Here is a 94,015-nt window from a genome sequence, read left to right as displayed (position 1 = left end):
CCGTGCCGCGTTTTCGCTGTGTGGGCCAGCGTTGGGCTGCTGATCGTGACGGCAGAACTCGTTCTTGTTGTAGCGGATGAGACGGCTGTATTGGAACGGAAGATCGGCACGCATGCGGGACTGCCGCTAAAATCGACAGTATCGGCCCCGCCGTCGATAAATAGTCTGCGAGCAGATTCGGCCGATCTGCAGATTTTGAATCGGCCCATACCTGCCATTGATCGGCGATGAAAACGATGAACAAGATGGATCCCTACAGTACCTACGTCATTCTCAATGAAGAATTTTCCCAGTCTCTGGGCCATTCCTGGAAGCACGATATCCCGGACGGACTCGTGCTGAAAATCGCTGAATTTATCGATGCCCATCCGACAGACATGATGACGGCCTACTATGCCAAGTCATTGCTTGCCAAGTTCTTCCGAAAAAGAACAAAAAAACGGTCGGAAAACCTCTTTAACTCATTAAATTCGTATCTGAGAAATAAAAGCTTCTTAGTCAAAATATTTCTCGAATATCGACGCGATGAGCAAAATCCCTTCTACGCCGAAAATCATGACATTGCGGCCATCTGGGCCGCGATCCACGATCTTGATGGCTATGACAAAGCAAATTACATCGGTAAATTTTCACATTTGTTCACCGACGACATAGCCCGCTTGTCGTATCAATCCATTCTGGAGATGCCCGACCTATACAAGACAAGAGCTCTTGGGGGAATTTATCCCAGAATGGATAAGCTTCACAAGGCGGAGATTTTTTCCTATATATGCCAACAATTTCTCTCTGGATTGCCGGAGGCCGCGTATCAGCTCAAGCGGATGTTTCCGCACTTGGACAAGGAACCCAGAACCGAGGTGATTTCTCTCCATCTTGGTATGCCGGACGTGCCGGAAGAATTTATCGCCTACCTCGTCATCCGCAATGCGCAATATCTACAGCCCGCAGATGCAGACAGGATGGCGGCGAGGGTCAGGATGTTCCCCACGGATTATTTCAGGAACCGCTGCCTGCTGAAGCTTGCCGCGTACTTGCGCGACGGTGAAGTTGAAGAATTGTTCGAGCAATTTATGGTCGACTTCAACACGCTGGAACCGGACGCGGATTTGATACACAACCTTTACCATTTTGGCGCTGTTCTAAAAACATTGGAAAAGAGCGATGTCGTTAGCATGGCGTTGGAAAAAATCGCTTGTCTTGACGATTCCGAGAGCGAACTTTACGATCAACAAAAATATAAGGAAATGATGTTCATCACGCCCCTCCTGACCGAAGCGAATAAAGCAAGAGCAATGGGTATCGCAGACACTGTGAATGGCGGCTACAAGAGAAACCTTATTGCAAAACTGCGGGTCCATTTTTCCCAGAGCAAAGGATTTTGTGGACTCAGGGGGGCGCCAATATGTTGTTGAGGGGCTGCGCCGGGGCGTCCGCAGTTGGTTCCATCCGATGGTTCATGTCAGTTCAAGTGCTAATAACCTGCTGAGTTCCGCGATGTTTGCTGCGGCTACCTTCGGGGCTGATCGATGGAATGGCCTTAAAAACAGCGAGTCCCGCGCCATCACGAACGCCGTGCAGCTACGCGGCCCAGAACTGCGCGCGCTGCCGGAATGTGCGGCATTGACGAATCCCGACAACGACATTAGTCTCCTACGACGGACCAAGGTCCCCTCATGCGGCTCTGGTTTTTCGCGGTAACGTATGCCCGGGTTCAACTCTTCAGGAGGCAAGCAATGAACAGCAAGAACACGATCTGTCTTTGGTACGACGGCGACGCCGTCGACGCCGCAAACTTTTACGCAGAAACCTTTCCCGACAGCGCAGTCCATGCGATTCACCGCGCACCGGGCAATTATCCCGATGGCAAAGAGGGCGATGTACTCACGGTCGAGTTCACCGTCGTCGGCATTGCCTGCCTCGGGCTCAATGGCGGCCCGCATTTCAAGCACAGCGAAGCCTTTTCCTTCCTGATCGCGACCGACGACCAAGCCGAAACCGACCGCTTGTGGAACGCCATCGTCAGCAATGGTGGCCAGGAAAGCGAATGCGGCTGGTGCAAGGACCGCTGGGGATTGTCCTGGCAAATCGCCCCGCGCGTCCTGACCGACGCAGTATTTGGCACGGACCGCGCCGCGGCCAAGCGCGCGTTCGATGCGATGATGACGATGAAAAAGATCGATATCGCCACGATAGAACGGGCAGTGCGTGACCGGGATTGATCCGCTTAATTAAATGAATGCCGTGCGCGACGAAGCTACCTCAGTGACGGATTGCATGGCGCGTCCCAAGGGAAGCTCCACGCACCGGTAAAATGCGGCGCCCGCCATCAGGCTGGCACCCCAGGCAACCAGCATGCCCAGCGCTTGATAGGTCGGCTCAGGCGGTACGAAGCGGGTAAACGCGGCATTCATCACCAGGCATACCGGGAAATGGATCAGGAATACCGAATAAGAGATCTGCGCGAGACGATTCACCGCCGACATGCCCCAGTATGAATATGATCCAGTGCGCGCACGGCCGAACAAGAACAGGACGCACGCCACCACCAGCGCCACCGCAATGCGCAGACGGAAGTCCAGTGCCAGCGCGAGCAGCGTTGGCAACACGATCATTGCCACCAGCAGCGCAGCCGCGCGTGGCCGGCGTGCCGGATCGCTCGCCAGCCAGGCCATGATGCCGAGTCCATAGCTTCCGAAGAAATAGGGCGCCCACTCATCCCAGTCGGGATCGCGATTGAAGTACAGGAGCGACATGCTGATCCCGATGACAAACACCGCAGGCATCAGCCAGCGCCGCAATCGGCTGCCGGAAAAGCGTCCGCACAGCCAGACCAGCAAGGCCACCACTGCATACAACTGGAAATCGATCGCGACGTACCACGCTCCTGCCGACAGGGAGTCGTAGCCCAGCACGCCCTGCAGCAGCAGCGCATGCGCCGCCAGTTGCAGAAAATCGGGCGGGGCGGAGATGGAATCGTGCGTCATCCATCGGTTGGCCAGCGCGGAAGCGGCAACGGCGAACAGGATCGCCACCATAAACGGCGGAACCAGCTTGGCATACCGTCGCCACACGGTTCCCAGCGGATTGATCAAGCCTGGCTGGCCTTTCGGGAACAAGGACTTGGCGACGAGAAATCCGCCGATCACGAGGAAGACCTGCACCGCGATGCGCGCGAATGAATCGAGCCAGTCGATTACGTCGGGCATCAGGGGCCGCGCGTAGTCCGCCATGGGGCCGTAGAAGGCCAGGTGGTGCAAGACAATTAATTGTGCCGCGATGGCTTTCAACAGATTGATGAGTCCAAACTGCCCCGGGGCGCTTGTCTTGGCCCCGGATACTTTTTCTACAACGACAGCCATGCAAACCTCTTCCAAAACCTCGACCGCGCAAGCTGCGCATCGGTCGACACCAGCCAGTCATAAGCAATGACTGCTGTTAACAATTTGTTAGCATAGCGTATGCTGCCAGGCTGTGGCGTATGGATGAGTTACCGGATGTTACGCGGCTGCGCCCGACATCCGGGCCGCGCTGCGCTTTACAGGGCCGCGCAGGAGCATCGTAGTCGGGCAGGATTGAGCTTCAATATGGACTCGATGCGGGTTCTCCGGCAGTGTTCATCCAGATGTCGTCAGGCAGTGAGCGGTCGCGGTGGCACACCCGATCATGGTCGGGATAGGTGATCCTGTCGACTGGAGCGCGGGTGCCGACCACCAGGCAGCGCGTTGGCGATGCGCTGCGATTCCACAGAAAATGGCCGACCGCGTCGCCTGCGCGGAAAGTCGCCGCGTCGCCGGGCTTGAGGATTGTTTCGGCATCGCCTTCGACCAAGGTCACGTGGCCTTCCAGGACATAGACCAATTCATCTTCCGCGCTGTGCCAGTGCTTGATCGACGAGCGCGTGCCCGGTTGCAGCACCTCCACGAAGGCGCCAAACTGCGTCAGTCCCCCGGCTTCTGAAATCCAGAGCGTCTGGTTGGGTTCGGCCAATCCCTCGACCAAGCCTTCTTCTTTGATAAAGCCATCAGGCGTTAGCGCGGTCATGCGTGTATTCCTTTCATGAGTGACAGAGACGAGACGGTGAGTCATTATCGAATGCGAGCGCGACAGAGTTTGCGCAGGGCCTGATTTTACGCTGAACGCTATTTTCGTTGCCTTACGTTGGCGCGGCTGCGACACTGGGCGGCCGTGGGCATCAACGTTTATTTGGAACCGTCATGCATTGGGTTATTCAACAAAGTATTTTCAAGCCGGGAAATTACCAGTTGCTGGTTAATGCGCTCGATACGCTCGGCATTTCCCACACGTCGGTCGCAATTGCCAACGGGACGTTCGACATGCTTCCCGATGTGAATCCGGAAGGGAAGGTCTACGTCTGCGGCGCCATCAAGCTCGCCAGGATCGCCCGCGACAAGGGCTGGGTTCCCGGCAGTCTGTTGAACGAAAATTTCAAGTTCGATATCTGGCTCGCGCAACTCGGCTCCGAGCTGCTCAATCACGACATCGAGACCGGCACGCTGGCGGACGTACGCACCGGCCACCTGGCAAAGTTCTTTATCCGCCCGTGCGAAGATAACAAGGCGTTCGACGGCATGGTGATGGACAGCGAGATGATCGCCGACTGGCGGCGCGATCCGGCCAAAGCGCAACTGCAAAAGATCGACGTCATCGTTTCGCCGGTCAAGGCGATTTATCGTGAATACCGCCTGTTTATCGTGAACCGCAAGGTGGTGGCCGGCTCGGTGTACCGGATCGGCGGCCGCGTGGAGATCTCGCCCGACGTGGAAGACGATGTCCTCGACTATGCACGCGGCGTGATCGATACCTGGACCCCGGCGCAGTCATTCGTCATGGATGTCTGCCTGACGCAGGAAGGACTGAAGGTGATCGAATTCAATAACATCAACAGCTCGGGTTTTTACGCGATCAATGTTCCCAAATATGTCGAAGCGATTCAAACACACCATGGTTAATAGCAGCGGGGAAGGTGAGCAACATGGAGTCGAACGAGGCTGTCCAAGGCGCGAAGCGAATGCGTAACGCGATCAATACCGAAGCGCTTGGCGCGCACTGGAAAGACAGCGGCGTTGACATGCTCGCGCCGGTGAGCGCATTGCAAGTGCAGCAGGCATTCGCTGCTGCCGGTTCAATCGCTTGCGCCGACGTGATTGCGCTGTACGGCATCCTGGGTGGAATGTGGGAGATGGATAGCGAATATTGGCGCCTGTGGTCTCTGGATGAGATCATTGAGGCGAATGATGCGCCTTCTGACGCCGGGATTCTGTTTTCGGACTATTGCATAGACTGTTACCATTTTCGACTCAAGTATGTTGACGAAACGGTATCCGAGGTGTGGTACGAGGGTTATGACGGCGGTCCGCCGGTCCGCGTCGCCGCCAGCCTGTCGGACTTTCTCGACCTCTACATGCGCAATCCCGATGCGGTTCTGAATGCGCCCAGGCGCTGAGCCGGAGCGCGATGCGCGCTTACGCGCAGACGCTGGCCAGGAAATCGGCCACGCTGGCTTTTTTCAGAATCAGGCCGGAGGCGGCTGCATACGGATCGAACTGGCGCTGCATTCCGCCAGGGAAGGGGACGCGCACGCTGATCCGCTCGCCATCGACCTGCACCGACGCATTTGCCGTATCGAGCAGATACTGCGAAATGAAAGCGCCCACCAGACCCACGAAGAACCCCAGATCCTCGCGCGCCACCGTTTGCGCCTGCAGCCACTGGCTGAACGGCCCACGCAAGGCGTCCAGATCGAGCGGTTCGCCCGGCGCATGCAATCCGGTTTGGGTCAGCACTGCATCGAGCATCGGCCGGGCTTCTTCGAGAACTTTGTACGGGTCCATGTTTCTTATATGAGTGTGGGAGCGGGCCGGCGGCCGCGCATTCGGGGCGCCATCATACCATCGACGGGCAGGCGCGCCCGGGCGCGGCGAGCGGCGCAGGGCCTGCGCGCGCTGGCCGCCGCGACCGGATCGAACCGGTAGAACACGGCCGCTATTACCGGTTGCGATGGATCAGCTCCCGTGTATCATCGGCTTGTCTTTATGCAATTGTTATACTTTTCCCTGCACCGTCAGGCCGATCCCTTTTTATCCATTGCCCGCCATGACCATACAACGCAACGCCGCCCTTTGCCTGCCGATTTTGCTTGCCCTAGCCATCACCGGATGCAAGCCGAAACCACCGGTCGAATCCGTGCCGGCGCCCGTTGCGGCGCCTGTGGCAAGCGTTCCCGCCCCTGCGCCGTCGCCTGCCGTGGTGCCAGCGCCGGTGGCCGCCACGCCGCCGCCGGCGTCCGCCAGCGCCGACGTCGTCGACCTCGACCAGATCGCGGTCATCAGCAAGCCGATGCCGCCGTTCCCGTTTGTCGATTACCCCGAAAACATCGGTGAACAGAAACAGCAAACCAAGGCGTCCGACTTCGACCAGTTGCACCTGATCGTCGGTAACAAGGTGCAGGCCGTCGAAGGGCGTTTCCGGCGGCTGGTGTTTGAACTGGCCGATGCCAAGGTGTCGCGCTTCCAGGCGCTGCGCGATTACGCCAAGGCGGCAACCGACATGGGTGGCGTCAAGGTCAATACCAGCAAGCCGAAAGACGAGGCCTTCGAGAAGGTGAATGGCGTTTTCACCGATGCCATGGCCAGGAAGCTGGATTATCCGAATGAAAACTACAGCTACGAAACCTATTTTTTCCCGACGCCGACCGGCCGCAAATGGATGCTGATCATGGCCAACGATAACAGTGTGCGCGTTACGTCTATCGAAGAAAAACAGACGGCATCGATGGTCAAGATGGTGACCGCCGCCGTCATGAAGTCGGAACTCGATAGCAAGGGCCGGGTGGCCCTCTACATTAACTTCGACACCGACAAGGCGGCGATCCGCCCGGACGGCAAACCGGCGGTCGACGAAATCGCCGCGCTGATGAAAAAGGAAACCGCGCTGCACCTGTCCGTCGAAGGGCACACTGATAACGTGGGCGACAAGGCCCGCAATGCGACCTTGTCGCGCGAACGCGCGCAAGCGGTGGTGCAGGCCCTGGTGAGCGACGGTATCGACGGCGCCCGCCTGAACGCCGCCGGCCACGGCTCGGACAAGCCGCTGGTGGACAACGGCAGCGAAGAGGGCCGCGCAAAGAACCGCCGCGTCGAACTGGTCAAGGTCGTCAAAGGCTGACCATCAGGGGCGCCCCGCGCCGTCCCATCACACCGGCGGCACCCGGCGATGTGCCCGGTGCGCGCTGGCCGCCAAGGGCAAAGCGAACCGGTAAAACGCCGCCGCTATTACCGATTGCGATTGATTAACACCCGTGTATGATCGCCTTGTTTTTATGTAATCGTTATTTAAATCCCTGCACTGTCAGGCCCATCCTTTTTTCGCTCCGACTGCCCGCCATGACCAAACAATTCAACGCCGCTCTTTGCCTTTCGATCTCGCTTGCCTTCGCCGTGACCGGATGCAAGCCGAAACCGCCGGCCGCGCCAGCCGAGGCGCCCGTCGCCAGCGCGCCGGCCGTGGTGGCGCCCGCAGCGCAAGCGCCAGCGGCCGCTGCGACCCCAACCCCAACCCCGGCGGCCGACAGCACCGGCGTCGGCGCCGACCTCGATAAAATCGCGGTCATCACCAAGCCGCTGCCGCCATTCCCGTTTATCGATTATCCGAAGACCATCAGTGAGGGAGACCGGACTACCGACGAATCCGACTTCGACCAGGTACACCTGATCGTCGGTAACAAGGTGCACCCTGTCGAAGGTCGCTTCCGCCTGATTTCGTTCAATCTGGAGAAAGCGAAGATTTCAAAATTTCAGGCGCAGCGCGATTACACCAAGGCAGCCGTGGACATGGGCGGCGTGAAGGTCAATACCGTCACGCCGGATGACGATAAATTCGTGGAGGCGCATGGCGGCGACAGGTATGCCCTGGATAAGAAATTGAATTTCCACGGCAACTCCAGCAGCTATGACGTGTACTTTGTTCCGACCCCGACGGGCCGCAAATGGATGCTCATCATGATCAATGACAGCGGCGTGCGGATCCTGTCCGTCGAAGAAAAACAGACGGCTTCGTCGGTGAACATGGTGACCGCCGCCGTGATGAAGTCGGAACTCGACAGCAAGGGCCACATTGCGCTGTACATTAACTTCGATACCGACAAGGCAACCCTGCGCGCCGACGGCAAACCGGCGGTCGACGAAATCGCCGCGCTGATGAAAAAGGAAACCGCGCTGAAGCTGTCGGTAGAAGGCCATACCGATAACGTGGGCAACAAGGCCCGCAACGTGACCCTGTCGCGCGAACGCGCGCAAGCCGTGGTGCAGGCCCTGGTGAGCGATGGCATCGACAGCACCCGTCTGAGCGCCGCCGGCCATGGTGCGGAAAAGCCGGTGATGGACAATGGCAGCGAAGACGGCCGCGCAAAGAACCGCCGCGTGGAGCTGGTCAAGGTCGTCAAAGGCTGACCGTCAGTCCGGGGCGCTGCAATCGGCCGCGCTACTGGAGCAATGCGCTAAAACGCCGCCGCGATGACCGTGGCGGTAGATCGGCTGCATACCTTGCTTAATGTAGTTCTTTTACTTTTTCCTGCACCGCCAGGCCAATTCATTTCATTACGATTGCACGACATGACCAAACAATTCAACGCCGCTCTTTGCCTGTCGATCTCGCTCGCCTTTGCCATCAGCGGATGCAAGCCGAAAGCACCGGCCGATCCGGTGCAGGCGCCAGTGGCAAGCGCACCGGCGAGCGTGCCGGAACCGGCCGCCGCACCGGCAGCGGTACCGAGCCCGACGCCGGCCGCGGCCAGCGCCGCGGCTGTTGTGGACCTCGACAAGATCGCGGTTATCGCCAAGCCGGTGCCACCGTTCCCGTTCATCGATTACCCGCCAGCCGTGGATAAACAGTATTACAGCACCAAGGAGTCCGATTTCGACCAGGTGCATCTGATCCTCGGCGATAAAGTGCATGCGGTCGAAGGGCGTGTCCGGGCCATCCACTTCACTTTGCACAAGGCCAATATCTCGCAATTCCAGGCCCAGCGCGATTACACCAAGGCGGTGCTGGACATGGGGGGCATCAAGGTCAATACCGCCAAGCCGCACGACAGTGCGTTCCTTGCGGCCCATGGCGACGATCAAAGCGAGCTCGATAAAAAGCTGCGCTATGAGTTTCATACCTATTCCTATGAGGCGTATTTCTTGCCGACCGCCACCGGCCGCAAATGGATTGTGCTGATGGTGAGCGACGAAGCTGTGGATATCATTTCCGTCGAGGAAAAACAGACCGCTTCTTCGGTGAAGGTCGTGACCGCCTCCGCCATGAAGTCGGAACTCGACAGCAAGGGCCATGTCGCGCTGTACATCAACTTTGACACCGACAAGGCTGCCATTCGTCCGGACGGCAAGCCGGCGGTCGACGAAATCGCCGCGCTGATGAAGAAGGAAGCCGCGCTGCGCCTGTCGGTTGAAGGCCACACCGACAACGTGGGCGACAAGGCCCGCAACGTGACCTTGTCGCGCGAACGCGCGCAAGCGGTGGTGCAGGCCCTGGTCAGCGACGGCATCGACAGCGCCCGCCTGAGCGCCGCCGGCCATGGTGCGGAAAAGCCGGTCACGGACAATGGCAGCGAAGATGGCCGGGCAAAAAACCGCCGCGTCGAACTGGTCAAGGTTGCCAAGGGCTGAGCGCTGCAAGGGGGGCGATGCGGTAGCGGGCGCGGACGGCGGCACCGATGAAGAAAAACGCAGGCAGCGCCCGGTGCTGCCTCGCCCTCCAAAACGTGGCTCCGGCATCATCTGTGTCGCTCCCGTAACGCGTGGCGCAAAGTGCGCGGCTGCGCTACCGTATCAGTGAACAAACGGCGTGGGAACCTCCGCGCCGTCACACTTTTCGGGAGCTGTTTATGACACGCACGCATCTTTCCACGGCGCTGGCAGCCCTGCTGCTGACGATGTCCTCAAGCTGGGCCCAAGAAAAAGTGGCGCCCGCGCAAACGCCGCCCGGGGCCGACAAGGCGCCCAAGACCATCGCGCTCGAAGCCGGCGCCAAACTCTTGCAAAGCAATAGTCCGGTCGCCGGTTTCGATATCTATCTGGTCGGTTTTCACCCCATGAAGGACCATCCCGAACACCAGATGGAAGCGCATCATTATTGCCACCAGATGAACGAGGATTTCGCCCAGTGCGTCCTGTTCGACAGCAACACCAAAAAAGCGAACATGCACGGCGTCGAGTACATCATTTCCGAGACCTTGTTCGAAACCTTGCCGGCCGAGGAAAAGAAATTCTGGCATCCGCACAACGGCGAAATCCTCAGCGGCCAGCTGATGGCGCCCGGGATCCCCAAGATCGCCGAAAAAGCGCTGATGAAGTCCAAGATGAACAGCTACGGCAAAACCTGGCACGTATGGAATACCGGCCACATGGGCCAGCCGAACGACAAGCTGCCAATGGGCGAACCCATGCTGGCCTGGTCCTTCAGCCGCGACGGCGAAGCGCAGCCCGGCCTGGTCGAAGAGCGCGACCGCCGCATGAAGCTCGACACCGCCAGAACCCGCAAGGACCGCGCCGATCTCGTCAAACTGGCCAAACCGCAAACGGGCACGGACGACCTCAAGGGCAAGTTTGCGCGCCCAACGCGCGAGATTCCTGGCGTGACGAATAAATAAGCGAGCCGGATGCTCGCCGCAAAGGGTGGTCAGCTCCTGCATGCATGGGGCACCTGACGAAAAACAGCGCTGCTCTGTACGACAGCCTGCAGTCTTGCCGGTGCGACCGCTTTTGCCGATGCCAGTGGATTTCCAGTGCTTGCCCTTGCGTGTCCCGATTGCTGCGGGAAGGTCATCGATGCCTATGGCTGGGAAATCCTGTCGGAAAAATTTGGCGACACTTCCACCAGGATCGGCGGCTATGACAATGTCAGGTTTTTTACGGGCCCGGTCACCCTCAAGCTCGCGCAAAACAAGGCCCACGAGATCCTCGATACCGCGTTGAACAGTCCGCGCACGGTTGTCCCGCAATAAGCCATGCGCTGCGGATGGTCAACGACATGCACTTTTTTTTATTGCGCTTTTTATGTTTTCTTGTGACGACAAATAAGCCAGAATAGCGGCTCATTTTCCCTCATAGAAGAAAAGATAACCATGTTTGATCGCTTCGTAAGACCCCTGGCCTGCGCCGGCCTGGTCGTGTTCCTGACGGCATGCGCCGCCACTGGCCCGAAATTTGCAACGGTAGAAAATACCCTTCCCGCCGTGGCGGACAAGACCGGACGTTTATTCTTCTACCGCGAATATTCGTCCTTCGGCGCCGGCATGCGTCCCGATATTTTCGCGTGCGGCGCCAAGGTCGGGGAATCCATTCCAGGCGGTATGTTCTATGCGGATTTGCCGGCCGGCGACTGCGAGATCGCCATCCCTTCGGTCATGTATCCGGGTGAGCGCAAAATCAGCGTGACCGTCGGTACTCCGAAAGTGCTTTATTTCAGGACCTGGATGGGTGCATCGAGCTTTGGCGGGCGCACCAATATCGAAGAGGTGAGCGCGGGCGAGGCCCTTACGGCAATGCAGGACCTGGCCCTGACGAACGAAAAAAAGAACTGATCGGCCATTCAAAAATAAGTCAATCGCCCAACAGCGCAGCCGGCAACAGGCCCGCTCCCTGGGAATATTTGCGCCCCATGCGATGGGCATGCGTTCCGGCAAAGTGAAGAGGGTGGCCGCCGACGTCGTGCTTTGCCGTGCGCGCCGTCACGCCGCGCGCGTTCCAGGCCGAGGCGTTGCGACGCCGGCTGCGCGGCACCAGCAGGGCAGGACGGCTGCGATGGACGATCGTTGCGGACCCTGTTCAGCCTGCTAGCTAGCAATGGTTTGCTTGAGCGATGTCAAGCCTCCAACAGCGTCGAAACGTAACCTTGGCATATGTCAGGCGCCCCGGTGCCGCTAACGCCAGCTTGTTTATGTCGTCGCAAAGGAAGAGCCATGAAACTGACCTCCCATCCCGTCGTTCCCGCAGGAGCCAGCCGCAGTCCAGCCACGCGGAGCCTGCCGCAATGAGGCGCTATACCATCACCCTCGGGGCCACCACGACCGCCGGCGGGCGCGTCATGTCGGCCAGCGGCAGCGGCTGCATCAACGGCGTGCCCATCGCACTCGAGGGCGACCTGGTAGCCTGTCCCGCATGCAAGGCGACCGGGCGCATCCTGTGCGTCGGACCGCGCATCCCCGAAATGTCCGACGGCAAACACGTCGCGCTCGAAAACGATTTATGCACCTGCCGCTGCTCGCCTCCACCCAAGCTGCTGCCGGTGCAGATCATGCGCAGTCAGGTGCTCAAGGATACCGGGCGCGCCCTGTCCAACACCAATGACAGCGACCCGTCGTACCCATCCCGCAGCGCGCCGCGCGGCCCCAGCTTCAACGAGCGCTTCGTGCTGCTCGACGAAGAAACCGGCGACCCGCTGGTCCACAAGGAATACGCGGTGGTACGCGCCAGCGGGCAGCTCGAATTCGGCACCTCGGACCGCAACGGCTACACGCACTTGCTGTCAACGACCGCGGTGCCCGAGTCCGTCGAAATCTTTGTCTAGGAAGCAGCATGAGCGCGACCCTCATTTCGCCGTCCGGCGCCGTCCTGCACCACCGGGCGCGCGTGAGCACCACGCCGGCCGATGAAGCCGAAGCGAAGGCGGTGCGTATCCGGCTCGAGAAAGCATGCCGGCTTGAAGAAAATCGCGTCTACCTCAAGCAGCCCAACATCCGCGCCTTCCTGCGCGCGATGTGCCACAGCCTCGGCGGCGGCGTCGATTTTCTCGATGGCGCCATCCGCGGCCGGCGCAGCGACCCGTGGCGCTTCACCGATTTCTCCACCCATCCCGGCCCTGGACACGACGGCAAGAGTACCGCCGCCGGCCTGTACCGCATCACGCGCGAGATATGGGAAGAGTACGGCGCGCGCATGGACCTGACCGATTTCTGTGCCGAAACGCAGGAACTGATTGCCGTGGAAGTGCTGCGGGGATTGGGTGTGCTGGGGAAAATCCAGGCCGGCGACATCGACGCCACGCTGGTGATGGCCTCGGCCTGCTGGCCGGGCTTGCCCAAAACGCCAGCCAGCCAGGCGCGCTTTGCGGCGCCGGACGCGGCGTACGAGAGCTTCCTGCACAAATACGGCGAGTGCGGTGGCACCATCAATCCGCAGGCCGGTGGCGGCGCGCGTGGCCAGGGCGGCCCGTTGCGCCCGGACCTGCCGCCAGCGCGCCCTTAAGCCGCCGGGCGCCTGCGCTGCGGCCTCACCCTGCACTGTGCCACGGCGCGCATCGCCGCGTCATGGTTGCGCTCCGGGCCTGCGTTTGCAGCGATGCCGGTATCCTCGCTATCTTGTTGCCAGCGGCACGGCATCGCCGCCATCGTTCTCGCCAGCGCCTGCTCGGCTTGGTGCTTACTGCGCCGCTTTGACGCCGCCGGTCTGGCGCTGCTGCCATTCCAGTCCCGGACGTGCCACGCGAAATTGCAGCAGCTGCCCGTTCTCCACCTCGGTCACGTACGCGGTGCGGCCATCCGGCCCGCCGAAACTGATATTGCTCGGCTTCTTGCCGGGCAGGGCAATCTCGGCCAGGATGCGTCCCTGCGGCGACATCTTGACCACCGTGCCCTTGCCGATGCGCGTCACGTACAGGTTGCCGTCGACATCGACGCGCATGCCGTCGAGCCCGAAATCGGCAAAACTGGCGATGCGGCGCTTGCCGCCGAGCGTGCCATCGGGCGCAATGGTGAACGCCCAGATATGGCGCTGCACGCTCTCGTTCACATACAGGGTGCGCCCGTCCGGGCTGACGTCGATGCCGTTGGCAGTGCCGAGCTGGTCGGCCGCGAGCGTGACCTTGCCGTCCGGATCGATGCGCCACACGCGCCCCGCATTCTTCTTCCAGTCCGGATCGCTTGCATAGATGACCCCAGCCGCCGTGATGGTCAGGTCGTTCGGCTGGCTCATGGCGGCCTCGCGCGCATGGACGGCGACGGCGCCGCTGGCCGGGTCGATGCGGTAAATCGTGTGTTCCACGTAGTCGGCCACATACATCGCGCCATCGGGCCCGAAGCGGATGCCGTTGGCCACACTGGTGCCGGGCAGGGTCACGAACACCTCGGCCTCGCCGTTCGGCTTGACCTTGCCGATGGTTTGCTGGCGCGCGAAATTGACTGCGTACACATTACCGGCGGCATCGACCGCCGGCCCTTCCACGCCGGAGGTGAACGATTGCGGCGCCGTCAGGGCGCTGGCCACGTGCAGGCGTTCCAGCATGGCCGGAGGCGCGCCGGCGGCCACGGCGTGGCCCGCCTGGCAGGCGGCAAAGGCCAGCGCGCACGCCAGCCGGGTCGAGGTATCCATTGAACTCCGATCAGGAAAAATGCCGGTCATCCGGCCGGCACCTAGTGTACTTGATGATGAGGTAAGCTTCGTGTTTTGATAATGCTGAGCCAGGTGACGAGTTTGAATGGTAAATACAAGAAGCCGCTGGTGATAGCGGCGGCCATCGGCGCCATTGGCGCGGGCGGCATTTGGTACGCGCTGCAACCGGGCGGGCAGCCGGCGGTCCGTAAAGTGGCGGCCATGGTCGGCATCAAACCGCAGCCGACCGTGCTGGGCTGGCCGGTGAGCATCGGCACCGTGGCCGGCAGCAGCGGCAGCGCCGGATTCGCCGATGGCGCCGCGGCGCAGGCGCGCTTTTCCGACCCCTTCGGCCTCGTGATCGACCGCGACGGCAACGTGTTCGTGGCCGATGCGGGCGAGAACAACCGCATCCGCAAAATCACGCCTGAGGGCGTCGTCTCCACCCTGGCCGGCAGACGCGAAGGCTTTGCCGACGGCACTGGCGCCGCCGCCGGGTTTCACACGCCGTCCGGCATAGCCATCGATGCTGCCGGCAACCTGTTCGTCGCCGATACCGGCAACAACGCGGTCCGCAAGATCACGCCGTCTGGCGTGGTCAGCACCATCGGCGGCACCGGCGTGGCCGGCTACCGTGACGGCAAGGCGGGGGAGGCCCAGTTCAACGGACCGGTCGGCGTGGCGGTCGACAAGGCCGGCGTGGTGTACGTGGCCGACACCTATAACGACCGCATCCGCAAGATCGCGCTTGACGGTACGGTCAGCACGCTCGCCGGCGGCGCGCCCGGCTACGTCGACGGACCGGCTGCCGCCGCCCAGTTCGACACGCCCACCTCGGTCGTGGTCGACGCCACAGGCAACCTGTATGTGGCCGACACCAGCAACGGCGCGGTGCGCAAGCTGGCGCCGGACGGCCAGGTGATCACCCTGGCCATTGCCCCGGAAGACGCCGAAAAACCGCTGCTGCGGCGCCCGGTCGGCCTGGCGCTCACGCATGACGGTTTTCTGTACGTGGGCGATATCTGGCGCGGACGCATCCTGCAGGTCAGCCCCGACGGCAGCTTGCGCGGCCTGACCGGGATTGGCGTCGATATCGACATCGGCGACGACAAGTCGCTGCGCTTGAGCCGGCCGAGTGCGATTGCGCTCGACCGCACCGGCGCGCTGTACGTGGCCGATGCCGTGAAGCGCACCGTGCACCGGGTCTCGCCGCGGCTTGACGGCGCGACCGCGGTGCTGGCGCCCAAGGCGCCGGCGCTGGTCGCCACGGGGACCGCGCCGGTTGCGGCGGCATCGACTGCGTCCCAGCCTGTTGCGGCAGCGTTGCCCGCGCCCGCAGCGCCGGCCGCGGCCGGGCGCTTTCCGTGGCCGTTCAAGCCGCAGGATCAGCGCCACGAAGTGGTCGGCACGATCGGCGAAGTGCGCGGCAGCTACGGCGGCGAAAGCCGGCATCACTTTCACAGCGGCCTCGATGTCCAGGCCAACATGGGCGTGCCGGTACTGGCGGTGGCCGACGAAAAAGTCAGCAGCCCGGTGCCCAACTGGGCCTTCGGCGACGTCGGCGAAGGCATGAGCGTCGACAGCATGGCCTACATCCACATGCGGGTAGGGCGCACGGTCAAGGATGCGCCGCTCGACCCGGCGCGCTTCATCATGCTCGACAACGAAAAGGGCAAGGCGGCGCGCATGCGCGTCAAGCGCGGCACGCGTTTCCATGTGGGCGAAGCGCTCGGCACGGTCAACCGCATGTTCCACGTGCACCTCGTGTACCAGCCGGGCGGGGCGGAAGCCAACCCGCTGACTTTGCCGTTCACCGGTTTCAGCGACCAGGTGGCGCCGCGCATCGACAAGATTCAGTTGGTCGACGCGGCCGGCACGGCGCTGGCGCGCAAGCCGGGCAAGCGGGTGATGGTGGCGCGCGGCACGGGCCCGCTGGGGATCGTGGTCGATGCCTACGACCAGGCCGATGGAAACGCCGCGCGGCGCAAGCTGGGTTTGTACAAGGTCGGTTACCAGGTGCTGCAGGCGGACGGCACGCCGGTCGCCGGGTTCGACAAGCCGCTGATCAACATCGAATTCAACAAGCTGCCGCCGGACCCGGAAAGCGTCAAGCTGGCGTACGCCGACAATAGCGGCATCACCGTGTACGGCAGCGCGACGACGCGGTTCCTGTACGTGGTGACCAACACCGTGCGCGACGGCGTGGCCAAAACCGGGGGATGGGACCCGGCCGCGCTGGCGCCGGGCGACTACCTGATCCGCATCTTCGCGGCCGATTACGTCGGCAACGAAGCGCTCAACGGACGCGATTTGCCGATCACGGTGGAGTGACGGGCAGGGGAGGCCGATCTGAGACCGGCCTGCCGGCCGCTGCTCAGGCGCTGATTTTTGCCGGCCGATCGCGGCGGCGGGTCATGAATCCCAGCATGGCCATGCCGGTCAGGAACATGGCATAGGTTTCCGGTTCCGGGACCGCGCTGACGAGATTATCCGACGTGCTGAAGCTGGTGAACGTGCCGGTTGGGGCCATGAACTGCGCTTGCTGGGCGCCATCGCAGCATCCTTCGAAGCCATAGATCGTCAGGGTGTGGTTGCCCGCGCCCAGGTTCACTGTGGCATTGAAATACTGCGATGGATTGGCGTACTGGCCGTCCCACCACATATCGTGGCTTTTCGAGTCGAGCGCCACGTCGTTCAAGAACAGCGCGCCGCCGTAGCCGAAATCGACGCCTGCGCGGAACTGCCAGACGCCGGCATTGGCTTCGCTGACGCCGAAGCTGATGGTCGACTTGAGCGCGAAGTTACTGCCGCCACCGAACAGACTGGCGTGGGTGATGTTGTTATACGAATCGACGCTGGTTTTCGCGTAGGTGGCGCCCTGGAGCGCACCGTTGACGGCGCTCCGATAGGCCGCGGCGTCGGCCAGGATGCCGGACGGGGTGGCGGAAGCCGATTCGATCACGATCGTGCTTGCGCCGACATTGCCGGCAAGCGCCATGGAAGCGGCAGCCAACATCCATGAGATTTTCTTATTCATATTTTTTCCTGGACAAGGACCGCGCGCGCAAATGGTGCGCGGTCGGGATGAAAGAGAGTTTTCGCTCCGCACGAGCGTCCAAGGCATGCGATGGACGGTCAATCTGGGTGCTGGCGCTGAATCACGGTGTACCGGATAGTCATCCGGTGCACGAACAGTAGTCAAAGAATAACATAGATGCGCGGTGGAAAAACATTGCTCGCAAGTGTGTTTACGTTTTACAACTAACCAAACTCCTACGGCTGACCTCCAAACGCCTACAACCGGGGTCAGTACAATCGGGGTCAGAGCTCCAATCAGCAACAAAAATATTGCTAATCAGAGCTCTGACCCCGGTTGTAGGGGCTTTTACTGCTGTAGTAGGAGCTTTTGGTGTCAGGCGTTGGCGAGGTCGAGCCGCCCGTCGCTGCCGCGGCCGTGGTAGCGGCCAGCCGACAGGTCGTCGAAGCGGATTGCCGGGCGCCTGGCCGACATCAGGTCGGCCAGCATCTGCGCGGAGCCGCACGACATGGTCCAGCCCAACGTGCCGTGCCCGGTGTTGAGGAACAGATTGCCCAGCGCGGTGCGCCCGACGATCGGGGTGCCATCCGGCGTCATCGGCCGCAGCCCGGTCCAGAAGGTGGCGCGCGCACTGTCGCCCGCGCCCGGAAACAGGTCGTTGACGACCATTTCTAGGGTGGCGCGGCGGCGCGGATTGAGGCGCTGGTCGAAGCCGGCAATCTCGGCCATGCCGCCGACGCGGATGCGGTCGTCGAAGCGGGTTACGGCAATCTTGTAGCTCTCATCCAGAATGGTCGAGACCGGCGCCTTGCTGGCGTCCGTGATCGGCACGGTGATCGAGTAGCCTTTCATCGGGTACACGGGAATGTCGACGATCGATTTGAGCAGCGCGGTCGAGTGCGCGCCGAGCGCGACCACATAGGCATCGCCCTGCACCAGTTCATCGCCGCAATGCACGCCGCTGATCGCGTTGCCCGTCACCGCCAGGCGGTCGATGGGGACGTTGTAGCGGAAGCGAACGCCCAGCGCTTCGGCCATCGCGGCCAGGCGCGTGGTGAACAGCTGGCAGTCGCCAGTCTCGTCATTGGGCAGGCGCAGGGCGCCGACCAGCTTGTCCTTGACCAGCGCCAGTGCCGGTTCGGCCTGGCCGAGCTGGTCGCGCGTGAGCAGTTCGTAGGGCACGCCGGAATCCTGCAGCACCTTGATGTCTTTTTCCGCGCTGGCAAACTGCTGTTCGGTACGGAACAACTGCATGGTGCCGCGCTGCCGGCTTTCGTAGCTGATGCCGGCTTCTTCACGCAGGGTCTTGAAACAGTCGCGGCTGTACTCGGCCAGGCGCACCATGCGTTCCTTGTTGACCGCGTAACGGTCGGCCGTGCAGTTGCGCAGCATGTCCCACATCCATTTGAGCTGGAAGGTGGTGCCGTCAGGCGTGATCGACAGCGGCGCGTGGCGCTGCAGCATCCATTTCATGGCCTTGAGGGGAATGCCGGGCGCGGCCCACGGAGAGGCGTAGCCGGGCGAAATCTGGCCCGCATTGGCGAAGCTCGTTTCCAGCGCCGGACCGGGCTGGCGGTCGAGCACGGTGACGTCGTGGCCGGCCTTGGCCAGGTAGTAGGCGGTGGTTACGCCGATAACGCCGCTGCCCAAAATGACGACACGCATGGTCTCTCCGGAAGAATAAATGTGGATTCAAGAATTTCCGCTATATTATTGCGATTCAACCAGTCTTTGTTCACGTATAACTGCACTTATTTAGTGGAATTTCATGCGAATCGTTAAAGAATCGACCCGCAGCCTCGATAAGCTCGACCGCCACATCCTGCGCATCCTGCAACACGAAGGCCGCATTTCGATGAAGGACCTGGGCGAGCGGGTCGGCCTGTCGGTCACGCCCTGCATCGAGCGCGTCAAGCGCATGGAGCGCGACGGCGTCATCAGCGGTTATTACGCGCGCGTCGCTCCGGCCGCGCTGGGCGCCAAGCTGCTGGTGTTTGTGGAAATTACGCTGAACCAGAAGTCGGCCTCGGCCTTCGAGCAGTTCCGGCGCGAGGTGCTGCGCATTCCCGAGGTGCAGGAATGCCATCTGGTGTCGGGCGATTTCGACTACCTGATCAAGGCGCGCATCCACGAGATGGCGGAGTACCGCAAGCTGCTCGGCGACATGCTGCTGCAGTTGCCCGGCGCGGCCCAATCGAAGAGCTATGTGGTGATGGAGGAGATCAAGGAGACGCTGGTGCTGTCGACCGAGGCACTGCTCCATTCTGGCTGATATCGATGTGTGGCGTGAAACCGGGCGGCGCGACCGGTACCTGAACATCAATGACGGTGTTGAGGAAAAGCCGCGCAGCCGCGCCTACCTGATCATGTCTTCACAAACGACCATATGGCGGCGGCAATGATCAGAATGACGATCAGTGGACCGGCGAGGGCGTAAAGTCCCCACAAGGTACGCCGAAGTGCCCAGCGTAGCGGCCTGGCTTGCGCCCGTTCGATTTCGCTGCGCAGGCTCTTGATTGTCTGCTCCTGGCGGGATATGTCGACGTTGACGGAGTTGAGGTGACTGCGCAGTTCCCCGATATAGTCACGAATGTCCCGCTCCAGCACGTTTTCCTTCCACGTCTCGACGGGGGTGAGCGCATCAACGCGCATGGGACGGGATAGACCCTCACGCTGTTCCGTATCACGGTAAACAAATTCCAGGCCAAACCGCTCATAGAAACGATTGCGCCGGGCTTTGTTTCCATCGTCGGCCTGGCCTGCGAGCAGCTCGATGGCGTTGACGGTGGCAGCCGGCCATTGCTGTGCCCACATCACGATCTCGTTCATCAAATAGGTGCCGATGCGCTGTCCCCGCAGTTCTGGCGGGTCAAGGAAAACGGTTCCCTTGCCCATGTCGCCGGAAGTGAGGGAAACGCGTGGCTCACCCTCGAAACCACGGGAATAACTGCCTGCGAAAAAGCTCACTCCAGCCATGCGAGCGGACCTCGATTCAATACGTTCGAAGGAGATCTGGATCGATGCACTGTGGATCGCATTGTCCCGATCGCGAACGATCGTCACTTCGCGTTCGACCAGAAACCATGCGATGGCAGGCTCATCCGGGGTATCGCGCTTGCGCACTTCCAACACGTAAATGCGGGGCTTGATGTGATTTCCACTGTGCCACTTGCTTTGAAAGGATGGAATAGTCATCCGTCACCATCAGTAAAGTAGGATTTTTTTCGAGATTCGTTAGTCATGGCAGGCGCGGCTAATCGGTATCTGAGCGGGCGCGTGAGCAGCGACCGGATGGCCCCGATTGCCGGACGCAACACGATGAGGGCCACGTCGGGATTCGCGTATTCGCGTCATCAGGGCTGATCAGAACAGATTGCGTCCGCAGCCTTTGCCGCACGGGCATGGGACGCCTCTGCGCCCCATGCCGCTTTAGCGCAAGGTCTGGAAACGCCCGGCCTCGAAGTCAGCGATGGCGGTCTGGATTTCCTCGCGCGTATTCATCACGAACGGTCCGTGCGACACCACCGGCTCGCCGAGCGGGGTGGCGTGGCCGAAGATCAGCAGGGCGTCGGTTTCGGCGCTGATGCTGAGGGCGTCGCCTTCTTCGTTCAGTTCGGCCAGATGGAAGGCGTCGGCGCGGTCGCCGTTCACCTCGACGGTGCCGCGCACCACATACAGGAACACGTTGCGCGCGCGCAGGTCCGGCACGTGCAACTGGCCGCCGGCGCGCATCGCCACCGTGCTCATGAAGACGCCGGTCAGCGAATGCACCGGGCCCTGGTTGCCGTTCCATTCGCCGGCGATCAGGCGCAGGTCGACCTTGCCGCCGTCGAGTGCGATGCCCGGAATATCGCCTTGCTGCAGCCCGGTGTAGGCCGGCGCGGTCAGCTTCAGGCGTCCCGGCAAGTTGATCCACAACTGCAGGATCTCGAGTTGCCCGCCTTGCTCGCGAAATTCCGGCGGCGAGACTTCGGCGTGCACGATGCCGCTGCCGGCGGTCATCCATTGCACGCCGCCGGCGCCGATGATGCTCTCGTGCCCAGCGCTATCGTTGTGCATCAGCGTGCCGTCGACGATGAAAGTGACGGTCTCGAAACCGCGGTGCGGATGCGGTCCGAACGGCAGGCCGCGGTTGCCCGGCGGGTAGTGCTGCGGTCCGTGATGATTGAGGAACAGGAAGGGATCGATCTGGTCGGCGTACGGGCCCGGCAGCGGGCGCTGGGTCAGCAGGTCGCCGATGTCGTCGCGTTGCGCCGGATGCAGGCGCTTGATGCTTTTTTCGCTCATGGGCTCATTCCTTCGATGGTGGTTTCGTCCCTCACCATACCTGAAGCGCCGCGCGCACGGCGTCGGCCTGCACGATGGCGAAAACTTTGTGCCCCGGTTTGCTGTCCTACCGGGACGCCACCATTCTGGTGGAGACCACAAGGAGGCAATAATGGCAACAATGAACGCACCCGCAAACGAACGCCGCCACATTCCGGAACGCCGCAACTCCGGCAGCGCGTTGCACTCGACTCACTTTTCCGCCATGGACTGGTTGGCGATGGTCTTGATGATCGTCGGCGGCATCAACTGGGGTCTGGTCGGGGCCTTCGAGTTCGACCTGGTGGCGGCGCTGTTCGGCGATGGCACCATCTGGTCACGCCTGGTGTATGCGCTGGTCGGCATCGCGTCGCTGTACGGTATTTACCTGCTGAGCAAGATGGCCGCGCGGCAGCATTAGCGGCGTCCGCTTGCGGCGCCCGCTTGCGGCGCCCGCTTCGGTCGCGACCTTGGGGCAGCGCTTGCGCCACGCCCTTGGGCCGCGCCCTTGCGGCCGCGCCCTTGCGGCCCCGCGCTCGCCGCTGCGCGCCCCGCGCCTGCACCGGATGGCCGGCGGTGATAGACTTTGACGTTACGCAAACCCAACGTCCAGGATCGTCACCATGCGCCACTCGTTCGTCCTCGCCAGCCTGCTGTGCTGCCTGAGCACCGCTGCCGGCGCCGCTCCCCCGCCACCGGGGGATGCGGCCTTGCGCGCGGCCGCCCATGCGGCGGCAACCTATCGCACCGCGGTCATCGACAGCCTGGCGAAGATGGTCAGCTTCAATACGGTCGCCGACAAGACGGTGCCGTTCGAGCGCAATCCGCAGCATCTCGGTTTCAAAAGCTACCTCAGGAGCGAGGCGGAGCGGCTCGGCCTCGATTACACCGACCACGGCTATGTGATGGTCATCGGCCTGGGCAGCGGCAGCGAGCGGGTCGGCATCATCACGCACGGCGATATCCAGCCGGTCGATCCATCCAAGTGGAAAAAATCGCCTTTCGAGCTGGACAAGACGAGCGAGGCCGGACGCCTGATCGGGCGCGGCACCGAGGACGACAAGGGACCGATCGCCACCGCCCTGTACGCGATGAAGGCGATCAAGGATAGCAAAGTGGCGCTGTCGAAACGGTTGGAACTGTATGTGTACATGGCCGAGGAGTCCGACTGGGGGCCGCTGACCGAGTTTCTCAAGACGCACCAGCCGCCCCAGATGAACATCACGCTCGACGCCGAGTATCCGGTGGTGACGGCCGAGAAGGGCTACGGCACGATCGGCGTGACGGTGCCGGCGCAGGCACCGGCGCCGGCAGGCACGGCATCGCTCGTTGCCTTCGGCGGCGGCTTTTTCGGCAGCCAGATTCCCGAAGACGCCAGCGCCGCCATCGAGGACGCCACGGCGGAACTGGAAACGCGCATCCGCCAGCGCGCAAGCGCCCAGGGCGGCATGCGCTACACCTTCAGCCGCCAGGGCAAGCAACTGCTGGTCAAGGCGCAGGGCCTGTCGGCGCACTCGTCCAAGCCGGAAGATGGCGTCAATGCGATCAGCATGCTGGCCGACGCGCTCAATGTACAGCCGTGGCCGAACACCACGGCCGGCGCCATGGTCAATCTGCTCAACGACCTGATTGGGACCGGCATTTACGGTGAAAAGTTCGGCAAAATCGCTTACCGCGATAAATTCATGGGGCCGATGACGGTGGCGCCGACCGTCATCAAGCAGGGCGACGCCGGGATCTCGCTGCACGTGAACCTGCGCCGTCCGCAAGGCAAGAGCACCGAACAGCTGACCGGCGAAGTGAACGAGGCGCTGACCCAGTGGCAGGCGCGCCGCATCGCGCTGGCCGACGTGAAGGTCGAGATCACGGAACCATGGCTGCAGAAAAGCGCACCCCAGGTGCCGACCTTGCTGTCCGTGTTTTCCTATTACACCGGCATCAAGAATCCGCGCCCGATTTCCATCGGCGGCGGCACCAATTCGCGCCTGTTCCCGAACGCGGTCAGCTTCGGCCCGACCATGCCGGGGACGGTGTATTCGGGTCACTCCGAACATGAATTCATCACCGTCAAGCAACTGATACTGAACCTGCAGATGTACACGGCTGTCATGGTCGAACTGGCCAAATAGCGCCAACCAGCCACGCGGGCGGCGCGGCGCGTAGCGGGCCGCGCGCGCCCCATCCGCGTCTCCGCTTCGTTCACACACGTAAAAACGCCGATTTTTGATGTAGGCACCAGCCTACTTCGTGTAACCAGTTTCGACCTCCTCAAGTCCACGGCATCACTCCTCCCTCTCAGAAAAACCTTTGCGTTCAATATGATTGAACGCTACTGGTTACAAGCCATTTTCACTTAGAAATCTTGCCTTAGCTGGGCGTGAAAATGCGCAAAATGGGCGTGCTAGCATCCGTTCCCTGTCCGCGATAACGGCGCTGTTCGCGGCATGGAGTGGCGCGCCAGCTGCCCGACACGGCGCGTTGCGCAGCTTGGCGCCGCACCAGCGCCCAACGTCATTGCAAGCCCACGGCGAGGAGCACCAATGAGTCAATTCGAGTACCCGCGACCGCAGCTCGTGCGTGAGCACTGGATCAGCCTGAACGGGCCGTGGAAATTCATGTTCGACGATGAACGGCGCTGCCGCATGCCCGATGGCGCGACCGGGTGGACGCACCGGATCGAGGTGCCGTTCGCGCCGGAATCGCGCGCCAGCGGTATCGGCGACACGGGCTTTCACACGGTGTGCTGGTACGAACGCACGTTCCATCTGGCGCCGCACGCGGGACACACCCTTCTGCATTTCGGCGCGGTCGATTACCGCGCCCGGGTCTGGGTCAACCAGCACCTGGTGGCCGAGCACGAGGGCGGACACACGCCGTTTTCGGCCGACATCAGCGGCGTGCTCAGGGAGGAGGGCACGCAGCTCGTGACGCTGTGCGTCGAGGATGATCCGCACGACCTGGCCAAGCCGCGCGGCAAGCAGGACTGGCTGCTCGAAGCGCATTCGATCTGGTATCCGCGCACCACCGGCATCTGGCAGACGGTGTGGATCGAGCAGGTGGCGTCGACCTACATCCAGAGCCTGCGCTGGACGCCCATCTTCGAAACCTACGAAATCGGCTGCGAAATCTTTGCCACCGGCGACATCACGGAAGACCTGTTCGTCGAGGTCAAGATCTGGCACGGCGCCAATCTGCTGGCGGACGATCACTACAGGCTGCTCGGCAACGAGGCCAACCGCAAGATTGCCTTGTCCGACCCGGGCATCGACGACTCGCGCAACGAACTGCTGTGGAGTCCCGAGCGTCCCACCCTGCTCACTGCCGAGGTCAGCCTGCACCATCGGGGCAAGGTGCTCGACCTGGTGCATTCCTACACGGCGCTGCGCTCGGTGGCGATCAACCGCGACCGCTTCATGTTGAATGGCCGCGCCTATGCGCTGCGGCTGGTGCTCGACCAGGGCTACTGGCCCGAATCGCTGCTGACGGCGCCGTCGGACGCGGCGCTCAGGCGCGACGTGGAGCTGGCCAAGGCCATGGGTTTCAATGGCGTGCGCAAGCACCAGAAGATCGAAGATCCGCGCTATCTGTACTGGGCCGACCGGCTCGGCCTGCTCGTGTGGGAAGAAATTCCGTCGGCCTACCGCTTCAGCCCCAAGGCCATCACGCGCATGGTGCGCGAATGGACCGAGGCCATCGAACGCGACTACAGCCATCCCTGCATCATCGTCTGGGTCGCCTTCAACGAATCGTGGGGCGTGCCGAATCTGACCCTGACCCAGGCCCACCGCAACGCGGTCGAAGCCCTGTACCACCTGACACGCACGCTCGACGCAACGCGGCCGGTGATCGGCAACGATGGCTGGGAAGCGTCGGCCACCGACATCCTCGGCATCCATGACTACGACTGCAATCCCGACAGGCTGGCGGCGCGCTACACCACCAGCGAACCGACGCGCACCCTGTTCGACCAGCGCCGTCCGGGCGGACGCATCCTCACCCTGGACGGCTTTCCGCACCGGGGCCAGCCCATCGTGCTGACCGAATTCGGCGGTGTCGCCTTCGACCGGCACAACGGTAGCGCGCGCACCTGGGGCTACTCGCGCGCCCATACCGAAGACAGTTTTCTCGACCTGTACCGGCGCCTGCTGGCGGTGGTCAACACCACGACCATGTTCAGCGGCTTTTGCTACACCCAGTTCAGCGACACCTTCCAGGAAGCGAACGGCCTGCTGTGCGCCGACCGCACACCCAAGGTTCCGCTCGAACTGATCAGCGCGGCCACGCGCAACGACGATAAAAAGGAGGACTGCTACCCGGGAATTGCCTGACCAGCCGCTTACACCACCCGCGCGGACGGCGCCGCGGGTCAGCCTGACACATCACTTTTCCACCACACGCCCGCGATGGGCGAAAGGAGCCAGCATGTCTACAATCATCGTTTTTTGCCACCTGCGCTGGGATTTTGTTTATCAGCGGCCGCAGCAGTTGCTGTCGCGGCTGGCGCAACATTTCCGCATCCTCTTTATCGAAGAGCCCGTGCACGATGATGGCGACAGCTTCATGGAGAAATCGACTCCGGTTCCCAATGTGACCGTGTACCGGCCGCACACGCCGGTGCATGCGCCCGGTTTTCACGACGACCAGATCCGCCTGCTGCAACCGATGCTGGCCGGCCTGGTGGAACCCGGAGAGCAGCCCATCGTCTGGTTCTACACGCCGATGGCCCTGCCGCTGCTGCAGGAACTGCATGCGGCGCTGGTCGTGTACGATTGCATGGACGAGCTGGCGGCGTTCAAGAATCCGCCCCGCCAGCTGCTGCAGCGCGAAACGGCCCTGCTCAACCTGGCCGACCTGGTATTTGCCGGCGGGCCGAGCCTGTACCAGGCCAAACGCGAGCGCCACCCCAACGCCCACTGCTTTCCCAGCAGCGTCGAGGTGCGCCACTTCGCGCGCGCGCTCGAGCGCGACAGGAATCATCCGCTCCAGGCCGGCATTGCCTCGCCGCGCCTGGGCTTTTACGGGGTGATCGACGAGCGTTTCGACGCGCCGCTGATCGGTGCGCTGGCCGACGCCCATCCGGACTGGCAGCTGGTGATGGTGGGGCCGGTCATGAAAATCGACCCCGCCAGCCTGCCGCAGCGCCCCAACATTCACTATATTGGCCAGCAGCCTTACGAAGCACTGCCTGGCTTGCTGGCCGGCTGGGACGTGTGCCTGCTGCCGTTCGCCCTGAACGAGGCCACCCGTTTCATCAGCCCGACCAAGGTGCTCGAATACATGGCCGCCGAGCTGCCCATCGTCAGTACCGACATCGCCGACGTCGCCCGTCCGTACGGGCACGTGGTTGCGATCGCGCGCGATACGGACGGCTTCCTGGCAGCGTGCGAGGCGGCCATGGCGATGACGCCCGAGCGCCGTGCCGCCATGGGCGCCACCATGCGCACCATCGTGGCTGGCACGTCGTGGGATGTCACGGTGGACGCCATGCGCCGCCTGCTGGCGCAGACCAGGCCCGGCCGAAGCGCGGGACGGTTCAGCAACGCGGGCAGTGCTGGCAACGCAGGCATGGCCGCCAGTGCCGGCGCTGCCGCCGCGGGCAGCGGCGCCACGGTCAATCCGCTGCGCTCGCAGAGCGGCGCGCAGAGAGTGCAGACAGTCATCGTCGGCGCCGGCCCCACGGGATTGTCGGCCGCGTATCACCTGGGCGAGGGCGCTGTCCTGCTCGACAAGAACGCGAGCGTCGGCGGCTGGTGCCGTTCGATCCACGACCAGGGCTTCACGTTCGACCATGCCGGCCACATCATGTTCTCCAACGATCCCTATGTGCTGTCGCTCTACGAGACGCTGCTTGGCCCCAACCTGCACTGGCAAAACCGCGAAGCCTGGGTCTACAGCAAGCAGGTGTACACGCGCTATCCGTTCCAGGGCGCCCTGTACGGCTTGCCGCCCAAGGTCATCACCGAATGCATTATCGGGGCGGTGGAAGCGCGCTTCGGCAGCATCGATGGCGCGGCGGCGGCGCCACCATGCGCGGTCAAGCCGGTGGAAGACTGCTGCGCCGACGGCATTGTCGAGGTTGTGCACGGTACTGCCAGCATCACGCCGCGCAAGCGCGAGAGCCAGAATTTCGAGGAATTCATTTACAAAGTCTGGGGCCGCGGCATCGCGGAGCACTTCGCCATCCCTTACAACAAGAAGCTGTGGACCGTTCCGCTGAGCGAGATGGAAACGTCCTGGCTGGGGGGCAGGGTGCCGCTGCCCGACCTCGAAGAAATCATCGAGGGCGCGCTGGAACCGGTCGCCAAGCCGATGGGGCCGAATGCCCGCTTCGGCTATCCACTCTCCGGTGGCTTCCAGGCGCTGATGTCCGGCTTCCTGCCGCATATCAAGGGCCGGATCGACATGCTTGCCGAGGCGGCCCAGTTGCTGCCACGCGAACATGTGCTGGTGATGGCCGATGGCAGCCGTTACCGCTACGATCACCTGATCAGCACCATGCCCTTGCCCGAACTGATCAAACTGATCGGCAACGAGGCACCGCAAGACGTACGCGAAGCTGCCGCGGGCTTGCGTCATTTGTCGGTCCGCTGCGTCAACCTTGGCGTGGCGCGCGAAAATATCACCGACAAGCATTGGATCTACTACCCGGAAGACACGATTTTCCACCGTATTTTCGTCCAGGGAAACGCCAGTCCCCATTGCAACCCGCCCGGCGGATTCGGGCTGACCTGCGAGATTTCCTATTCCCCGTGGAAGCCGCTGCCGCTCGATGGCCAGGCGCTGATCGACCGCTGCATCGAAGACTGCATCAAGGTCACGATGCTCAGGCCGGATGACCGCATCATCACCGCCAATCTGGTCGACATGCCCTATGCGTATGTGGTCTACGACCACGCGCGCGCCGCCAACGTGGCGCGCGTCAAGGCGTGGCTGGCGCGCTACGACATCGTGCTGGCGGGGCGTTACAGCGAATGGGAGTACTACAACTCCGACCACGCGTTCATTGCTGGCAAGAAGGCAGCGGAGGCCGTGCTTCGGCAGCGTGCCGATGCGGCGCAAAATGTTGGGTCAGAGTGAGAGATTGCGCCAAGCCTGTGAATGAAACCTCCACAAGTCAAATTGGCGAACGTGTTGATCGAGACTATGCTTAGGATCTGATCGTGGCTTGCTTTCGCCCTTGCTTGTGGCGGTTATCGATGCACGGCAGGTGGCGTGTCCGAGTTCACATCCCGGCAGGCATGAGCAGGAACCAATTACGCCAGCCAACAGAGGCTCAAGTCGACCATGTCCATGCGGCTACTCTTGTCCACTATTGAGCACAAAAGCTAAGTGCGCGACAACGCCAGGCACTGTCACCTGGCCGGTCGCGCGTCGGTGAATAAGCGCTAACGTTCGATCGCGCCGCCCGACATACGCACGCGGTCGCCGGTCACGAAGGAGGGCGCCCATTCCTGTGTGATGACCTGGGTGGCACCGTCGTCCATCTTCAGTGTAATCCGGTAGACACGGTCGCCGGTCATTGTGCTGCCGCTGGTACCCGTGCTGCCAGCGCTGCCAGTGCCGCCAACGGCACCACCCGTACTGGCCGCCCCGCTGCCCTGACGCGGCACCACTTCGATTTTGCTTACGGTGCTGTTGGGCGTACCGGTTGGCGCGCTGGCTCCGCTTGCCATGCTGCCACCTGACTGGGCGCCGCCGCTGCTCGCAGCGGAACTTCCCATCCCCGTCGTCGGGCTGCCGGTTCCTGTGCCAGCCATGCTTCCGCTACCCCCACTGGTACTCGTGCTGCCGGTAGTCTGGCCACTGCCCGTGCCGCCCGTACCTGTGCCGGCACCGCTGCTCCCTGTCGTTCCGCTGCCCCCCGTAGAACCGCTGCTGCCCGTCCCTGTGGTGCCGGTACTGGTCCCCGTCGTTCCGCCGCTGTCCGTCGTGCTGCTCCCGCTCGATGGCATGCTGGCGGATGTGTCGCCACCAGTGCCGCTTGTGCCACTGGCTGTGTCGCCGCTCATGCCGGTGGAAGTGCAGGCCACCAGTCCGACAGCCAGCAAGCCCGCCAACAGCATGCTTTGTTCGATACGCTTCATGATCAACTCCTTTGGTTGGTTTTCCGTGGGTGCGTGACAATGCCGCGTGCCACTCTGGTAAGAGCAGGGAAACCGGCCGGCGTTCCCATGCATTCTCTTGCGTTTGACGCAGATCAAACAACCATTAGATAAGCTTCAATTTTGCGGAGGGGAAGGAATGAGCGCAAGCCATGCGCATGCGGAGTTTGATGCAGCGCAAAAACCCACCTGCTTGAGCGGGCCATAATTTTCTAATGCAATTTTTTTGAGAGCCTGCCATGCCTGCTTCATCACTCTCCGGCCTGATTGTCGACCTGGTCGCTTCGGTGGAAACGACCGTCATCAGCCTGCGTGAGCATCATCTGTCGGGCCAGGCGGTGCATCGCCTCGTGCGCGAGGCGAGTGCCGGGCAATTCGCCGATGCGCCGGCCGGCCCGCCGCGTTTAACGGGACCGTGCCGTCTGAGGCAGGAAGGCCCAGAGCAGGCCGGCCGTGATCAGCGCGGCGTTGCAATCGACCAACCAGTCGCCGATCGCGCCTGAGCGGTACGGCAGGAAGCTCTGCACCAGCTCGTCCAGCGCACCCATGACCATCACGCTCAGGACCGACTTGACCGCGCGTTCGCGCGCACTGCCCAAGCTGCCGGTGAACAAAAGAAATGTGATAACACCGTAGGCCAGCGAGTGCAGGACAATGCCTGATGCCACGGTGCCGATTTCGGCGCGTGCGCCCGGCAAGGAACCCATGATGAGAATGGCGGCGTAGATCGCCAATGCGGTGCCATAGCGCAACTTGCGCAGGCGTTCGTCGAGAACGAGAAGGGAAAGCAGTGCAGGCATGACAGAGGGTGTGGGGAAAACCATCACCTTACCATGCCGGCCGTCGGACATGCACGGCCAGCATGTTGCCTGCGTGGACGCTAAATCAGATCGTCAGCGCCGGCGCACCATTGCTGTAGCGGGCGTCGAAACAGCCCTGGCACTCGGCGCAAAACAGATGGGCAACACGCACGGCGCGCTGGCGCAAGACCAGCTTGAGATGCGTATGACTGCAATTGGGACAGGTTTCCCGAACCGTACCGAAGGTGATCAGTTCGACAGGGACATCGCCGGTGTCGAGGTGGTCGACAACAGCGCTGGGATTGAGTTCACTAAGGACGAGCTTGTCGTCGGGACTATGGCGCTGGCGGCGGCTGGCGTGTGCCTGTTGATAAAGTGGTTCTGATAATGCATCAAGGACATATTCACTCATTCTTATCGCTCCGCTTGGCTGGCCAATGGTTATGAAAAAAGCTCGAGGAACTTCACTATAGATGAATGGGCGGCAGCTTCAAGCCTTTACGTCATCTTTTTGCCAACCCTAGTCAAAGGAACGGGAAAAAGTGTTGCGCCAAAAAAAAGCCCGCTTGTGGGAGCGGGCTAAACCCAAGATCGGGCCAAGAGATCGTCAATTCGGAGTGGTGTGCCGCCCTCTGGGTCGGCACACCTGGCTGCCAGTCACGCATATCGGGTGCGTGTACAGCAGATGAAACTAGTATAGGGAGGCAATGTGACGCAGCTATGACAATGCGCAACAATTGCGTCGGCGCGATGAATAAAGAGAAGAATTCCGACAGGCAGCCCAGCCCGGGCGCATGGGCGCACGCCTCGCATGTCGTGCACGCAAAAAAAAAGCCCGCTGATGAAAGCGGGCTTCAAACTATTTTCTTGGAGGAAGATAGTGGAGACAGGTGCAATTATGCGGGTCCACGGATTATATGTCTAATTGACATTCCGGATACCGGACATGCGCCTCACTTATATCTCGATCCTTGCATTCAGACTTCCACGCTCAGGTCGACCTCAATGTTGCCGCGTGTTGCATTCGAGTACGGGCACACTTCATGCGCCTTGTTCACTGCGGCCTGGGCCATTGCCTGGTCCATGCCGGGCGTTTTCACGACCAGCTTGATGGTCAGGCCGAAGCCGCCCTTGTCGTTCGGGCCCACGCCGACCGATGCGTCGATGCTGGTGTCGGCCGGCACCGGGGTCTTGAGCGCGCCGCTGACCAGTTTCAAGGCCGACAGGAAACATGCAGCATAGCCGGCCGCGAACAGTTGTTCAGGATTGGTGCCGTCGCCGCCCGCGCCGCCCAGCGATTTCGGGGTCGACAGTTTAACGTCCAGGACGCTGTCATCGGAAACGGCGCGGCCATCGCGACCACCGGTTGCTGTTGCGTGTGCTGTGTAGAGAACTTGCATGGTGACTCCTTGGTTGGGTTGGGGCGGCAACGCTGTGCCGATGGAAGAACTATAGCTAACAATCTAATTGTGTGCAATCTATTTATCGAATTCTTTTTCGATCAAGAGCGGGGCGTGCCCCGCCGGTCAACTCAGTCGTGGTCTTCCATGGCCTTGAACAGGTCGTCGCGCACGCTCGACAGTTCGCTACGCATGCGTCCCAGCGCGGCCAGTTCCTGTCCGCTTGCGCACAGCACCTGTTCCGGAATCGCCTCGGCCTGGGCGCGCAGCGCCTGGCCCTGCTCGGTGAGCACGATGCGCACTTGGCGCTCGTCGTGCGGATCGCGGTTGCGCGAGAGCAGGCCATTGCCTTCCAGCCGCTTGAGCAGCGGCGTGAGCGTGCCGGAATCGAGAAACAGGCGCGCGCCGATATCCTTGACCAGGATCGCATCCTGCTCCCACAGCACCAGCATCACCAGGTATTGAGGGTAGGTCAGGCCGAGCCGGTCGAGCATCGGCTTGTAGGTCTTGGTCATCGCATGCGAGGCCGAATACAGCGCGAAGCAAAACTGGTTTTCCAGCGCCAGCATGTTGACCGAGGCCGGCAGCGTCTGTTTGGTTTGGCTCATTCCTTCACCGGGACCGTGTAGTTGAGGGCTAGGCGGCCACCGTCGACATACATGGTCTGGCCGGTCATATACGAAGCATCGTCGCTGGCCAGGAACACCACCACGGAGGCGATTTCGTCGGGCTCGCCGCAGCGTCCCAGCGGGGTGCGCGACAGGATCGTCTTGCGCGCTTCCGGGCTGCCCAGCACGGCTTTCTTGGCCAGTTCGGTCAGGATGGTGCCCGGGCCGATGCCGTTCACGCGGATGCCGTAGCCGGCCAAATTGAGCGCCATTACCTTGGTCAGTTGATTGATGCCGCCCTTGGACACCACATACGGCACCTGGTTGGCGATCGCCACTTCGGCATTAACGCTCGACATATTGATGATGCAGCCGTGCTGCTGGCTCACCATGTGGCGCGCCGCGGCCTGGCCGCACAGGAACATCGACTTCAGATTGATGCGCATGACGCGGTCGAAATCGTCTTCGGTGAGGTCGAGGAAGTCGGCGGCATGCGTCACGCCGGCATTGTTGACCAGCACATCGATGCGGCCGAAGGCGGCCACGGTAGCGGCGATCATGGCATCGACATCGGCTTTCTGGCTGACATCGGCAGCGAAGAAGCGGGCGTTCTCGCCGAGCGCTTCGGCGGCGGCGGCGCCGTCGGCTTTGATATCGACCAGCATCACGCGCGCGCCTTCTTTCACCAGGCGCTGGGCGCAGGCCAAGCCAATGCCTTGCGTGGCGCCGGTGACGATCGCTACTTTTTGCTCAAGTCTCATGTATTGCTTTCAATGTGGTGCGGGAATAGCGAATTTTAACCACACAGCGCCCCCGGCGTTCATTTTTTTGCACTGCATCACAGCACCACCGGGCGATCCGGCAATTCATTGGCGCGCGCCCCGTTGGCCGGAAAGTGCTGGCTGAGCAAAGTGTTGACTTGCTCTAATGCAGCGAGCGTGGCGGCGTGGAATTCACCGCGCGCAAAGCCCTGCGTCATTGTCGTGCACACCCGAGTCCAGACGATATTGTCGATCTTGCGCCCGACATTGCGGTCGGTCACGATTTCGACCTTGTGCTCGGCCAGATTCACGTAGATCAGCACGCCGCAATTGTCTTCGGTATCCCAGATGCCGTATTCTGCGAACAGGGCAATGGCGCGCTCGCGCATGCCCATCCCGGCCCACAAGGCATCGAACGGCAAGCTGTTTTCGACGATCAGGCGCAGCTCGCTGCGGTGGGTTTGCTCGCCAGCCGTGATGGCTTTGCCGATCGCGTCCAGCGTTTCCGGTGGAAACGCGCGCCGGCCTTTCGCCGCCGTGCTGCGCCAGTGGCGCCAGATGCGCGCAAGGCGTGCGCCCATCGATGGTGTAGGGGAGTGACTCATTACCAATCTCCCGAGGCGCCGCCGCCGTCAAAACTGCCGCCGCCGCCGGAAAACCCGCCGCCGGAAAAACCACCACCGCCACCGCCGCCGCCGAGTGCGCTACCAATGATGAAGCCGGTGGCGCCGCTGCTCCAGCCGCCCCGCCCAAGACGCGAACGGCGCGGGCGGAAAATGGAGAACAGGAGAAAGGCCCCGAACAGGATCAACGGGACCGTCATATTGTCTTCGTCCAACTCATTGGACTGTTGCTGCTGCGGCGGTGCAGGGAACTGTTCCGCGTTCAGCAAGGTCGCGATCGCGCCCACGCCGGCCACCAGGCCGTCATAAAACTGCTTTTGCTGGAAATGCGGTGCGATCACGTCTTGCAGGATGCGTTTCGATTGCGCATCGGTCAGCACGCCTTGCACTCCGCGCCCGGCTTCGATGCGCAGGCGCCGCAGTGCGGTCGGATTGTCGGGCGCCACCACCAGCAGCACGCCATCATCGACGCCCTTGCGCCCCAGCTTCCAGGCATCGCTGACGCGGATGCTGTACTGCTCGATCTGTTCCGGCGCCGTACTCTTGACCAGCAACACCGCGATCTGGCTGCCGGTCTTGCTTTCGTACTCGGTGAGCACGGTTTCCAGCTTGGCGCGCTGTTCCGCGCTCAGCATGCCGGCCTGGTCGGTGACATGGCTGCTCAGGGTCGGCACCGGCACCAATTGCGCGTGCACCGGGCCGCCCAAGCCAAGGCCGAGGCCGAGTGCCAGGACCAGCGTCGATAAAAATCGCAGCCAGCGCATCTGCTTACTTGCCAAAATTGACGGTCGGGGCGGTCGAAATCGCTTTTTCGTTCTCGACGGTGAACGATGGCTTGACTTCATAGCCGAACATCATCGCCGTCAGATTGGTCGGGAACTTGCGCACCTGAACGTTGTATTCCTGCACCGTGACGATGTAGCGCTGGCGCGCGACGGTGATGCGGTTCTCGGTGCCTTCGAGCTGCGACTGCAGGTCGCGGAAGCTGGCGTCGGCCTTCAGGTCCGGATATTTCTCCGCCACCACCATCAGGCGCGACAAGGCGCCCGATAGCTCGCCCTGCACCTGCTGGAATTTCTTGAACGCTTCCGGATTGTTCAGTACCTCGGGGGTGATCTGGAAACTGGTGGCGGCGGCGCGTGCGCGCGTGACCGACTCCAGCGTTTCCTTTTCGTGGTTGGCATAGCCCTTGACCGTGTTGACCAGATTTGGAATCAGATCGGCGCGGCGCTGGTACTGGTTGACGACTTCGCCCCAGGCGGCCTTGCTGGCCTCATCCTTGGTCTGGAACTCGTTGTAGCCGCAGCCGGACAGGAGCGTCCCTGTGAGTGCCAGGGTCAGCAGCACCCGTGCGCAGCGTGCGAATGCAGTGTTTGTCATGGTATTTCCGTCCGTAGCAAGTTGTCGAATGGTCAAAAATATACCCTAAATGCCAACACGATGACTTTTCAAACGTGCGTGGTGCCGGGCCGGGAGGGGCATGGGACGCGCTACAATGACGGGTTTGTAATCGACTACGAGGCTGTCCTGTGAACTTTATCAACAAGCTGTCCGCCGCCTGGACCACCAACAATTCCCTGCTGTGCGTGGGCCTCGACCCCGATCTCGCCCGTTTCCCGGCGCAACTGGCCACCGAGCCCGATGCGATTTTCCTGTTCTGCAAGGAGATCATCGATGCCACGGCGGATCTGGCGTGTTCGTTCAAGCCGCAGATCGCCTACTTTGCCGCGCTCGGCGCCGAAGGCCAGCTCGAGCGCATCTGCGCGTACGCGCGCCAGCATTATCCGCACATTCCCCTGATTCTCGACGCCAAGCGCGGCGACATCGGCGCCACCGCGCGCCAGTACGCGCGCGAAGCATTCGACCGCTACGGGGCCGATGCGGTGACGGTCAACCCGTACATGGGTTTCGATTCGGTCGAGCCGTACATGGAGTGGACCGACCGCGGCGCCATCGTGCTGTGCCGCACCTCGAATCCGGGCGGATCGGATCTGCAGTTCCTGATGGCCGACGGCAAGCCCTTGTACCAGCATGTGGCGCGCATGGTGGCCGACAAGTGGAACAGGAACGGGCAGTGCGCGCTGGTGGTGGGCGCGACCTTTCCGGAGGAACTGGCGCAGGTGCGCGCGATCGTGGGCGAGATGCCGCTGCTGGTGCCGGGTGTCGGCGCGCAGGGCGGGGATGTGGAAGCGACCGTGAAGTCCGGCCGCACGGCCAGCGGCGCCGGCATGATGATCAATTCCTCGCGCGCGATTTTGTATGCCACGCCGCAGGGGAGTGAGGATTTCGCCGTGGCGGCGCGCAGGGTGGCGCTGGAGACGCGTGACGCGATTAACTTGTATCGCTAGATCGTCGTTCCCGCCGAGTGCCGCCTTGGCGCGGGAACGACGGGTTAGTGTCCGGAACGACGAGATAGTAGCCGGAACGACCGGCTTAATACCTGCTCGGTGCAATCGCCTCCGCGTAATCGTACAAGGTCCCTAAAATCTCCTCCGCGCGCTCGTCGGCATCTTCCGACAGGGTATCGATCTCGGCAAACAACTGCTCGATCGTCCTCGCCCCGCCTTGCCCATCGAACAGCTTGGCGGCGCGGTGCTCTTCCCACTGCTGCGCTTCAGCTTCGCTCAGCAACGCCGGGAAATTGCGCGCGCGGTAGCGGAACACCAGTTCCACCAGCCGCTGATCCTCGAACGACGGCCGGGCCTTGGCCAGCTTCTCCGGCGTCTCGGCACGCAAGGACTCCAGCTTGCGCCGGTCGCCATTGCCGATGAACCCGCCATACAGATCCTCATCCACATCGACCGCTTCCTGCGCACCCGGCCGCTGATACACCTGCGCCCACAAGGCCCCCATATCCGGCCCCGCTGCCGCCACGGCCGCGAACGCGCGTCCCTGCTCGATATCGATGCCCCACTTTTCCGCCATCGCCGCGCTCAGGGTCTTGAGATTGCCCACCAGCATCGGCGACTTGTTCAGGTGGATGCTCTTGATCGGCAAGCGCGTCACGCCTTCCGGCAAATCGGCCGAGCGCGTGAACATGCGCAGGCGGATCGTTTCCGCATCGAGCCCGAACAGCTCGGCCGGGTCGTGGCTGCAATCCCACACCAGCACTTCATTCTTGTTGGTCGGATGGGTCGCCAGCGGCCACACCAGCCCGATGCAGCCGCGCTCGGTCGGGAACATGCCCGACACGTGCAGGAACGGCTGGCGCTGCGCCGCCGCCAGGTGCATGCCCATTTCCGACGCGACCTTATCCTTCTTGTGCAGCGCCAGGCAAAAGTCGAACAGCTTGGGCTGTTTGTCGCGGATCAGGCGCGCCAGCGCAATGGTGGCGCGCACGTCCGACAGCGCATCGTGCGCCGTCTCGTGCAGCAAGCCGTTGGCCTTGGCTAGGTGCTCCAGCTTGAAACTGGGCTTGCCATCCTCGCGCAGTGGCCATTCGATGCCTTCCGGACGCAGCGCGTACGTCATGCGCACCACGTCGAGCAAGTCCCAGCGCCCGCAATTGTGCTGCCACTCGCGCGCGTACGGATCGATCAGGTTGCGCCAGAACAGGAAGCGCGTGATTTCATCGTCGAAGCGAATCGTGTTGTAGCCGACCCCGATCGTGCCCGCCTGGCTGAAGGCCGCCTCGATGGTGGCCGCGAACTGATGCTCCGGCACGCCCAGTTCGAGGCATTGCTGCGGCGTGATGCCGGTGATCAGGCAGGACTGCGGGTCCGGCAGGAAATCCGGGGCCGGCTGGCAGTACAGCATGAGCGGCTCGCCGATTTCATTGAGGTTGGCATCGGTGCGGATCGCGGCGAACTGCGCAGGGCGGTCGCGGCGCGGCTGGGCGCCGAAGGTTTCGTAGTCGTGCCAGAGAAAGGTATGGGTGGTCATGGAACTTTGATCGATAAGTTGCAGCCCGGAGGAGAGACGCACGCCGGGTCGGACCCATATGGTACACAGATTGGCGCCGCGCGGGGACGCGGCGCGCTCGATCAGCGCGCGACGCGGTTGCGTCCGCCTTCCTTGGCGCGGTACATGGCCGCGTCTGCCGCCGCGATCAGCGCGCTGTCGTCCATGCCTTTTTCGAGCAAGGCCACCCCGAACGAGGCTGTGATGTGCGGCAGCGGAATGCGCATGTCGCGGAAAATCGGCGCCTCGCGCATGCGCGAGCACAGCCGCTCGGCCACCATCAGCGCCAGCGGTTCCGGGGTTTCGGGCAGGATCACCATCAATTCCTCGCCGCCGTAGCGCAGCGCGAAATCGGACGGGCGCAGCGCCGTGGAAATCACGTCGGCCGCCGCGCGCAGGGCGTCGTCGCCGGCCAGGTGGCCGTGGGTATCGTTGAAGCGCTTGAAATGATCGAGGTCGAGCATCACCAGCGCCAGCGGCGTGCCGGCGCGGTGCGCGGTGGCGATCAGCTTGGGCAGCATGTCGTTCATCCAGGCCCGGTTGTACATGCCGGTCAAGCCATCGTTCATCGACAGCTGGCGGTAGAATTCGCCCAGCTTCTGGCGCCGCCGCAGCAGCGCATTGGCGGCGCGGATGCGGAACGAGAGCAGGCGCAGCAGGTTGCGCGCCAGGCCGTTCGACTGGTCGATCAGCTTCCACACCAGTTCGCCTTCGATGAGCAGCAGCTCCGATTCTTCCAGCGCGCTGATCGAGGCCAGGTTGGCCGCTTCGTCCAGCACCGACTGCTCGCCCACGCTCTCGCCCGGCAAGATCTTGCTGACCGTGCCGTCGGCCATGCCGTTGCGGGTGTCGGCCTCGACCGCCAGAGCGCCGCGCAGCAGGATGTACAGGCGCGCACGGTTGCTGTCCTCGACCCTGGCCCCGGGCGCGAGCCGCACCACGGCGCAGCCGGCCAGCGCCTGCGCGATCTGCTCGTCGTCGATGTCGCGGAACAAATGCAAGTCCCGGATGGTGTAACTTGATGCAGCGAAGGTGCCGATCTGTTCCAAAATAGTCTCTCCGGTCAGGTGTGCGCCGCTATAACAATTGGCATTTGCATCATATCAGTGTTCCAATAGCGTCATTCGAATCGAACCATCCACGACATGCACTTCATCGACGCCCTTGGCACCCCACATCAGCCCGACCCGGCGGCACGCATCGTGTCGCTGGTGCCCTCGATTACCGAATTGCTGTGCGAGCTCGGCCTGGCCCGGCAAGTGGTCGGGCGCACCGGATTTTGCATCCATCCGGCCGCCGAGGTCGCCGCCATTGCCAAGATCGGCGGCACCAAGGACGTCAACCTGGAAAAAATCCGCAAGCTCGCGCCCACCCATCTGGTGGTCAATATCGACGAGAACGAAAAGCCGACCGTCGAAGCGCTGGCCGAATTTGTGCCGAACATCGTCGTCACCCATCCGGTGGCGCCGCGCGACAACCTGGCGCTGGCACGGCTGATGGGCGGGATTTTTTGCGCCGACGCCAAGGCCGCGGCCTGGTGCGCCGCCTTCGAGGAAGAATACGCGGCGCTGCAGGCGCTGCCCAAGGGGCGGCCGGCGACCGTGCTGTACTGCATCTGGCAAGACCCGTGGATGAGCGTCTCGGCGGACACCTACATCGCCCGCATGATGGCCGAGATCGGCTGGAGCGTGCCGCAGCTGGACGACGCGTCGCCTGGCGCGACGCGCTACCCACGCTTCAACTGGTCCGATGAACTGGTGGCGCGCATCGACGGCGTGCTGCTGTCGACCGAACCCTACCGCTTCACGGACGTCCACGCGGACGCGCTGGAAAAACAGATCGGCAAGCCGGTGCATGTGATCGATGGTGAAATGATGTCGTGGTACGGCAGCCGTTCGCTGGCCGGTTTGCGCTACTTGCGCGCATTGGCACAGTCGGCGTCGATGTTCTGATCGTGCGCCAGCAAGACAGGCTGGCTGCCTTGCTGGAGTTGCCTCAGGCCAGCCTGCCGCAGGGGCAGGCGCTGGCCTTGGCGTAGTACCCGGCAATTACTCGTTGACTTCGTCCGGCTCGGGCACCAGTTTCGGCGTCGCGTGCAGCTGCTTGTCGTGCAGACGGCCCAGGGCGCTTTCGATAGCGCGCTTGAGTTTGTCCGCTGCACCGGTGATGGCCTGGTGCAGGTGCACCGAGTGGTCGCTCACGGCGATCGGCTGGTAGCCGGTCACGCGCGCTTCGAGCAGGCAGCGGTTGCCGCCGTCGGAGGATTTCTGGCTGTTATCGTCGCTGAGGTGGACTTCAACACGGGTAATGTGTTCGCTAAAACGCTGAACGGCGGCGGAGACCACGGATTGCACATGATCGTCGAGGCCCTGATGACGTTCGATCGTTTTATCGGTATTGATGTTGATTTGCATAAGCTCACTCCCGGCTGTTCATAAAGGTACTGGCACAACCCCGGTCTTATTGCGTGTGCGGCCTGCGCGCGTTGCTGCGCAGCGCCCGGGTTGGCACAACGTTAAGCACACGGCTTCATATTACACCTTTGTTTGATATTGCTCAGTGCAAATGAAATCGGGTCATGCCGCCTGCCAGCGCAGGGCGTCGGCGTGGGTGTCGGCGCGCTCGATCGCGAAGCCCAGTCCCAGGTACAGGCGGCGTGCCCGCGGGTTGCCGCGGTGGACGGACAAGGTCAGCGGCAGATGACGCTCGGCCGCGAACTGCTGCAGTGCGCGCAGCACGGCGCTGCCGGTACCGCGCCCGCGTGCCTGCGGCAGCAGGGCGATATCGACCAGGCGCAGCGCATCGCGGCTTTGGTCGACCACGATGCGCGCCACCGGCGCGCCGGCCTCCTGCAAGATCAGATGGACGGCATCCGGAAAGCGCACGCGGTAATCGGCCGCCTGCAGGCGCTGCTGCATCGCGATCAGCGACGCCGCCAGGGCCGGGTCGGCGCGCCCGCTGCCGAGCAGGTCCTGGCGCGTGGACGCGTACAGGCGCGCCAGGAAGGGCGCGTCGTCCTCCACCGGGGTTCGCGCACCGAATGCGCGCAGATGGATCGCCAGCACGCTCACGCGCCGGCCTTGCCATCGCGCAGTGCCGTCTCTTCCTTTTCGTGATGAGGAAAGCGGTCCATGCGCGAGAGCACCGGAAACTTGAAGATCCAGATCGCCGTGACCGCCAGCGTGGCGGCACCGCCGAACAGGATGGCGCGCGTCAGCCCGAACCAGCCGGCGGTCAGGCCCGACTCGAATTCGCCGAGCTCGTTGGAGGCGCCGATGAACACCGCATTGACCGCGCTCACGCGGCCGCGGATTTCATCGGGCGTTTCGAACTGCACCAGCAGATGGCGCACGTACACGCTGACCATGTCGCCGGCGCCGAGCAGGAACAGGGCGCCGAGCGCGACCGGGAAACTGGCGCTCCAGCCCAGCACCAGGGTGGCCGTGCCGAACACGGCCACGCCGCCGAACATCCACGCGCCGACGCGGCGGCGGATCGGATAAAACGCCAGCGCAACCGAGCACAGCGCGGCGCCGACGCCGGGCGCGGTGCGCAGGAAACCCAGTCCCACCGCATCGACCTGCAGCACATCGTGCGCGTAGGCCGGCAGCAGCGCCGTGGCGCCGCCGAACAGCACCGCGAACAGATCGAGCGAAATGGCGCCCAGCATGATCGGGCGCGACCACACGAAGCGCAAGCCTTCCAGCACCGTGTGCCAGGTGGCCGGCTCCTTGTTGACGATCTGGGGCGCGCTGTGCGTCATCGACATCAGGATCACCGACAGCACCAGCAGCGTGGCGGCCGCCAGATACACCGTCGTCGGCCCCGCGATGTACAGCAAGCCGCCGAGCACGGGACCGGCGATCACGGCCACGTGAAACGCCGACGAACTCAGTGCCACCGCCTGGCTGAAACTTTCATCGGGCACCATATTGCGCAGCACCGCCTGGGTGGCCGGCATCATGAATGCGCGCGCGCTGCCGAACAGCACCAGGATGGCAAACACCGGCCACACCACCGACACCCCGCTTGCCGTAAAGGCGAGCAACATCAGGCCGCACAGCAACTGCGTGAGCAGGCACAGGATAATGATCCGGCGCCGGTCGTAGCGGTCGGCCGTATGGCCTGCGAGCAAAATCAACACCAGGAAAGGCGCGAACTGGGCCAGGCCGATCAGGCCGAGGTCGAACAGGCTGCCCGTCATCCGATACACCTGCCAGCCGATGGCCACGCTTTGCATCTGTACCGCCAGGGTTCCCAGCACGCGCGCGCCGAGGTAAAACGAGAAATTACGGTGGCGCAAAACACTGAAACCGTTGGACGGCGACATCACAGACATAGGAACTTTCGGGACTGGCTACGCGGGTAGGGTAAAATGATTCTTTCTGGAATCTGCATGGTATTGTGCACGATGTTTCCCGACCCTGCTGGCTGTGCCGCTTCCTTGCCGTTATCGTTTTATGCAGAACACCATATTTGAAACACCTGTCGTCAACACCTTGATGAGAGGATTCTCGCTCCTGACGCTGCGGCTGATGGGGTGGCGTACCGATGGGCTGACGCCGGAGCAGATTGCCGGCTATTCCAAGTACGTGCTCATTGCCGCGCCACACACGAGCAACTGGGATTTCCCGATCACGTTGATGGTGTGTTTCGCCTTGCGTTTGCGGGTGTACTGGATGGCCAAGTCGAGCCTGTTTACCTGGCCGATCGGCTGGCTGTCGCGCTGGCTGGGCGGCATCCCGATCGACCGCAGCGCCTCCAACAACACGGTGCAGAACACGATCGACGCGTTTGCCAAGCGCGAGCGGCTGGCGGTGATTGTCGCGCCGGAAGGAACGCGTGGTAAGGTCACGCACTGGAAGACGGGTTTTTACCACATTGCGCACGGCGCCAACGTCCCGATCGCGCTCGCCTTCCTCGACTTCAAGCGCAAGACGGGCGGCATTGGCTGCATGTTCCACACCACCGGCGACATCACGGTCGACATGGTTGAAATCCAGCGTTTCTACAGCGGCGTGACCGGCAAAAACAGCGACCAGTTCGACGCTTCCGCAGTCAAGCGCAAATAGTTGCCTAACCGGGGTCTGACCCCGATTAGGCAACGGTCAGCGTTTGGCGGCGGCGAGGATGACCCCGGCCACCTGCTTCGACTGCCATAGCATCGGTACGTGGCCCGCTTGCACCGTGGCCGTCACGGCGTTGATTTTCCTGGCCAGCGCTTGCCGCAGACCAGGAGGACGAGGGGGCGGCCAAAGCGGTTCTTCGGTGCGAATCAGGCCAGGTCGGCTTCGCTGGTGAAGGCGTCGGCGTAGAACTCCTCGGCCGGCAAATGGCATTGCTCGACATACTCGCGCCGCGCAGCCTCGACTACCACCGGAGCGCCGCAGGCATACACCTGATGGCCGGACAGGTCGGGCAGGTCGTGCATCACCGCGGCGTGCACGTAGCCGGTACGCCCGGTCCAGTGGTCTTCCGGAAAGGCGTGCGACACCACCGGCACGTAGCGGAAGTCGGGCAGGGTGGCAGCCCATTGTTCGCACAGCGCATTCATGTACAGGTCGCCCGGGCGGCGTCCGCCCCAGTACAGGCTGACTGGACGGGTGGAACCGAGGTGGATCAGGTGCTCGACCAGCGCCTTGACCGGGGCAAACCCCGTGCCCGAGGCCAGCAGCACGATCGGCTTGTCGGAATCTTCGCGCAGGTAAAACGTGCCGAACGGACCTTCGAAGCGGAGGATGTCGCGCTCCTTCATGGTATTGAACACCTGCTCGGTAAACAGCCCGCCCGCCATGTAGCGGATGTGCAAGGTCAGCGGGCCGGCCAGGCTGGGCGCGCTGGCCATGCTGTAGCTGCGCCGCTTGCCGTCGCGCAGCATGAATTCGATGTATTGCCCGGCGCGGTAAGCCAGTGCTTCATTGGCCGGCAGCTGCAAGGTGATGATGGCCACGTCCGGCGCGACTTTCTCGATGCTGGCCACGCGCGATGGCATCTTGCGCACCGGATAATCGGTGCTGCCGCCCACTTCGCGTGCTTCGATGATCAGGTCGGCCGAGGTGGTGGCACAGCAGAACAGCGAGAAGCCGGCGGCTTTTTCTTCCTCGCTCAGGGCGCGCTGCTGGTGCGCCTTGTGCGCGACCGTGCCGGAGACAACCTTGCCCTTGCAGGAACCGCAGGCGCCGTTCTTGCAGCCGTAGGGCAGGCCGATGCCGGCGCGGATCGCCGCCGCCAGCACGGTTTCGTCCGCTTCGCAGGCAAACTGGTGGCCGCTCGGCTGGACAGTAATCTGAAACGTCATAGTGTCATCGTCATCCATTGGAACTACATGATCGGTGTTGATCGCGCCGGTACTGTCGCGAGGAACGGGTTGCTGGTATTTTACATGCTCCGGTGCGCTCGCCGGGTGCGGCAGGGCCGGGATGAACCCCGACGGCGTCCCCTGCCGGCGCCACGGTTATCTTGTATATTGTCCGGCTACGCCATTGACGACAAACAATTTCACATGACCACCACTTCCCCTTTCAACCGGCCGCGCCTGCTCATTCTCGGCTGCGGCGATGTCGGCATGCGCCTCTTGCCGCTGGTGCGCGCGCGCTTTCGCGTGTTCGCCGTCACCAGCAACGCCGAGCGCTGCGCCGAACTGCGCGCGGCCGGCGCGGTCCCCATCATCGCCGACCTCGACCAGAGCGCAAGCTTGAAACGCCTGGCCGGCCTGGCGGACTGGGTGGTGCACATGGCGCCGCCGCAGACGGAAGGCACGCTCGACCGCCGTACCCGCAACCTGTGCGCGGTGCTGCCGGCCGGCGCGCGCATGGTCTACATCAGCACCACCGGCGTGTACGGCGACTGCGCCGGTGCCCTGATCGATGAAACGCGCACCGTGGCGCCGCGCAATGCGCGCGCGCAGCGCCGGGTCGATGCCGAGCGCGTGCTGCGCGCGTGGGCCAGCCGTAGCGGCGCGCGCCTGGCGATCCTGCGCGTGCCCGGCATCTATGCGCGCGACCGTTTGCCGCTGCGCCGTCTGGAGCAGGGCACGCCCGCGCTGCTGGCGTCCGAGGATGTGTTTACCAATCATATCCACGCCGATGACCTGGCGCGCATCGTGGCGCTGGCCTTGTACAGGACATTGCCCGGCCGCATCTATCACGCGGTCGACGATACGCATATGAAAATGGCCGATTATTTCGATACCGTGGCCGATGCCTTCGGCATGGCGCGTCCGCCTCGCGTTGCGCGATCGCAACTAATTGCTGAAGTATCGCCGATGTTGCTGTCGTTCATGTCCGAGTCGCGGCGCATGAGCAACGAGCGCATCAAGCGGGAGTTCGGTGTGCGCCTGCGTTTTCCGCAAGTTGCGCCGGCGGTGGCGGCGATGGCGCTGGTAAAATGACGGTCCCCACTAAGGAAGCGCGATGACCTACGAAGAATATCTTGATGAAGTAACCACCCTGATCACGGAAAAGTACAACCTGAGCGATGCCGCCGCGATCAAGCTGGTCGTGAAGGCGCAGGACGCCGAATTTTTCGTCGAACACGATGAGAAGGAAGCCATGCGCACGGTCGACCGCGCGCATCAGGACGCCAAAACCCTGTATCTGGCAAGCCAGAAGAAATAGGGGAGAAAGCGGATTGTCAATGGGCTAATACATGCGCTCGTTTGACCTCCATCAAGTTCCGGCGTCTCCGTGGCCGTATCGTGTGCAGTGTCGTCTCAATTGCTGACTTGTCCCAACCGTCATGCCACATCGGATCATCCAGCCAACCAAGGAACAAGTGCGCGCCTATATGGCACGGCGCGAAAGTGCGCGCCGTCCACCCCCGCCTCCCGAAGAGATCCGCCGCCAGCTCGGATGGCGCCTCGTCCCCACCGATAGTGAGCGCTTGCTCGTTCAATTCTATCTGATTCCCACCAATTACAGCCATTTGGCCACCCAGGTAGCGCTGGACTGGCTGTTTGCCCCTGTCCGGCGCGCCGCGCGCCGCGCCAATTCTCACCAAATATTGCCTTAAACACAAACTTAATTGAGTTAAAGTTCCACTGGTTGAGCGAATGTCAACACTTAGGTGTATGATGCACGCCTATGCTATGGCAGCCGCATATTCGGTCTGTTTTTGGCATTACCGCTTACTTAATTGACTGTAAAGACAGCGCACTGGCGAATATGCCACGGTGCGAATTTGGAAAGATATAAGAACATGACCAATCGCAGATTTCCGGAAGATCCTACCTACGATCCGAACAAAGTGCTCGATGCCATCATTGAACGCTTGCAGCTCAAAAACGACGCAGCCCTGTCGCGCGCGCTTGAAGTGGCGCCGCCCGTGATCAGCAAAATCCGCCATCGCACCTTGCCGATTGGCGCGACGATCCTGCTGCGCATGCATGAAATCAGCGATTTCAGCATCCGCGAATTGCGCGCGATGATGGGCGTGCCGGCGGTGAGCATCACTATTAACGCCTGAGGCGGCCCAAACGAAAAGGGGCACCATGTGCCCCTTGATCGGATATCCGGCGCCCCGTTCAGAGGCGCTTGAGCAGCATCGACCGGCACGGATTGCCGGTCGATGCTGCTCCTTGCGGTACTGCTCCACATGTTGTTGCGATCGTATTCGTCGCCGTGCCGCGGGGCGGGGACTGCGGTCCCGCCGGCGCGCGGATGATTGCCCACTGCTGGTCATGCGTTGCGGTGAAGCACTCAGACTGCCTGCCGCGCGCCTTGGGCGATCGCTTGCAGCAGTTCGCGTGTGGCTGCACTCACCACCAGTGTATCGCTGTCATCCGGTTCGCTGATTTTTGTGCACCATGCCGCCTGGGGCGTGGCGGACGTCACCTTCGTACACCATGCCGCGCTGACTGACGTTGCGCTGGTCCGCGTGCACCATGCCGACTTGGCTGCTTCCGTATTGGTCCTCGTGCACCATGCCGACTTGGCGGCGGTGGACACTGTGCGCGTGCACCATGCCGACTTGGCTGCTTCCGTATTGGTCCTCGTGCACCATGCCGACTTGGCGTCGGTGGACACTGTGCGTGTGCACCATGCCGACTTGGCCGCATCCGTATTGGTCCTCGTGCACCATGCCGACTTGGCGTCGGTGGACACCGTGCGTGTGCACCATGCCGACTTGGCCGCATCCGTATTGGTCCTCGTGCACCATGCCGACTTGGCGTCGGAGGACACCGTGCGTGTGCACCATGCCGACTTGGCCGCATCCGTATTGGTCCTCGTGCACCATGCCGATTTGGCGTCGGAGGACACCGTGCGTGTGCACCATGCCGACTTGGCCGCATCCGTATTGGTCCTCGTGCACCATGCCGACTTGGCGTCGGAGGACACCGTGCGTGTGCACCATGCCGATTTGGCGCTGTCGGCGCTGGTCCTCGTGCACCATGCGGCCTTGGTGTGAGCCGACACCGTGCGTGTACACCAGGCGGATTTGGCATGGTCCTCCGACACCCGTGTGCACCACGCCGACTTCACTTCTTCAGTGGTGGCGCGCGTGCACCATGCCGACTGCGCAGCGGCTGCTTCCATTGGCGCGGCGGCTTCGGTGGTGCGCGTGCACCATGCCGACTGCGGGGCGGCTTCCACCGGCGCGGCGGCTTCAGCGGTGCGGGTGCACCAGGCCGCGGCGCGCTGGCCGTAAGGCTCGTCGAACGTGCTTTCATACAGGTCGCGCATTTTGTTGCCGCAATCTTGCAGGTACTGCGTATCTTCCGCTTCGCCGCTCATGCCGACATACGGATAGTGGTGCAGGAAGTAGCCGAACGCGTGCTCGCAATCCTTCGCGTACTTCATGGTGTCCAGAATATGGTAGTGCCAGAAGATGTCGACTTCAATCATCGGTGCGGTTTCGTCTTCCGGGAACATCTTCATCAGATACAGAAAGCGCCGATACTCCACTTCCACTGCATCGGCTTTTTCCTGCGACCAGCCTTCGCCGGAATCGGCGTGGGTAAGCTTGAATTTGATTGGATCCAGATCGAGTTCCGAAATTGCGTTGATTGCGTCGTTGTTCATCATGATTAAGCCTCTTTTTTAGAGTGTGATTGGTTTATGTGACTACATCCCTGTTTGAATCTGCGGGTACTACGGCTGCTGCAAAACGACTGACTCTTTCATTTCTTCCGGTAAATCAATTGCCCTATTACATTGATTTCCGTTACTGTTTGAGGATGTTGCGCCGGTCCAAACCTAGCTTGTTGACTTAGCTCAATGATTATTTAGGGCAATTCCTAGTGCATTGCGGATGCACTGACTGTGCCGCAGGTCATTCAGGAGGATTCTGTTTAGGACAATGCCCGTCGTCATCAGACAAACGCGGCATGCGATTCACTTTTGCCGACCACTGCCCCGGACGGGCCGCCGCGCGAAGGTTCGTTGTGCAAGGGCACGCTCACGCACACCGTGGTGCCGTCGCCGCCGTTGCTGGAAATGGAGAACGAACCGCCGAGGATGCTGATCCGCTCTTCGATGCCGACCAGGCCGAACGAGCCGACCTTGGCCCGTTCGCCGGCCTGCAGGCCGATGCCGTTGTCGGTCACCGTCATCGACAGGCGATTGCCGTTGAGCTTGAGTTCAACCCGGACCCTGGTCGCTTGCGCATGGCGCACGATATTGCTCAGCGATTCCTGCAGGATGCGGAAGAAGGCCGTGGCGGCGTGGTCGCTGAGCGCCACTTCCTTCGGTTCATCGATCAGCTCGCAGGCGATGCCGGTACGGCGCTTGAATTCGGCGATCTGCCACTCCACCGCCGCCGACAAGCCCAGGTCCAGCACGTTCGGACGCAGGTCGTTGATGATCTGGCGCACGCTCTTGATGGTGGCGTCGATTTGCTGCAGGGTGGAGCGGGCGCGCGCATGCAGGCGCGGATGGCGCTCGCGCGTGCGCGAACTGAGCATGTCCGCTTCGATGCGCAGCGCCAGCAGGTTTTGCCCGAGGTCGTCATGGATTTCGCGCGCGATGCGCTTGCGCTCGCCTTCCTTGATCTGGTCGGCATGGGCCGCCAGGCGGCGCAGGTTCTGGTGCGACAGCTGCAGCTTGGCCTGGCTGTCGCGCAGTTCGCGCGTCATGCCCTTGGCCATCTTGATCGCGCGCCGGCGCGACGAGGTCAGCGCATGGAACAGCGCGTACAGCAGCATCGAGCTGACCGAACCGGCCATCATCGCCAGCCACGGCGCGAATTCCTCGAAGCCCGTGTACAGCTCGGTGGCGGCCACGCTGAAGGTGGCATCCCACTGGCGCCCGTTGAAGTCGATCGGCAACGTGGCGCTGAAGCGGGCCGGCGCCAGCAGAGACGGCAGCGTGGTCTCGCCGGCGCCGCCGGTGTCGAACAGCATGCGCCCGCGCCGCATGTCGGGACCGATGGCATTGTCGACCAGCATCATGCGCACATTCTTGATCGGCACGTCGTCGATCACGCCCTGCACCAGTTTCTGCACGCTGAACGCGATGCCGACCGTGCCGATGTAGGCTGCGCGCCGCTGCGCCACCGTGGCGGTCGGCGCAAGCGGGCGGTACACCGGCAGGCGCATGCCCAGTCCGGTGCGGTTCGGTCCCGAGATGAAGGCGATCGGCAAGCCGGAGGTGAACAGCTTGCCCGTATCGCGCAGATTGGCCAGCGTTTCGATGATCAGTGGATTGGCGAACATGTCGTAGCCGAGCGTCGCGGCCCAGCGGTCTTCCGGCTCGACGAAGGTGACCACGGTGTAGGAGGGGCGGCGGCCGGGCGGCATGATGGTGAAGTCTTCCAGCACCGTGCCGTCGGCCGCGCGTTCGCTGCGCATGCGCTGCAGATAGGCATCGCGGTCGGCGTCGAGCAGCAGCTGGGCGAAATTGATGTTCTCGATGGCGGGAAAGTTTTTCGCCAGTCCCAGTCCGCGCACGTAGCCGTGGAACTGGCGGCGCGTGAGCGGCTCGCTGATCTGGAATACGCTGACCGTGCCGCGCAGCACGTCGGTATACGATTTGATGCGCGCGCTGATGGTATTGCGGGCGTTCTGCGCCAGGCCGGCGAAACGGGTGCGCGAGTCCGCTTCAATAGAATTGGCGGTCGCAAAGTAAAGCACCATGCCGACCGCCAGCGAGAAGGGCAAGCCTACCCACAGGGCAGGACGTGCCGTCGAGAATGTTTTTAGAGTTGTCTTCAAAGTAAGCATTGCGCGTTGCATTCCTTTCGGTACCCGCAAATGGCGATGCATTGTTTGATCTACATTAACCGGAAGTTTGTTGTCAGAATACCTAGTGACCCTGCTAGGTATGGATATCGGAAAAGTCTGAATATAGAAAGAATCCCGCCGCAGCAGTCACCGGGGCGGGATTCGGGGGGGCGAAAATGTCGCGTTTAGGCAACGTTTATTTGACCCAGCTATCTTTCAAAGTAGTAACTCTGTTAAATACCGGCTTGCCTGGCGTGGAGTCGACGCGGTCGGCGACGAAGTAGCCATGGCGTTCGAACTGGAAGCGCTGGTCCGCTTCGGCCGCGCTCATGCCCGGCTCCAGGTAGGCGGTGACCACCTCCAGGGCGTTCGGATTGAGGAACGGCTTCCAGTCGCGTCCGCCCGCGTCCGGCTGCGGCTCGGTGAACAGGCGGTCGTACAGGCGCACTTCCGACGCCAAAGCGGTGGCGGCGCTGACCCAGTGAATGTTACCTTTGACCTTGTACGTGTTCGAACCTTCGGTACCCGATTTGCTGTCTTCGAAATACTTAACGTGCACGGCGGTAACGTTGCCCTCAGCATCTTTGTCGTAACCGGTGCATTCGGTAACGTAGCCGTGGCGCAAGCGCACGCGGCTGCCGGGGGCGTCGCCGATCGGCGGGAAGTACCGGAAGTATCCCTTGCTCGGCACTTCCATGAAGTCATCCTGCTCGATCCACAGTTCGCGCGTGATCGGGAAGGTGCGCAGGCCGCGCTCGGGAAAGTGCGGGTGCACCGGCGAAGTGCATTCGACCGACTCGCCTTCCGGGAAGTTGTCGATGATCAATTTCAGCGGACGCAGCACGGCGGTGGCGCGCGGCGCTTTCGGGTCGAGGTCGTCGCGCAGGCAGCCTTCCAGCGTGCTCATGTCGATCCAGCCGTCGGCCTTCGATACGCCGATGCGCTCGCAGAACAGCTGGATCGCTTCCGGCGTGTAGCCGCGCCGGCGCAGGCCGACGATGGTCGGCATGCGCGGATCGTCCCAGCCCGTCACGATGCCTTCGTCGACCATGTCGCGCAGCTTGCGCTTGCTGGTGACGACGTAGGTCAGGTTCAGGCGCGCGAATTCGTACTGGCGCGGCACCGGCTGCTTGAAGAAGCCGCCCTCGGCCAGGGTCGCCAGCAGCCAGTCGTAGAACGGGCGGTGGTCCTGGAATTCGAGCGTGCAGACCGAATGGGTGATGTTTTCCAGCGCGTCCGAAATCGGGTGCGTGAAGTCGTACATCGGATAGATGCACCAGGCGTCGCCCGTGCGGTGATGGTGCGCATGGCGGATCCGGTAGATGGCCGGGTCGCGGTTGGTCATGTTGGGCGAGGCCATCGAATCGGCGGCCATCTTGATGCGCAGGATGTGCTCGCCGTCCTTGTACTTGCCGGCTTTCATGTCGCGGAACATCGCCAGCGATTCTTCCGGCGTGCGCTCGCGGAACGGCGAATTGACGCCCGGCGTGCCGAAGTTGCCGCGGTTCTTCTTGATGTCGTCGGCGCTCTGGCTGTCCACGTAGGCGTAGCCGGCCGTGATCAGGTACTCGGCCATCAGGTACAGGCGCTCGAAATAGTCGCTCGCGTAGTACAGGTGGCTATCGCCGTTCTGTTCCCAGCTGAAGCCGAGCCACTTGACGCTGTCGATGATGGTGTCGACGTATTCCTGTTCTTCCTTGGCCGGATTGGTATCGTCGAAGCGCAGGTTGCAGCGGCCCTGGTAGTCGCGCGCCAGGCCGAAGTTCACGCAGATCGATTTGGCGTGGCCGATGTGCAGGTAGCCGTTGGGCTCGGGCGGGAAGCGGGTAATAACTGGAGGCAAGCCCTCGCGGGCGTGGGTGCCGGCGGCCACGTCGTTCTCGACGATGGCGCGCAGGAAATTCGGCGACGGGGCATTCGCAGCCGGCGCCGCAGTGTTTTTTTCGTTGCTCATGGAGAGATGCTTTGCGAATGATAAGGTTGTGTCATTTTAACGCAAATAGGTGTGTATCCAATTCCGAATAGGCGTGGGTCGGACTCGAAGCGTGGCATGTATTGGTGCCGGCACCCGCGTTCCGCCCGGCCGATGCCGTTCTATAGGATAATCTCGCTTTACAGTTTCGGCAGCAGGAGTTTCCCGTGGACAATTTATACACCATCCTCGGCGTGGCGCCGAATGCGACCGACGACGAGATCAAGAAGGTTTACCGCTCGCTGGCGATGCGTTTCCATCCGGACCGCAACGACGCCCCCGGTGCGGAAGTGCGTTTCAAGAGCATCACCAAGGCTTACGAAATCCTCTCCGACCCGGCCAAGCGCGAGGAATACAACCAGAGCGTCAACCACCGCATCATCATCGATGCCGAGGAAGAGGCATTTGCCTTGTGGCGTTCGTTGTTCAGCCTGAACGGCGTGACCTTGCCGGCGTAAGCACAGCCCCCATATCCGCGCCAGCCTCCACGCGCAGCACATCAGCAGTCATACGCACTACAACAGGATCAGAAAATGAGAAAAGTACATCCCGAATTTGCCTACCAGTCGCGCGAACTCGGCGGCCAGATCGACGGCATTTTGGGCGACCCGCCGAACCGCAAGAACTACGACATGATGGTCGGCGCGCTCGTGAGCGAATACGCCAGCGGCGGCGGCATCGAAGACGTCAACATGATGAGCTTCGCGCTGGTCGATCACATCACCTTCAGCAATCCCAAGGGCTTGCTGGTGGAAGCGGGCGAGTACGAAGGCGGCAGCCCGGAAAAAGTGTTCGCCATGGCCGCCTGCGAAGGCGACGCCGAAGCCATGTACAACGCCATGACCGAGAACCACCCGGATCTGGCGCGCCAGGCCATCATCACCGCATTCCTGTTCAAGCACCCGCGCCTGTGGGACGAGGACGACGAATCGCTCGAACAGCTCTCGCGCGACGATGACGGCGACGACCGTTACGACGACGAAGATGAAGGCGTCACCGACGACTTCGCCCAGATGTTCGACAAGGAAGGAGATTGAGCATGAGCGAAAACAGCAATCTGCCCGCGTTATCGAAACAGATCAGCGAACTGGTGCTCGCCGGTTCGCTCTCGCATGCCGAGCATGCGTTTTCCGAGGCGGTCGAGCAGCATGGCGACCTGGCCGTGGTCGAGGTGCTCGCCTCGCTCGCCCCCCAGGTGACGGCCTTGCACCTGTCCGGTTTTGACGGCGGCAAGACCTCGCTGGCCACCCTGCTGGTGCCGCCCAAGGCGTGGGCCGACAGCCTGGCGTTTTTCGCCGCCACCTGGTCGGACGACATGATCGAAGACGATCCTGAGCGCGTCGCCGAGACCCTGTTCGCGCACGTGCACGGCATCGTCTTTTCGGCCGACGACCCGGAGCGCCGCCAGGAACTGCTGGTCGAAGCGTCGGCCACCGACCACGGCGCGACCGTGTTCGCGATCCTGTTCTCGATGGCGCCCAAAGAGATGCTGGAACTGGCCGGCGAAGTGCTGGCCAAGGGCCCGTACATCACCAGCCAGACCTCGTCCGACAGCGACGTGGCGCCATTGGCGATCGAACTGGCCAAGGCCAGCGAAGATGGCTGGGACCGCGCCTTGTTCGAGCTGTTCCCCGACTTCCGCCACAGCGGCGACCTGGCCGACGCCGAGTACAACGACGATCCGGACGAAGAGCAGAAATTCCTGCAGCGCTCGACCAAGGAATTGCTGTACCGCTTGCGCAAGCAGGTGCCATCGTCGCGCAGCAACGTGCCCAAGCGCGGCGCGCGCAAGAGCATCGGCACGGGAATCTTCTCGTGATGGAAGCGGCGCAAAATACGCTGCCCGCCATCGTCGTCGAACGCCTGCCGCGGCTGGTGCGGGCGATCCGTTGCCTGTCGGCGCGCGAGATCGGCGACGAGTCGGTGATCCTGGCCGACGAGCTGGCCGGCATCACCGCCATGGTGGCCGAAAAGTTCACCAACGACCGCACCGCCGAAGGCATCCAGAAAGCCTTGCTGCTGACGGTGGGCTGCGTGTCGCTGGGGCTCGATCATGAGCTCACGCACGAAAGCGACGAAGCGGCGCTCGATCTCCTGATTGAGGAAGGGGCCGAGCACGCGTTCCAGGCGGGTTTTCGCATGGTGCGCGACCTGGCCGCCTTGCCCGAGGATTCGCTGGTGGGCGAATACGACCAGGACCCGGTGTACGCGCAGCGGCGCCTGAAGGATTTGTTCGTCGATATCTGCAGCGCCGATCCGCATCAGAACTGGGCCGGGTACGAGAAGTTCGAGGTCCAGTACAGGCAGCGCAAGGCGGTGCAGGCGATCGTGCGCGCGGCCGGCTGGCTGCGGCGCCACCATTACGCGGGGCCGATCAACGACACCGATCTGAACGCGGAAGGCGTGATTGCGGTAGCGATCATTTTCGCGATCGAGGGCGGCGGACGGATCGTGGCGCGCACGGGGCAGGCCGATTTCGAGCGTTTGGTGAAATCGGTACGCAAGAACAAGCCCGATTATGAAGAGGGCTGGGCGGCGCTGATGAAGCAGGTGCCGGTGCAGCACCAGCCGGTGATCGCGGAACGGATTGCGTCGTATCGGACCAGCTGTACCGTGATCCAGAAAATCCGCACGCGTACGGCGATGAAGACCTTGTTTGCGGAGTTCGAGAATTATGCGGGGTCGGAATTGGATGCGGATTACGGCTAACCTCGCGCCCCAACTGTCCGTCGTTCTACCGTTAGCTTTAGACCGTCATTCCCGCGAAGGCGGGAATCCAAGTTCGTAGAGCCGTGTGTGGCTATGCCATAGACTTGGGTTCCCGCCTGCGCGGGAACGACGCAGCGGAGGCTAACTCAAAAGAGCCGCCTCCGTCGCCAGCGCCAAAAACGCCTGCACCAGCGGCGCATGCTCGCCCTTCCGCTGCGCCAGCAGCAAAGTCGTCGTCGCCGCCGGATCGAGCAACGGCCGATAACACACCCCATCCATCCTGATCCTCTCGAACGACCCTGGCAGCACCGACACCCCGCACCCCGCCGCCACCAGCCCGATGATGGTCGACGCTTCCCCCGCCGTCTGCTCCACCCTCGGCACGAACCCCGCATCCCTGCACAGCCTGAAAATCTGCGGATAAATCCCCGTTCCCGCGCTATGCGGATACATCACGAACGGCAGGTCGGCCATCTCGCTGAGCGCGACCGCCTTTTTGCGCGCCAGGGCCAGGCCGGTCGGAAGCACCGCCACCAGCGGGTCTTCGCGCAGCGCCGTCAGGCCGATGTTCTCGGGCAGTCCGTTCTCGGGCGGGCGCACGAATCCCAAATCGAGCGCGCGCCGCGCCAGCGCGTCGAGCTGCGGCACGGTGGCCATTTCGTGCAAGGTCAACGTCACCGCCGGATACTGCTGGCGGTAGCGGTTGATCACGTTTGCAAACAGGGGCGTGAGCGGCGTCGAGAACGTGAAGCCGATGCGCAGTTCGCCCGCCTCGCCGCGCTCGGCCCGGCGCGCGGTGGCCGTGGCCTGCTCCGACAAGGCCACGATGCGGCGCGCATCGTCCAGGAACAAGCGGCCGGCTTCGGTCAGCCTGACCCAGCGCTTGGTGCGCCCGAACAGCTGCGCGCCGACGTCCGCTTCCAGCATCTGGATGGCGTGGCTGAGCGGGGGCTGGCCGATGTGCAGGCGCTCGGCCGCACGCGTGAAATGCAGTTCCTCGGCCACGGCGATGAAGTAGCGGAGCTGTCGAAATTCCATTTTTGTAATCGATTCAATGTATAAGAAACGACTTAAATATATATTGGACAGTATAAAAGCGCAAACCTAAGATGGCTCCAGTCTATTCACTTCGGGTTGTTCATCATGTCTTCCAGCATCGTCGCCGCCGGTTCCCCCGCTTTCAAACGGATCAACCGCGCCATGCTGTGCGGCGGCTTTTCCGCCTTCGCGCTGCTGTATTCGGTGCAGCCGCTCATGCCCCTGCTGGCGCACCAGTTTGCGCTCACGCCAGCCCAGAGCAGCTGGTCGCTGTCGATCGCCACGCTGGCGCTGGCGGTGTCGCTGGTGATCAGCGGCGCGCTGTCGGACCGCATCGGGCGCAAGAAGCTGATGACGTTCGCGCTGGTGGGCGCCGCCGGTTTCACGGTCCTGACCGCGCTGGCCCAGAACTACGCCCAGTTGCTGGTGTTGCGCGCCTTGCTCGGTTTTTCGCTGGGCGGCATGCCGGCCGTCGCCATGGCTTACCTGAGCGAGGAGATCGAGGGGCCGTCGCTGGGCCTGTCCATGGGCCTGTACATCAGCGGCACGGCACTGGGCGGCATGGCGGGGAGGGTGGTCGCTTCCGTGGCAAGCGACCATTACTCGTGGCGCCTGGCGCTGGGGCTGATGGGCGCCGCCGGCCTGTATGCGGCATGGGAGTTTGCGCGCAGCCTGCCGGAATCAAGCAATTTCAGGGGCGGCAAGCCTGGCGTGCGGGGGCTGATGGAAGGCGCCCGCACCCACCTGCGCGACGATGGCATGCCGTGGCTGTTTGGGCTCGGCTTTCTGGTGATGGGCGTGTTTGTGAGCCTGTATAACTACATCGGCTACCGCATGCTGGCCGCGCCGTTCAACTTGAGCCAGAGCGCGGTGGGTGCACTGTCGGTGCTGTATCTGATCGGGATGTTCAGTTCTGTCTGGGCGGGCCGGCTGGCCGACCGCATCGGACGGCGCAATGTGCTGTGGATGGTGATGGTGATCATGCTGGCCGGGCTGGTTCTTACCCTGTCCAGCCATCTGCTGCTGATCCTGGCGGGTATGAGCTTGTTCACGTTCGGTTTTTTCGGCACCCATTCGGTGACCAGCAGCTGGGTGGGACGGCGGGCGAGGGCGCCGCAGGCGCTGGCGTCGGCCATGTACCTGTTCTTTTACTATATCGGGTCGAGCGTGATCGGGTCGGTGTCCGGATTGGTGTGGAGCGCGGCCGGATGGAATGGGGTAGTGGGGCTGCTGGCGCTGGCGCTCGGGTTGGCACTGGCGATTGCGCTGCGCCTGCGGGGACTGGCGCCGATTGAGGCGGCGAGTCTGAAGGCCGCGTAATTTCGCCGTTCCTGCCATTGGCAGAAACGACGGTTTATATGTCGGAGCCTAGATAGCCCCTTTCGCCCGCAACGCCGCGATCTCTTCCTCGCTGCGTCCCAGCACATCGCGCAGCACTTCATCGGTATGCTGCCCCAGCATCGGCGGCGGCAAATCGGCCTGCGCGGGCGTGAGCGAGAGCTTCATCGGGCTGCGCACCAGCTTCACCTTGCCCGCCGCCGGGTGATCCATCTCGATGGCCACGCCGCGTGCCTTCACCTGCTCGTTCTCGAACACTTCACCGACATCGTTAATCGGCCCGCACGGCACGCCGACCGCTTCGAGCTGCGCAATCCACTCGTCGCGTGTGCGCGTGCCGACCATCTCCGCCAGCAGCGGCACCAGCACATCGCGGTGCTGCACGCGCAGCGGATTGGTGACGAAGCGCGCATCGACTGCCAACTCGGGCCGTCCGCCGGCTTCCACGAACTTCTGATACTGCCCATCGTTCCCGGTCGCGACGATGATGTGCCCATCCGCGCACGCAAACGTCTGATACGGCACGATGTTGGCATGCGCATTGCCCCAGCGCTTGGGCGCCTTGCCGCTGTTAAGGAAATTGCTGCCCACATTGGCCAGCATCGCCACCTGCGTGTCGAGCAGCGCCATATCGATGTACTGGCCTTGCCCGGTGCGGTCGCGGTGCGTGAGCGCGGCCAGCACCGCCACGGTGGCGTACATGCCGGTCATCAGATCGGTCAGCGCCACGCCGGCCTTTTGCGGGCCGCCGCCGGGCAGGTCGTCGCGCTCGCCCGTCACCGACATCAGACCGCCCATGCCCTGGATCAGGAAGTCGTAGCCGGCGCGGTGCGCATACGGCCCGTCCTGGCCAAACCCTGTCACCGAGCAGTACACCAGGTCCGGCTTGATCTCTTTCAGGCTGTCGTAATCGAGGCCGTAGCGTTTCAGCTGGCCGACCTTGTAGTTTTCCAGCACCACGTCGGCCTCGCGCGCGAGGTCGCGGATCAGTGCCTGGCCTTCGGGAGTGGCAATATCGACCGTGACGGAACGCTTGCCGCGGTTCGCGGTCAGGAAGTAGGCCGCCTCGCTGGTGTTGTTGCCGTCGGCGTCGCGCGCGTACGGCGGGCCCCAGGCGCGGGTGTCGTCGCCCACGCCGGGACGTTCGATCTTGATTACATCGGCGCCGAGATCGGCCAGGTTCTGGGAGCACCAGGGACCGGCCAGCACGCGCGACAAATCGAGTACGCGGATGTGGCCGAGCGCCTTGGGCATGCCCGAATATGCTTGAGTCATTGTGTCTGCCTTGTTGCAAATCAGGCAGCAATTATATCGGCTCAAGCCCTGTGCGGCCAAGCGTGGAACGCGGCCGGACCGCTCTGGGCCTTTTTGGCGAAAAAGTAAAATTGGTCAGACCAATAACTTGAATTGGACTAGCCGATTTTAAAGTTTGCTGGCATACTTACCAAAACCGACCGCAAGGCGTCCGCATTTCCCGGGCTCATGCGGGGGCGGGAAGACAAGGCTACCAAAATGACGACACCGGAAAAAACACCGCTCCATATCCGCATGCACGCGGGCGACAACGTCGCCATCGTGGTGAACGACGGCGGCTTGCCGGCGGGGACGGTGTTTCCGGACGGGCTGGTGCTGGTCGACGCCGTGCCGCAGGGTCATAAAGTGGCGCTGACCGACTTTGCCGAAGGCGATCCCGTCATCCGTTACAACGTCACCATCGGTTTCGCCGCGCGCGCGCTGCCGAAAGGAAGCTGGATTTCGGAAGCGGTGCTGCGCATGCCGGCCGCGCGCGAACTCGAAGGGCTGCCGATCGCCACCCGTGCCGCACCGGTCATGGCGCCGCTGGAGGGCTACACCTTCCAGGGCTTCAGGAATGCCGACGGCTCGGTGGGCACGCGCAATATCCTGGCCATCACCACCACCGTGCAATGCGTCTCCGGCGTGGTTGAACATGCGGTCAGGCGCATCAAGAGCGAGCTGCTGCCGCGCTACCCGAACGTGGACGACGTGGTCGGCCTGGAACACACCTACGGCTGCGGCGTGGCGATCGATGCGCCGGGCGCCGAAATCCCGATCCGCACGCTGCGCAACATCACCCAGAACCCGAACTTCGGCGGCCAGGCGATGGTGGTCAGCCTGGGCTGCGAAAAGCTGCAGCCGGCGCGCCTGTTCCCGAAAGGCTCGATCCCGATCCTCTCCGGCGCCGACCCCGCGCACGTGTGCCTGCAGGACGAGGGCCACGTGGGCTTCCAGTCGATGATCGATTCGATCATGCGCACCGCCGAGGTCCAGCTGCAGGTGCTCAATGCACGCCAGCGCGAAACCTGCCCGGCGTCCGACCTGGTGGTGGGCGTGCAGTGCGGCGGCAGCGATGCGTTTTCGGGCGTGACGGCCAATCCGGCGGTGGGCTACGCGACCGACCTGCTGGTGCGCGCCGGCGCCACCGTGATGTTCTCGGAAGTGACGGAAGTGCGCGACGGGATCGACCAGCTGACCTCGCGCGCCGCCAATGCCGACGTGGCCGAAGCCATGATCCGCGAAATGGCCTGGTACGACGCGTACCTGACGCGCGGCGGGGTCGACCGCAGCGCCAACACCACGCCGGGTAACAAGAAGGGCGGGCTGTCGAACATCGTCGAAAAGGCGATGGGATCGATCGTCAAGTCGGGATCGTCCGCGATCACCGGCGTGCTCTCGCCCGGCGAGAAACTCAAACAGAAAGGGCTGATCTACGCAGCCACCCCCGCCAGTGACTTCATCTGCGGTACATTGCAGCTGGCGGCGGGGATGAATATCCACGTGTTCACCACGGGCCGCGGCACGCCGTACGGCCTGGCCGAATGCCCGGTGATCAAGGTCGCCACGCGCAACGACCTGGCGCGCCGCTGGCACGACCTGATGGACGTGAACGCGGGCCGCATCGCCAGTGGCGAAGCGAGCATCGAAGACGTCGGCTGGGAATTGTTCAAGCTGATGCTCGATGTCGCCAGCGGCAGCAAGACCTGGGCCGAACACTGGAAGCTGCACAATGCCCTGACCCTTTTCAATCCTGCACCGGTGACCTGATCATGAGCAAACCATTCAAACGCATTCTGCTGACCGGCGCCGCCGGCGGCCTCGGACGCCTGCTGCGCGAGCGCATCAAACCATGGGCTGACATCGTCCGCCTGTCCGACCTGGCCGATGTCGGCCCGGCCGGCGAAGGCGAAGAGGTGCTCCAGTGCGACCTGGCCGACAAAGCCGCCGTGCTGGCGCTGATGGAAGGCGTGGACGCGGTGCTGCACTTCGGCGGCATTTCGACCGAAGCGCCGTTCGACGCGATCATGCAAGCCAATATTCTCGGCATGGCCAATCTGTACGAAGCGATTCACAAGACGGGCGTCAAGCGTGTGGTGTTTGCCAGCTCGAACCACACGATGGGCTTCTACAAGACCACCGACCTGGTCGACGCCGACATGCCGCCGCGCCCTGATGGCATGTACGGCGTCAGCAAGGTGTTCGGCGAATCGCTGTCGCGCTACTACTACGACCGCTTCGGCATCGAAACCGTATGCCTGCGCATCGGCTCCTGCTTCCCCGAGCCGGCCAATCCGCGCATGATGATCACCTACCTGAGCGCCGACGACCTGGTCGAAGCGCTGCGCTGCTCGCTGTTTGCCGCGCGCGTGGGCCATACCATCGCCTTTGGCGTGTCGGACAACAAGGCCAAATGGTGGGACGACCGCAAATCGCGCCACCTCGGTTTCGTGGCCAAGGACAGCTCGACCCAGTTCGAGTACAAGTTCCCCGACAACGGCAACTACGCGCCGGCCGATGACATCACCATTACCTTCCAGGGTGGCGGTTTTCTTTTGACCGGGCCTCAATATAACTAGCCTGTCGTCGCTGGTTCTGCGTAACGCGCAGCTCTCCGCCGAAATCCTTCCGGGTTTCGGCGGCGCTTTGTCGCGTCTGGACTGGATTGGCGGCGCTGGCGCGCCAGTTCCGGTGCTGCGGCCGTATGGCGGGGGCGATGCGGCGCCCCGTCCTAATCAATTGGCCTGCTTTCCGCTGGTGCCGTGGTCGAACCGGATGGCGGGTGGTTTTTCATGCGGCGGCCAGCGTTACGACATCGCGCCCAACCGCGAAGGCGATCCGTTTCCGATTCATGGCGAGGGCTGGCAGCGGCCATGGACGGTGGCGTTCCAGTCGGCCAGCCAGGTGCTGCTGATGCTCGAGCGCCGCGACGGCACGCCGTTTGCCTACCGCGCCGCGCTGGAATATGCCTTGCGCGGTAATGCACTGGTGGTGACGCTGGAAGTGACCAATACCGGCGCACTGGCGCTGCCGTTCGGTCTGGGCTTGCATCCGTGGATGCCGCGCAGTCCTGGCACGACTTTGCAGGCGGCGGCGCGCAGCGTGTGGATGGCCGGTGCCGACAAGCTGCCGTCGCATGCGGAAGCGATCCCGCAGGCATGGTCGTTCGACCGTGCCTGCGCGCTGCCTGATGGCTTGATCGACAATGTGTTCGTGGGCTGGGATGGGCAGGCGCGCATTCACTGGCCCGAGAGCGGCTTGAACCTGGCGATCGCCGCCGATAGTGGGTATTACATTGTGTATGCGCCGGCCGGCGGGGATTTTTTCTGCTTCGAGCCGGTGGACCACCTGATCAACGCGCATAACATGGCCGGTGGGCCGGCAAGGCATGGCTTGACGATGCTGGCGCCGGGGCAAAGGCTGCGGCGGATGTACAGTTTTGCGGTGACTTAACCCGCCGCGACTTGCGCGACACCGCGCTCGATGGTTTGCACCACGCGCGACGTCGGCTTCAACGCCAGCTCGATTACCTGCAACGCCAGCTGCGGCTGCGCATCCCCGCACATGAAAATATCCGCCGCCGCGAACCCGTACTCCGGCCACGTATGGACCGAAATATGTGACTCGGCCAGCAGCACCACGCCGGTCACTCCCATCGCCTCGCCGAAGCTGTGGAAATGACTGTGCAAGATCCGCGCACCTGCGGCCTCGGCGCCTGCGCGCAGCAGCGCGTCGATATCGGCGGTTACGGTCAGCAGGGCCGGATCGATCCCGTGAAAATCAATCAGCAGGTGAATGCCGGCCGGACGGTGCGCGTGCGTGATCACTTATGCCCGCCACCCGAACCGCCGCCGTAACTGCCGCTGCTGGAACTCCAGCTGCTGCCACCGCGACCGCCTCCGTGTCCATTGCTCGACGAGTCGAACATGCTGATCCAGCTGATGATCGTGGTAAGTATCGCCACTGCGATCGCGTACAGAATATATTTTTCGTTCATTCATCATCCTTGCCGGCGACATTGGTGAACATCGCCGGAATACAAATGGCCAGCAAGGCCATGATCAGGTACATGGCGGTCGCGCCGAAGTTAAATAGCAGCGGAATCAGGTTCAACCCGAGCAGCCACCAGAAGAATTTGCCCAGTGTGCCGGACAGCGTCGGCCCCGATGCCGGAGCGCGCTTGCGGACCTTGGGAGGCCGCGTTTTCTTTACCGCTTTGCTGAACCAGGCCGTGACCTGGTCGGCTGCGACCGGCTTGGAGCGTGACCAGGTCATTTCCGCGGCGCTGATTTCAGCCGCCAGGCTGCTTTTGCCATGCGCGAATTCCATCACGTGCACGGTGTCGCCCACCGCCACGCGCCAGTTGAACGCGCCAGCCGCCGCCACCACGGTCGCGATGTAGTCATCGGTTTTTTCGTAGTCGACCTTGTCGGCCCTGGCCAGTTCGGACGCAGTCGGATGCCATGCCGGCCAGTGGGTCATGACGTCGGCCCGATACCAGCCGTCATCGCTTTCGATCAGCCAGAAGAAGTTGGCGTTGACGCTATAGACCAGGTATTCAGTCCATTGCGAGTCGCTGCTGTTTGCGCGGATCATGGCGCCGATCACGGTGCACTTGCTGCCGTGGATGTTAGCCTTGGCGCCGATCTCGATCGTGGTGCGCATCTGCGCGACTTTGTCGCCGGCTGCCAGAACGCTGGCCTCGGGGCCCGCGGCGTCGAGCTGGGCGGCGCAGGACGGGCAAACCAGGTTGGTCGCCACGCCCGGCAGATAGCTGATGGTGCTGCCGCACGAGGGGCAGTCGAGCGCATCGACCTTGCCCCGGTATTTGCCCGCGCTGGCCTTGATCTGTTCATCGTCGCGCAGCAGCTGGCAGCGCATTTCGGCCAGCGTGACTGCCACCCCCGTGTACACCACCGGCGTTTCGCCATCGGTGTAGTCGAGCGTCAGGAAGCGCGGCCCGCTGCGAAAGTCCGCCACGCGGATGCGCCAGCCCGTGCCGACCCGGAACGGCAGTTCGCCCTGGCCGGCGATGCATTCGCCGCTGCGCTTTTCCGACGCAAGGTAGCGCTGATCGTCGATGTGGTAGGCGTTGGCAACGTGGATTGCGTCGAAGCCGGGCAGGGCGACGGCGACGTTGCGTTCGGCGGTGATGGTGAACAGGCCCGAGGAGTCGCCCAGCCAGCCGTTGCCGCCGTCGCCGTACAGCACATACCATTCGTTCCACATGCCTTCGGCGTAGCGCAGCTGGATGCGCCCGACCACCGTGAAATTGCGCGCGCCGACGGTCCCGGTGGTGCCGATCTGGATCGGAGAGTAGTCTTCCAGCACCGACGACATGGTGCCCAGGTTCTTGACCGATTCGGCATCCTTGAGCAGGGTGGCGCGACAAAACTCGCACACCGCCATGACGGCGGCGTGCGATTTGAACTTGACTTCGGCGCCACAGCTTGGGCAGGAAACGATTTGCATGGACAGCGGCTTAGCCGATCAGTTTTTTGAGCAGCTCCGTCTTGGTGCTGTTGTAATCGTCTTCCGAGATCAGGCCCTTGTCGAGCAATCCCTTGAGTTTGAGCAGGCGCTCCTCGATCGGATCGACTTCCGGCATGGCGGGCTGCAAGGGCGCGGTCGGCGCTGGCGGCACCTGCGGGATCATCGAGCCGCTCATGCCCTGCGCCATGGCGTGGCCCAGCATCGCGCCGGCCCCCAGGCCCGCGCCGATGCCGGCCAGGCCGCCTTCGTTCTGGGCCGCCAGCGGGATGCTGCTGGCAACCTGGAACTGGGTGAAGCCGCTCATCTTCTCGCCCGACAGGCCGCCTTTCATGCCGGCCGAAATGCGCTCGTCGAGCGCGGCCTGCAGTTCTTCCGGCAGGCTGACGCTGGCGACGTTGAATTCATCGAGCCCCACGCCGTAGCGCGCAAAGGCGGCGTACAGGTCGCCCTTGACCTGCTGCGCCATCAGCGCCTGGTTGGCGGCCATGTCGAGAAAGGCGACCTTGGCGGTGCCGAGCGAGGTGGCCATGGTGGCCAGCAGGATGCCGCGCAGTTGGTCTTCGACATCGTCGCGCGTGTAGACGTCGCGCGTGCCGCTGATTTCGGTGAAGAACAGGCGCGGGTCGGCAACGCGGTACGAGTACATGCCGAAGGCGCGCACGCGGATCATGTCGAAGTCGGCGTCGCGAATCGTGATCGGCTGCGGCGTGCCCCATTTGCGGCCGGTCTGCACGCGGGTGCTGAAGAAGTACACGTCCGACTTGAACGGCGAATCGAAGAATTTGTCCCAGTTTTTCAGGTTGGTCAGCACCGGCAGGGTGTTGGTGGTGAGCTTGTGGGTGCCGGGACCGAAGACGTCGGCGATCTTGCCTTCATTGACGAACAGCGCCATCTGCGACTCGCGCACATTGAGGATGGCGCCGTTCTGGATTTCGAAGTCCTGCATCGGAAAGCGCCACGCCAGTACGCCGTCGTTCTCTTCGTTCCATTGCAGGACGTCGATAAACTGCTTCTTGATGAATGAGCCAAGGGACATGTCGGTCTCCGGTAGGAATGCGTTGAATGAGGGCGGGTCAGGACAGGGCGCCGGCGTTGACCAGGCCGATCGACACCGAAATGGCGCCCAGCAGGCCGCCGAAGGCCGAGTTGTCGGCCTCGATCTGGTCCTTCGACATTTTCAGCAGGCGCGTGGCGATGTTATAAGCGAGCACCTGGACCAGCATCGCGCCGGCCGCCCATTCGAGGAACTTGTAGTAGTCGGGGGTATGCAGCAGGGCCGAGGCGATCGTCAGCGAAAAGCCGATCAGCGCGCCGCCGAGCGACAATGCGGCCGCGTGGTTGCCGCCACGGATCAGCGCCACTTCATTGAAAGGGGTCAGGCGCGTATAAATGACAAAAAACGCCATTACCATGGCAACCGCTGTTGCAAGGTGGAGCAGATAGTTTAGGATGGCGGGCACGAGATTTCCCCATGAAGATGGCCAGGATGGCGGCAAACGACGATCTTAGAACAAAAGATACTACATGACCAAACGAATTTTGATACTTTCTGTCTTCGTGGTGGCCTCCTGCGGGCTGGCCTACGAACTCATTGCCGGCGCTTTGTCCAGCTATCTGCTGGGCGACTCGATCCTCCAGTTCTCCACCATCATCGGCTGCTACCTGTTCGCCATGGGGGTCGGCGCGCACTTTTCGAAGTACGTCGCGGAAGAGGATGTGCTGTCGCGTTTCATCGACATCGAGCTGGCAGTGGGCTTGATCGGCGGGGTGTCGGCGGCGCTGCTGTTCATGACATTTTCATGGATGACGGCCCCGTTTCGCACCCTGTTGTACGTGCTGGTGTTCATGATCGGCGCGCTGGTGGGCATGGAAGTGCCGCTCGTGATGCGCGCGCTGAACGCGCGCGACACCGCATTCAATGACCTGGTGAGCCGCGTGCTGACCTTCGATTATCTTGGCGCGCTGGCCGTGTCGCTGCTGTTTCCGCTGGTGCTGGCACCTTACGTGGGGCTGGTGCGCACCGGCTTTTTGTTCGGGATGCTCAACGTCGGCGTGGGCTTCTGGACCCTGTACGTGTTCCGCGCCGAACTGACCAATATCGGCGGGCGCGTGCTGCGCGCCTCGTTTGTCATGTTCGCGCTGGTGATGGGCTTCGCGCTGTCGGACCGCATGGTGCAGTGGGGCGAACACGGCCTGTTCGGCGACGAAATCGTGTACTCCACCACCACGCCATACCAGCGCCTGGTGATCACGCGCTGGAAGGACGACATGCGCCTGTACATCAACGGCAACCTGCAGTTCTCCTCGCGCGACGAATACCGCTATCACGAAGCGCTGGTTCACCCGGCGCTGCAAGCCTTGCCGTGGGCGCGCAGCGTGCTGGTACTGGGCGGCGGCGACGGCCTGGCACTGCGCGAAGTGCTGCGTTACCCGAACATCAAACAGGTCACCGTGGTCGACCTGGACCCTGCCATGACGCAGGCCTTCACCACCCGTCCGGAGCTGGTCAAGCTCAATGGCGGCTCGTTCTCGGACCCGCGCGTGAAAGTCGTCAACGCCGACGCCGCGATCTGGCTGCAGAACACGCGCGAGATGTTCGACGCGGCCATCATCGACTTTCCCGACCCGTCCAGCTTCGCGCTCGGCAAACTGTATTCGGTACCGTTTTACGGCATGGTGAAAAAGCACGTGGCGGCCAAGGGGCTGGTGGTGGTGCAATCGACCTCGCCGTTCTTCGCGCCGCACGCCTACTGGACCATCGAGGCGACCTTGCGCGAGGTCGGCATGCGTACCTATCCCTTCCATGCATATGTGCCGTCGTTCGGCGAGTGGGGCTTCATCATGGCCTCGCCCGAGCAGGAGTATGTGCCGCCCACCAGCTACCGGCTGCCGATGCGCTACCTGAACGAAGCGACCACGCGCGAAATGTTCGCCTTCCCGCCCGATATGAAGCGCCTGGAGATGCCGCCGAACCGGCTCAATACGCAGTCGCTGGTGCACGAGTTCGAGCAGGACTGGGGCAGGGTGATCCGCTGATGGACCGGCGCTCGTTCCTGGCATTGGCCGGCGGGGTGGGGGCGGCGGCGGTGAGCGCGGCCGGCTTCCAGCGCTGGCTCGAAATTGCGCCCACCGTGCATTATCCGGGCCGCACGGAGGGCCACTTTTTGCGCGAGCGCGGCAGGCTGCCGGCGCCGGGCGAAGTGATCGACACCGACATCATGATCCTCGGCTCCGGCATCGCCGGCCTGACGGCGGCGTGGAAGCTGGAACGCGAAGGGCAGCGCAAGGTGCTGATGATCGACGGTCCGCAACCGTTCGGGAACGCCGCCGGCGGCCATTTCGGCGAGCTGGCCTATCCTACCGGCGGCCATTATCTGCCGCTGCCGTCGCCGGAGTCGGTCCATGTGCGCGAGATCCTGTTCGACCTTGGCATCATCGAGCGCGACCCGTACGGTGAAAAACCCTACTACGACGAGCGCTACGTCCTGCACGGTCCGGAAGAGCGGCTGCTGTTCAACGGCCAATGGCAGGAAGGCTTCATTCCGACCGACGGCGTATCGGCGCAGGAGCTGGCCGAGCATAAGCGCTTTTTCGCGGAGGTCGAACGCCTGCGCAAGCTGCGCGGGGCCGACGGCAAGCGTGCATTCGTCTTCCCGACCGTGACCTCGTCGCTCGACCCGGTGTTCGATGCGCTCGACCGTATCACGCTCAAGGACTGGCTGGACCAGCAGGGCTACCGCTCGCCGACCCTGCACTGGTATCTGAACTACTGCTGCCGCGACGACTACGGCACCCGTTACGACAAGGTCTCTGCGTGGGCCGGGCTGCATTACTACTGCAGCCGCTGGGGACAGGCAGCCAACGCCGGCAACGGCGCCTGGCTGACCTGGCCGGGCGGGATGCAGGTGGTGGCCGACAAACTGGCCGCGGCGTCAAGCGTGCGGCGCCGGGCCGGCACCGCGGTCTCGCTCAAGCGCACCGGATCGGGCGTGGAAGCGCTGTGCTTCACGTTGGAAGGCGGCGTGGCGCGCAGTTACCTGGTGCGCTCGCGCAAGGCGGTGTGTGCGATGCCGCTGTACGTGGCCGCGCGCGTGGTCGAGGATATCGCCACCTACGGCTTCGATGCGAAGCGCCACACGCCGTCGTATGCACCGTGGATGGTGGCCAATTTCCTCATGAAGGACTTCCCGCGCGAGCTGCCGCACGCGCCGCTGGCGTGGGATAACGTGGTGTACCAGGAGCCGGGGCTGGGCTATGTGGTCTCGACCCACCAGGATATCCGCGTGGCGCCGCCGGCCAAGACCGTGTTCAGCGCCTACGTGGCGCTGTCGGACCGTACGCCCGACGCGGCGCGCAAGTGGATGATGACGGCCAGCGGCGAAGAGCTGGTGGCGCTGGCCAGCGCCGACCTGAAAAGCGCCTACGGCTGGAAGTTCGCCGCTTGCGTGGAGCGGGTCGACATCACCCTGCGCGGCCACGCGATGGCGGTGCCGCTGCCGGGCTTTCGCAGCAATGCGGGCCTGAAGGCCTTGCGCGAAGCCGATGGGCCGATCGTGTTCGCGCACGCCGACCTGTCGGGCTTTTCGGTGTTCGAGGAAGCGGCGTGGTGGGGTGTGCAGGCCGCGCTCAAGGTGCTCAGGTAATTTACTGGTAGGTGGCGACGATGCGCTGCCAGGCCGGATCGTCCTTGAGTTTTTTGAGCACCGGCGCGATTTTGCCGAAGGCGACGGCGTGGCTGTGCGGCGCCAGCATGCGCCTTTCGGTGGGCGGGCTGGCCAGGGTGGCCAGGTGCAGTTTGGACGACATGCCGTGCGCGCGCATGAAGTAGCGCGCCATCGACTCGGCCACGATCACGCAATCGAGGCGCCCGAGCAGCAGCTTTTCCAGGTTTTTCTCGTCGCTCGCGCCTTCGCTGCGCAGCATGCGCGAGCTGGCCAGCCAGGCGTCGATACCGGGATAGTGGTAGCCGAGGGTGACGCCGACCGAGGCGCCCACCAGGCTCGCCGGTGCATCCGGGCTGACCGGTTTTGCCGCCAGCGACACCAGCGCGTAACGGTCGGCCGCGAACGACGCCGACCACAGATACTTTTTCTGCTCCACGTCGTCGAACCATTCGGGCATCATGCCGATGACCATGCCGTCGATGCTGCCGTCTTCGAGCTTGACCTGGAGGCGCTTGCGCGGCATGAACTGCAGCTTGAAAGTAAGCTTGCCCAGCTTGCGCTGGTTCAGGTAGCCGATCAGGTCCGGGTACATGCCACGCCCGTCACCGAGCATCAGCGGCGCGAAATTGGCGCTGGTGTAGACGGTGACCACTTCGGCAGCGGCGGGCTTTGCTACCAGCAGCACGCACAGGACCGACAGGCGCAGGACCAGTTTTTTCATGAAATGATTATCGCATCCCGTTTCATTGATGGGTACGGATTTCGGCGTCGAGCGTTGCCAGGAACAGGTCGCGCTCATCGTCGACGATGCGGTCGACCCGTTCTTCGTCCATGCCGAGCGTTTCGAGCACGAAGGCGGACAGCTGCAGGCTGGCTTCCAGCGTTTCGGGCACCACGATGGTGGCGCCGGCGCGTTTCAGGGCGCGCGCATGCTGTTCGTCGCGCGAGCGCACCAGCAGCGGCACGTCGGGAAATTCGCGCCGGATGCCGCGCACCGCGTGCAGGGCCGACGCGGGATGGTCCATCGTCAGCACGATGGCGGGCGCCTCGCCCGCATTCACGTGGCGCAGCAGCTCGGCGCGCGCGGCATTGCCGAAGTAGACCGGCAAGCCTTCGCCATGCATTTTGGTGGCCAGGCGCGCGTCGTTCTCGAAGGCGATGTAGCCGATGCCTTCGGCCGTGAGCAGCTTGGCCAGTTGCTGGCCCACGCGCCCGAAGCCGGCGATGATGATGTGGCCGCGCGCGGCGCTCAGCGCGGCCTGGTCGGGCGTGGCGGCCTGGCCGTCGTCGCGCGGCTCCCAGCGCGTGCCGATCTCGCGCCCCAGGCGTGCCAGCATGGGGGTGACGAACAGGGACAGGCCCACGGCCAGCATCACGCGCGCGCCGAGGTCGGCGTCGACCAGTTTGCTGGCGGTGGCGTAGCCGATCACGATGAAGGCGAATTCGCCGCCCTGCCCGAGCAGCAGGCCGCCTTCGACCGCGCGCCCCCAGCTGAGCCCACCGATGCGGAACAGCACGGCGATGACCAAGGCCTTGATGGCGATCAGCCCGAACACGGCGCCGGCCAGCCACAGCGGCGCATCGATGATCTGGCGCGCGTCCATGCCCATGCCGACCGTCATGAAGAACAAGCCCATCAGCAAGCCCTTGAAGGGCTCGACCATGAGTTCGACCTCATGCTTGAATTCGGTTTCGGCCAGCAGCAGGCCGGCAATCAGGGCGCCGAGCGCCATCGACAGGCCCGCCGCCGCGCTCAGGCCGGCGATGCCCAGGGTCGTGAGCAGCACCAGCGCCATGAACACATCGGGCTGGCGGTGGCGCGTGAAAATGCGGAACAGGGGATGGACGAGGCGCCCGCCGACCAGGTAGATCAGCGCGATGGCGGCCGCCGCCTTGGCCATGGTGATGGCCACCAGCGAGAATATGCCGTCGCTTTCGCCCTTGGCCATGACGCCGATCAGAATCAGCAGCGGCACCACCGCCAGATCCTGCAGCATGAGAATGGAAAAACCGGCCTGGCCGAGCGGGGTGTCGGTGCTGTGCTGTTCGTTCATCAGCTGCATGACCACGGCGGTGGACGAGAGCGAGAGCACGATGCCGAGGATGACGGCGCTTTCCGTGCGGTAGCCCAGCAGGTAGATGACGGCGCCGAGGAGGGCGGCGCTGATGCAGACCTGGGCCGTGCCGGCGCCGAACACCCAGCGACGCAGCGCCCACAGGCGGGCGGCCGACAGTTCCAGGCCGATCATGAACATCAGGAACATGACGCCCAGTTCGGCCAGCGCGACCACGCCTTCGGCGCGCGGGAAGGTGAGGTAGGCCAGCCATGGATGGGTGTCCGCGAACAGGCCCAGGCCGAACGGGCCGAGCAGGGCGCCCACGGCCAGGAAGCCGAGCACCTGGTTGATGCGCAGGCGCTGCAGGGTCGGAATCAGGATGCCCGCGAGCGAGAGGAACAGGAGGATTTCCCTCAGGAAGGGGAAGGCGTGTTGCTCTTGCACGGGGTGGGGCCTGTCGGGTAGTTGATCGCTCTTGCCATTCTATAACAGTGGGGCGGGGCGGCGGGGTCTGGTGGCGCTGCCCGACCGCCACACGGGGCTGGCGTGTTGCATGCCGCTCGGGTGGGGGCGCTGCATCGCCACAGTGACCCTGGCATGGCTGCTGGAAGGCATGTTTGATGTTAATGACTGAGCTGGAAACTTGGGGCACCCGCCTGCGCGGGTGCGACGGGGCTGGGGGCTGACGGGGGCTGACGGGCCTGGCGAGACTGCCGGGGCTGACGCGGCTGATGCGGCTAGCGAGGCTGGCGGGGCTGGCAAGGCTGGCGGGGCTAGCAGGGCTGACGGAGCTGGCAGCGGATTGAAACAGCGGGCTGAGTGGCATTTAGACGGCAAGGGTGTGGCTGGCGATGCGCTTCGCTTGCGGCGGCGCAAACGCTAGGTTGTATCCGTGAGGCAATATGACTGACCTGCCGCCTCATCGGAGTTCCAGCATGAAGCCCTCGTTTTTCACCGTGCGCGACAACTATCCCACCCGCGCGAGCGTCGACCGCACTGCCCTGTACAAGGCAATCGGCTGGGATGCCCTAGTCGGCGTGACTGCCTATCAGAATACCTGCGCCACCCGCGTCAGCCTGGCACTGGTGCGCTCCGGCATGCGCATTCCCGGCCGGCTGGCCATCCTCAAGGGAGAGCACAAGGGCAGCCTCATCGAACCCGGCCACGCGCGCCTGTCGATCCTGCTGCAGCGCCGCAACCTGCTGGGCCTGCCGGAAGTTCATCGCGGCGGGCAGGCGCGCCAGGCCATCGGCAGGCGCAGCGGCATCGTATCGTTCTGGCACATCCAGGATGGCAGCGGGCCCGAAGAAGGACATATCGATATCGTCTTCCCGGACCCGCACACGGTCGATGGCCCGGCCTGCGGAAGCCAGTGCTACTGGCAAGCGGGCGAAGTGTGGTTCTGGCCGCTCGTTTGAGATAGTCAGCTGGCTTGCTGGCGCCTCCCGGCGTTGGCTTGCTGGCGCGTGTCGGTGCAATGGATCGCCTGTTCCAGCTCCACGCTCTCGCCGCGCATCTGCAAAAAGCGCCCGATCGCATTGTCCAGGCCCGGCAGCAGGATGCCGCGCTCGGTGTGCAGCGCGCTGTAGGCGGGGCGCGCGGCGATGTAGCGGCAGTTGGCACTCAATTGTGCTTCGAGCCGGCTGGTGTCCACCCCGGCCTGCCCCGCCGCCATGCTCGCCAGTTCGACCCAGGTGAGCGGATGGCCGTTGGTCAGGTGCCATATTCCGCGTTCCTTGTCGATGGCAAGATCGAGGCAGGTGTTGACCAGGTCGGGCACGTAGGTTGGCGTGACCGTGATGTCGCTGGCGGCGGCGAACGGCGCGCCGCTTTCGAGGCTGGCCAGCGCCTGGGTCACGAAGTTGTAGCTGTCCCAGGGGCCGAAGAAGGAACTGGTGCGCACCACCAGCGCCCCCGGGTGCCGGTCGAGCACGGTGAGCTCGGCGGCCGCCTTGCTTTTGCCGTAGATGTTGATCGGCGCCACGGTGTCGCTTTCCACATACGGACACTGCCGGCTCCCATCGAATACCAGATCGCTTGAGAAGGTGGTCAGGTGCACCTGGTGGCGCGCGCAGGCGGCGGCCAGGACTGCCGGGCCGGCGACGTTTTCGCGAAAGCAGCGTTCCACATCGTTTTCAGCCTCGTCCACCCGCACGTAGCCGCTGGCGTTGATGACGGCCCAGGGCTGGTAGCGCTGCATGGCTTGCTCGACCGAAACAGGGTCGGCAATGTCCATGTCCTGGCGGCTGAGCAGGCGGTAGGCCAGATTGCGGCGCTCGCAGATGCGGGCGAAGGCGCGCCCCAGCGTGCCGGTGGCGCCGGTGATCAGGATCGGTGCCGAGGCAGTGCCGACCAGGCTGTGGCCGTCGGCCGTAATGGAAGTGAGCGCTTCCGGCGTGGACACGGGCGGGCACAGGCAGCGCCCGGCGCGGCGCCACCAGCCCTGGCCGCGCAGCACGGGGTGCGAGGGCGCCCGGCCGCTGCCCAGTTCGCGCATCATGGCCGCCAGGGCGGTGGGGCGCGGAAGCGGCGAGCGCACGTCGAACGGACCCGGCTCGTAGTAGCCGCGGCATTGCGTGACCAGGCTGTTCCAGTCGAACGAGCCGAGCAGCGCCCAGACAGTCACGGCGCGCAGGTCGATGCCGTTGCGCCGGGCTTGCTGTCCCGCTTCCCACACTTCGAGCAGCCAGCGCAACTGGTCTTCGCGGTTGGCGTCGATGTGCGCTTCGGTGACCGCCAGCGGGATGCGGTAGCGGTCCCAGATTTCTTGCAGCAGCGGGCCGATGCCGGGCGTGGGCGTGGCCAGGGCGCGCGCGGTTTCGATATCGGCGCAGGGCACGCCGTCCGCATGGCCGCGAAAGTGCGCCGGGTAGCGCTCGGTCCGGTGGTCGAGCCAGCGTTCGCTGGTCACGTAGTAATTGACGCCGATGAGGTCGGGCGGACAGGGATTGTCGCGGAACCAGAGCAGCTCGGCCGGCTGGGCCCCGTGGCCCGTCATGTAGCCCCACAGCGCATGCTCCGGTCCCACTTTGCCGCATAGTAAGTCCCAGGCCAGCCAGCGCCGTTCGTTGTAGAACGCGGCGCAGCGGGCCATGTCGGGCGTGCTGTAGGTTTTGCCAAGGTCGTCCGTCTGGACCAGGCGCGCGCGCGGATTGACGCGCCGGATGGCGCGCATGGCCAGCACGGTTGCGCGGCACTGGATCAGCAGCGCCTGCAGGAAGGTGCGGTCGTCGCGCCCGTGCGGATACCAGAGGCCGTACAAGCCGCTGAAGCGCGCGGTGGTCAGCGGCTCGTTGACGGGCGTATAGGCGTCGATCCAGGGGTAGCGCGCGGCCACGGCGCCGGCGTATTGCGCCAGCCCGGTCGCGAAGGTGGGGTCGGTCAGGCAGGTGTCGCGCGGGCCGCTGCCGTGGTGTACCAGCCCGGCAATGGGACTGATGCCGGCTTCGCGCAAGGCGGTCAGGCGTTCGTCGGCCCAGGACCAGTCGGCGCTGGCCAGTCCGCCAGGTGCCACGCGTTCCCACAGCAGCGGGTAGCGGATGGTGCTGATGCCCAGGGAGCTGAAGCGCGCAACATCGTCGCTGCGGCCGTGATGGCCATTTCTTTCTATCTGGCTGAAGTAGTCGTCTCCCACGCGATTGACCGTACATTCGAGCCCGCCCCACAGGGCAAGCGGCGGGTGTGCTGCGTCGCTGTCGATTGATGGCATAAGTTCACTCGTGATATTTAAGCAATTTTAGAAATTAGATACCGGGCAGCGCCGAAAAGTTCAGTTTGTCTTTCGGTTTGCACAAGTCGATGGCAAAAAACAACGAGAAATTGCTAGCAAACAGGAAATTTTTGTTAGCTGAGTACAAAGATGATATGGATCAATGATATGATTCGCTATCAATTACGTAACAATACTTTCGTTTTAGTAATCACCCATTAGGATTTAAATGAAATCATCAGTACTCCTGAGCGGCTTGTTTGCCGCCGCCATGTTCGCCAGTGGCGCAGCGCGCGCCGACCTCGTGGTCAACGGCAGCTTTGAAGTCAACAAGACTGCAAGTTCGTGGCAGAATTTCAATGCCGTGACCGGCTGGAATTCCAGCAACGGCATTTTTGAAATCCAAAAGGGCGCCAAGCAGGGCGGCGTCGCCGGTTTCAATCCGTACGCAGCCAATGGCCGCCAGTACCTGGAACTGAACAGCACCGGCCTGAGCTCGGTATGGCAGATGATCGACACCTCGGTTGCCGGCACCTACTCGGTCTCGTTCGCGTACTCGGGCCGTCCGGACACCGCCGGTCACGCCAACAGCGCGATGAATGTGTACTGGGGCGACACCAAGCTGAACGATTCGCTGCTGATGGGCGGCACCACCGGCCAGTGGAGCCTGTTCAGCATCACCGACCTGGTCGCTACCAGTCCGCTCACCAAGCTGCGTTTTGAATCGGTCGGCCCGAGCTCGTCGCCAACCTACGGTTCCTACCTCGATGCCGTGTCGGTCGACGTGACCCCGGTTCCGGAGCCGGAAACCTACGCCTTGTTCCTGCTGGGCCTGGCAGTCGTCGGCGCTACCGTTCGCCGCAACAAAAAAGCCTGAGTTCCCTCGCTGCGCCGGTCCTGAATCGGCGTCGCGTTGTCGTTTTTGGCGCTGTATGATCGGCGCCGACGAGAAAAACGCCGCCGGGTTGATTGCCCGGCGGCGTTTTTTTCGTCTGGCGGCGGAAGCGCAGTCCCGCCAGCGCGAATCAGTCCTTCAGGTCGGCCGGCACCTTGCCGCCGTTGGCCGCCAGCTTGTTCATCACCTGGCGGTGCAGCCAGATATTCATTGACGCCGAATCGCTGGTGTCGCCGGTGTAATCGAGCTCGTTCGCCAGTTCCTTGCGCGACTGCAGGCTGCTGTCCAGGTTCAGCAGCTTGAGCAGGTCGACGATCGAGGTGCGCCAGTTCAGGGTCTGACTCTGCGGCATGCCGCTGAGGATGGCTTCGACGTCTATCTGTTCCATCGGCGCGGCCGGCGCCGGGGCCGATGCCTGGGGTGCTGCGCCCGGCGCTGCGCCGGTCGACGGCATCGATGCCGGTGGCACGGCCGCAGGCGAGGTCGGCTGCACGGCTGGGTGCGACGACGGGAAGATTTTGCGGAAGATATTGGTGAGAATGCCCATGAGTGACCTTTTTAGTTGTTGGTGAATGGTTGAATACGGAATTGCTTAGTGGCGCATGCCTTCAGCCACGCGGCCGAGCACGATGGCCAGTGCGGCCCCGCCGATGGTCTTGACCAGGGTCGGGTGCTCGGCGTAAAAGTCGCCCATGCGGTCGACGATGCTCGGATTGTTGCGTTCGGCATCTTCCGCGATTTGCTGGACTTGCTCAGGCGTGAGCTGGGCCGCTTGTTCGGGCGTAATCGCGGCCGGGGTCTCGCCGCCACGGAACAGGTTGCCGAGGGTGCCGCCCGCGATCGAGCTGAGCAGGCCGGGGCCCACGTTGCTGATCAGCTGGTTGAGCATGCCGGCACGCTGGTTGGCGTCGCTATGGCCGAACAGCTGGCCGATCATCTGCGGGAATGGCGGGGTCTGGTCGGATCGCAATGCTTCCGACACGCCCTGGGCCACCGTGCTACGCGGCGCGTTCTGCGCCACCTGGTCGAAGTCGTCGAACGCGCGCGCGCCGTTGTTGTTGGCTGCGCCGCCCAGGTATTGCTGTAGTAGATTGCCTAAATCGAAAGCCATACACCCTCCACTTGGATTAGAAAAGCATCGCTGCACTGGTTTGCGCGAAGCCGATGCCGGAGCTTAGGCTGGTGCGGGCGTACCATCTGTTCGGCAGCGCACCGTGATGCGCTTTAAGCTGCCAATCGAGCAATATTCCTCGATTTACCGGAAATGGTTGCGCGCCAATCCGGCCCACTCTAAGCTGGCGGTTTTTACTGACGGCCACGCTGATGCCTTACCTGTCGATTCTGATGTTTGGCGCCGTGTTCGCGGGCGCCGTGCTCGCCTGGGATATTCCGGCGTCGCTGTGCATGGTGTACGTGGCGGCAAGCTGCGCCTGCTTTGCTCTCTACGCGATTGACAAGGCGGCGGCGCGTGCCGGCGGCTGCCGCACGCCCGAACGCACCTTGCTGTTGCTCGGCCTGGGCTGCGGCTGGCCGGGCGCCGTGCTGGCGCAGCAGTGGCTGCGGCACAAGTCGTCGAAGGGGTCGTTTCAACTTGCCTTCTGGGTCACCGTGGCCTGCAATCTCGCTGCCTTCGTGTACCTCAGTTCGCCACTGTCTTTCCTGCGCATGCCGTAACCAGTGCAACTTGGTGTCGATCAGGCTCCGGTACAGGCCCGCCGGCGTGCGAAGTCGAGTCATCCGCCTGGCACGGCTTCAGAACGGGATGACGCGCGCCGCCAGACGCTGCGCACCATGCTGCTCGACGTGGCGAATCAGGTCTTTGGCGGCCTGCGGCTGCGCGTCCGGCGTGCCGCTGCCGAAGGGCGGAGCAGGGTAGTATTCGATGCCGAGCTGAATGGTGCGGGCCAGGGTCTCGCCGCCCAGCAGTGATGCGAGGAACAGGCCGGCATCGATACTGGCCGACACGCCCGCACCGGTGATCAGCTTGCCATCGCGCTGATAGCGCTCGGTGCCTACCAGGGCGCCGTAAGCGGCGACGTGCTCGCGCGCGAACCAGTTGGCCGTGACTTTCTTGCCCTTGAGCAGACCGGCGGCACCCAGGATTTCGGCCCCGTTGCAGATGCTGACCGTCCACGCCGTTGTCGCATGCAGGCGGCGCACGCAGGCCATCAGCGCGGCGTTGCCGAGCGCGCCGGCGACGCCGGCGACGCCGGGGCCGCCCGGCACGTACAGGATATCGGTGGTGTCTAACTGTTCGAAGGTCCTGTAGGCGGCCATGCCAAGGCGGCCGGTATCGCTGGCGACCAGTCCCACGCGCTCGGAGACGAACTCGACCTCCATGCCGGGAATATTTGCCAGCACTTCATAGCCGCCCACGACATCCAGCGCGGTAAAGCCATCGAACAATACAATCGACAATCGCATGATTTTCTCCCGGAAGTGATGCGCCATTGTCGGCGCGCTCAGGGTGCCGGTGAAGAGGCGATATCGCCCTTTTCAATGGCATACTCGCCACATGAAGACGAAACGCATCGCCATCCTGGCGACTCCGGCTGCATGGGCATGGAAGTGTTCGGCCTGTGCGATACCTTGCTGCTGGCAAATCGGGTCGCCGTGGCGATCGACGGGCCGGCCGCGCCCTTGTTCGAGGTGATCGTCACCAGTCTCGGCGGCTGGCGGCATTCCGATCGGCACGCGCAAACCGTTCGCGCGACCGGATCTGCTGGTTGTGCCGGGCATGGAGCTCTCTGACCGTCATGCCTGCACGGCGCCGATGAGCGCGCTTGCGCTCGAAATCGCCTATCTGGCCAAGGCGTTCGCCAGAGGCACGCCGGTGGCCGCCGTGTGCGTCGGCGCATTCCTGCTGGGCGATGCAGGCTTGCTGGACGGGCGCCGTGCCACCACCTCGTGGCTGTTCGCGCCCGACCTCGCGCGGCGTTTTCCCGCAGCCGTGGTCGATCCGGCGGCCATGCTGGTCGAGGATGGCGGGGTTGTCACCACCGGCTCCTTCAGTGCCGCCGTCGACCTGGCGATGCATCTGGTCAGGCAGAGCGCGAGCGCCAAGGTGCAGCGGGCAGTGGCGCGCATGGGCTTGCTGGACGATCGATGGGCCAGCCAGGCGCCGTTCATCGATACGCGCATGCTGGCGCGGCCGGAAGGCGCATTCGCTGCAAGCGTGCACGCCTGGCTCGGTCAGCGGTTGGCCGAGCCGTACAATCATAAACAGCTTGCGGCGGCGTTGTACGTCAGTGACCGCACCTTGCTTAGGAGAGTGAAGCAAGAGACGGGACAAACGCCGCTGGCGTATTTGCAGCAGGCGCGCGTCGGCAAGGCGCTGCTGGAATCGACTTCGCTGAGCGTGGCGCAAGTGACCGAACGGGTGGGGTATGCGGACGTCGCGACCTTTTGCGCCCTGTTCAAGCGCAATGTCGGGCAGTCGCCGGCCGAGTACCGGCGCCGGTTCAGAATGATTAAATAGGTAGGTGCGGAAGAGTAGGCTGCCTCATTGCTTCTTTGAGCCGGACGATGAGCAAGCTACACGCCTCAGGGCAAATCCTGCATGGCCAACAGTGGAATCCAATCGTGTAGATAGCTTATCTGGCTGATACTTGCCAAGCGACGAAAAATCCGGAGGGCTGAACTGCTGACATGTGGTGACTACGATGAGTATCGATGTGCAGGCCGTTGCCGTTCATCCGAATGCTCTACAGGCGGCAGGGCGGGAAGTGACGCCTGTTTAATTGCATCTTTTGATATGTAAGTCATCCATCCGAACGCGATTAATGCTACGGCGAGCAAGGAGAGTTCAGGTATCCAATGATGCCATTCGTTCAGCTCGTTGATGCTTCGGATGCGGTGAAAGTCGAAATAATATTGACTTATGAAAGCGAGAAGGTTGAACGTGGCATGCGTGATCATGCAGGTTCGTAGTGAACCTGTAATTGCATAAAGGTAAGACAAAGCCAAGGAAAACAAGAACGTCCCAATAAATAGGGTTTTTGAGAAATGAATTGCCGTAAATATGGCTGAGGTTAGCACTGCACTCAGAAAAAATGATTTGTTTTTGTTGATTGAGCGAAATACTAAGCCACGGAAAAACAGTTCTTCAAATATGGCGGGAAAAATTACGCTGCAGATGATGAATGTAAAGACATGGAGCGAAAAGAAGGGATGAGAGTTGTATGCTTCAACATGAAACTTACCTAGACGATATGCCGCCTCAATGTCGTACTGCGCCACCGTTTTCGTGAAAATCGCACTTTCACCGAAGGTGAGCATGAGCAATAAGATTGCAATGGTTGCCGAAAGTGCGACCTGATAGATCGTTATTTTTCCTCCCACGATAAATGAAAGTTTGTCTCGGTCTATTTTAAATTGATGGAAGCTCGCTGCCGCCATAGCAATGAACATGATGGATGAGCACAGATGGTCGGCATAGTACGCAGCGCTGGGCCAATACGCTGTTATCGATAAAAATAAAATGGATCGCAAAACCATGCTGAAAACCAATATAAGAAGTAAAATTTTCAACGTCATTTGGTATGTCTGCATTTTATTATTTATAATTCATTGATTTGTGATTGGCGGTGCTAGATACGGCAATATCGCGTCAAAATTACTTGGCGCGATATTTTCCAGGATCAAATTGTCAAACCACTAGGTTAATGAAATAGGTCGTATATGGCGATGCCTATTGATGAACCCAATTCTCCGAGTCCGTTGGCAATATCGTTAGCGCGGTGGCCCCAATCAGACTGTGCACCCGAGATAACGTCAAACCTGCGGCGTTCGCCGCCCGAAACCATCGCGATTTCTTCAAGATTTAAGTCCTGCATTTGCTTCTCCTTTTGGTAGCCGCTATTGGCAGGGGTGAGTTTATAATCGGGAAATACTTCCGCGCTGATTTTCCTCAAGTGTTGTGTTTAGAAATAGGGCGAATACATATTTGCTTCAGATGTTGAGCGCGCGCTTTTACGATCTCGGGCTCTTCGAGAGGTGTATTGCATCGAAACCGCGACTTCGATCCGGATTCTACGATGAGCGATCCATTCCCGACCTTGGAACATGATAAGCTCGCGCCTATGTGGAACTACCCCAACTTCCTGGCGCACCGCGGCGGCGGCAAGCTCGCGCCCGAAAACACCATTGCCGGCCTGCGCTGCGGCCTGGCGCACGGCTTTCGCGCGGTCGAATTCGATGTCATGCTGGCGCGCGACGGCGTGCCGGTCGTCATGCACGACCCGTATCTCGGGCGCACCATCGCCGGTTCGGGCAATGTGTTCGACTACGACGCCGCCGAACTGGTCACCATGGACGCCGGCAACTGGTTCAGCGCGCAGTACAAGGGCGAAACGGTGCCCCTGTTCACCCAGTTCGTCCAGTTCTGCAAGGACCACGGCATCTGGATGAATATCGAGATCAAGCCCGCCCCCGGATTCGAGGAGGAAACGGGCAAGGCGGTCGCCAGCCTCACGCGCGCCTTGTTCGGACTGGAAATCGCGCAGGACGACCCGCGCCAGATACCGCTGCTGTCGTCTTTCAGCTCCGTGGCGCTGGCCGCTGCCCTGAAGGCGGCGCCGGACCTGCCGCGCGCCTTGCTGCTCGACCGCATGGGCGAGGAATGGCAAACCCAGGCCCGCGAACTTGAGGCGGTGGCGATCCACACCAACCACAAACACCTGAACGAAGCGCTGGCCCATCAGGTCAAGGAGGCCGGCTACGGGCTGTTTTGCTACACCGTCAACGATCCGGCGCGCGCGCGCGAAATCCTTGCGTGGGGCGTGGATGCCTTCTGCACCGACCGCATCGACCTGATCGGGCCGGATTTCGCTTAAGACGCGGCTGGCGCTGCCTGACCCCGGTGTTCACTCCAGTCGCATACGCTATAATCGTTTTTTTATAGCATGCTGCCCTCTCACGCCCATACGACATGAAATCATCCGAAATCCGCGACAAATTCCTGAAGTTCTTCGAATCCAAAGGCCATACGATTGTCCGTTCGAGCTCACTCGTACCGGGCAACGATCCCACCCTGATGCTGACCAACAGCGGCATGGTGCAGTTCAAGGATGTGTTTACCGGCACCGACAGCCGTCCGTACACGCGCGCCACCTCGGTGCAGCGTTGCGTGCGCGCCGGCGGCAAGCACAATGACCTGGAAAACGTCGGCTACACCGCGCGTCACCACACCTTCTTCGAAATGCTGGGGAACTTCAGCTTCGGCGACTACTTCAAGCGCGACGCCATCAACTATGCGTGGGAGCTGTTGACCAAGGTCTACGGCCTGCCGTCAGAGAAGCTCACCGTCACCGTCTACATGGAAGACGACGAAGCCTACGACATCTGGGCCAACGAAGTGGGCGTGCCGAAAGAGCGCATCATCCGCATCGGCGACAACAAGGGCGCGCGCTACGCGTCGGATAACTTCTGGCAGATGGCCGACACCGGCCCGTGCGGCCCGTGCACCGAGATCTTCTACGACCACGGCGCCGACATTCCGGGCGGTCCTCCAGGCTCGCCGGACGAAGATGGCGACCGCTTCATCGAAATCTGGAACCTCGTGTTCATGCAGTTCAACCGCGACGAAGCGGGCGTCATGCACAAGCTGCCGAAGCCGTGCGTCGACACCGGCATGGGCATGGAGCGTCTCGCTGCCGTGCTGCAGCACGTGCACTCAAACTACGAGATTGACCTGTTCCAGGCATTGATCAAGGCCGCCGCGCGCGAAACCGGCACCACCGACCTCGAAAACAAATCGCTGCGCGTGATCGCGGATCACATTCGCGCATCGGCCTTCATGATCGTCGACGGCGTCATTCCGGGTAGCGAAGGTCGTGCTTATGTCCTGCGCCGCATCATCCGCCGCGCGCTGCGTCACGGCCACAAGCTCGGCCAGACCAAGCCGTTCTTCTTCAAGCTGGTGGAAGACCTGAACATCGAGATGGGCGCGGCCTATCCGGAACTGGCCGCCGTGAAGACGCGTGTGGCCAACATGATCGAAGGCGAAGAAGTCAATTTCGGAAAAACGCTTGAAAACGGCATGAAAGTGCTGGAAGCCCAGTTGGCCAAGAACGCTGGCAAGCTCGATGGCGCCACCGCTTTCCTGCTGTACGACACCTACGGCTTCCCGCTCGACCTGACCGCCGACATCTGCCGCGAGCGCAATATCGAGTTCGACGAAGCCGGCTTCCACGTCGCCATGGCGCGTCAGAAGGAACTCGCCGGCGCGGGCGCTGGTGGGGCCAAGCAGAAAAACGTCGAATACACCGGCGAGAAAAACAAATTCGTCGGTTACGACAGCCTGGCGCACGCCAGCCGCGTGGTGGCCCTGTACGCCGACGGCAGCGCGGTGCAGGAACTCACGGCCGGCCAGAGCGGCATTGTCGTTCTCGATACCACGCCGTTCTATGCCGAATCGGGCGGCCAGGTGGGCGACCAGGGCGTGCTCGCGTCCGACAGCGGTCAATTCGCCGTTGACGACACCCTCAAGGTGCAAGCCGACGTCTTTGGCCACCACGGCGTGCTGACGGCCGGCGTGCTCAAAGTGGGCGACGCGGTCAACGCCAATGTCGACCAAGCCAGGCGCGCGCACACCATCCGCAATCACTCGGCAACGCACCTGATGCACAAGGCGCTGCGCGAAGTGCTGGGCGACCATGTGGCGCAAAAAGGTTCGGTGGTCGATCCGGACCGCACCCGTTTCGACTTTTCGCACAACGCACCGCTGACGACCGACCAGATCGCCCAGGTCGAAGTGATCGTCAACCGCGAAATCCTGGAAAATCACGCAACCCAGGCGCATAACATGACGTTCGATGACGCCGTCAAGCATGGCGCCATGGCGCTGTTCGGCGAGAAGTACGGCGACGAAGTGCGCGTGCTCGATATCGGTTCGTCCAAAGAGTTGTGCGGTGGCGTCCACGTTGGCCGCACCGGCGACATCGGCTTCTTCAAGATCATCGGCGAAGGCGGCGTCGCAGCGGGTATCCGCCGCGTCGAAGCCGTCACCGGCGAAGGCGCGCTGGCGCTGGTGCAGTCGCTCAATCGCCGCGTGCAGGAAGCCGCCGGCGCGCTGAAAACCACGCCGGACGAACTGACCAACCGCATCGCGCAGGTGCAGGATCACGTCAAGTCGCTGGAGAAGGAATTGACCGCACTGAAGTCGAAACTGGCGGCAGGGCAGGGCGATGAACTGGTAACCCAAGCGGTCGACGTGAACGGCATCAAGGTCGTGGCAGCGGTACTGGAAGGCGCCGATTCGGCGCGCCTGGGCGAGACCATGGACAAGCTCAAGGACAAGCTGAAAACGGCCGCCATCGTGCTCGCCAGCGTCGCTGACGGCAAGGTGAACCTGATCGCCGGCGTGACGGCGGATGCCACGTCCAAGGTCAAGGCGGGTGAGCTGGTCAACTTCGTGGCCCAGCAAGTGGGCGGCAAGGGCGGCGGACGCCCGGACATGGCACGTGCCGGCGGCACCGATCCGAGCGGTCTGGCCGCTGCGCTGGCCGGCGTGACGGCATGGGTGGCTGAGCGAGCATAAGCAGGCTTTCACCGACGCTCTTCGCGCCGTCCCCCCGCGCAGGCGGGGGTCCATACCACCTATGAGCAAAGGTGCTATGGATCCCGCCAATGGCTGCCTGTGCGCGGGGATGGCGAAGCGTAGGTTGCGTAGCGAAACTGAGCGTTTGGCTAACCATACGTCACAGTACTGCGTCGACCGACTCGATATCCACTTCAGACGTTTCTTACGCGCAGCTTACAATTTCCATTGCGGCACCGTTATTGTCGTTGTGACCATGCAACAAGCAATTTATATATTGGTGCGGTGCGTCAAATTTGCGGATTTGGAGTATATTTGTTGGGTGAGTAATCCAATCCACCCTAAGAGCAAGCGATGAGCGATACAACTTTCGACAGCGAGATCATGGAATACCAAAAGGAACTCGATGCACGGGGACTCAACTGCCCACTGCCGATCCTCAAGGCAAAGAAGGCGCTCGCAGAGATGGAAACCGGGGAAGTGCTGCGCATCGTCGCCACCGATACCGGCTCCGTGCGCGACTTCCAGGCTTTTGCCAAGCAGACCGGCAACGCCCTCGTTTCCCACACCCAAAACGGCCGCGAATTCATCTTTTTGATGCGCCGCAAATAAGATTCCGGACGGGGCAGGCACCGGCACGCCCCGCTGATCTGGTCCGACATTTTCCCGACATCATGACAAAGCCCGACGATTAGGGGTTTTCCTCTAGCTAAAAATCGCACGATCGTGCTTTAATTTAGCGTGAAAACGGTTTATCTCTTATAATCTAGGCCACTTTAGTCAAGTCACCTTATTTATTCTTCCAAAGGCACCCCTATGAAAGTCCTGGTTCCCGTCAAACGCGTGGTCGACTACAACGTCAAAGTGCGTGTGAAATCCGACGGCAGCGGCGTCGATATCGCCAATGTCAAAATGTCGATGAATCCTTTCGACGAGATCGCGCTGGAAGAAGCGATGCGTCTGAAGGAAGCCGGCAAGGTCACCGAAGTGGTGGCAGTGTCCTGCGGCGTGACCCAGTGCCAGGAAACCCTGCGCACCGGCATGGCCATCGGCGCCGACCGCGGCATCCTGGTCGAAACGAGCGCCGATCTCGAACCGCTGGCCGTGGCCAAGCTGCTCAAGGCGCTGGCCGACAAGGAGCAGCCGCAGCTGATCATCCTGGGCAAGCAAGCCATCGATGACGACTCGAACCAGACCGGCCAGATGCTCGCCGCCCTGCTGGGCTGGCCGCAAGCCACGTTCGCCTCGAAAGTCGTGCTGGAAGACGGCAAAGTCACCGTCACCCGTGAAGTCGACGGCGGCCTGGAAACCCTGGCGCTCACGCTGCCGGCCATCGTCACCACCGACCTGCGCCTGAACGAACCGCGCTACGTGACCCTGCCGAACATCATGAAGGCCAAGAAAAAGCCGCTGGACGTGGTCAAGCCGGAAGAACTGGGCGTCGATGTCGCGCCGCGCCTGAAGACCTTGAAGGTCGTCGAGCCAGCCAAGCGTTCGGCCGGCATCAAGGTGCCGGATGCGGCGACCCTGGTCGCCAAGCTGCGCACCGAAGCCAAAGTTATCTGATCGCGGCCTGGCCGTCTCACCTAAAAATACAGGAAAAATCATGGTCGCATTAGTTATTGCTGAACACGACAACGCCTCCCTCAAGGGAAGCACCCACCACACCGTCACCGCTGCGATCGCCTGCGGCGGCGACGTGCACATCCTCGTTGCTGGCAGCAACTGCGGCGCCGCCGCGGCGCAAGCAGCCGCCATCGCCGGCGTGACCAAGGTCCTCGTGGCCGACGCGCCTCACCACGCCGACGGCCTGGCCGAAAACGTGGCCGAGCAGATCCTGGGCCTGGCTGCGTCGTACTCGCACATCCTCGCTCCCGCAACCGCCTACGGCAAAAACATCCTGCCGCGCGTGGCCGCCAAGCTGGACGTGGCGCAGATCTCCGAGATCACCAAGGTCGATTCGCCGGATACCTTCGAGCGTCCTATCTACGCCGGTAACGCCATCGCCACCGTGCAGTCGTCCGACAAGATCAAGGTCATCACCGTGCGCACCACCGGTTTCGATTCGGCCGCGGCCGAAGGCGGCTCGGCTGCCACCGAAGCCATTGGCGCGGTTGCCGATTCGGGCAAGTCGACCTTCGTCGGCCGCGAGCTGGCCAAGTCGGATCGTCCTGAACTGACCGCTGCAAAAATCATCGTCTCCGGTGGCCGCGGCATGGGCTCGGGCGACAACTTCAAGATCCTGGAACCGCTGGCCGACAAGCTCAACGCCGCCATGGGCGCTTCGCGCGCCGCGGTCGATGCGGGCTACGTGCCGAACGACTGGCAGGTTGGCCAGACCGGCAAGATCGTCGCACCGTCGCTGTACATCGCGGTCGGTATCTCCGGCGCCATCCAGCATTTGGCCGGCATGAAGGACTCGAAGACCATCGTCGCGATCAACAAGGATCCGGAAGCGCCGATCTTCTCGGTGGCCGACTATGGCATCGTCGGCGATCTGTTCGAGGTGGTGCCTGAGCTGGTCAAGCAACTCGGCTAAGCCGCGCCGGTTACCGCGCGAAGTAACACCGCAGTAAACACCTGTAGGGTGGGCACGGGAACCCTGTGCCCACCCTACACGTCCATTGGAAGCGCAATTTTAGGAGATCAAGGTGACTTACAAAGCCCCGCTGAAAGACATGCTGTTCGTGATGAACGAACTGGCCGGACTATCCACCGTCAACACGCTGCCCGGTTGCGAAGACGCCACCGCCGACACGGTCGAAGCCGTCCTCGAAGAAAACGCGAAATTCTGCGCCAACGTCGTCGCGCCATTGAACCACTCCAGCGACAAGGAGCCGAGCTTCTGGCACGACGGCCAGGTAACCACCTCCAAGGGCTTCAAGGATGCCTTCAAGGGCTTCGCGGAAGCCGGCTGGCAGGGCGTGCAGCACCCGACCGATTTCGGCGGCCAGGGCTTGCCCAAGCTGGTTGCCACGCCGTGCATCGAAATGCTCAACGCGTCGAGCATCTCGTTCGCGCTGGTGGCCTTGCTGTCGGACGGCGCGATCGAAGCGCTGCTGACGGCCGGCTCGGAAGAGCAGAAGGCGACCTATCTGGAGCCGCTGGTATCGGGCAAATGGACCGGCACCATGAACCTGACCGAGCCGCAGGCCGGATCGGACCTGGCCGCCGTGCGCACGCGCGCCGTGCCGCAGGGCGACGGCACCTACAAGGTATTCGGCACCAAGATCTTCATCACCTACGGTGAGCACGACCTGACCGAGAACATCGTCCACCTGGTACTGGCGCGCACGCCGGACGCGCCGGCGGGCGTGAAGGGCATTTCGCTGTTCATCGTGCCCAAGTTCCTGGTCAACGCCGACGGCTCGCTGGGCGAGCGCAATGACGCGCACTGTGTATCGATCGAGCACAAGCTGGGCATCAAGGCCAGCCCCACCGCGGTGCTGCAGTTCGGCGACCATGGCGGCGCGATCGGCACCCTGGTCGGCGAAGAGAATCGCGGCCTCGAATACATGTTCATCATGATGAACGCGGCGCGCTTCGGCGTGGGCTTGCAGGGCATCGGCCTGGCCGACCGCGCCTACCAGCAGGCGGTGGCCTTCGCCAAGGACCGCGTGCAGTCGCGCGACCTGGCCGGTTCCGCCGGTCCGGTATCGATCATCCATCACCCCGATGTGCGCCGCATGCTCATGTCGATGCGTGCGCAGGTCGAGGCGGCGCGCGCGCTGGCGTATGTGGGCGCGGGCATCAGCGACGTCGCCCATCACCACGAGGACGCCGCCGTGCGCGCGTCCAACCTGGCGGTGTACGAGTACCTGGTGCCGATCATCAAAGGCTGGTCGACCGAGATGTCGCAGGACGTCACGCGCGACGGCGTGCAGGTTCACGGCGGCATGGGCTTTATCGAGGAAACCGGCGCGGCGCAGCACTACCGCGACGCCAAGATCCTGACCATCTACGAAGGCACGACCGCGATCCAGGCCAACGACCTGGTGGGCCGCAAGACGGTACGCGATGGCGGCGCCGTGGCCAAGTCGATCATCGGCCAGGTGCGCGAGACCGAGGCGCTGCTGGCGGCCATGGACGGTGCGGACTTCAAGGCGATCCATCGCGCGCTGCTTGACGGCAGCGTGGCGCTGGAAGCGGTGGTGGAGTATGTTGCCGCGAACATGAAGACCGACATCAAGGGCGTGTTCTCGGGCAGTGTGCTGTACCTGAAACTGGCCGGTATCGTGCTCGGTGGCTGGGTGATGGCACGCGCGGCGCTGGTGGCGCAGGCGAAGATCGATGGCGGTGAAGGCGATCTTGGCTTCTACAAAGCCAAGATCGCCACGGCGCGCTTCTTTGCGGACCATATCCTGACGCAGGCGTCGGGACTGCGCACGGCGATTGTGGAAGGTAGTGCCGGGGTGCTGGCGTTGACGGAAGATCAGTTCTAAGAGCACCACTACCCTCGTCGTTCCCGCTAGCCCCCGTCGTCTCCGGCATTGCCGGAACCGACTTCCCGCGCCAAGGCGGCACTCGGCGGGAACCCAATTTTGTACTGTAGCCTCAGGCTGATTTACGAACTTGGGTTCCCGCCGAGTGCCGCCTTGGCGCGGGAACGACGGTTTTGAGAGCAATGACTTCGGTGTCAGTACTTACGACCTGCGAATCGAATTGCCCGAATTCCGCACGCGATCCCCGCGCTGCATGCCCGGCTGATTGTTAAACTTGAACGAGCGGCGCTGGCCGTTGTCGTACTGGACATCCACCGTCCACACGGTATGCGCATTCGCGCGTTCCTGGATCTTCTTGCCCGCATACGCACCACCGACCGCACCGGCCACCGTGGCCAGCGCGCGGCCAGAACCGCCGCCCACCTGATTGCCCAGCAAGCCGCCCACGGCGCCGCCACCGATCACGCCCAGGGCATTCGCACTGCCGTTCTGGCGCGCGCTGCGTACCGCCGTCACCTTGCCGCAGTCGCGGCATGCCGCCGCGCGCGGCTCGTTGCGACTGTCATGACGGTCGCCCCCACGCGCCGCCGCCAGGGCGCGGTTATTCTCGGACTTGGCCGCGCGCAGGCATTTCATGCGCTGGCCATCGTTACGCTCGTCGTTGCAGATCTCGCGGTCCTGCGCATACTGCGCATCGGCGGCGCGCAGCTGCGCGGACGAGGCCTGTACCGTGCCCATCGCGCTGCTCAGCGCCAGTACCAGCGCCAGTGTCAAATTGCGTTTCATCATAGTGTTCTCCTGATCGATTAATCGTGCCCGGCAACGGGCCGCATACCGTATTGTAGAGCACTTGCGAGACAGCAATTATTCGCGGCAAGGTGCGCTTCGCCTGCCCTCAACTGTTTATAATCCATGCACGGTCTTTACATCCCACGTTTGCCCTCTTTCACAGGATTTATCTTGAACATTCAACAATACGCAGTGCGCCTTCCGGCCGCGCTGGCCATCGCCACCCTGTTTACCGCCTGCGGCGGCGGGGGCGGCGATCCGACCCGGGTGCCGGGAAGGGTCGATACCCCGTCCACGCCCACACCGACGCCCACGCCGACGCCAACCGATACCAGGCCGGATGGCTGCAAGGCGTACATCGCCGCCGACAAAACCGTCGCTGCCGACAAGGCCGGCGGCGCGAGCGTGCTCTCGTGCGGCGCACCGCTGGCCGATGTCAGCTGGACCCAGGTCAGCGGCCCCGCGGTCACCCTGCAGGCGGCGCGCACGCCGACCATCACGTTCGAGCCGCGCGAAAAAGGCGTGATCGCCCTGCGCGCCGACGTTACCCTGGCCGACGGCTCGCGCCAGTCCTTGAGCACCGACGTCACCGTGACCGAGGCGCCGGTGGGCAGCTTCCTCACCCTGCGCGCCGACCACTCCGTGCGTCCCGGCACCGAAACCTCGGTACGCGCCTGGCCGAACCTGTTCGGCGGCGACAAGGTCGTCGGCATCGTCTGGACCCAGGTCAGCGGCCCGACCGTGACGATGAATACCGAAGACCCGCAATTGCTGATGTTCAAGGCGCCGGACGTCACCGCCGACGTGGCGCTGCGTTTCCGCGCCACCATGACCTTAAATAGCGGCGTGAAGGACAGCGACGACGTGCTGATCAGCCTCGACCGCCAGGCCGCTCCCGGCCAGGGCGCGCTGTTCGACATCACCGCGCGCGTGCACCCGTACCGCCAGGCCGGCGCCTATGCGGCCGTGCTGGCGCGCTGCACTTACGATGTGGGGGTGCGCTACTCCGGTTCTTCGAACACGCTGTGCAGCTCCGAGGTGCTGCCGCCGCTGCAGACCGAAGCGGGCATCGGCGCGGTGCCGAGCGTGGCCCAGGTGATGGGCCGGGTACTGGTCTCGCACGACTTCCTGGGCGCCAATTTCGAGCAGTTCCTGCTGACCCAGGACGCCAACAGCGATTTCCGCCGCCTGCTGGCAAGCGTGTCGACCATCGTCATCGGTTCGCACGTGCGCCCGAGTTTCTACAGCGCCGGCACCGGTGCGATTTATCTCGACGCCAACAACCTGTGGCTGACGGCCGAGCAGCGCGACGTCGTCACCGAGGTGCCCGACTACCGCTCCGCGTTCGATGACAACCTGAACTTCATTCCGCTGGGCCGCTCGGTGAAAAACAACGCGTATGCGCGCCGCAGCTATCCATCCACGGCGCGCGTGACGCGCACCACCGATGAACTGCTGTTCGACCTGGGCCGCCTGATGTACCACGAGCTGGCGCACGCCAACGACTTTCTGCCGTCGGTCGAGCGGGCCATGAATCCGCAGCGCTCGATCTGGGAAAATATCGTCGACCGCGTCGGCAGCCGCACGCTGCCGTCCGATGCGCTGGCCGTGCAGTTCCCGCTGCAGTCGAGCGAAATGCTGGGCATGGGGCAGGTGCTGTACCAGGGCAAAACCGCCACCTCCGTGCAGAAGGGTTACACGGCGGCCGATATCGGGCGCTTCTTCGGTTCCGACCGCGCATCGGATGACTATGCCTACTCGATTTTCGAGGATGACAGCTCGCGCGAAGACCTGGCGATGCTGTTCGAGGAATTCATGATGAGCTACCGCCACGATGTGCGCTACGACGTGGGCTATATCAACCAGACCACCGGCAGCGACCTGATCGTCGGCTGGGGCCAGCGCGGCCGCATTGCCGAGCCGGCCATCAAGCCGCGCATCAAGCTGGTGCTGCAGCGCATCGCGCCGTGGATCGACGCCAGCGCGGTGGACCGCCTGCCGGCGCCGCTCATGATGAGGGCTGGCGAGAGCTGGGATGCCAACCTGGTGCTCAACCCACCGGGCGGCTTCTCCAAGCAGTCCGCATTGCGCAAGGAATCGGCTGACGAGCGTGCCGCGCGCCTGCGTGGCGACATCAGGCAGCGCGAGCGGCACGGCAAGATGACCCCGGATTCGCGTCAGCCGTAGGCGCCGCCGGTGTAAAGCAGGTCGTTCAGGCGGGCGAGGGTGGCAATGGCCATCGTCGCCGCCGTCAGCATTGTGCAAACCAACAACACTGCCAGCACCCAGTTCGACGCCGACTTGCGGCCTGATCCGGCATTGAAGGCGGCGTCGAATTTTTCATCGGGGGTCAGGCCGATCATCAGCGCTTCGATGAAGCCGATAATGCCCGACAGCACCAGCGGCAAGATCTTGAAAAACCAGTTGGCCTCGGGTGCCAGGCCATACACCAGCCCGGCAACGGGCAGGCTGGCCAGGTGCATCAAGCCCAGCTTGTCGAGGCTGCCGCGCAGGTAAAAGCGGTGCGCGCCGACGGCCCCGAGGATCAGGGCGAGGAAGCTGGCGAAAGTCTTGTTTTTGTGCGATGTGGACATGAATGTGGGGCTGAAGCGGGCCAGGGAAGCGGGAAAGCAGGCAGTATCGGTCAATTTTGACCGGAAAGCACGGCGTTTCCTGCGACAGACATCGACGATGCAGTTGGCGGTCCGGGGCAAAATCGGCGATAATCCTTGCTTCGCCCCGAAGTGCGCGCCCTGTTGTCATTAACGCTTGCTGCTGCGCGGCATTGCGCGCTATAATTGTCGGCTTTTTCCGCCCAGCACAACTTTTTGGAATTATTATGGTCGTTATTCGTTTAGCTCGTGGAGGCGCCAAGAAGCGCCCGTTCTTCAACATCGTTGCAACGGACTCGCGCAATCGCCGCGACGGCCGCTTCATCGAGCGCATCGGTTTTTACAACCCGATGGCAGCTGGTGGCGAAGTCGGCCTGCGTATCACCGCAGACCGTCTGGCTTACTGGCAAGGCGTTGGCGCGCAATTGTCGCCAACCGTTGCACGTCTGGTGAACAGCCAGCCTGCAGTCGCAGCGCCAGCAGCAGCCTAAGCAGGTCCGGGTTTGAGCGGTACAGCATCCGGGGTGCAAATCCCTGACGACCTGACGCAAGTCGGGTACGTGTCCGGCGCCTTCGGCGTCACCGGTTCGATACGGGTTACCCCGTTTTCCACCGACGCGGATGGGTTGCTGAGCGTGAAAACCTGGTGGCTGGATAAACCCAGCCTGCAATCCGTCTCCGTACGGACTGCGAAAATGCACGGCGGCGACGTCGTGGCCCAGTTGGCAGGTACGCTCGGGCGGGATGCCGCGGAGGCGCTCAAGGGCGCCGCTGTTTCCATCCCGCGCAGCCAATTCCCGCAACTGCCGGCCGATGAATTTTATTGGTCCGATCTGATCGGACTGAATGTAGTGAACCTGCAAGGCGAAGCCTTGGGGCTGGTGTCCGACATGATGCACAACGGCGCGCAATCGATTTTGCGCATCACGCCGGTGCCGCAGGCCGCGTCGGGTACCGCAAACGATGACAAGGCGCCCGAGCGCCTGATTCCGTTTGTGGACCAGTTCGTCAAAACAGTTGACCAGACAAGCAAGACCATCACGGTGGACTGGGGTCTGGATTATTAAGGCTCAAGCAAGGCGAGAACGCGATGCAATTTGATGTCGTGACCTTGTTTCCCGAGATGTTTGCCGCACTGACGCAGTCGGGTGTCACCCGCCGCGCCTTCGAGCAGAAGCGTTGGGGCTTGTCGACCTGGAATCCACGCGATTTCACCACCGACAACCACCGTACCGTCGACGACCGCCCGTATGGCGGCGGACCGGGCATGGTGATGCTGGCCAAGCCGCTCGAAGCTGCCATCGGCGCGGCCAAGCAGCGCCAGGTCATGCTCGACTTGCCGATTCCGCGCGTGGTCTTCATGTCGCCGCAGGGCAGGGCGCTGAGCCACGAACGGGTGATGGATCTGAAGGACGAAGCGGGCTTGATCGTGCTGTGCGGACGCTACGAAGCGGTCGACCAGCGCTTGCTCGACCGCTGCGTCGACGAGGAAATCAGCCTCGGCGACTTCGTGCTGTCGGGCGGCGAACTGCCGGCGATGGCGCTGATGGATGCGGTGGTACGGCAATTGCCGGGCGTACTGAACGACGACGCTTCGGCGGTCGAAGACAGTTTCGTCAACGGCTTGCTCGATTCGCCCCATTACACCCGTCCCGATACGTATGAAGGCGTGGTGGTGCCGCCGGTCCTGATGGGCGGCAACCATGCCGAGATTGTCAAGTGGCGGCGCGAGCGCATGCTCGAAGCCACCGCCAGGAAACGGCCCGATCTGCTGGTCAAGGCGCGCAGCGCCGGACTGCTGAGCAAGGCCGATGAAAAGTTTCTTGCAGGTTTGTAAATCTGCTATTGCAGTACCACTGTGCAGGCAATGTCGCCCGTATCAGTAACCCCATCCTCTACTGGGCGAATGCAGCGCCAGCAAGATGGTTATCGGAGTCCTAAAAATGAATTTGATTCAGCAACTTGAGCAAGAAGAAATTGCCCGTCTGGGCAAGACTATTCCTGATTTCGCACCTGGCGATACCGTTATCGTCAACGTCAACGTAGTCGAAGGCACCCGCAAGCGCGCCCAGGCATACGAAGGCGTCGTGATCTCCCGTCGTAACCGTGGCCTGAACTCGAACTTCATCGTTCGTAAGATCTCGTCCGGCGAAGGCGTCGAGCGTACGTTCCAGCTGTATTCCCCGCTGATCGCATCGATCGAAGTCAAGCGTCGTGGTGATGTTCGCCGCGCCAAGCTGTACTACCTGCGTGAGCGTTCGGGTAAATCGGCACGTATCAAAGAAAAACTGCCAAACCGTCGCGCTGCAACTCCAGCCGCTGCCAAGTAATCGGCATCTGCGTTGCAAAAAAGGCATCCTACCCGGATGCCTTTTTTCGTTT

Annotated in this window: 94 protein-coding genes; 51 read left to right on the top strand and 43 right to left on the bottom strand. The window is 62.8% G+C overall.

The genetic code is table 11. The features are described from left to right. Nucleotides 1–236: 236 nt before the first annotated feature. A complete protein-coding gene (locus RBA40_RS26580) occupies nt 237–1,412 on the top strand; it encodes a hypothetical protein (RefSeq protein WP_306651274.1) in 1,176 nt (391 codons plus the stop codon). A 321-nt stretch (nt 1,413–1,733) separates the two neighbouring features. After that, complete coding sequence (locus tag RBA40_RS26575) at nt 1,734–2,219, top strand: VOC family protein (protein WP_306651272.1); 486 nt, start codon at nt 1,734–1,736, stop codon at nt 2,217–2,219. Between the two features lie 9 nt (nt 2,220–2,228). On the opposite strand, the gene RBA40_RS26570 is transcribed toward RBA40_RS26575, so the two are convergent. Continuing rightward, nucleotides 2,229–3,359, bottom strand: coding sequence for an acyltransferase family protein (locus RBA40_RS26570; protein ID WP_306651270.1), 1,131 nt, complete (start codon nt 3,357–3,359; stop codon nt 2,229–2,231). A gap of 220 nt (nt 3,360–3,579) precedes the next feature. Next, a complete protein-coding gene (locus RBA40_RS26565) occupies nt 3,580–4,041 on the bottom strand; it encodes a cupin domain-containing protein (protein ID WP_306651269.1) in 462 nt (153 codons plus the stop codon). Nucleotides 4,042–4,148: 107 nt separating this feature from the next. Between RBA40_RS26565 and RBA40_RS26560 the strand changes: the two genes are divergently transcribed. Beyond that, nucleotides 4,149–4,970 carry an ATP-grasp domain-containing protein gene (locus RBA40_RS26560; RefSeq protein WP_306651268.1) on the top strand — a complete coding sequence of 274 codons (822 nt, stop codon included), beginning with the start codon at nt 4,149–4,151 and terminating at the stop codon, nt 4,968–4,970. Between the two features lie 23 nt (nt 4,971–4,993). After that, nucleotides 4,994–5,464: a hypothetical protein gene (locus RBA40_RS26555; protein ID WP_306651267.1), complete on the top strand. Its 471-nt coding sequence runs from the start codon at nt 4,994–4,996 to the stop codon at nt 5,462–5,464. A 19-nt stretch (nt 5,465–5,483) separates the two neighbouring features. Here RBA40_RS26555 and RBA40_RS26550 read toward each other — a convergent pair whose 3' ends face one another. Beyond that, nucleotides 5,484–5,852: a hypothetical protein gene (locus tag RBA40_RS26550; RefSeq protein ID WP_306627916.1), complete on the bottom strand. Its 369-nt coding sequence runs from the start codon at nt 5,850–5,852 to the stop codon at nt 5,484–5,486. A gap of 262 nt (nt 5,853–6,114) precedes the next feature. Between RBA40_RS26550 and RBA40_RS26545 the strand changes: the two genes are divergently transcribed. The 8 genes from RBA40_RS26545 (at nt 6,115) to RBA40_RS26510 (ending at nt 13,268) form a co-directional block, all read left to right on the top strand. Next, complete coding sequence (locus RBA40_RS26545) at nt 6,115–7,185, top strand: OmpA family protein (RefSeq protein WP_306651265.1); 1,071 nt, start codon at nt 6,115–6,117, stop codon at nt 7,183–7,185. Nucleotides 7,186–7,403: 218 nt separating this feature from the next. Further along, nucleotides 7,404–8,468, top strand: coding sequence for an OmpA family protein (locus tag RBA40_RS26540; protein ID WP_306651264.1), 1,065 nt, complete (start codon nt 7,404–7,406; stop codon nt 8,466–8,468). Between the two features lie 162 nt (nt 8,469–8,630). After that, entirely contained in the window at nt 8,631–9,689 is a 1,059-nt protein-coding gene (locus RBA40_RS26535; RefSeq protein WP_306651263.1) for an OmpA family protein, read from the top strand. Nucleotides 9,690–9,907: 218 nt separating this feature from the next. After that, entirely contained in the window at nt 9,908–10,672 is a 765-nt protein-coding gene (locus RBA40_RS26530) for an OBAP family protein (protein WP_306651262.1), read from the top strand. Between the two features lie 135 nt (nt 10,673–10,807). Continuing rightward, nucleotides 10,808–11,026 carry a hypothetical protein gene (locus tag RBA40_RS26525; protein WP_306651261.1) on the top strand — a complete coding sequence of 73 codons (219 nt, stop codon included), beginning with the start codon at nt 10,808–10,810 and terminating at the stop codon, nt 11,024–11,026. 120 nt (nt 11,027–11,146) lie between these two features. Continuing rightward, entirely contained in the window at nt 11,147–11,605 is a 459-nt protein-coding gene (locus RBA40_RS26520) for a hypothetical protein (RefSeq protein WP_306651260.1), read from the top strand. 449 nt (nt 11,606–12,054) lie between these two features. After that, nucleotides 12,055–12,591, top strand: coding sequence for a PAAR domain-containing protein (locus RBA40_RS26515; protein WP_306651259.1), 537 nt, complete (start codon nt 12,055–12,057; stop codon nt 12,589–12,591). Nucleotides 12,592–12,599: 8 nt separating this feature from the next. Beyond that, nucleotides 12,600–13,268: a lysozyme family protein gene (locus tag RBA40_RS26510; protein WP_306651258.1), complete on the top strand. Its 669-nt coding sequence runs from the start codon at nt 12,600–12,602 to the stop codon at nt 13,266–13,268. A gap of 174 nt (nt 13,269–13,442) precedes the next feature. Here RBA40_RS26510 and RBA40_RS26505 read toward each other — a convergent pair whose 3' ends face one another. Further along, the gene (locus tag RBA40_RS26505) at nt 13,443–14,390 is read right to left on the bottom strand and encodes an SMP-30/gluconolactonase/LRE family protein (protein WP_306651256.1); all 948 of its coding nucleotides are present in this window, start codon (nt 14,388–14,390) and stop codon (nt 13,443–13,445) included. Between the two features lie 93 nt (nt 14,391–14,483). Between RBA40_RS26505 and RBA40_RS26500 the strand changes: the two genes are divergently transcribed. Beyond that, on the top strand, nt 14,484–16,721 hold the full coding sequence (locus RBA40_RS26500) for an SMP-30/gluconolactonase/LRE family protein (RefSeq protein WP_306651254.1): 2,238 nt from the start codon (nt 14,484–14,486) through the stop codon (nt 16,719–16,721). A 43-nt stretch (nt 16,722–16,764) separates the two neighbouring features. Here RBA40_RS26500 and RBA40_RS26495 read toward each other — a convergent pair whose 3' ends face one another. Both RBA40_RS26495 and RBA40_RS26490 read right to left on the bottom strand, forming a co-directional pair. Continuing rightward, nucleotides 16,765–17,427: a CCXG family PEP-CTERM protein gene (locus RBA40_RS26495; protein ID WP_306651252.1), complete on the bottom strand. Its 663-nt coding sequence runs from the start codon at nt 17,425–17,427 to the stop codon at nt 16,765–16,767. Between the two features lie 375 nt (nt 17,428–17,802). Continuing rightward, entirely contained in the window at nt 17,803–19,092 is a 1,290-nt protein-coding gene (locus RBA40_RS26490; RefSeq protein WP_306651251.1) for a D-amino acid dehydrogenase, read from the bottom strand. A gap of 103 nt (nt 19,093–19,195) precedes the next feature. On the opposite strand from RBA40_RS26490, the gene RBA40_RS26485 reads away from it, so the two are divergent. After that, nucleotides 19,196–19,699 (top strand): Lrp/AsnC ligand binding domain-containing protein, encoded by a 504-nt coding sequence (locus RBA40_RS26485; protein WP_306651249.1) that lies wholly within the window; start codon nt 19,196–19,198, stop codon nt 19,697–19,699. A 92-nt stretch (nt 19,700–19,791) separates the two neighbouring features. On the opposite strand, the gene RBA40_RS26480 is transcribed toward RBA40_RS26485, so the two are convergent. Both RBA40_RS26480 and RBA40_RS26475 read right to left on the bottom strand, forming a co-directional pair. Continuing rightward, complete coding sequence (locus RBA40_RS26480; protein WP_306651247.1) at nt 19,792–20,622, bottom strand: GNAT family protein; 831 nt, start codon at nt 20,620–20,622, stop codon at nt 19,792–19,794. 234 nt (nt 20,623–20,856) lie between these two features. After that, entirely contained in the window at nt 20,857–21,714 is an 858-nt protein-coding gene (locus RBA40_RS26475; RefSeq protein WP_306651245.1) for a pirin family protein, read from the bottom strand. Nucleotides 21,715–21,865: 151 nt separating this feature from the next. On the opposite strand from RBA40_RS26475, the gene RBA40_RS26470 reads away from it, so the two are divergent. The 4 genes from RBA40_RS26470 (at nt 21,866) to RBA40_RS26455 (ending at nt 28,809) form a co-directional block, all read left to right on the top strand. After that, nucleotides 21,866–22,153, top strand: a complete 288-nt coding sequence (locus RBA40_RS26470; protein ID WP_306651243.1) for a DUF378 domain-containing protein — start codon at nt 21,866–21,868, stop codon at nt 22,151–22,153. 202 nt (nt 22,154–22,355) lie between these two features. Next, nucleotides 22,356–23,861: a dipeptidase gene (locus RBA40_RS26465; RefSeq protein ID WP_306651241.1), complete on the top strand. Its 1,506-nt coding sequence runs from the start codon at nt 22,356–22,358 to the stop codon at nt 23,859–23,861. Nucleotides 23,862–24,272: 411 nt separating this feature from the next. Then, nucleotides 24,273–26,060, top strand: coding sequence for a glycoside hydrolase family 2 TIM barrel-domain containing protein (locus RBA40_RS26460; RefSeq protein ID WP_306651240.1), 1,788 nt, complete (start codon nt 24,273–24,275; stop codon nt 26,058–26,060). Nucleotides 26,061–26,154: 94 nt separating this feature from the next. Further along, nucleotides 26,155–28,809 (top strand): NAD(P)-binding protein, encoded by a 2,655-nt coding sequence (locus RBA40_RS26455; protein WP_306651238.1) that lies wholly within the window; start codon nt 26,155–26,157, stop codon nt 28,807–28,809. Between the two features lie 308 nt (nt 28,810–29,117). On the opposite strand, the gene RBA40_RS26450 is transcribed toward RBA40_RS26455, so the two are convergent. After that, a complete protein-coding gene (locus tag RBA40_RS26450) occupies nt 29,118–29,405 on the bottom strand; it encodes a hypothetical protein (RefSeq protein WP_306651236.1) in 288 nt (95 codons plus the stop codon). On the opposite strand from RBA40_RS26450, the gene RBA40_RS26445 reads away from it, so the two are divergent. Continuing rightward, nucleotides 29,404–29,853 (top strand): hypothetical protein, encoded by a 450-nt coding sequence (locus RBA40_RS26445; protein WP_306651235.1) that lies wholly within the window; start codon nt 29,404–29,406, stop codon nt 29,851–29,853. The two genes, RBA40_RS26450 and RBA40_RS26445, sit on opposite strands and share 2 nt — an antisense overlap. A 385-nt stretch (nt 29,854–30,238) precedes the next feature. Here RBA40_RS26445 and RBA40_RS26440 read toward each other — a convergent pair whose 3' ends face one another. The 8 genes from RBA40_RS26440 to RBA40_RS26405 form a co-directional block, all read right to left on the bottom strand. Then, a complete protein-coding gene (locus tag RBA40_RS26440; protein ID WP_306651233.1) occupies nt 30,239–30,685 on the bottom strand; it encodes a VanZ family protein in 447 nt (148 codons plus the stop codon). Between the two features lie 34 nt (nt 30,686–30,719). Continuing rightward, complete coding sequence (locus RBA40_RS26435) at nt 30,720–31,046, bottom strand: hypothetical protein (RefSeq protein WP_099874696.1); 327 nt, start codon at nt 31,044–31,046, stop codon at nt 30,720–30,722. A gap of 565 nt (nt 31,047–31,611) precedes the next feature. Further along, nucleotides 31,612–32,034 carry an organic hydroperoxide resistance protein gene (locus RBA40_RS26430; protein WP_306651231.1) on the bottom strand — a complete coding sequence of 141 codons (423 nt, stop codon included), beginning with the start codon at nt 32,032–32,034 and terminating at the stop codon, nt 31,612–31,614. Nucleotides 32,035–32,165: 131 nt separating this feature from the next. After that, the gene (locus tag RBA40_RS26425; RefSeq protein ID WP_306628074.1) at nt 32,166–32,642 is read right to left on the bottom strand and encodes a MarR family winged helix-turn-helix transcriptional regulator; all 477 of its coding nucleotides are present in this window, start codon (nt 32,640–32,642) and stop codon (nt 32,166–32,168) included. Beyond that, nucleotides 32,639–33,403: an SDR family NAD(P)-dependent oxidoreductase gene (locus tag RBA40_RS26420; RefSeq protein WP_306651229.1), complete on the bottom strand. Its 765-nt coding sequence runs from the start codon at nt 33,401–33,403 to the stop codon at nt 32,639–32,641. Before RBA40_RS26420 ends, RBA40_RS26425 begins: the two co-directional genes overlap by 4 nt. Nucleotides 33,404–33,480: 77 nt before the next feature. Then, nucleotides 33,481–34,008: a TPM domain-containing protein gene (locus RBA40_RS26415; protein ID WP_306651228.1), complete on the bottom strand. Its 528-nt coding sequence runs from the start codon at nt 34,006–34,008 to the stop codon at nt 33,481–33,483. Beyond that, entirely contained in the window at nt 34,008–34,790 is a 783-nt protein-coding gene (locus tag RBA40_RS26410) for a TPM domain-containing protein (RefSeq protein WP_306651227.1), read from the bottom strand. The genes RBA40_RS26415 and RBA40_RS26410 overlap by 1 nt, the downstream gene beginning before the upstream one ends. 4 nt (nt 34,791–34,794) lie before the next feature. After that, complete coding sequence (locus RBA40_RS26405; RefSeq protein ID WP_099874702.1) at nt 34,795–35,406, bottom strand: LemA family protein; 612 nt, start codon at nt 35,404–35,406, stop codon at nt 34,795–34,797. Between the two features lie 149 nt (nt 35,407–35,555). On the opposite strand from RBA40_RS26405, the gene pyrF reads away from it, so the two are divergent. Next, a complete protein-coding gene (pyrF, locus tag RBA40_RS26400; protein ID WP_306651225.1) occupies nt 35,556–36,374 on the top strand; it encodes an orotidine-5'-phosphate decarboxylase in 819 nt (272 codons plus the stop codon). An 85-nt stretch (nt 36,375–36,459) separates the two neighbouring features. Here pyrF and sbcB read toward each other — a convergent pair whose 3' ends face one another. Together sbcB and RBA40_RS26390 are read right to left on the bottom strand one after the other, a co-directional pair. After that, nucleotides 36,460–37,908, bottom strand: a complete 1,449-nt coding sequence (gene sbcB, locus RBA40_RS26395; RefSeq protein WP_306651224.1) for an exodeoxyribonuclease I — start codon at nt 37,906–37,908, stop codon at nt 36,460–36,462. A gap of 101 nt (nt 37,909–38,009) precedes the next feature. Next, nucleotides 38,010–38,975, bottom strand: a complete 966-nt coding sequence (locus RBA40_RS26390) for a diguanylate cyclase (protein ID WP_306651223.1) — start codon at nt 38,973–38,975, stop codon at nt 38,010–38,012. A gap of 96 nt (nt 38,976–39,071) precedes the next feature. Here RBA40_RS26390 and RBA40_RS26385 point away from each other — a divergent pair, with 96 nt between their 5' ends. Further along, nucleotides 39,072–39,878, top strand: a complete 807-nt coding sequence (locus tag RBA40_RS26385; protein WP_306651221.1) for a helical backbone metal receptor — start codon at nt 39,072–39,074, stop codon at nt 39,876–39,878. Nucleotides 39,879–39,974: 96 nt separating this feature from the next. Here the strand turns inward: RBA40_RS26385 and RBA40_RS26380 are convergent, their stop codons facing one another. From RBA40_RS26380 to RBA40_RS26370, 3 genes are all read right to left on the bottom strand, one after another. Continuing rightward, the gene (locus RBA40_RS26380) at nt 39,975–40,340 is read right to left on the bottom strand and encodes an HPF/RaiA family ribosome-associated protein (RefSeq protein WP_306651219.1); all 366 of its coding nucleotides are present in this window, start codon (nt 40,338–40,340) and stop codon (nt 39,975–39,977) included. Nucleotides 40,341–40,502: 162 nt separating this feature from the next. Beyond that, nucleotides 40,503–40,991, bottom strand: coding sequence for a GNAT family N-acetyltransferase (locus RBA40_RS26375; protein ID WP_306651218.1), 489 nt, complete (start codon nt 40,989–40,991; stop codon nt 40,503–40,505). A gap of 2 nt (nt 40,992–40,993) precedes the next feature. Continuing rightward, nucleotides 40,994–42,265, bottom strand: coding sequence for an MFS transporter (locus tag RBA40_RS26370; protein WP_306651217.1), 1,272 nt, complete (start codon nt 42,263–42,265; stop codon nt 40,994–40,996). 121 nt (nt 42,266–42,386) lie between these two features. Between RBA40_RS26370 and RBA40_RS26365 the strand changes: the two genes are divergently transcribed. Then, a complete protein-coding gene (locus tag RBA40_RS26365) occupies nt 42,387–42,998 on the top strand; it encodes a lysophospholipid acyltransferase family protein (RefSeq protein ID WP_306651215.1) in 612 nt (203 codons plus the stop codon). Between the two features lie 203 nt (nt 42,999–43,201). Here the strand turns inward: RBA40_RS26365 and RBA40_RS26360 are convergent, their stop codons facing one another. Beyond that, a complete protein-coding gene (locus tag RBA40_RS26360) occupies nt 43,202–44,224 on the bottom strand; it encodes a CDP-6-deoxy-delta-3,4-glucoseen reductase (protein ID WP_306651213.1) in 1,023 nt (340 codons plus the stop codon). 204 nt (nt 44,225–44,428) lie between these two features. Between RBA40_RS26360 and RBA40_RS26355 the strand changes: the two genes are divergently transcribed. From RBA40_RS26355 to RBA40_RS26345, 3 genes are all read left to right on the top strand, one after another. After that, nucleotides 44,429–45,316, top strand: a complete 888-nt coding sequence (locus tag RBA40_RS26355) for an SDR family oxidoreductase (protein ID WP_306651211.1) — start codon at nt 44,429–44,431, stop codon at nt 45,314–45,316. Between the two features lie 22 nt (nt 45,317–45,338). Further along, nucleotides 45,339–45,542 (top strand): hypothetical protein, encoded by a 204-nt coding sequence (locus tag RBA40_RS26350; protein ID WP_306651210.1) that lies wholly within the window; start codon nt 45,339–45,341, stop codon nt 45,540–45,542. A gap of 580 nt (nt 45,543–46,122) precedes the next feature. Beyond that, entirely contained in the window at nt 46,123–46,389 is a 267-nt protein-coding gene (locus RBA40_RS26345; RefSeq protein WP_099874714.1) for a hypothetical protein, read from the top strand. A 233-nt stretch (nt 46,390–46,622) separates the two neighbouring features. On the opposite strand, the gene RBA40_RS26340 is transcribed toward RBA40_RS26345, so the two are convergent. From RBA40_RS26340 to RBA40_RS26330, 3 genes are all read right to left on the bottom strand, one after another. After that, nucleotides 46,623–47,948, bottom strand: coding sequence for a glycine-rich domain-containing protein (locus tag RBA40_RS26340; protein WP_306651208.1), 1,326 nt, complete (start codon nt 47,946–47,948; stop codon nt 46,623–46,625). Nucleotides 47,949–48,235: 287 nt separating this feature from the next. After that, nucleotides 48,236–50,083, bottom strand: coding sequence for a sensor histidine kinase (locus RBA40_RS26335; protein ID WP_374710555.1), 1,848 nt, complete (start codon nt 50,081–50,083; stop codon nt 48,236–48,238). Nucleotides 50,084–50,279: 196 nt separating this feature from the next. Beyond that, nucleotides 50,280–52,037 carry a glutamine--tRNA ligase/YqeY domain fusion protein gene (locus RBA40_RS26330; RefSeq protein WP_306651206.1) on the bottom strand — a complete coding sequence of 586 codons (1,758 nt, stop codon included), beginning with the start codon at nt 52,035–52,037 and terminating at the stop codon, nt 50,280–50,282. Between the two features lie 185 nt (nt 52,038–52,222). Between RBA40_RS26330 and RBA40_RS26325 the strand changes: the two genes are divergently transcribed. The 4 genes from RBA40_RS26325 to RBA40_RS26310 all read left to right on the top strand — a co-directional run bounded on the left by RBA40_RS26325 (nt 52,223) and on the right by RBA40_RS26310 (nt 54,764). Then, nucleotides 52,223–52,513: a DnaJ domain-containing protein gene (locus tag RBA40_RS26325; RefSeq protein ID WP_099874717.1), complete on the top strand. Its 291-nt coding sequence runs from the start codon at nt 52,223–52,225 to the stop codon at nt 52,511–52,513. A 75-nt stretch (nt 52,514–52,588) separates the two neighbouring features. Then, on the top strand, nt 52,589–53,092 hold the full coding sequence (locus RBA40_RS26320) for a hypothetical protein (protein WP_306651205.1): 504 nt from the start codon (nt 52,589–52,591) through the stop codon (nt 53,090–53,092). 2 nt (nt 53,093–53,094) lie between these two features. Continuing rightward, nucleotides 53,095–53,874 (top strand): hypothetical protein, encoded by a 780-nt coding sequence (locus RBA40_RS26315; protein WP_306651204.1) that lies wholly within the window; start codon nt 53,095–53,097, stop codon nt 53,872–53,874. Beyond that, on the top strand, nt 53,874–54,764 hold the full coding sequence (locus RBA40_RS26310) for a hypothetical protein (RefSeq protein ID WP_306651202.1): 891 nt from the start codon (nt 53,874–53,876) through the stop codon (nt 54,762–54,764). Before RBA40_RS26315 ends, RBA40_RS26310 begins: the two co-directional genes overlap by 1 nt. A gap of 141 nt (nt 54,765–54,905) precedes the next feature. Here the strand turns inward: RBA40_RS26310 and RBA40_RS26305 are convergent, their stop codons facing one another. After that, the gene (locus tag RBA40_RS26305; RefSeq protein ID WP_306651200.1) at nt 54,906–55,802 is read right to left on the bottom strand and encodes a LysR family transcriptional regulator; all 897 of its coding nucleotides are present in this window, start codon (nt 55,800–55,802) and stop codon (nt 54,906–54,908) included. 105 nt (nt 55,803–55,907) lie between these two features. On the opposite strand from RBA40_RS26305, the gene RBA40_RS26300 reads away from it, so the two are divergent. Then, entirely contained in the window at nt 55,908–57,122 is a 1,215-nt protein-coding gene (locus RBA40_RS26300; RefSeq protein ID WP_306651199.1) for an MFS transporter, read from the top strand. Between the two features lie 48 nt (nt 57,123–57,170). Here the strand turns inward: RBA40_RS26300 and RBA40_RS26295 are convergent, their stop codons facing one another. After that, nucleotides 57,171–58,415, bottom strand: a complete 1,245-nt coding sequence (locus RBA40_RS26295) for a CaiB/BaiF CoA transferase family protein (protein WP_306651198.1) — start codon at nt 58,413–58,415, stop codon at nt 57,171–57,173. Nucleotides 58,416–58,652: 237 nt separating this feature from the next. On the opposite strand from RBA40_RS26295, the gene garD reads away from it, so the two are divergent. From garD to RBA40_RS26280, 3 genes are read left to right on the top strand one after another with little or no spacing between them, the layout of a single operon-like run. After that, a complete protein-coding gene (garD, locus tag RBA40_RS26290; RefSeq protein ID WP_306651196.1) occupies nt 58,653–60,203 on the top strand; it encodes a galactarate dehydratase in 1,551 nt (516 codons plus the stop codon). A gap of 2 nt (nt 60,204–60,205) precedes the next feature. Next, a complete protein-coding gene (locus RBA40_RS26285) occupies nt 60,206–61,012 on the top strand; it encodes an NAD-dependent epimerase/dehydratase family protein (RefSeq protein ID WP_306651195.1) in 807 nt (268 codons plus the stop codon). Continuing rightward, on the top strand, nt 61,005–61,886 hold the full coding sequence (locus tag RBA40_RS26280) for an aldose 1-epimerase (RefSeq protein ID WP_306651277.1): 882 nt from the start codon (nt 61,005–61,007) through the stop codon (nt 61,884–61,886). The genes RBA40_RS26285 and RBA40_RS26280 overlap by 8 nt, the downstream gene beginning before the upstream one ends. Here the strand turns inward: RBA40_RS26280 and speD are convergent. From speD to RBA40_RS26255, 5 genes are read right to left on the bottom strand one after another with little or no spacing between them, the layout of a single operon-like run. Next, nucleotides 61,883–62,260, bottom strand: coding sequence for an adenosylmethionine decarboxylase (speD, locus tag RBA40_RS26275; RefSeq protein ID WP_306651193.1), 378 nt, complete (start codon nt 62,258–62,260; stop codon nt 61,883–61,885). The two genes, RBA40_RS26280 and speD, sit on opposite strands and share 4 nt — an antisense overlap. Next, on the bottom strand, nt 62,257–62,430 hold the full coding sequence (locus tag RBA40_RS26270; RefSeq protein WP_306651191.1) for a hypothetical protein: 174 nt from the start codon (nt 62,428–62,430) through the stop codon (nt 62,257–62,259). Before RBA40_RS26270 ends, speD begins: the two co-directional genes overlap by 4 nt. Next, complete coding sequence (locus tag RBA40_RS26265; protein ID WP_306651189.1) at nt 62,427–63,905, bottom strand: DUF4178 domain-containing protein; 1,479 nt, start codon at nt 63,903–63,905, stop codon at nt 62,427–62,429. The genes RBA40_RS26270 and RBA40_RS26265 overlap by 4 nt, the downstream gene beginning before the upstream one ends. A 10-nt stretch (nt 63,906–63,915) precedes the next feature. Next, nucleotides 63,916–64,962 carry an SPFH domain-containing protein gene (locus RBA40_RS26260; protein WP_306651187.1) on the bottom strand — a complete coding sequence of 349 codons (1,047 nt, stop codon included), beginning with the start codon at nt 64,960–64,962 and terminating at the stop codon, nt 63,916–63,918. A gap of 37 nt (nt 64,963–64,999) precedes the next feature. Continuing rightward, on the bottom strand, nt 65,000–65,386 hold the full coding sequence (locus RBA40_RS26255) for a DUF350 domain-containing protein (protein WP_229413332.1): 387 nt from the start codon (nt 65,384–65,386) through the stop codon (nt 65,000–65,002). A 64-nt stretch (nt 65,387–65,450) separates the two neighbouring features. Here RBA40_RS26255 and RBA40_RS26250 point away from each other — a divergent pair, with 64 nt between their 5' ends. Together RBA40_RS26250 and RBA40_RS26245 are read left to right on the top strand one after the other, a co-directional pair. Continuing rightward, on the top strand, nt 65,451–66,962 hold the full coding sequence (locus tag RBA40_RS26250) for a polyamine aminopropyltransferase (RefSeq protein WP_306651186.1): 1,512 nt from the start codon (nt 65,451–65,453) through the stop codon (nt 66,960–66,962). Continuing rightward, nucleotides 66,962–68,569, top strand: coding sequence for an NAD(P)-binding protein (locus RBA40_RS26245; RefSeq protein ID WP_306651185.1), 1,608 nt, complete (start codon nt 66,962–66,964; stop codon nt 68,567–68,569). Before RBA40_RS26250 ends, RBA40_RS26245 begins: the two co-directional genes overlap by 1 nt. A gap of 1 nt (nt 68,570) precedes the next feature. Here RBA40_RS26245 and RBA40_RS26240 read toward each other — a convergent pair whose 3' ends face one another. Together RBA40_RS26240 and RBA40_RS26235 are read right to left on the bottom strand one after the other, a co-directional pair. Beyond that, entirely contained in the window at nt 68,571–69,311 is a 741-nt protein-coding gene (locus RBA40_RS26240; RefSeq protein WP_306651183.1) for a substrate-binding periplasmic protein, read from the bottom strand. A gap of 22 nt (nt 69,312–69,333) precedes the next feature. Further along, complete coding sequence (locus RBA40_RS26235; RefSeq protein ID WP_306651182.1) at nt 69,334–71,091, bottom strand: cation:proton antiporter domain-containing protein; 1,758 nt, start codon at nt 71,089–71,091, stop codon at nt 69,334–69,336. Nucleotides 71,092–71,582: 491 nt separating this feature from the next. Here RBA40_RS26235 and RBA40_RS26230 point away from each other — a divergent pair, with 491 nt between their 5' ends. Further along, nucleotides 71,583–72,065 (top strand): T6SS effector amidase Tae4 family protein, encoded by a 483-nt coding sequence (locus tag RBA40_RS26230; protein ID WP_306651180.1) that lies wholly within the window; start codon nt 71,583–71,585, stop codon nt 72,063–72,065. A gap of 5 nt (nt 72,066–72,070) precedes the next feature. On the opposite strand, the gene RBA40_RS26225 is transcribed toward RBA40_RS26230, so the two are convergent. Beyond that, nucleotides 72,071–74,356 carry an SDR family oxidoreductase gene (locus RBA40_RS26225; protein ID WP_306651178.1) on the bottom strand — a complete coding sequence of 762 codons (2,286 nt, stop codon included), beginning with the start codon at nt 74,354–74,356 and terminating at the stop codon, nt 72,071–72,073. Nucleotides 74,357–74,585: 229 nt separating this feature from the next. Between RBA40_RS26225 and RBA40_RS26220 the strand changes: the two genes are divergently transcribed. Continuing rightward, complete coding sequence (locus tag RBA40_RS26220; protein ID WP_306651177.1) at nt 74,586–75,233, top strand: DUF642 domain-containing protein; 648 nt, start codon at nt 74,586–74,588, stop codon at nt 75,231–75,233. A 148-nt stretch (nt 75,234–75,381) separates the two neighbouring features. On the opposite strand, the gene RBA40_RS26215 is transcribed toward RBA40_RS26220, so the two are convergent. Both RBA40_RS26215 and RBA40_RS26210 read right to left on the bottom strand, forming a co-directional pair. Next, entirely contained in the window at nt 75,382–75,798 is a 417-nt protein-coding gene (locus RBA40_RS26215; RefSeq protein ID WP_306651176.1) for a DUF3597 domain-containing protein, read from the bottom strand. Nucleotides 75,799–75,843: 45 nt separating this feature from the next. After that, nucleotides 75,844–76,362 carry a hypothetical protein gene (locus tag RBA40_RS26210; protein ID WP_306651175.1) on the bottom strand — a complete coding sequence of 173 codons (519 nt, stop codon included), beginning with the start codon at nt 76,360–76,362 and terminating at the stop codon, nt 75,844–75,846. Between the two features lie 212 nt (nt 76,363–76,574). On the opposite strand from RBA40_RS26210, the gene RBA40_RS26205 reads away from it, so the two are divergent. Beyond that, on the top strand, nt 76,575–76,925 hold the full coding sequence (locus tag RBA40_RS26205; protein ID WP_306651173.1) for a DUF1294 domain-containing protein: 351 nt from the start codon (nt 76,575–76,577) through the stop codon (nt 76,923–76,925). Nucleotides 76,926–77,003: 78 nt separating this feature from the next. Here the strand turns inward: RBA40_RS26205 and RBA40_RS26200 are convergent, their stop codons facing one another. Beyond that, nucleotides 77,004–77,675 (bottom strand): DJ-1/PfpI family protein, encoded by a 672-nt coding sequence (locus tag RBA40_RS26200; RefSeq protein WP_306651172.1) that lies wholly within the window; start codon nt 77,673–77,675, stop codon nt 77,004–77,006. Nucleotides 77,676–77,807: 132 nt separating this feature from the next. Between RBA40_RS26200 and RBA40_RS26195 the strand changes: the two genes are divergently transcribed. Together RBA40_RS26195 and RBA40_RS26190 are read left to right on the top strand one after the other, a co-directional pair. Continuing rightward, complete coding sequence (locus RBA40_RS26195; RefSeq protein ID WP_306651171.1) at nt 77,808–78,002, top strand: hypothetical protein; 195 nt, start codon at nt 77,808–77,810, stop codon at nt 78,000–78,002. Continuing rightward, a complete protein-coding gene (locus RBA40_RS26190) occupies nt 77,989–78,729 on the top strand; it encodes a GlxA family transcriptional regulator (protein WP_306651170.1) in 741 nt (246 codons plus the stop codon). The genes RBA40_RS26195 and RBA40_RS26190 overlap by 14 nt, the downstream gene beginning before the upstream one ends. A 179-nt stretch (nt 78,730–78,908) precedes the next feature. Here RBA40_RS26190 and RBA40_RS26185 read toward each other — a convergent pair whose 3' ends face one another. Both RBA40_RS26185 and RBA40_RS26180 read right to left on the bottom strand, forming a co-directional pair. Then, nucleotides 78,909–79,787, bottom strand: coding sequence for a CPBP family intramembrane glutamic endopeptidase (locus RBA40_RS26185; RefSeq protein ID WP_306651169.1), 879 nt, complete (start codon nt 79,785–79,787; stop codon nt 78,909–78,911). Nucleotides 79,788–79,912: 125 nt separating this feature from the next. Beyond that, on the bottom strand, nt 79,913–80,164 hold the full coding sequence (locus RBA40_RS26180) for a hypothetical protein (RefSeq protein WP_306651168.1): 252 nt from the start codon (nt 80,162–80,164) through the stop codon (nt 79,913–79,915). A gap of 168 nt (nt 80,165–80,332) precedes the next feature. Between RBA40_RS26180 and ugpQ the strand changes: the two genes are divergently transcribed. The 6 genes from ugpQ to RBA40_RS26150 all read left to right on the top strand — a co-directional run bounded on the left by ugpQ (nt 80,333) and on the right by RBA40_RS26150 (nt 88,232). Continuing rightward, a complete protein-coding gene (ugpQ, locus tag RBA40_RS26175) occupies nt 80,333–81,085 on the top strand; it encodes a glycerophosphodiester phosphodiesterase (protein ID WP_306651276.1) in 753 nt (250 codons plus the stop codon). A gap of 95 nt (nt 81,086–81,180) precedes the next feature. Continuing rightward, entirely contained in the window at nt 81,181–83,790 is a 2,610-nt protein-coding gene (gene alaS, locus RBA40_RS26170; protein ID WP_306651167.1) for an alanine--tRNA ligase, read from the top strand. A gap of 384 nt (nt 83,791–84,174) precedes the next feature. Continuing rightward, the gene (locus RBA40_RS26165) at nt 84,175–84,402 is read left to right on the top strand and encodes a sulfurtransferase TusA family protein (RefSeq protein ID WP_054268154.1); all 228 of its coding nucleotides are present in this window, start codon (nt 84,175–84,177) and stop codon (nt 84,400–84,402) included. Between the two features lie 204 nt (nt 84,403–84,606). Beyond that, nucleotides 84,607–85,356: an electron transfer flavoprotein subunit beta/FixA family protein gene (locus RBA40_RS26160; protein WP_099874742.1), complete on the top strand. Its 750-nt coding sequence runs from the start codon at nt 84,607–84,609 to the stop codon at nt 85,354–85,356. Between the two features lie 40 nt (nt 85,357–85,396). Then, complete coding sequence (locus tag RBA40_RS26155) at nt 85,397–86,329, top strand: electron transfer flavoprotein subunit alpha/FixB family protein (RefSeq protein ID WP_306651165.1); 933 nt, start codon at nt 85,397–85,399, stop codon at nt 86,327–86,329. 112 nt (nt 86,330–86,441) lie between these two features. Beyond that, complete coding sequence (locus tag RBA40_RS26150) at nt 86,442–88,232, top strand: acyl-CoA dehydrogenase (protein WP_306651164.1); 1,791 nt, start codon at nt 86,442–86,444, stop codon at nt 88,230–88,232. Between the two features lie 201 nt (nt 88,233–88,433). Here RBA40_RS26150 and RBA40_RS26145 read toward each other — a convergent pair whose 3' ends face one another. Beyond that, nucleotides 88,434–89,021: a glycine zipper 2TM domain-containing protein gene (locus RBA40_RS26145; RefSeq protein WP_306651162.1), complete on the bottom strand. Its 588-nt coding sequence runs from the start codon at nt 89,019–89,021 to the stop codon at nt 88,434–88,436. 171 nt (nt 89,022–89,192) lie between these two features. Here RBA40_RS26145 and RBA40_RS26140 point away from each other — a divergent pair, with 171 nt between their 5' ends. Then, the gene (locus RBA40_RS26140; protein ID WP_306651160.1) at nt 89,193–91,208 is read left to right on the top strand and encodes a hypothetical protein; all 2,016 of its coding nucleotides are present in this window, start codon (nt 89,193–89,195) and stop codon (nt 91,206–91,208) included. Here RBA40_RS26140 and RBA40_RS26135 read toward each other — a convergent pair. After that, nucleotides 91,199–91,615 (bottom strand): TM2 domain-containing protein, encoded by a 417-nt coding sequence (locus tag RBA40_RS26135; protein WP_306651159.1) that lies wholly within the window; start codon nt 91,613–91,615, stop codon nt 91,199–91,201. The two genes, RBA40_RS26140 and RBA40_RS26135, sit on opposite strands and share 10 nt — an antisense overlap. A gap of 245 nt (nt 91,616–91,860) precedes the next feature. Here RBA40_RS26135 and rpsP point away from each other — a divergent pair, with 245 nt between their 5' ends. The 4 genes from rpsP to rplS all read left to right on the top strand — a co-directional run bounded on the left by rpsP (nt 91,861) and on the right by rplS (nt 93,963). After that, nucleotides 91,861–92,124, top strand: coding sequence for a 30S ribosomal protein S16 (gene rpsP, locus RBA40_RS26130; RefSeq protein WP_082692444.1), 264 nt, complete (start codon nt 91,861–91,863; stop codon nt 92,122–92,124). Nucleotides 92,125–92,157: 33 nt separating this feature from the next. Next, nucleotides 92,158–92,700 carry a ribosome maturation factor RimM gene (rimM, locus tag RBA40_RS26125; protein ID WP_306651158.1) on the top strand — a complete coding sequence of 181 codons (543 nt, stop codon included), beginning with the start codon at nt 92,158–92,160 and terminating at the stop codon, nt 92,698–92,700. Between the two features lie 23 nt (nt 92,701–92,723). Beyond that, a complete protein-coding gene (gene trmD, locus RBA40_RS26120) occupies nt 92,724–93,470 on the top strand; it encodes a tRNA (guanosine(37)-N1)-methyltransferase TrmD (protein ID WP_306651156.1) in 747 nt (248 codons plus the stop codon). A 106-nt stretch (nt 93,471–93,576) separates the two neighbouring features. Beyond that, nucleotides 93,577–93,963, top strand: a complete 387-nt coding sequence (gene rplS / locus RBA40_RS26115) for a 50S ribosomal protein L19 (RefSeq protein ID WP_054266855.1) — start codon at nt 93,577–93,579, stop codon at nt 93,961–93,963. The last annotated feature ends 52 nt before the right edge of the window (nt 93,964–94,015 follow it).

This window comes from Massilia pseudoviolaceinigra (assembly GCF_030846505.1).
In the GTDB taxonomy this organism is placed as follows: Bacteria; Pseudomonadota; Gammaproteobacteria; order Burkholderiales; family Burkholderiaceae_D; genus Telluria_A; species Telluria_A violaceinigra.
The sequence above is the reverse complement of the archived record's forward strand: the minus strand, read 5'-3'. Positions and strand labels throughout refer to the sequence as shown.

Bases quoted from the DNA above. Each gene is read 5' to 3' on its own strand.
- RBA40_RS26145 (WP_306651162.1), bottom strand. From the start codon at position 89,021: ATGATGAAACGCAATTTGACACTGGCGCTGGTACTGGCGCTGAGCAGC.
- RBA40_RS26155 (WP_306651165.1), top strand. From the start codon at position 85,397: ATGGTCGCATTAGTTATTGCTGAACACGACAACGCCTCCCTCAAGGGA.
- RBA40_RS26570 (WP_306651270.1), bottom strand. From the start codon at position 3,359: ATGGCTGTCGTTGTAGAAAAAGTATCCGGGGCCAAGACAAGCGCCCCG.
- RBA40_RS26510 (WP_306651258.1), top strand. From the start codon at position 12,600: ATGAGCGCGACCCTCATTTCGCCGTCCGGCGCCGTCCTGCACCACCGG.
- RBA40_RS26185 (WP_306651169.1), bottom strand. From the start codon at position 79,787: ATGACGTTGAAAATTTTACTTCTTATATTGGTTTTCAGCATGGTTTTG.
- RBA40_RS26200 (WP_306651172.1), bottom strand. From the start codon at position 77,675: ATGCGATTGTCGATTGTATTGTTCGATGGCTTTACCGCGCTGGATGTC.
- RBA40_RS26555 (WP_306651267.1), top strand. From the start codon at position 4,994: ATGGAGTCGAACGAGGCTGTCCAAGGCGCGAAGCGAATGCGTAACGCG.
- RBA40_RS26210 (WP_306651175.1), bottom strand. From the start codon at position 76,362: ATGGCTTTCGATTTAGGCAATCTACTACAGCAATACCTGGGCGGCGCA.
- RBA40_RS26295 (WP_306651198.1), bottom strand. From the start codon at position 58,415: ATGACTCAAGCATATTCGGGCATGCCCAAGGCGCTCGGCCACATCCGC.
- RBA40_RS26475 (WP_306651245.1), bottom strand. From the start codon at position 21,714: ATGAGCGAAAAAAGCATCAAGCGCCTGCATCCGGCGCAACGCGACGAC.
- RBA40_RS26565 (WP_306651269.1), bottom strand. From the start codon at position 4,041: ATGACCGCGCTAACGCCTGATGGCTTTATCAAAGAAGAAGGCTTGGTC.
- RBA40_RS26230 (WP_306651180.1), top strand. From the start codon at position 71,583: ATGAAGCCCTCGTTTTTCACCGTGCGCGACAACTATCCCACCCGCGCG.
- RBA40_RS26495 (WP_306651252.1), bottom strand. From the start codon at position 17,427: ATGAATAAGAAAATCTCATGGATGTTGGCTGCCGCTTCCATGGCGCTT.
- RBA40_RS26505 (WP_306651256.1), bottom strand. From the start codon at position 14,390: ATGGATACCTCGACCCGGCTGGCGTGCGCGCTGGCCTTTGCCGCCTGC.
- RBA40_RS26455 (WP_306651238.1), top strand. From the start codon at position 26,155: ATGTCTACAATCATCGTTTTTTGCCACCTGCGCTGGGATTTTGTTTAT.
- RBA40_RS26405 (WP_099874702.1), bottom strand. From the start codon at position 35,406: ATGACAAACACTGCATTCGCACGCTGCGCACGGGTGCTGCTGACCCTG.
- RBA40_RS26380 (WP_306651219.1), bottom strand. From the start codon at position 40,340: ATGCAAATCAACATCAATACCGATAAAACGATCGAACGTCATCAGGGC.
- RBA40_RS26535 (WP_306651263.1), top strand. From the start codon at position 8,631: ATGACCAAACAATTCAACGCCGCTCTTTGCCTGTCGATCTCGCTCGCC.
- RBA40_RS26355 (WP_306651211.1), top strand. From the start codon at position 44,429: ATGACCACCACTTCCCCTTTCAACCGGCCGCGCCTGCTCATTCTCGGC.
- RBA40_RS26575 (WP_306651272.1), top strand. From the start codon at position 1,734: ATGAACAGCAAGAACACGATCTGTCTTTGGTACGACGGCGACGCCGTC.
- RBA40_RS26440 (WP_306651233.1), bottom strand. From the start codon at position 30,685: ATGTCCGACGGCCGGCATGGTAAGGTGATGGTTTTCCCCACACCCTCT.
- RBA40_RS26335 (WP_374710555.1), bottom strand. From the start codon at position 50,083: ATGCTTACTTTGAAGACAACTCTAAAAACATTCTCGACGGCACGTCCT.
- RBA40_RS26315 (WP_306651204.1), top strand. From the start codon at position 53,095: ATGAGCGAAAACAGCAATCTGCCCGCGTTATCGAAACAGATCAGCGAA.
- RBA40_RS26550 (WP_306627916.1), bottom strand. From the start codon at position 5,852: ATGGACCCGTACAAAGTTCTCGAAGAAGCCCGGCCGATGCTCGATGCA.
- RBA40_RS26365 (WP_306651215.1), top strand. From the start codon at position 42,387: ATGCAGAACACCATATTTGAAACACCTGTCGTCAACACCTTGATGAGA.
- RBA40_RS26285 (WP_306651195.1), top strand. From the start codon at position 60,206: ATGAGCAAACCATTCAAACGCATTCTGCTGACCGGCGCCGCCGGCGGC.
- RBA40_RS26470 (WP_306651243.1), top strand. From the start codon at position 21,866: ATGGCAACAATGAACGCACCCGCAAACGAACGCCGCCACATTCCGGAA.
- RBA40_RS26485 (WP_306651249.1), top strand. From the start codon at position 19,196: ATGCGAATCGTTAAAGAATCGACCCGCAGCCTCGATAAGCTCGACCGC.
- RBA40_RS26435 (WP_099874696.1), bottom strand. From the start codon at position 31,046: ATGAGTGAATATGTCCTTGATGCATTATCAGAACCACTTTATCAACAG.
- RBA40_RS26215 (WP_306651176.1), bottom strand. From the start codon at position 75,798: ATGGGCATTCTCACCAATATCTTCCGCAAAATCTTCCCGTCGTCGCAC.
- RBA40_RS26300 (WP_306651199.1), top strand. From the start codon at position 55,908: ATGTCTTCCAGCATCGTCGCCGCCGGTTCCCCCGCTTTCAAACGGATC.
- RBA40_RS26245 (WP_306651185.1), top strand. From the start codon at position 66,962: ATGGACCGGCGCTCGTTCCTGGCATTGGCCGGCGGGGTGGGGGCGGCG.
- RBA40_RS26260 (WP_306651187.1), bottom strand. From the start codon at position 64,962: ATGTCCCTTGGCTCATTCATCAAGAAGCAGTTTATCGACGTCCTGCAA.
- RBA40_RS26135 (WP_306651159.1), bottom strand. From the start codon at position 91,615: ATGTCCACATCGCACAAAAACAAGACTTTCGCCAGCTTCCTCGCCCTG.
- RBA40_RS26540 (WP_306651264.1), top strand. From the start codon at position 7,404: ATGACCAAACAATTCAACGCCGCTCTTTGCCTTTCGATCTCGCTTGCC.
- RBA40_RS26305 (WP_306651200.1), bottom strand. From the start codon at position 55,802: ATGGAATTTCGACAGCTCCGCTACTTCATCGCCGTGGCCGAGGAACTG.
- RBA40_RS26415 (WP_306651228.1), bottom strand. From the start codon at position 34,008: ATGAGTCACTCCCCTACACCATCGATGGGCGCACGCCTTGCGCGCATC.
- RBA40_RS26410 (WP_306651227.1), bottom strand. From the start codon at position 34,790: ATGCGCTGGCTGCGATTTTTATCGACGCTGGTCCTGGCACTCGGCCTC.
- RBA40_RS26360 (WP_306651213.1), bottom strand. From the start codon at position 44,224: ATGACGTTTCAGATTACTGTCCAGCCGAGCGGCCACCAGTTTGCCTGC.
- RBA40_RS26195 (WP_306651171.1), top strand. From the start codon at position 77,808: ATGGGCATGGAAGTGTTCGGCCTGTGCGATACCTTGCTGCTGGCAAAT.
- RBA40_RS26340 (WP_306651208.1), bottom strand. From the start codon at position 47,948: ATGATGAACAACGACGCAATCAACGCAATTTCGGAACTCGATCTGGAT.
- RBA40_RS26580 (WP_306651274.1), top strand. From the start codon at position 237: ATGAACAAGATGGATCCCTACAGTACCTACGTCATTCTCAATGAAGAA.
- rplS (WP_054266855.1), top strand. From the start codon at position 93,577: ATGAATTTGATTCAGCAACTTGAGCAAGAAGAAATTGCCCGTCTGGGC.
- RBA40_RS26520 (WP_306651260.1), top strand. From the start codon at position 11,147: ATGTTTGATCGCTTCGTAAGACCCCTGGCCTGCGCCGGCCTGGTCGTG.
- RBA40_RS26460 (WP_306651240.1), top strand. From the start codon at position 24,273: ATGAGTCAATTCGAGTACCCGCGACCGCAGCTCGTGCGTGAGCACTGG.
- RBA40_RS26320 (WP_306651205.1), top strand. From the start codon at position 52,589: ATGAGAAAAGTACATCCCGAATTTGCCTACCAGTCGCGCGAACTCGGC.
- RBA40_RS26430 (WP_306651231.1), bottom strand. From the start codon at position 32,034: ATGCAAGTTCTCTACACAGCACACGCAACAGCAACCGGTGGTCGCGAT.
- RBA40_RS26225 (WP_306651178.1), bottom strand. From the start codon at position 74,356: ATGCCATCAATCGACAGCGACGCAGCACACCCGCCGCTTGCCCTGTGG.
- RBA40_RS26385 (WP_306651221.1), top strand. From the start codon at position 39,072: ATGCACTTCATCGACGCCCTTGGCACCCCACATCAGCCCGACCCGGCG.
- RBA40_RS26530 (WP_306651262.1), top strand. From the start codon at position 9,908: ATGACACGCACGCATCTTTCCACGGCGCTGGCAGCCCTGCTGCTGACG.
- RBA40_RS26310 (WP_306651202.1), top strand. From the start codon at position 53,874: ATGGAAGCGGCGCAAAATACGCTGCCCGCCATCGTCGTCGAACGCCTG.
- RBA40_RS26425 (WP_306628074.1), bottom strand. From the start codon at position 32,642: ATGAGCCAAACCAAACAGACGCTGCCGGCCTCGGTCAACATGCTGGCG.
- garD (WP_306651196.1), top strand. From the start codon at position 58,653: ATGACGACACCGGAAAAAACACCGCTCCATATCCGCATGCACGCGGGC.
- RBA40_RS26350 (WP_306651210.1), top strand. From the start codon at position 45,339: ATGACCTACGAAGAATATCTTGATGAAGTAACCACCCTGATCACGGAA.
- RBA40_RS26265 (WP_306651189.1), bottom strand. From the start codon at position 63,905: ATGCAAATCGTTTCCTGCCCAAGCTGTGGCGCCGAAGTCAAGTTCAAA.
- RBA40_RS26545 (WP_306651265.1), top strand. From the start codon at position 6,115: ATGACCATACAACGCAACGCCGCCCTTTGCCTGCCGATTTTGCTTGCC.
- RBA40_RS26205 (WP_306651173.1), top strand. From the start codon at position 76,575: ATGCCTTACCTGTCGATTCTGATGTTTGGCGCCGTGTTCGCGGGCGCC.
- RBA40_RS26165 (WP_054268154.1), top strand. From the start codon at position 84,175: ATGGAATACCAAAAGGAACTCGATGCACGGGGACTCAACTGCCCACTG.
- RBA40_RS26445 (WP_306651235.1), top strand. From the start codon at position 29,404: ATGCTGCCACCTGACTGGGCGCCGCCGCTGCTCGCAGCGGAACTTCCC.
- ugpQ (WP_306651276.1), top strand. From the start codon at position 80,333: ATGTGGAACTACCCCAACTTCCTGGCGCACCGCGGCGGCGGCAAGCTC.
- sbcB (WP_306651224.1), bottom strand. From the start codon at position 37,908: ATGACCACCCATACCTTTCTCTGGCACGACTACGAAACCTTCGGCGCC.
- RBA40_RS26450 (WP_306651236.1), bottom strand. From the start codon at position 29,405: ATGGCAAGCGGAGCCAGCGCGCCAACCGGTACGCCCAACAGCACCGTA.
- RBA40_RS26490 (WP_306651251.1), bottom strand. From the start codon at position 19,092: ATGCGTGTCGTCATTTTGGGCAGCGGCGTTATCGGCGTAACCACCGCC.
- RBA40_RS26220 (WP_306651177.1), top strand. From the start codon at position 74,586: ATGAAATCATCAGTACTCCTGAGCGGCTTGTTTGCCGCCGCCATGTTC.
- RBA40_RS26370 (WP_306651217.1), bottom strand. From the start codon at position 42,265: ATGTCTGTGATGTCGCCGTCCAACGGTTTCAGTGTTTTGCGCCACCGT.
- RBA40_RS26240 (WP_306651183.1), bottom strand. From the start codon at position 69,311: ATGAAAAAACTGGTCCTGCGCCTGTCGGTCCTGTGCGTGCTGCTGGTA.
- RBA40_RS26270 (WP_306651191.1), bottom strand. From the start codon at position 62,430: ATGAACGAAAAATATATTCTGTACGCGATCGCAGTGGCGATACTTACC.
- trmD (WP_306651156.1), top strand. From the start codon at position 92,724: ATGCAATTTGATGTCGTGACCTTGTTTCCCGAGATGTTTGCCGCACTG.
- RBA40_RS26160 (WP_099874742.1), top strand. From the start codon at position 84,607: ATGAAAGTCCTGGTTCCCGTCAAACGCGTGGTCGACTACAACGTCAAA.
- rpsP (WP_082692444.1), top strand. From the start codon at position 91,861: ATGGTCGTTATTCGTTTAGCTCGTGGAGGCGCCAAGAAGCGCCCGTTC.
- RBA40_RS26515 (WP_306651259.1), top strand. From the start codon at position 12,055: ATGAGGCGCTATACCATCACCCTCGGGGCCACCACGACCGCCGGCGGG.
- RBA40_RS26465 (WP_306651241.1), top strand. From the start codon at position 22,356: ATGCGCCACTCGTTCGTCCTCGCCAGCCTGCTGTGCTGCCTGAGCACC.
- RBA40_RS26345 (WP_099874714.1), top strand. From the start codon at position 46,123: ATGACCAATCGCAGATTTCCGGAAGATCCTACCTACGATCCGAACAAA.
- RBA40_RS26250 (WP_306651186.1), top strand. From the start codon at position 65,451: ATGACCAAACGAATTTTGATACTTTCTGTCTTCGTGGTGGCCTCCTGC.
- RBA40_RS26330 (WP_306651206.1), bottom strand. From the start codon at position 52,037: ATGAGCAACGAAAAAAACACTGCGGCGCCGGCTGCGAATGCCCCGTCG.
- alaS (WP_306651167.1), top strand. From the start codon at position 81,181: ATGAAATCATCCGAAATCCGCGACAAATTCCTGAAGTTCTTCGAATCC.
- RBA40_RS26190 (WP_306651170.1), top strand. From the start codon at position 77,989: ATGGAGCTCTCTGACCGTCATGCCTGCACGGCGCCGATGAGCGCGCTT.
- RBA40_RS26480 (WP_306651247.1), bottom strand. From the start codon at position 20,622: ATGACTATTCCATCCTTTCAAAGCAAGTGGCACAGTGGAAATCACATC.
- RBA40_RS26420 (WP_306651229.1), bottom strand. From the start codon at position 33,403: ATGAGACTTGAGCAAAAAGTAGCGATCGTCACCGGCGCCACGCAAGGC.